The following is a 115,343-nucleotide window of genomic DNA, read 5'->3' on the forward strand; positions in this document are numbered from 1 at the left end:
TGGCAACCAATATGGCTGGCCGCGGTACCGACATCATGCTGGGTGGAAACGCCGAATTCACCGCCATTGCCGAGCTCGCCAAGCGCGGACTTGATCCGGAGGAAAACTCCGAAGAGTACGAGGCAGCCTGGCCCGAAGCCCTCGCAGCAGCCAAGCAGGCCGTGAAGGATGAACACGAAGAAGTGCTGAACCTGGGTGGGCTTTACGTCCTGGGTACTGAACGACACGAGTCCCGCCGGATCGACAACCAGTTGCGTGGACGCTCCGGACGTCAGGGCGACCCCGGCGAGTCCCGCTTCTACCTCTCCCTGACTGACGACCTCATGCGGCTGTTCAACTCAGGGGCAGCTGAACGGCTCATGAACAGCTCAGTACCTGACGACGTCGCACTTGAGTCAAAGCTGGTTTCGCGCGCCATTGCCTCCGCCCAGGGACAGGTGGAGGCCCGCAACGCCGAACAGCGTAAGAACGTCCTCAAATACGACGACGTCCTCAACCGCCAACGTGAAGCCATCTACGGCGACCGCCGGCGGATCCTTGAAGGCGATGACCTGCACGAGAAGGTCCAGTACTTCCTTGAAGACACCATCAACGCGCTCATTGACGAAGCAACGGCTGAAGGCAATGGCGACGATTGGGACTTCAACCAGCTGTGGACCAACCTGAAGACTCTGTACCCGGCGACGGTCACACCAGAGGAAGTCATTGAGGAAGCCGGCGGCAAATCCAGGATTACGGCTGATTTCCTCCGGGAAGAAATCCTCTCCGACGCGCGCCTCGTGTACCAGGCGCGCGAGGAAGCCATCGGCTCCGAAAGTATGCGGGAACTGGAGCGACGCGTTGTCCTGTCGGTCCTTGGGCGCAAATGGCAGGAACACCTCTACGAGATGGACTACCTCAAGGAGGGAATCGGCCTGCGGGCAATGGCTCAACGCGACCCCTTGGTTGAATACCAGCGCGAAGGCTTTGTCATGTTCCAGAGCATGATGGAGGCCATTCGGGAAGAAAGCATCGGGTTCCTGTACAACCTCGAGGTGGAAGTGACACCGGCCGAGGATGTCGTCGTGGCGGATGATTCCGCTGCCGGGGGACACACAGAACACCATGATCCCCAGATCCGGGCTGCAGGCCTGCAGGCTCCGGAAAAGCCGGCCCAGTTGCAGTACACCGCTCCCGGTGAAGACGGAGCCACCCAAACCAGGATCGAAGGCCGGGCGTCGGGCCGTTCGGGTAACCCCGCCAAGGCAGCAAGCCAGGAGCAGCGTAAACCTGCGAAGAAGAAGCGCCGCTAGCCTGAAGCGGGCAGCAATGCTCAACTGACGGCAATAGCGACCAAGGGGCGATCCCCGGATGTATCCGGGGATCGCCCCTTGAGTTTTTGATGGGGTCTCCGGGCTGCGGACTTCAGTCCGCTTTGCCCGTGACCCTAGCCGATCTCGAGTGCGGTAACCTGCCATATCCCGTCCAACCGTTCCAGCCGCATGGCGATGGCGCGGCACCGGCTTTCTTCAGCTACCACGATGCTGGCTTCGCAAATTGACTCACTGATGGAACAGGCACGAACCGAACGGACCATTGGGCTGAGGTGCGGTTGCGGGTTTCCCTTGCTGCGGGCTGCATGCTTCCGTGTCAGGACTGCCCGATGCTGGAGGGCCAAATAGCATTCAGGGTCCAGCGAGCGGGAAAGCTGAACCAGCGGACGCGTGCCGGCAAGTACTTCCAGGGCAGCTTGGGCGATACTCCGCGCTACCAGCCGGATGTCTGTGTCGGTCCCGGCCTTTGCGCCGGATGACGCACTGGCACGTTGGACGCCCTGGCGGACCGGCGGGCGGCTTGTTGTTGCAACGGACATGGTCATACCTCTGGCATTCACTACATGAGCCAAAGCGCGGGGAACGCTTATGCTCGGGTGGCTTCTGCTGGGATGACGCTGGGATTTGCTATGAGGCTTTGCTGCCGCCCCTGAGTGGGCGGCTGTTCAGTTGAGTCGGAGTACTGCGTTGGCGCTGCTAGGCAGGTTCGGGAGGCCGAAGGATCTGCCCCGGAAGCAGCACTGCAGGGTTATCCCCGATGATGGAGCGGTTGGCGGCGTACCACTTCGGCCAAGCCGTGGCCACATCCACGTCAGTGGAAAATGGTCCAAGCCTTGCTGCGGCTATGGACCACAGGGTGTCACCGGCCTTTACCTCCACCCCGCTCCCGGATGGAGCAGGTGCATCACGGGAGCCTGGTCGGCTGAGCAGCCCCGGAGCGAGCACTGGAGGCCGGGGCTGCCAGCTCGGATCATGCGCGGCGGCTGCCGTGTTGTTGCTGTCAGCGATGACGGCAACGGCTGTGCCGGCTCCATTCGTGGAAGCCGGGGCCATGGGAGGGCGCACCGTGCTGCTGTGCCCGGAAGTTGGAAGCCACTCAGGTGTTGGTGAAACGCTTGCCTGTGCCAGGCCGCCACCAAGGAGGTTCAGCCCCAGTACGGCTATCGCAATCCTGACCATAAAAGCAGGACTGAACCTCGAGAGTGTATCGGCACCCTTACTGGCCCCTGCCCGATGCAGGAGGGCCGCCAGGAATGCCATCACCAAGGAAAGCACCCACCAGGCAACTATCGCTGTTCCTGCAATGCTGGCAGTAAATCCTGCCAACACGTCAAACGAGAAATGTTGATGATGTCGCTGGGCGTCCTGCCACTGCTCCACCAAAGTGTTGCCTATCAAAGCCAGAAGGATTCCCAGCCCTAAAATCGTCGCAGCGAGTCCGGTGTCCCTGCGCAAGGATCGTGCCATTCAAAGCCCCCAAGCTTCGTTTGATGTAGTTTGATGCAATTTGATCAATCTGGAGTCCATTCTTGGCACACTTTCTCGCACCTGTCCAATCACAATGCAATGTCGTCGGGCAAGGATTGGCTTTGGCTCCGTAATGCAGCCTAGTCTGACCACATGAGATGGGACTCTCTCTTTAGCGATTTGGAAGCACAATTTTCCGCCGAACGTGTTTTGGAGAGGGAAGCGGAGATCACCGAGCGGGCCAGGGTTGAGCTCGCGGGCATCGAACTCAATGATCGCTTACGGGCCCTGGGTGCCGCGCCGGTGAAGGTAATCCTCTCCAGCGGCGCCGCGCTTCAGGGGAACGTCAGTCATCTCGGGAGTGAGTGGTTTGTCCTGATCGAGGGTGTCCGGCAATGGCTGATACCTTACCCTTCGGTCCTCAGCTATCAGGGGCTGGGGCGGCTTGCGCTGAAAGCCTCTCCGCAACTTCAACGGCCATTGGGTATCGCCACCGCCTTGAGGGCGCTGGCCAGGGACCGCGCGTCGGTGGTTGTGCACTTGCGGGCAATGGCCGCAGGGGGCGTCGAACTGAAGGGGGTCATCGACAGGGTAGGTCGGGACCACTTTGATGTCGCCATGGTGCAAGGCGGCGAAATGCGGCGGGCCGGGAATGTGGCCAGTGTTGCCACTGTCCCCTTCAGCTCGCTCCTGGCGCTGAGCTCAGCGAGCGGGCCGGAATTCTAAGGCTGTGCAGCTTCGGCAACTAGCCTGACTTGGATTTGGCCTCTTCGATCATCCGGCTGGCTTCGGCGTATCGGTCCTGAATATATTGCTCGAGCATCGTTTCTTCGATACGCCATTGCCCGCGCCCTCCCACCTGGATCGCTTTGAGCTCTCCGCTGCGAACCAAGGCGTACGCCTGGGGGGAGTTTATCTGGAGTTGTTCGGCGACATCGGCCAATGTCAGGAATCGGGGCATGGCTCCATTTTGCCATTCATGCTGGCGTTTGGTGTAGTTATCCACAGTTTCGCCCCCTTTGCTGCCGGATGCTTTGGGTCGGAGGCGGCCCGCCGGTAAGAATGAGGAGGCAGGTCCGCCGACCATGCCTCCAGCCAAACACGGGGGAGTAGACACCATGGGTCCGAGCGCAACACTTGCCGCCGCGCGAATCAGCAAGCCTTCCTGGAAGGACCCCCGGTTGCTCATAGGTATCTTGCTGGTGTTGGTCTCCCTGGCCGGAGTGGTGGCTTTGGTTGGAAGTGCTGACAAGACGACGCAGGTGTATGCCGCGCGGGAAGAAATCGTTGTCGGCCAGCTGGTGACAACTGAAGACCTATCCGTCGTCAAGGTCCGTTTGGACGAGGTTGAGGCTGGCTACATTACGGTTGAAGATGGCCTGTCTCCGGGGAAAGTTGCCCTGCAGCGAGTGGCAAAAAACCAGTTACTGCCCCGTGAAAGCCTCGGAACAGTCGACGCACTGAACAGAAAACCCGTTGCGATTTCCATGGACGAGGAGCTGCCCGCGCAAGCTGGCGCGGGCGCCCGGGTGGACGTCTGGGTGGCCATGCCGGGATCAAGTTCCGCGTATGGGGATCCGCAGCTGCTGTTACCTGGTGCTGAAATTGCCCAGATCATCCCTGGCTCCGCCACGCTCGGTGCATCAAGGAGCACGACGGTGCTGGTTCTGGTCACAGATGAACAAATGCCCAAACTGCTGGGTGCGCAAGCCAACAAGGCCAAGGTTTCCGTCGTCTGGAATCCAGCGGGATTGGCCTCATGAGCATTCCCGTCGTTACCGTCGGCGCTGCCCAGGAGGCCGTGGTTGAAGGGCTCGAGCGCCTGCATGGCCCGGTAACGGTGGTTCGCCGATGTTCCGAACTCGCCGAGCTCATGGCTGCCTGCCAAAGCGGCCTGGCGGTGGCTGCCATAGTTGGTGACGGTTGCGAAGAGCTCACGGCCACCTTGGTAGACAGGCTTGGGGCTGTTGGGGTATCTGTCGTCGCCCTCACCGATAGCCCGGAGGAAGCGCGGCGGCTTGGTTCCATCGGAGTAGTCGCGGCACGCCTGGACATCGACCCGACCGCGCTCGCCGCTGAGATTTCCCAAGTAGTCGGACATGCCAGCCACTATGGACGGTTCGACGGCGGCCGCAGCACGGGGTTCGCGGATCCGGGCTTGGATATGCCCTTGATGCCCCTTCCGGACAGTGTGGAGGAAGAGCCAGGCGGTTCGGGGCGCATCTATGCCGTGTGGGGCCCAACGGGCGCTCCAGGCAGGACTCTGCTTGCGGTGAATATGGCGGCAGAGTTGGCCGCCGAGGGCCGGTCGGTCATTTTGGTGGATGCGGACAGTTACGGGGCCAGCGTTTCGGCGATGCTGGGCCTTTTGGACGAGTCCGCCGGTTTGGCCCAAGCGTGCAGGCTCGCGGACCAAGGCCTTCTCGACGTCGACTCTCTGGCATCAGCGGCCAGCAGCGTCTTCACCAAGGCTGGGTCTTTTCGCGTATTGACTGGAACCACCCGGGCGGATCGTTGGACCGAGTTGCGGGCTGCGGCACTGACCCTCGTCCTGGCCAAAGCAAGGCAACTCGCTGACGTTGTTGTGGTTGACACGGGCTTCTGCCTTGAAGCGGACGAAGAACTGAGCTTCGACACGTTGGCGCCCCGGCGCAATGCGGCCACCTTGTGCAGCTTGGAGTTGGCCGATGTGGTCTTCGCTGTTGGCGCGGCAGATGCGATCGGGGTCCCACGGCTTGTTCGGGGTTTGGCTGAACTGGAAATGGCCGTTCCGCAGGCGAAGCCCCGTGTAGTGCTTAACAAGGTCAAGCGATCAGCCGTCGGGTACGGCCCGAGGCAGCAGTTGGCTGATGCCTGGGGCAGGTACGGCCCAAGCGTTGGGATCGAAGCCTACCTTCCTTCCGATCCAGCCGTTTGCGATGCCGCGTTGCTCTCCGGCTCGGTCCTCCTGGAAAGTGCGCCCGATTCTGACCTGCGGCGCGCCATCGCGAGCCTCGTATGTGCTCCTGTCCATGAAAACAGGAATTCCTTTGGACGAAGTACCAGAGCCCTGCGCCGCCTTAAGCGCTAGGCTCGGCATGTGGGCTGCAGAGTCGCAGCAATCAACTTGTGATGGAGGCGTTTGTCGATGTCGTCAGGATCCAGCGTGGAGGATCGGTCCGATGCAGCAGTTGTCCGTGAGGGGTTCTTCGGTGACTACTACGAGCACCTCGCGGAGGAGGACGCCCGGGCGTATTCCCCGGAGCTGCTGATATCCAGGGCCACCAAGCACAAGGCGGTTGCCCAGTCGCGCCGGCCCGGAAATGCCTTGGTGGAGATAAGCAGCGAGTCCGACCGTAACGTCTTATACATCGTTACGGACGACATGCCCTTCCTGGTTGACTCCGTCAATGCAGAACTCGTCCGGCAGAACTGCGCTATCCGCATGGTCATGCACCCCTTGTTTGTAGTGACCCGTGACCGGGTTTCCGGCGAAATGCGGAGCGTTTCGAGGGTTCCCTCCACGGTGGGAATTTCCAGCGGTGACACGGCAGCACTGCCCAGCATCGCCCACCTTCTCGGGGATGGCGACAACGCTTCCCACATGGAATCCTGGATAGCTGTCGAAATCGACCGCGTCAGCGATGACGCCCGCCAGCAACTCATCGAAGGGTTGCATCGCGTCCTCGGTGACGTACGTGCCGCCGTCGAGGACTGGCCGAAAATGCGCAGCAAGGCGTTGGAGCTGGCCGAAGCGCTCGGTGGCGTCTCGCATCCCGAACAGGTTGCCGAGCTGCGGCAGGCGCAGGACCTTCTACGGTGGCTGGACAACGGGAACTTCACCTTCCTGGGATACCGCGAATACGACCTCGTGGATGAAGACGGCGAGGACGTGCTGCAGCTTCGTGAAGACAGCGGTCTCGGCCTTCTGCGCGCAGGGGACAGCACCCGCCAGGTCCAGCACCTGACCGATGCCGGCCGTAAGCGGGCAAGGGAGAAGCGGGCCCTGGTCATCACCAAGGCGAACTCGCGCTCAACGGTCCACCGCCCGGCCTACCTCGACTACATAGGCGTCAAGAGCTTCGACGCCCAGGGCAACGTCAACGGCGAACGCCGGTTCATCGGGCTGTTCGCCACCAGCGCCTACACAGGCTCTGTCCGCAGCATCCCAATTGTGCGCGACAAAGTTGACGCAGTACTGAGGAATGCTGGTTTCCCGATCGATTCGCACTCCGGCAAGGACCTTCTGGGCATCCTTGAGACCTACCCCAGGGATGAACTCTTCCAGATCGAAATTCCGGACCTTGCCGCAACGGCCATGGGAATCCAGCGCCTGCAGGAGCGTCGCAGGACCAAGCTGTTCCTGCGGCCTGATATCTACGGCCGCTTCATGTCCGCCGTCGTCTACCTGCCACGCGACCGGTACACCACCAGCGTCCGCCTCAGGATCGAGCAGGAACTCCGTGAGACGTTCCAGGCCGAAACGATCGACTACGAGGCCAGGATCACCGAGTCCGCACTTGCCCGCGTCTTCTTCAGGATCAGGCTGCCGCGCACGGCTGAGCTGGCAGAAGTCAACGTCCAGGAACTCGAGCACCGCCTGATGCGGGCTTCGAGGTCTTGGAGCGAGGGCATCACGGAGGTTCTTCGCGAGCACCACCCGGCCGAGAGCGCGGATGCCCTGTCAGCTCTCTGGGCTGAGGCTTTCCCCGCTGGTTACCGCGTGGACTATGAGGTTGAAGACGCCCTGCAGGACATCGAGCGCTTCGAGAAGTATGGCGCTGAGGCAGAGCGGGCAGGCGAAACCACCAAGAACGTAAAACCCGGCGTCCACGTATACCTCCCCGAAGGAGCCGGTGAGGCACTCGAAGAGGATGCCCGGGTCAAGCTTTACCTGATGGAACCCAAGAGCCTGAGCCAGATCCTTCCCTACTTCCACAACCTCGGCCTGGAGGTACTGGACGAACGGCCATTCGAGATCGAAACTGCGGACCACCGCGACTTCTTCCTTTATGACCTCGGGTTGAAGTACCCGACGGGAATCGATCCCCTCGCCACCGGGAACCTCTTGGCAGATTCCTTCGGTGCTGCAGTAACGGGCGCTGTGGAGTCGGACAACTTCGACCGCCTGGTTCTCCGCGAGGGTATTCATTGGCGCCAGGTAGTAGTACTTCGGGCCTACGCCAAGTACATGCGCCAGATGGGGAACACGAATTCCTTCGGCTTCATCGCTGACACCCTCCTGGGCAACCCGGATGTTGCGCGTGGACTCATTGAACTCTTCTCGGCCCGGTTCGACCCCTCAGTAGCGGACGATGTCCGGGAGGAACGCCAGGGCGCAGCGCGGGCTTCCCTCGCCGAGTCGGTAGAGCAGGTTGCCACCCTCGACGCCGACCGCGTCCTGCGGACCTTCATCAACCTTATTGAGTCCACGCTGCGGACCAACTACTTCCAGAATAAGGACTACCTCAGCTTCAAGCTGGACCCGACCTCCATCGAGGGTCTGCCCTTCCCGCGCCCGATGTTTGAAATCTGGGTTTACTCCCCACGCGTTGAAGGCGTGCATCTGCGCTTTGGCAAGGTGGCCCGCGGTGGTCTTCGTTGGTCGGATCGCAGGGAGGATTTCCGGACCGAGATTCTCGGACTGGTCAAGGCCCAAACTGTAAAGAACGCCGTTATTGTCCCCACGGGAGCCAAGGGCGGGTTCTTCGCCAAGAAGCTGCCCAACCCCGCAGTAGACCGCGCCGCCTGGATGGCCGAAGGCATCGAAAGCTACAAGACATTCATCCGGGGACTGCTGGATATCACCGACAACCTCGTGACGTCTTCCGACGGCGAAAGGCTCGTCCCGCCGTCGGACGTCGTTCGGCACGACGGCGACGACTCCTACCTCGTGGTGGCGGCCGACAAGGGCACGGCGACCTTCTCCGACACGGCAAACGGGTTGGCAGCCGAGTACGGCTTCTGGCTGGGCGACGCCTTCGCCTCCGGCGGATCCGTGGGTTATGACCACAAAGCAATGGGCATTACGGCCCGCGGGGCATGGGAATCGGTCAAGCGTCACTTCAGCGAGCTTGATCTCGACACCCAGACCGAAGAGTTCACCGTGGTGGGCGTCGGCGACATGTCCGGCGACGTTTTCGGAAACGGAATGCTTCTTTCAAGGCACATCCGTTTGGTGGCCGCCTTCGACCACCGTCACATCTTCCTCGACCCCAACCCTGATGCTGCGGCGTCCTTCGCTGAGAGGCAGCGGCTGTTTGAGCTGCCCAGGTCCTCATGGGACGACTACGACCGTGCACTCATCAGTGAAGGCGGCGGCGTCTATGCGCGGCAGGCCAAGACCATCCCGGTATCGGAGCAGGTGCGGAAGTCGCTGGGCCTTCCGGAAGGAACGACGCAGCTTAGCCCACCCGAACTGCTCCGGGCGATCCTGCTCGCTCCGGCGGACCTGCTTTACAACGGCGGTATCGGCACGTACGTGAAGGCAAGCACGGAGACCAACGCAGCAGTCGGTGACAAGGCCAACGATTCCATTCGCGTGGATGGGCGTGACCTGAGGGTAAAGGTTGTCGGTGAGGGTGGAAACCTTGGTTTGACCCAGCGTGGACGCATTGAGGCGGCGTTGCAGGGCGTCATTCTCAATACGGATGCGATCGATAACTCCGCGGGTGTGGACTGCTCGGACCATGAGGTCAACATCAAGATTTTCGTTGATCGCATGGTGGCGGCCGGCAAGCTCAAGGAGGATGAGAGGGCGGCCTTCCTGGCCGATATGACCGATGAAGTCGGCCGTCTGGTGCTTCAGGACAACATCGACCAGAACATCCTGCTGCTCAATGACAGGACGCGGGTTGCTGATTGGAGCCCAAGTTACGAACGACTCATGGACTGGCTGGAAAAGTCTGCCGACCTCAAACGTGATCTTGAAGCGCTGCCCACTACGGAAACGCTGCGTGCCCGCTTGGAACAGGGCCAGGGACTGACCTCGCCCGAACTTGCGGTGCTCTCGGCGTACGCGAAAATCGAACTCAGTACCGCGCTGCGGGACAGCAACCTGGCTGACGACCCTTGGTTCTCGGACACAATCCGCAACTACTTCCCGAAGCAGTTGCGTGAAAGGTTCGACGCCGAGCTGGATACCCACCCGCTTCGGCGCGAGATTATCGCAACCGTGGTGGCCAACGACATCATCAACCTGGGCGGCATCACGTTCGCGTTCAGGGCCATCGAAGAAACCTCGGCCAACGAGGTAGCCGTCGCCAAGGCATTTGTTGCCCTGCGCGAAATCTACGACCTCGATCCGATGGTGGCCGAGCTGAACGCGCTGCCTGCATCATTCCCCACCGAACACTGGAGTGAAGTCCACCTGGACATCCGGCGCCTGCTTGACAGGGCCGTGCGTTGGGTCCTGGGCCAGGGAATGGCGTCCCAGCCTATTGCGAGCGTCGTGGACGCTTTCAAGCCGATGATGTCCCCCTTGCGCGCCAAGCTTCTGGATTACCTGCGTGGCGAGGACAAGGTCCGCATCAGCGGGTGGCTTGATAAGGCGCTTGCTTGGGAACTTCCGGAACACCTGGCCCGCAGGTGGGCTGAGCTATTCGAAAGCTATGCCCTTCTGGACATCGCGCGGATTGCCCAGACCGGCAATGACAGCGTGGAGCACGTAGCGCACGTGTACTACACGGTGTTCAACCGCTTCCATGTGGACTCGTTGCTCGAACGCATCAGCTCCCTTCCGAGGGATGACCGCTGGCAGGCCCTGGCCCGTGCAGCCCTCCGGGATGACCTCTACTCAACAGTTGCCGACATGACCACCTCGGTCCTTGAAGCAACGGAGCCCAACGCCTCCGCAGAAGAGCGCCTGAAGGCCTGGGAAGGACTTAACGCCGAGCAACTGGGCAGGGCAAAGACCATGTTCGATGAGGTCAATGCGCTCGAAGCCGACGACATGGCCTCACTGTCGGTAGCATTAAGGCTCTTGAGGTCAATCGTCCGGCGCTAGGATTTCCCCGCGTCGTAAATGGAGGTGCAGTGGCAATCTTTACGGACCCCATCAGGGAACACGCTGATTTCGGGCCTGGAGATGCCGAATGGCTGCACCTCCTCGTCGGTGACTGGCAAATGGTCGCCGACTTGGCTTTCGCGGACCTGGCATTGTGGTTCCCGCATCCCGAGTTTGGCTACATTGCCCTCGCCCACGTCCGTCCGTCGACATCTCATACGGTGTTCCACGCGGACTTCGTGGGTGAGGGCATCCGCTCGGACCTCCGCCCGCTGGTAGAGAAGGCATGGAACAGCAGGGCCATCGAGCGCTCCAGTGAAACGAGCTGGAGCAGCGAGATGGCACTGCGCGTCGAAGCGGTGCCGATGGTACGCAACGGAAGAACACTGGCCGTCGTGACATCGCACATGGACCTGTCCAGTTCCCGCATGCCTTCCAGGCTGGAACTGACCTACCGACAGTGTGCCTACGACCTCCTCCGCATGGGCACCTTGGGGCTCTGGCCGGACTTCGCCTCCCCGACCGGTTCGCGCCGTGGGGCACCCCGCGTCGGTGACGGACTGATCCGGCTCGACGCCGACGGCATAGTCCAGTACGCAAGTCCCAACGGAGTCTCGGCATTCCGCAGGCTTGGCGAAGTTGAGTCCTTGGAGGGCCGGTCGCTCGCCGAGGTGACGGCCGGACTGCTGAAGGACCGGCGGATGGTGGACGAGACACTGCCCTTGGTGGTTACGGGTCGTATGCCCTGGCGAAGTGAAATTGAGTCCAGGGGCGTCAGTCTTTCGCTGCGCGCCATCCCTTTGCGCGACGAACAGCATCGTTTCGGTGCACTCGTGCTGTGCAGGGACGTCTCCGAGCTCAGGCGCAGGGAGATGGAACTCGTGACGAAGGATGCGACGATCCGTGAGATCCACCACCGGGTCAAGAACAATCTTCAGACAGTGGCTGCCCTCCTGCGAATGCAGTCCAGGCGCATGGTCAGCGATGAGGCAAAGCAGGGCCTCGAGCAGGCCATGCGGCGTGTGGCAACAATCGCGCTCGTGCACGAAACCCTGTCCCAAGGCTTGACGCAGAGCGTTGATTTCGACGAGTTGATCGGGAGGCAATTCCGGTTGTCGGCGGAGGTGGCCTCGCCGTCCCAACAAGTACGGACGGAACGTTCAGGTCTATTCGGGGAACTGCCCAGTGATTTCGCGACTCCCTTGGCGTTGGTCATCAACGAACTCGTTACCAACGCAGTTGAGCATGGGCTGGAGGGTCGGACCGGCACCGTGTGGCTGATCGCGGACAGGGCCGAAGGGGACGGCAAGGATGAATACCTGACAGTGACCATTGCCGACGACGGCGTAGGGCTTCCGGATGGACAGTACACAGAGGGCCTGGGCTTGCAGATTGTCCGCACCCTTGTCACCAGCGAGCTCGGCGGAACCATTCAGTGGATTCCAAGGGATGGCGGCGGGACCGCCGTCGAAATCGTCCTGAACCTTGCGCGGGCATAACTGCCGGAAATTCCGGCGGCATTAAAAAGAAAGGCCGCGGACCGGATGGTCCGCGGCCTTTCTGTCTCGAATCTCTGTCTTCGAGCCTGAGTCTTCTAAATCAGGAGGCGCGACGTGCGCGTGCTGCGCGGCGCTTGAGTGCACGCCGTTCATCTTCACTCATTCCGCCCCAAACGCCTGCGTCCTGGCCGGACTCCAATGCCCACTGAAGGCAGGTGTCCACTACGGGGCAGCGGCGGCAGACGCTCTTGGCTTCCTCAATCTGGAGAAGTGCAGGTCCCGTGTTGCCGACTGGGAAGAAGAGCTCCGGGTCCTTGTCGAGGCAGGCTGCGCGATTACGCCAATCCATGCTGATCAGTCACTCCATTCGTGAGAACTAGAAAGGCCTTTTGTGAAAACATTCACGAGAGGCTCCAAAGGAAAGGGGCCCGCATGGGCCCCCTTGGTCGTCTGAGTCAAGCGTTTCATGTTAACGCCTTGTAAACAAGGGGTGTTAGTGGTCGAAATGCTCGGAATCCGTGAGCGATGCATCACATCAGCCGCCAGTGCCCTCACTGCTAGATGACTATGTCCGGTAGTGTGCCAGTGTGTCAAGACCTCCTGTAAACCCTGCCCAGCCCTCCTCTGGCCATGAAGGAAACGACGATTCCGGCCGGCCGGCTCCGAGTAGCTCCGGGGCGGCGCGGCCCCGGGGAATACTCGTCATTTCCATCGTCGTTGTCCTCGAAGCCGTCGCCCTGCTTGCTGCTGCGGCTTGGTATGGCTTCGAACTCCTGACAGGCGCCCCGGTGCTGACCTTTTGGGGCGCGGTCTTCACTCTGGTCCTGCTGCTGGCCTTCTCAGCGTGGTTGTTCGCTGTGGGGCATTTCTTGTTTCGTGGGTTCCGGTGGACGCGCGCTGCTGCTCTCGTGGCTCAATTGTTTGTCCTCACCATAGGCTTCCCCACAATGACAGGCGGGCTTGTGTTCCAGGGGCTTGCCATGATCATTCCTGCGTTGGCCGCCATTACCTTCCTGTTCCAGAGAGATGTCATCTCTTATGCCTCGCGTACGGGTGGTACGGCAGGCGCCCTGTAACTGCTTGTCCGTATGGCGCCAGAGGCTGTCACCCCGATTCGGGAAAGCCAACGGATAGCACTACCTGACAAGGGGTTGCTTCTCCTCGGTTGATAAGAAAACCCCTGCCGGGGCGTCGGCCGGGGTCGACCTGCAGCCGCACGCCCAGCAGTTCGCCATCGTGCGCATTTCCAGGCGACAAGACCAACCCCATGCCTGAAGCCCGCACTTCCTTGGCCAAGGGGAGCTGATGGTGGAGGGCTGGACTGAACGCGGCTGCCAGGATGATCCCCGCGACTTGCCCGGCCAGGACACCGAGAGCCTGATGGCCTTGTGCATCCAAAGAGTCAGCGTCGTCCACCAGGAGGACGCTTTCGGGGTCCAGGTCTCCCATGGTGGCGGCCGACGCCGTTGAGGCCCAAAAAGCTCCCGCCGAGTAGGGGTCAGGCGGGAAGATCCAGGGAATCTCCTTGTTCAAACCCGCCAACGACCAAAGGATTGTGGTTTTGCCGGACCGTGGGCTGCCCAGGATGACGCTGACGCCCCTGTCTTTCAGCGGGAAGGCCGCGGGGAGGGCTTCGTCGCCGGCGACTCCGAACCACAGAGGCTCAGTTTGGGCTCCCGTTGCGGAATCATTCCTGAAGGGTGACGACGCTGCCATGTAGCCGAGGAAATCCTCAGGTGTCAGGAGTTGGGGGAGAGGGCGCAAACGGAATGGCGGTTCGGTTGATGCAAGGTCCCCGAACGGCCAGGTCCCATCGGGTGGGGCTTCCCTGAATTGCGCTGTGGCCATCTGGCCCTCAACGATGTTCCCTAAAACGACAGCCCGCCCTGGGATCGGTTCCAAGGCCGGGAGGCGAGGCCAGTGAAACCTGGACTCCTCAGTGGTTCCCAAGGGAAAGTAGATGCGGTTCGGGATCGCTGCAAACAGCCGGGAACCAACCAATTCCCGTTCGCCTGAAATCAACAGCGTGATGCCCAAGGGACTTCCGTCCCGGGCAATATCGTGCAGGATTCCCTCTGCCCATTCGTAGGGCCCGCCTCGCAGGGTCGATGCCCAAGAGCACCAGCCAGCGACAATCAATACCAGCGGTGGACATCCACCGTTGACGCCGCCCGCGGCACGCCGACGCTCCATCTCAGCGGCCACCCGGGTCAGGATCCCGGCCGCGAAGCTTATTTGGTGGACGCCGGCTGAAGCACCTATCCCTTTGTGCGTCCTTACCTGACCCAGCAGTCCATTCGCATCCAGTATGTAGAGATGGGGATGGGGCGTCTGTGTTGCCAAGGCGGCAGCCATCGCCCGGAAGCATTCCTGCATGCCACTTGATGGGCTGCCAATCATTGCGAGGTTTCCATGTTTGTCGGGCAACCAAAATAGTCGCTCGACCCTCTGCTGCATCGGCCTGTCGAGGAGGGCCACGGGTCCAACCCGCCATGAGGGCGTGTCGCCTTCGCAGGTCCCCTCGCCTTCGCCGGTTCCCTCAGCTTCTCCCGTTTGTGAAAGGTCAGCATGCCAGGGGATGGACAAAGGCATGGGTGCGGCAATGGGGCTGCGGGGTGCGGGCATGTCGAGTCGCCGCCAGGCTTCCTCGACAATGGACACCAGCCGACTGGCGCCGGGATCTGCCTGGAATTCCTGAGCTGCGCCCGGACGGCAGGAGCCCACCTCCCGGCCGTCGGTCTCCAGTATGCCCCATGGCTCCTTAAGCGCCTGGACAGCTGATTGAACAGCCGGCTTGAGAAAAGGACCATGTCCGTATGGCATCTCCCCAGCGCGGGAAAACCCGCTGGTGAAGTGCACTGTATCCAGAGATGCAGCCTGAAACTCCTGGGGTTCCTTAGCTGCTGTCGCAAGGAAGGCCCGGCCCGGAATATCAGCTCCTATGGACGCGGCAACCTTGGAATTGATGATGTCCAGTGACTCCATCTCTGACTGGACCCGGAGTGCGATGGTGGAGGTTACATTTGCGCGGATGTCGGCGTTCAACGCTCCTTGAGGTCTTTGCGTGGCCATAACCAGGTGGACGCCCAACGAGCGTCCTATGGTGGCGATCCGCATGAGTTCGCGGAGGGCGCCGGGAGCCTCGTCGACGAGGATACGGAACTCATCAATGACCAGGATCAGATGTGCCAGCCCCGCATGTTTGGCACCATCTGTTTGCTGGTATTGAGCCAGGTCCGCGGCCCTATGGGCAGCGAACAGCTTCTCGCGGTACCTGATTTCTCCGCGCAGTGACTCCAACGCCCGATCAAGATCCTGCTGGCTGAGGTCCGTCAGGAGGCCCACGCAGTGGGGGAGGGCTGCCAGGGGACCCAGACCTGATCCTCCCTTGAAGTCAATAAACAAAAAGGTTGCATGTTCCGGTGGGACACTTAGCGCGATGGAAGCCACGATCGTCTTCAGGAGTTCCGACTTTCCTGAGCCGGTTGTGCCGGCAACCAACAAGTGCGGCCCATCGAGCTTGAAGTTAAAAGTGAGCCGTCCGTCTCGGCCTTCCCCCAGCACAGCCGTCAGGCCGTCCGTCCAGGAGGCTGAACGCCATCGGTTCTGGATCCTTCGCTGGCCGTAAGGAAGCAATGCAGCCAGTGAAGACCGATGTGGAATCACGCTCCGGGTGCGAGGGCCGCCATCACTCGCGTTTGCTGCGATAGTGCGGCAGAAACTGTCGAAAACCGCGGCAGGAACGAGGTCAGGGACGAACTCAAGGCGCTCGCTGCCCGACGCGAAAGATGCCGCTGTTCCCGACGCCCTGATCTTGATGACGGCATCTGGGGTCCCAAGGTTGGCCTGGCAATGCAGAACCTGCCACTGGGCCTGTTGGGCGGCCTGGATGATTCGGAACAGAGCTTCATCCCCATGATCCAGGTTGCGTCCCATCAGGATCAGCCTTCCGTGCGGGGTATGCCCAGCTTCCTTCAGCGCAACCAGGGCCTCGGCGAAGTCGGCAGCGAGCGTCACTTGGGGAAGGAAGCGGGCACTGAGGGGGAGTTCTTCAGGCGATCCCAGTACCAGGACAGGAGTATCGGACGATCCCGGGAAACCAGCCAGTTGCATGATGAGGAATCGAAGAAGGGCTTCCACGTGGTCGTCGTTGCCGTGGATTGCCACGACCGTATGGCACGGGTCCAACGGTACGGGGCACAAGCCGGCCGCGGGTGGTGAGAATTGTGGGTTCTCCGGTACCACGCGGATGTTGGCGGTTGCTTCAACGGTGCCCAGACGTAACCAAACCGGTTGGTCCTCCGGGCCGGGTACTCCACCGCCCGGCGACGGGTTCAAGCCGGCCCCACCGGATCCGGAATCTCCAATGCCGACGTCCTTGAGCACCGTGGGATTGTGGAAGGACGCCACTATCTCCGCAGCAGAAGGTAAACACCGACGACGTCTGTCGATGTCTTCTCGGACCGCACGATCAAGGGCTCGACGGCATTCCTGCCGGCCCCTCTTTCCCAGCATCAATGGGAAAACCAAGCCAAGTGCGGACATGGCACTGAAGCCCAAGTACATCCACATTCCAGTGGCAACTGCGAGACAGACCCCGGCAAGCAACGGCAACCCCGCGGCAAGGACAACGGTTGCGCGGCTGCCGTGGCTCAAGGCCTGGGGTACCTCTATTGGTTCTTTTACAGAGCGACCCGCATCCTGCGCGAGGACGTGAGAGACATCGCCGTCCGGCGAGATGGTGAAAGTAGTGTTCCCGCAACGGATGCTGGAAAGGGAAGTGACCAAGGACTGGCGGGCGGACCGTCCATCCACAAGTACGGGATTCGCTGCCCCCACGGCACTTATTTGCAGTCGTTCACCCGAGACGTCCAGCAGCGCGTGCTCCCTTGACATCCCGGGATCGGGTAGCGAGATTCCGGCTGTACCCCGGCCGATAAGGTGTTGCCCGCGTGGCAAGCGAAAGACAGAACCGGCGGCGGGGCCGGTATGGGTGAGCAACATCAGGGGCAAATGGGAGGCGGCGCTTCGCGTTGGCGGTGCGGAGCTATCCACGAGCACAGCCCCGGACACAAGTGGTGGCAGCCCGACAGTGAGTTCGGCAAGGTCCTGCCCTGCGACCCAAAGCCGTCCAGTGTGGCGGACCCTCTTGAGAAGGGCTTCCAGCTGCACGCCCGACGTGCCCGGCGGCAGCGCGATGGACAGTTCCTCCGGGTCCGCTGACGTGGCCGCAGCGGGGCTTCGAACCAGTGTGCACTCCAACGTCATCGTTTTAACCTCCCTTTGCCCTTTCCCGTGAACTACCATCCTTGTGCGGCACGCGAGCAGTCGGCATCACCCCGGCAGGCGCATGTGGACAACTTCGGCCAAGACCGGCCAATCCCTCCTTGACGCCGTGGCTTTGTGTCTCAGCTAAGATGAAACTCGTTGTCGCGTGTGCTCAATGAGGAAGGACCTTCACCGGTGATAGTGGTTGCGGAGAGCGCCGATGTTTCAGACAAGGCGGTAATTGGTGATGGATCAAAGATTTGGCATCTTGCCCAAGTCCGCGAGCAAGCCGAATTAGGCGTCAATTGCATTGTCGGACGCGGGGCCTATATCGGCACCGGAGTCAAGATGGGGGACAACTGCAAAGTTCAGAACTATGCGCTTGTCTACGAGCCCGCGGAACTGGAGGCGGGAGTCTTCATTGGCCCCGCCGTCGTCCTGACGAATGACACCTACCCCCGGGCAGTCGCGCCCGATGGAACTTTGAAGAGTGCCCATGACTGGGAGCCCGTTGGCGTCACCATTCGTGAAGGTGCATCCATCGGCGCCCGCGCGGTTTGCGTTGCTCCCGTCACGATTGGACGGTGGGCCACCGTGGCAGCAGGTGCTGTTGTGGCCAAAGATGTCCCGGATTTTGCTTTGATGGTCGGAGTTCCGGCCAAGCGCCTTGGTTGGGTCGGCAAGGCCGGCTTCCCGCTGCAGCGCAGCGGTGACAGCTGGGTATGCCCGGAAACCGGCGCTACATATGTTGAACAGAACGAGACCCTTCGAGAGGTAGAGGCATGAGCCCCGAATTCATTCCCCCCGCCAAGCCCATCATCGGTGATGATGAGCGCAAGGCAGTAGAGGCTGTTCTGGCCTCCGGCCAACTCGCACAGGGTTCGGAGGTTGCGTCCTTTGAACAGGAATTCTCGCAGGTCCTCCTCGACGGCCGGGCCGCCGTAGCAGTCAACTCCGGAACCTCCGGTCTGCACCTGGGTCTTTTGGCCGCGGGCATTGGCCCCGGCGACGAAGTCATCGTGCCATCATTTACCTTTGCTGCCACGGCCAACTCGGTGGCTTTGACAGGCGCTACGCCTGTCTTTGCCGACGTGGACATCAACCACTACACGCTGGATCCCGCTTCCGTGGAGTCGAAAATCACGGACCGCACGGCCGCCATTATGCCGGTCCACCTCTACGGCCACCCCTTTGATGTGGACGGAATTGGTGCAGTCGCTGCCAAGCACGGCGTCAAGGTCTTTGAAGATGCCGCCCAGGCGCACGGCGCGGCCGTCAACGGTCGCAAGGTCGGTACCTTCGGCGACTTCGCCATGTTCAGCCTGTACCCCACGAAGAACATGACCTCCGGCGAAGGCGGCATGGTCAGCACCGGTTTGGCCGACGTCGAACGCCGGCTTCGGTTGCTCCGAAACCAGGGCATGGAGCGCCAGTACGAAAACGAGCTTGTTGGCTTCAACGCCCGCATGACCAACATTCACGCGGCAATCGGTCGCGTGCAGTTGACCAAGGTCGAGGGATGGACCAAGACCCGTCAGGAGAACGCAGCGTTCTTCGATGCAAACATCGAAGGTGTCGTTACTCCGAAGGTGGTTGAGGGCTACGAGCACGTGTACCACCAGTACACCATTCGGATCGCCGAGGACCGCGACGGTTTCGCCAAGGCTTTGCGCGAGGAGTACAACGTGGGTTGCGGCGTTTACTACCCCATCCCAAACCACCGCCTCGCACCGTTCCAGACCTCCGATGACTTGCCGGTCACCGAGGAAGCTGCAGCAACTGTGCTGTCCCTTCCCGTGCACCCGTCGCTCAGCCAGGATGATCTGGACAGGATCGTTGCCGCTGTCAACGCCGTTGCAAAGGCAGGTAGCTAGTGGCAAATCTGCGCGCTGGCCTCATTGGGCTGGGCATGATGGGCCGTCACCACGCACGCGTCATCCGCGAGCTTGATGGCGTTGACCTTGTTGCCGTCGCTGATTCCTTTGGAGACCCCCACAATGTAGCCAGTGGCTTGGAGGTTTGCAGTTCGGTCGAGCAACTCATCGAGCAGGGCATCCATATGGCTGTCGCAGCTGTGCCGACGATCCTGCACGAGGAAGTTGCCCTGCAGCTCGCCGAAGCAGGCGTTCACTGCCTCGTGGAAAAGCCCATCGCAAATGACTCCGAGTCCGGACGTAGGATTGCGGAGGCTTTTGATTCCAAGGGCTTGATCGGTGCTGTCGGACATATTGAGCGCTTCAACCCCTCCCTGCAGAGCCTTCGTGAGCGTCTTGGCAACGGTGACCTTGGAGAGGTCTACCAGATCTCCACACGGCGCCAGGGTCCTTTCCCATCCCGGATTGCGGACGTCGGCGTCGTCAAGGACCTTGCCACCCACGACATCGACCTGACGGCCTGGTTGGCCCAGAGCAACTTCGTCAACGTCGTTGCCCACACGACGTCCCGCAGCGGCCGTGAGCACGAGGACATGGTCACGGCGATCGGCCACCTTAGGGACGGCGTCGTCACCAACCACATCGTCAATTGGCTCTCTCCCATGAAGGAGCGCACCACCGTTGTCCTTGGTGAGCGTGGTGCGTACATTGCGGACACCATCTCAGCCGACTTGACGTTCGTGGAGAATGGCACTTTCCAGACCGATTGGGACTCCATCGCGGCATTCCGCGGTGTGTCCGAGGGATCTTCGACCCGCTTTGCTTTGGCCAAGCGTGAACCGCTGAAGATGGAACATGAGGCATTCCGGGACGCTGTCCTGGGGAAGTCCATGAACATTGTCACAATGGCCGAAGGGCTTGAAACCCTCCGTGTTGCGGAGGCTGTACTCAAGTCAGCCGAAACCGGCGCTGTCGTCGCACTTTAGCTCGGCATTATTTTGCACGTTTGAACGGGAGGCTGGCGCCGGCCACGCCTCCCGTTCCTTTTTTCCGGTCAATCTTCGCCTTGTTCCGCGCGCCCCCGAATCGGGATTCAATCGTAACGTCGGGTAGCCTTGACCAGTAGACGTGGGCATTTTTGTGCCCGCACGCCAATACACAGGAGAGTTTGTGAACGCTGATCTCGTCGTCGTCGGCTCGGGTTTCTTTGGCCTGACCATTGCAGAACGCGCCGCTACCGAGTTGGGGCTGAAGGTCGCGGTGCTTGATCGCCGCCACCACATTGGTGGAAACGCCTACAGCGAGAACGAAGCGCAGACAGGAATCGAGGTGCACCGTTACGGAGCCCACCTCTTCCACACGTCCAACGAACGCGTCTGGGAGTACGTGAACCGGTTCACCACGTTCACGAACTACCAACACAAGGTTTACACCAGCCACAAGGGCGAGGTGTACCCCATGCCCATCAACCTGGGCACCATCAACCAGTTCTTCCGCTCAGCCATGAGCCCCACAGAGGCCAAGGCGCTCATCGCAGAACAGGCCGGCGAACTTGCCGGAACTGATCCGCAGAACCTGAACGACAAGGGCATCCAGCTGATCGGCCGCCCGCTCTACGAGGCGTTCATCAAGCACTACACGGGAAAGCAATGGCAGACGGATCCGAAGGACCTGCCCGCGGAGATCATTTCGCGGCTTCCCGTGCGCTACAACTACGACAACCGCTACTTCAACGACACGTATGAAGGGCTGCCGGTAGACGGCTACACGGCCTGGATCGAGCGCATGGCGGATCACCCCAACATTGAAGTTGTCCTGAACACGGACTTCTTCGACGACGGTGAGTTCGGCCGGTCTTCGGTCCTCGGCCAGGTTCCGGTCATATACACCGGTCCAGTTGACCGCTACTTTGACTATGCCGAAGGCGACCTCTCCTGGCGCACGATCGACCTTGAAGAAGAGGTCCTGCCCATTGAGGACTTCCAGGGTTGCGCCGTGATGAACTACCCCGATGCCGAGGAGAAGTACACCCGCATCCACGAGTTCCGCCACTTCCACCCCGAGCGGGACTATACCAAGGACGCTACGGTCATCATGCGGGAATTCTCGCGTTTCGCCGAGAAAGGCGACGAACCTTACTACCCCGTGAACACCTCGGATGACCGGCAGAAACTGCTGGCCTACCGGGATCTCGCAAAGGGTGAGAAGTCGGTGCTGTTCGGTGGCCGCCTCGGAACCTACAAGTACCTCGACATGCACATGGCCATCGGCTCGGCCTTGTCCATGTACGACAACAAGATCAAGCCGCACTTTACCGGCGGCGCCAAGCTTGAAAGCGGGGGAGTGGACGCATGACCGCCACAACGAACGAAGGCCAGGAGATTGCCATGACGGCTTCCACCGCCACGGAGGATACCGGTTCAACCGAACAGAACCTGCGGATCGTACAGCGGGTAATCTTCCCTGCGAACCGCGACCTCGATACCCTGCCTCTCTACGTGGACCCCGACACAAGCACTGTTCAGAGGGGCGGCCAGGGAAGCTCCGATGTGCAAGCGGTCGGCATGACACGCCAATTGCACCCCGAGGACATCCTGGACCGGGGTTCGGTTCAGGTCCGCCGTGGAGAGCGTCTCTCCTTCGGCTCTTACTTCAATGCCTTCCCGGCCAGCTACTGGCGCAAGTGGACCATAGCCACGAAGACTGTCCTCCACCTCGAAACTGAGGGCGAAGGAACAATCATCGTCTACCGCTCCAACGCCCGCGGCGCATCCCAGCGCGTCGATTCGGTATTGGTTGAAGGGTCTTCGTCGAACGATTTTGAGTTGACGCTCGCCCCGTTTGGCGACGGCGGTTGGTACTGGTTCGACCTCATCGCCGGTGGCGATGGCATGGCGTTGAAGAGCGCTCACTGGGCGGTACCGGACGAGGGACGTCCCCACGGCCGTGTCACTCTGGGTGTCACCACGTTCAACCGTGCGGATTACTGCCTGGAGACCATCAAGGCCATCGACGGCGACGCCGGACTCCGGGAGATTCTTGCCGAACTCATCATCGTCGACCAAGGCAACAAGAAGGTAGCCGACGAGGCCGGCTTTGATGCAGTAGCTGAGTCGATGGGCGACCAGCTCCGGATCATCAACCAGGGGAACCTGGGCGGCTCGGGCGGTTTCGCACGCAATATGTACGAGATGCTGGTTTCCGACAAGAGCGATTACGTCATGCTCTTGGATGACGACATCGAACTCGAGACAGAGGGCGTCATGCGCGCCGTTGCCTTCGCGGACCTTTGCCGGAAGCCGACCATCGTTGGCGGACACATGTTCGACATGTACAACAAGTCTGTCCTGCATGCCTACTCAGAGGTCGTTAATTTCTACAGGTTCCTCTGGGGACCGGTGGAAGGCCTGGGCAACCATGACTTCTCCCAGGCGGGCCTGCGTTCCACTCCCCAGTTGCACCGCCGCTGGGACGCCGATTACAACGGTTGGTGGATGTGCCTCATCCCCAAGACCGTGGTTGAGACCATCGGCCTCTCCCTGCCGGTGTTCATCAAGTGGGATGACGCCGAGTACTCGCTCCGGGCGCGGGCAGCCGGCTTCCCGACTGTGACGCTTCCGGGCGCAGCTGTGTGGCACGTTTCCTGGGCAGACAAAGACGATTCAGTCGACTGGCAGGCTTACTACCATGAGCGCAACCGCCTCATCGCGACGCTCCTGCACAGCCCGTTCCCCAAGGGTGGCCGAATCCTGCGCGAGAGCCTGAATACGGACATCAAGCACTTGGTGTCCATGCAGTACTACCCGGAGCAGGCCCGCGTCATGGCCCTGCGTGATGTCCTCGCCGGACCTGACGGCTTGCACAAACAACTCCCAAGCACCATGCCGAAACTTCGGGCCATGCGCGAGGAGTTCCCGGACTCCCAGGTGAAAACAGACCCCTCTGCCTTCCCGGAGGTCTTCCGCAAACGACCGCCGAAGAAGCCCCAGTCCTACAAGCAGCCCGGTGCGCTCGGCCTGCTTCCCTGGGCAGTGAAGACAGTCTTGAAGCAGACGCTGGCTCCGGTCCGCGACACTGCCAAAGCCAACCCGGAGGCCCAAGTGGCCCATCAGGATGGCAAGTGGTGGAGCCTCGCGCACCTCGACAGCGCCGTGGTCTCGAACGCCGATGGCACCGGTGCATCCTGGCACCTGAGGGACCCGAAAATGGCCCGCCAGCTGGTGGTTGAGTCGGCCAAGCTTCACGCCCAGCTTTTCTCCAACTGGGAGACCCTTCGTGCGCAATACCGCGATGCCCTCCCGGAGATTACCTCCATGGAATCCTGGCGGGAAACGTTTGAAGCATCGGAGCCTAACAAGTAGCAATGGCCACTTCCACTGATACATATGCTGTTCCAGGGGTAGGTGCCGGTCTGCTGGACGTCTATCGACGCCGGTACCTCCTCAAGTTGATCGTCCGCAAGGAACTCCGGGTCCGTTACCGGGGCTCTGTCCTGGGACTGGCATGGTCCTACGTCAAGCCCCTGGTCCAGTACGTGGTGCTCTTCTTCGCTTTGGGCATTGTGCTCCGCGTCGGGGACCAGATCCCCAACTACGCGCTTTACATGTTCTCCGGCGTCATCGTCATCAACTTCTTCTCCGAAGCGTTCTCGAATGCCACGCGGTCAATCGTTTCCAATGCTGCGTTGGTGAAGAAGATTTACCTGCCTCGGGAGTTGTTCCCAGTCGCTTCGGTGTGGGTGGCTGCGGTTCATTTCCTGCCGCAGCTGGTGGTCCTGCTGGCTGCCGCCCTGCTCACAGGCTGGCATCCGGATATCCTGCAACTCGTTGGGGCAGCCCTGGGCTTTGTCATTGTGGCTGTCACGGCGACTGGTCTCGGGCTGCTGGCTGGAGCCATCAACGTCTTCTTTAGGGATGCAGAGAACATCGTCGACATGTTGATGATGATTGTCACCTGGACCTCACCGGTCCTTTACGACTGGACCATGATTCGGCGGCTGGCCCCGGAATGGGTGCTGGTGATCTACCAGCTGAACCCGATCACCGTAGCCGTTGAGCTGTTCCACTGGGCGTTTTGGTACCCCACTGTCAACCGTCCCGTTGAGCTTCCACCGCATTTGATGTGGACGGGACTGCTTGGTCTCGGCATGGCGGCATTGTTCCTTATCATTGGCCAGCTCGTGTTCCGACGGCTCGAGGGCCACTTTGCGCAGGAGGTCTAAATGAGTGCTGCAGTAATCGTCAAGGACCTCAAGAAAACATTCAATCTCCGCCACTCGCACTCCCTGAAGGAGACGCTCGTTTGGCTGGTAAAGGGACGCAAGGGCGATCTCACCAGAAGGTTTGACGCGCTCCATGACGTCAGCTTCGAAATCCAGCCCGGGGAGACGGTCGCCCTTCTGGGTTTCAACGGCTCCGGTAAGTCCACGCTTTTGAAGCTCATTTCCGGAGTGATCCTTCCGGACAAAGGGACAGTCCGCACCAAAGGCCGAGTGGCCGGCCTCATCGAAGTGGGTGCAGGTTTCCACCCTGATCTGTCCGGCCGGGAGAACGTGTTCCTGAACGCCGCGATCCTTGGCATGACGGAACAGGAGATCAACGAGAAGTTTGAAGACATCGTCGCCTTCTCCGAGATTGAGCAGTTCATCGATACCGAGGTGAAGTTCTATTCCTCAGGTATGTTCCTTCGTCTCGCTTTCGCGGTAGCGGTTCACACGCAGCCGGATATCTTCCTTGTGGACGAAATTCTGGCCGTGGGCGACGAGCCGTTCCAAAGAAAGTGCCTCGCCAAGATCAAGCAGCTTTCGGACGAAGGCAGGACACTGGTTGTAGTCAGCCACGACCTCGACATGATCTCCAGGATCTGCGACAGGGGAGTGGTGCTCTCATCCGGCACAGTGCAGTTCGAGGGACCTGCAGAGGAAGCAGTGGCCTGGCTGCGGGAGCACTGATCCTCCTGCAGGCGGGAACACCGCCTCGCTAGGTCCTCTGAGGCTGTAGAAAGGTCATCGTACTTTTGTTCACACAGAAGTACGGTGACCTTTTTCGTGCCTGCCGCACCATTCTGGGTTGGCAGCTGGGCATCCCGGAAAGCCTTGGTACTGAAAGAGCGTCCACCCCTTGGGGATGGACGCTCTTTCAGTACCTGGAGTGGGGTGGGAGCTAGACGGCTACCTTTTCAGCTGGTTCCTCGATGACCCGCTCAGCTGACTTTCCGCGGCGGTAGCGCCTTACGTAGTGGAAAGCCGTAAACAGCAGTATCCCGAACCATGCCGCGGCCTGGGCCGCCAGTCCCATGGTGAGGCCCGGCGTCGTGAAGGAAATATCCACGGATTTGGCTCCAGTCGGGATGTCCACCATGATGACGCCGGCGGGTCCTTGGGTGAGTTTCTGCGTTTCGCCGTCCACCTTGACCGTGTAGCCGGGCCAGGCCAGCCGGGCGAAGGTCAGTTTCCCGGCACTGCCGCTGCCTGACAGCTGGACGTGTTCGTCGTTGCCGGTCCTTACTGAGTCCTGAACGGCAATGCCGTCAGAGACCCATGAAACGGTGCCGGGGTGCGGCAGGGGGTTCTGGCGCTGGAGGATGGTACGGGTGTCGTCGGAGGCCACAATCGACCAGCCGGGAGCGATGTTGAGCTGATCCGGAGCGATCAACGTCTTCTGGACGGCGACAGTTTCGACTTGAAGGACATCCGCCAAGGTGGCGTTGATTTCCGGTGATGCCTGCTTGAACAGTTCCGTGTAGGCCAAGGGGCACGTTTCGCCACGGTAGTTCATGCACAGGGCGTTGACGTAGGTAGTGAAGCTGATGCCGCTGTAGCGGCCCATGCTGTTGTCAACATCGGCATTGAGGATCTGGTTGCCATACAGGAGGCGGCCTTCGGTGAATTCCGCTCCGGTGATCTTCATGGTGTTGAAGATCTGGATGGTGTTGCCTTTGTAATTGCTGGTTGCGTCCCGAAGTGTGTCGGCATCCACGGGTGAGCCGATACCGGCAACCGCGTTGTTGGGAACAAACTGCCTGGACTGCATTCCGAGGGTGGCGATTGTACCGACCACCATGACAGCAGCGAGGCCGCGGTAGCCGAATCGTTTCCATCCCAGGACTGCCAGCGCAACCAGGACCAACGTAACGGCAAGGGTGAAGAACTGCCATTTGCCACCCTCAGGCACCATGGACCAGGCACGGTAGGTTCCGAACCCGAGGATAGCCACAGTGATGAACAGCCGCTTCTTCCAGGCAGTCGTCTTCAGCCCTGCGGAGGCAACAACGGCGAACAGGACGATAACGCCCAGGTAGACGTACTCAATGAGTCGGATGGGCCAGCGGAAGACGAGGACCTGGGAGGGAGCAAACGTCAGGAGGAAGTAGATTCCGGTGATGATGTAGATGCTGAAGATCTGACGTGAGCGGTTACGGAAGCTACGGAAGTCGAGCCACGGCAGCAGTGGGAGGACGAACCATGCCAGGTAGCTGGAGGGAACGTTGTCGATCGGTGCCCAGAAGTTGTTGATCCGGGGCCGCATGGAGGAGGTACTCATCGTCAACAGGGAGGACATGTCGGGCGAGAGGAACAGATCGTTAAGGATCTCGCTCTGCTGGCGGACTGTCACGGCCGAGCTGAGGGGCAAGGGGAAGTAGACCAGGACGGCGGTCAAACCCACCAGCGCGCCAACGATGACGATCGGGATAAGGCGACGCCAATGCCTCATCAACATCAATTCGACGGCCACTGCAGCGAGGACGAGGATAACGCCAATGGCGCCGTACGGATTCCCCGCCGTCATGGTGAGGAAGCCCAGCAGGAACGGCAGGAACGGCGAGGTATTGCGGCGGGCGTACCGGCGCACGGACCACCAGAAAACCGTGATCCAGGCAAACGCCATCAGGCCGCCGGGCCAGCGGGCGGCCTCGTAGAAGAGGGTGAAGCCGCTGAAGGGAATGGCTACACCCGCGGCAAGGGCCAACGGCCGGTTCGAGCCGTAATCGCGGGCGAGCATGAAGGTACCAAAGGCCAACAGTGCGATGAACTGGACGATGATGAAGTAGCTGGCCAGCGACAGGTTCTCGAAGTTGGAGACGATGACGGAGTTGACTATGTTGACCGGGTTGAAGATCCCGTAACCCACTTCGGCCACAATATTGCCGCCGACCCAGCCACCGGGTTCCATCAACGGGAATCTGCCCGAGCGGATCTCCTCGCCCATGTGCCGCCACAGGGGGAGGAAGGATTGCATCATGTCGTCCCAGTAGTAGAACGTGGGATTGAACAGCCGGGGGATGATGGAGGAGATGGCCGCGATGACGGCGGTAACGATGCCCCAATGCCAATCGTGCTTCATGAGATAGCGCCGTCTGGTCACCGGCGGGCGCTGGGCAGTGGCCCCGGAGGTTACTGCTGTCATGGTCGTACCTTGCTCCTTAGCGCGCGGCATAAGTTTGAATAATGGCCCGAAGAACGCCCGGGAATCCTGGACACCCGGGCGCCGTAGGGAAGCCCAGCATCAGCTGGGCTCTGAAGTGGAGTCTCCAGGGGTCTTGGAAGATGACTGCTTCCACCGGAAGTGCACAAAGGCGATTCCAACGCAGAGCAGGTCCGCGACAGTGAACATGATCCGGGAAAGCGCGGCGATCGCCGTTGCGGCACCTGCGCTCATCATCCCGGCCAATGCCAGGATAAGGATCGCTTCCCGTGCACCGACCCCAGCGGGCAGCAGGAAGGCGAGCACGCCCAGCGTCATGCCGAGAGCGAGGGCTCCAGTGAGGACCAGGAAGGTAGCCAGGTCCAGGGTTGCCTCGTGACCTACCAGGATCCAGAGATGCAGCCCAAAGCACAGGTACATGAGAACGCCCAGGATGAAGGCTTTGACCATGGTGTTGGCCTGGATCCGTTCAGGCAGCGGGGGCCTGCGGAATACTTTGAGGACGAAGTTGACCAGGAACGTCACAACGTTCGGGTTCATCGCCAGGATCACGACGGGCAGTATGACGTACAGCCATTGCAGGTTGGGCTCGCGCTGGACAAGGATTGGCAACGCTGAAGCTCCCACCACCAATGCCGCACCGATGGTAATGCCGGTGCTCACCAGGGAAGCCACGAAGACCTGGGCGCGTGCGATGCCGTTCTTGCGGCCGAGCTCCATTTGGAGGACAAATGCCCACACGGAGCCGGGAAGGTATTTGCCGATCTGGCCCACGAGGTAGATCTGGTTCAACACCAAACCCTGGGGCTCGATGTCCACCGACCTGAGCAGGCTGGCCATGACGACCCGCCACATGTACATACCCAGGAGAACGCCGGGAATGAGGGCAAGCAGGGATAGCAGCACCTGCCACCACTGCAGGGCAAAGACGGTGGCCTGTACCTGGGGCCATTGGACTGCAATGAAGTACACGGCCGCTGCAAATACGATCACCACGAGGGCACGCCGGGCAAAATCCACCAGCTTGGCTTTGGTGGTTTTCGCTGGTGGCTGTTCCAGGTTCACGTCGTTGTCGTTCGACGGTGTTTCTGCGATGGATCCCGTCATGAAGCGTGTGTCCCCGCGCTGGGAGCTGCTGCCAGTTCGCCCTTGCGACGCCGCATGGCCACCAGGCCCTTGAACATCTTTACGACGTCGGCAGTCCGGATGGTGGTTTCGCCGGGTTCGTCGTCGGGCGCCAAGGTGACGGGCACTTCCACGATGTCGAATCCCTGCTTTTCAGCGGCGTAGACAACCTGGGTACTGAAGAGGAAACCAGGGTCGTCAAACCGGTGCACCATGCTCCGCAACCAGCCGCCGTCGACAATCAGTGTGCCTTGGGAATCACCGACCTTGGACCCAAGAATCACTTGTCGAAGTGTCTTGAATCCAAAGGTGGTCAGTCCCCGCAGGGGACTGCGCTCGATGTTTGAGTCCTTGTGCGCCTTGGAACCGATGACAACGTGCGGCTTGGGATCGAGCTTTGCGTCCTCATCAAGATCATCTGTCCCGAAGGGCAGGTCGTCTGCCGTGAGGAGGACCCTGCGCCCGGAACTGGCTTCGATGCCCCTCCGGTACGCATTTCCCATCCCTTTTTCGCTTTGGAGAACATGGAACGTCACGTTCGGAGTGTCCACCGCGTGCTCACGGGCAACCTTAAGGGTGTTGTCGGAAGATCCGTTCTCCACGATGATGATCTCGGAGTTGCCACTGGTTAGATAGCCGGAAAGGCGCGCCATTGTTGCCGCCAATATCCGTTCTCCGTTATAGACCGGGATCACAACGGAGAGATCCGGTTGGCCTGCCTGGTCGAAAGTCAAGACTCTCCTCGGTAGTTCGTGCCGACGAATTCTTGACGCCAGCCGCAGCCCGCAACGCTGGCGTCACGAGGTCCTTGCAAACCCTCAGTCTAGTTCATTTCAGCAAACGTTCCGTGGAAGCACGGTGCGCTTACGGAACCCAGCCAACGAAAGGGGTGCATCGGATATTCTCCGATGCACCCCTCGAAACGGCAAGCCAGGCGGTTCGCCCCCTTTAGGGGAGCGAGGTGAATCCTTGCCAACCGCTTCCTACCTGGCCCCAGGCAAGCCACCCACCGGTGCCGTTTCCTGGGTACAGCCACAGATTGCCGCTGGCGTCGCGGGCGAGGACATCGGACTTGCCGTTGCCATTGAAATCGCCCGGGCCCAGGAGCGCTGTCATGGCGCCCCAACCGCTGCCGATCTGGGTGCGGGAGCCCCAGCCCCCTGTCCCCGTGCCGGGGTAGAGCCACAGGGCTCCGCCGGTGTCACGGGCCAGCACGTCCGTCTTCCCGTCGCCGTTGAAATCCCCGGTGCTGAAGATGGCGTTCATGACGTTCCAGCCGGCCCCGACCTGCGTTGACCCTGCTGTGAACTTGCCGAGGCCATCGCCCTTGTAGAGCCACAGGACGCCGGACGCGTCCCTTGCGAGGATGTCGGATTTGCCATCGCCGTTGAAGTCACCGGGAGCGACAATGGCAGTCATCCCGCTCCACCCACTTCCTACGGAGACTGCAGGCTGCCAACCGCCCGTTCCGTTGCCCTTGAAGAGCCACAGTTGTCCGGCGGCATCCCGGGCGAGGACATCGCTGCGGCCGTCACCGCTGAAGTCCCGCGTGGGAACAATCATGTTGTAGTTGTTCCAAGTGGTACCCGTGTTGATCTTGCCCAACCATCCGCCCGTGCCATTGCCTGGGTAGAGCCACAACGTTCCAGCTGCGTCGCGGGCCAGGACGTCGTTCTTGGCATCGGAGTTATAGTCCTTCCACGTGTTGGCCGGAGCTGCAGGGACGGTATACGTCTGGGAAGCTACTGCCGATTGGTTTCCTGCAGTGTCAACGGCAAAGTACTTCACCGTTGTGGTTGCAGTCGGCGTCAGCGTCACGGTCGTGGTACCAACCGGACTCGAAACAGTCGGGGTGGTGTTATCGGTCGTGTAGTAGATCTTTGCCCCGGACTCAGTTGTCAACGTGACGGTTTGTCCAAGGGCAAGATTTCCTCCCTGTGGGTTGGCCGTTACGGCGGGAGCAACGTTGTCCAAAACGTAGACCTGTGTCTGCGGTGCGGACGCGTTGTTCGCTGCGTCCACCGCGATGTACTTCAGGGTCTTGCTTCCCATCGCCAGTGGAGCAGAGTACAGCGTGCTTGCCGTGGTAGGCGTGCTGCCATCCTCCGTGTAGTAGATTTTCGCGTCAGCTTCACTTGCCGTGAGCGTGATCTTGGTTGCCGGCCCGTACGTGCCTCCGACAGGATCTGCTGTCACGGTTGGCGGTGTGGTGTCAGCGACGAAGACCGTGAAGTTCACACCGGCCACTGAGGTGTTGCCAGCGGCATCCCGGGCTTCAACTTCGAACCTGTTCGCACCGTTGGCAATGTCCGCGTAAACCTTGGGCGAGGTGCATTCGGTGAATGCATCTGTTCCCAAGCGGCAGCGGAATCCGGCCACGTCCGTGGAAGTGGAAGCGAACTGGAACTGGTAGCCGGCACCCACTGTGGCACCACTCGCGGGGGCGGTGATGGCCACCTGCGGGGCTGTCAGGTCTGCTGTCACAGTCAATGCGGCGGCAGGGCCGATGTTTCCAGCGGGATCAGTGCTCCGGATACGCAGGGTGTGCGCACCGGCTGTGGTCAGCGTAAACGTGTCGCCCGGTACGCAGGCCTTGAAGTCGGCGTCTGCCGTGGAATCAACCGAGCAGCTCAGGGTTGTTCCTGTTTCGAAGGTCGCGCCGAGTACGGGCTTTCCGTTGACTACCTGTCCGCTGTTCGGTGCTGTGAAGACTGGTGCTGCCGGCGCCACGGTGTCCACGGTAAATGTACGGGAAACGGGAACGCCTCCCGGGGCCGGCCGGACCGAGAATGTCTGTGATCCGTTGGCCAGGACAGCTGAGGTGTAGGTGCCGCCAGTGCAATCAGTCCATGCTCCGCCAACGGAGCATTCCAAAGCGCTGCCGCTCGGGTCTGCGCTAACGCCGAAGGTTGGCGTTGTGTCGTTGGTGAATGCGGCATTGGGTGACTGCGCACCATTGGCCAGGGTCGGGCCGGAGGTGATCTGGGCAACGACTCCGCCCAGGAGGCTCATCTTTCCTTGAGTGTTGGCCGGAGGGGCGTTCAACTGCCCGGGGTCATCCAGTACGAGCAACTGCCCGCCCCGCATGCCCAGGCCACTGATCTTGCTGAAGCCCAAAGCCCAGGAATTATCCACGACTCCGGTGCTGAGATTCAGCCGCGAGACCTTGTCCTTCCCGGCGTCGGCGGTGGTGACCCCGCTGCTCGTGCCTGTGTAGATGATGTGTGCGTCATAGTCGTAGTAGATCGACGAGGCGACGCCCACGTTGTAGGAGGCCAAAGGCACATAGTTGGTCATGTCGCCGTCGTCCGGGGCGGAAAAGGCCCGAAGCCCGGTGGTTTCCAACACGTACACGCTGACATGGCCGTTGCTGTCATAGCCAGCCGCTACGAGCCCCAGGGCCTTCGTGGTGACGGAGGCGATGGACTCGATGCTGGGGTGCTTGATGGTCGGATCAACAATCTTGATGATCGAACGGGCGTTTGCGAAAGAGAGATAGATGTTGCCGTCAGGGCCGTCACTGACGGCATTGGGCCTGACGTCGCCGTCCAGGATGGACAGGGTGCTGCTGTATTCAAAGCGGTCCAGCGGAGGACTCCATACGGCGCGCACCACATGGGAGCTTCCGACCGCTGAATCCGGGATGAACGCAGTTTCATCACCGCTGCCTACCGAGGCGGGCGTGGGGTCCAGGACACTTGCGACGCCCGGAACCTTTGGTCCTGGTGCTGCACCGGAGAGCGAACCGCCCAGGCAGGTGTCCTTTTCGACAGTCCCGGGTTGGCCATTGACGGGATCGGACATACGGCAGAAACCTGCCACGCTGTCCGAAACCCATACCTTGCCGATGGGATCCACCACAGTGCCGGCAGGCTTGGTGAGGCCTGTGCCTACTACCTGCCGCTGCTGGTCGGCAAAGGCAGGCGTGCTGGAAACGACGGCGGTCATTCCGGCAACGGCCAGTGCCGCAGCCGCCACGACTGTGGTCAACTTCCTTCCGTGGAACAGGCGTTGGGAGAATTTCTGTGCTGTGGACTGTTCCATCACGCCACTTCCTTCAGCCACTTGGTCAGGACTGCCGACTGTGGTGCCATGGGGGCCAAGGTCAGGGCGCCCTTGACGATGGGCGCGCCTCCGAGCCCATAGAGCGCGGTGCTGATGGTGGGAGGGTTGCTACGAGTACATGCCTTGACGATTGCACGGCAGATAGCCGCCCGGTCGCCGGAGGCGCCGGCTTCAATGGCGACATTGACGGCGGCATTTTCCTCGGCTTCAAGAACTTGTGGCGAGGGGCCGACGTACGTGACTGAGACGTCTGCAAACTTTTTGTATTGGGTGTTGGCCCAGACTTCGGGAAGGCTGGACAGGACTGCGAGCGATTTCCCGTCTGCCCCGCGGCAGTCGAACTTGTATCGCTTAACAGGTTCCGGTCTTTCGGGACGAGGAGTGTCGGCGTCGCCGGCATTCGTTACGCCCAGCCGGAAAGGCTCAACATTTTGCGTGACTTGGACAGAGCAGCCCGTAAGAACGAGACCGGCAAGGCCAAACTGGACGACAGCGCGTCTTGGCATATCCACCGAGGGATCCCCACTTCATTCGGATGCTCCCCAGCTCCGCATGCAGTTGGATTTTCGCCCCAGCCGTTGCCGGCTGCATTACTCCATCTTCTCCCAAATTCCGCATTTGTCACTACTTAAGACGTCTTTTTCTCCAAGAAGTATTCCGGCTTGCCCTTCGACGGCACCCCCAGCGGCCTTTTGGCCGCCGTCCGGCCCCTTGACGCTCCAGGTGCAGCCTTCCGGCGGGGTCTTGCGGAGGTGGAATCTTCCCGCCGCCAGACCGTCGTCGCCCACTGGATGTTGACCATCGCCTGCGCGGGCTCCAGCAGCCCATAGCGCGATGACCTTGCCCTGAGGCGCTTTGGGGCACAATTCGCTGGCCGCCTGGAGCAGTTGCCTGCTGCTCCCGCCAAAAAGGGCAGAAGCTGACTCATCACTGACCCGGGTGCACAGTGCCAAGGCGGCAAGGTACGAGTCCAAACCTTGCGCGGGGTCCGAGCCGGGCTCTGCTATGGAAATAATCCGGGCCTCATCATCCGTGGGCTCGTACGGCTGTGGTCCCTCGTATTTGGCCGTGCAGGAGTCCATCCTTACGTAACCCGACGAGGCCCAGACTTCGGCGAGGCTTGAGTAAGTGGTCTCGGGAACAGCGTTCAGACTGGTACAGGTGTAGGAAAAACGGCCCGAGTCGTCGGGGTCTCCGGCTCCTTGCCCGCTGCCTTCGCCGGGTTCGCTGGTGGGTCCCGCAGAGGGTTTCGACGGCGGCGCGGACTCAGATGGCGACGTCGGATTCGTGGGGGCCGCTGAAGAGGCAGGCGTCGACGGTGTGGGTGGGGGAGCCGCAGAACAGCCAGCAACCAGTAGCAGCACAGCTGCGGCAGCTGCAAAGTGGTTAAAACGCATCGTGGCCTCCAGCTCCATGGTTGCCCGGAGCAGATAACCGGGTCAATGGATTGCCCGGCGGATCAGGTATCGATACCGCTACGTTTTGTGCGGCGTTGCTGTGAGGAAATTGGCAGCGGTACGGCGAAGGCCCTGGCCGTGGGCCAAGACCTTCGAACCGGCCGTGTTTCCTAGGCAAGCATGGAGTTCAGGGTATTGATGACCGTGGCTTCCACGCCGCCGGTGCCTCCAATGAAATGGGCCATGTGGCCATAAACAGTCATGGATCCACCGGCAATCCCGGGATAGTCGGGATCCCATCCGCCTTCGTAGCTGCCGCCCACCGAGTAGGGCGGCAGGAACTGTGCGCTGGGCAGGTAGTAGCAGGATTCATTACCGTAGCCGCCTACAATGACGCCGTTCGCTCCGCCGTACTTGGACCGGAAATATGCGGCGTATCCACTAACAAGCTCTCCGCCCACGATGCCGATTTTCAACTGGGGGCTTCCGCCGAATTTCCACACTTGGAAAGGGCATGTCACGGAGGTTGAGTAGCTTCCGCTGTCGATGCGCCCGATCATTACCTGCGCGTGGCGTCCATACCAGGCCGGATTTCCATCCAGGTTGGGTAGCCGGGAGGCATAGGCTGCGCGCACCGCTGCCAGGTTTCCGGCGGTGGCGGTAATGTCCAGGGGAATCTGGATCTCCTGGTAGCTCGTCTGGAGCGGGCTGCCGATGGTCCTTCCTGGAGTCTGCATGGCGATCGACACGGCCGAGCCGAGCTTGGTGGCATATTCGTCGCGAAGGTCCCAGCTGGGTTCGCCCATGGGATTCTGGTCGCCCGCTGCTCCTTGGAGGAAGAGAGCAAAGCAATTCGCGTTGTTGTTTTCGATGTAGTTGCACGCTCCCGCCGGGAAATCACCGTCAAAGAGCGTACGCATGCCGGCAGCTACCGGGTGGCACGCATAGTTGAAAATGACGGCCCTTGCTTTGCCATTTGTGCGGCGAGCGACGATAACAGGGACGGTGTCTTCCAAATACGGCAAGCCAGCCCTGTTGTAAGCGATGCTCGCCGTGGTGACTTTGTAGTCGAGCGTGACAGCCGTCTGGGTGTTATTGAGCGCTTTTTGGGCCGCATCCACGAGGTCATCCTCGAGCTGCTGGCTATACGTTTCCACCATGGACAAGTCTGACAACCCGTAGCACATGAACGGGTGAAGGGTGTCAACCACCACCGGCCCGTTATGCGTGTGGGTGGACTGGATCAGGATGTCGCCGTTGGACCAGTTTGCGAGCTCCAGAATTCTCGCCCGGGCACTTTGATGGATTGATCGTGGCAGAGCCAGGATGTCCACGCTCATGATCAGGTTGGGCGAGCCGTTTTCCCAGAGCACAATGGCACGTGCCCAGAGGGATTCGTACGGTGCACTGCTGGTAGCCTCACGACCGCCGTCGAGGGTCCCGTACCCCGCCATGTATGGGTTGACATCGAGCGGTGGGGAAATGCTGACCTTGGCCGTAGAAACGGTAAACGCCATGAAAGATCACTCCTTGATTGTGCGGAATGGTGACCTTCGTTTGCCCCCAAACAAAGCCCGTTTCCCATTGCGCTGAACAGCCAATACGTGAGACCACCTTCATTAGATCACGCAATCCCGGATATGAGGCCTTTCCATTGGAGCGAACACCATTTGTTTCTTTTGGGATGCTTTGCCGCCCCAAAACGGAAAGGGCCCGCAGGCTCCATGGTGGAGTTTGCGGGCCCTTCGCAGGTGGACTTTCCTGTGCTGCCTGGCTGGCTACCGTGCAGCGGGGGAGAGGATTTTCAACCCGCTCCAACCGGATCCCACCACGCTGGGTGAACCCCATGCCCGGTTCTGCCCCACCGGGTAGTAACGGAGCTCGCCGCCGGTTGTCCGCCCCAGGATCCCCGTTGAACCCGCTCCTGCAAATCCGCGGATGGCTCCGAAACTGTTGATGATATTCCATCCCGTACCAATGGTCGATGGAGCTTCCGGGATGAAACCGCCGGTGCCGTTTGACCGATAAAGCATGAGGTTGCCGGCAGCTGTTTTAGCCAGGAGATCGGCGTTTGAGTCCTTATCGAAATCCATTTGAACGATGTCCAGGCCTGACCAGCCCGTTCCGATTTGGGTGCGGGTTCCCAAGGCGCCGCCTGAGGGATTGGCGATCTGGAACAACCGGCCCGAGGGATCGTATCCGACAATGCTTGGTCGCGTATCCGACTTTTTCCATGTACCGACCGTGAGTGTCCAATCCTGCCAGCCTGTGCCGAGGCTGATGGGCGAACCGAAGCCCGGTCCCTTGAGTCCCGGGTACAGGCTCAGCCGGCCGTCGGTCCACTGGGCGAGGATGTCCAAGGCACCATCGCCGTTCCAGTCGGTGAGGAAGCCGGCCTTCAGTCCAGTCCATTGCTTACCGATCTGCTCGGCAGAGGTCAGTGATCCGAAGCCTGAACCGGCATATCGATACAGGTTGCCGTCCTGCCGGATGGCCAGGACATCCGGTTCATCAACGCCGAGAGTTGCCTGGACATTTACGGGGGCGCCGCTGATGACCAAGGCATCGTTCCAGCCGAGACCTGTTAAGAAGCGGTTGCCCCAGGAACCGTTCACGGCCGGGTAATAGTAGAGATCGCCGTTCGCAGCGCGGGCTTGCAGCCCTTGTGAGCCGCGGCCGTTGAAGCCTGCTGAGGAACTGACCGAAGTCATGGCGGACCATCCGTTGCCGATGATCTGTGGCGACTCGGACAGGAAGGATCCGAGTCCGTTGCTGCGGAACAGCCTCATGACACCGTCGTCGGTCCTTGAGACGACGTCCTGGCTACCGTCCCCGTCAAAATCCAGGAGGTTGAACTGGTGTCCCATGAATCCTGTGCCGATCAGTACCCCGCCGCCCAGTGCACCTCCTGAGGAGTTTTGGTAGCGGTACAGGTTGCCGCTGCCGTCCTGGCCGATGACTCCAGGGAAGGCATCCTTGGAATTCCACCAACCGGCTGCAAGTGACATTTCCTGCCAGCCATTGCCCACCTGGATTGGGGTGCTGAAGCCGCCGCCCGGGGCGCCCCGGAAGACTTGGAGAGTCCCATCGGCCCATTGGGCCAGAATGTCCTGGACGCCGTCCTGGTTCCAGTCAACGACATGGACTGAAAGGGCGTTGGCCCAGCCGGAGCCGATGGTCACCGGATCCGATATTCGTCCTTGGCCGTCAGCCGGAAAATTGTCGAGCCGTCCGGAGGGCATCGCTGCCAGCACGTCCGCTCCGGACCGGATGGACGGGTTGGCCGGTGTCGGTACCCCGCGGGCAAAAGTACGAAGCTCGTCGAAGGTGCCATTGAAGATGTTCGAGTCGCCTTCGAACGGACCGGTGCTGCTGTACTGCCACATGGAGTAGTCATTCCAGCTTGCAGGCAACGATCCGGGCGCGTTGGTGGGGTTGTTCCAGTAGGAGGCAATCCAGAGCGGGTAGCTTCCGAACGTGCTGTTTCCTACACAGGTGTTCCACCAATCCGTGGTGCTGTAGATGACGGGGAAGCGTCCGGTCAGGGCCTTGACTGTATTGCCGAAGTCGGCCGCCCACTGGCCCAGCTGGGCCTTCGACATGTCGTAGCACGTGTTGCCGAAGTAGAAGCCATTGATGGTGCGCCCCGCATAGGGGTTGTACTCGATGTCCAGTACGGGCGGAAGCGTGTAGCCATCTGCTGACCAACCGCCACCGTTGGCCACAAAGTACCTGGCCTGGTCGGCCCCTGACGACCAGTTCGGGATGGCGAAGTGGTAGGCGCCGCGAACCATGCCGACGTTCCTGGAGCCGTCATACTGCTGCGTGTAGTTCTCGTTGAGGTAGTAGTTGCCCTCTGAAGCCTTGACGTAGGCCCAGCGGGAGCCTTGGTTCCACTGGTTTTGCCAATCGACATTGCCTTGGTGTGCGCTGACATCCTGGCCCTGGATGCCGATGGTGGGACGCCAATGGTCCGGGTCGGCCGCCATCGGCACCATGGCCTGGACCGCTGAACCTACGGCTTTGCCGCGGGCAGGGGCAGCGGCTTGTTTGCCTTGCTTGGCCGTGACGACCCTCGGGGAGCGTTGTCCCATCTCGGCGCCGCCCGCAGGAATGGCGGCACGCATCGCGGCCTTCTGCGTTTCGGCGTCGGGGGCGTTGCCTGGCATTGCCTTGGGGTGTGAAGTCTGCGTTTCGGCTTTGTTGTCGGGGCCGGTTGCCGGTGCGGACGGAAGCCCAGGCGAAAGGTCGACGCCGGTGATCGGCGCTTGCTGGTCAGGGAGCTTTCCGGGCTGCGGGCTGTTCTCCGCGGGAGCGGACGCCGGACCAGTGCCAGCCGGTTGGGGGCCTTGTGGTGATCCAGGCGCTGGAGCCTCCGAGGTGGGCGCCGGCTGCGGTCCCGGGGTCTGTGCCCATGCAGGCGCGCCAAGGAAACTGCCTGCCGTAAGGGCGACGGTGAGCGCCAGTCCTGCCCGCACCAAGGGGATGCGTCCGACCGGGTCCATCAAATTACGTTTCATCATCACATCCGGCCCTGTACCGCGGCTCAGCGGTGCATGGTGTGGCTTAGGGACAAGCTCCGGGCGCCTGCGCGTGAGACCAAAGGCCAGCTCCTAACGGCCTTTACCCTAACATCCTGAAACGGGAGTGACTAGTGGGATTCAGGTTGCTGGCGTGACAAGAAATCAGGAGTTATCCACATGCCTCGGCTAAAGACTTGAGGAGGCCCCATGGCTGGCTTAGCGTGAATCACTCGAGATGCGCCTCTCGTTTACGCAATCGTGACCATCGGGGAGAGATGTGGATGCTGTAAGGATCGTGGAAGGGGAGGTCAGGGAGCTTATCCGGCGTCGCGGCCTGGATCCGCTGGAACAGGCCGGGGATGTCAAGAGCCTGGTGGAGGCGGCAGTAAATGACTACGACGAGCGGGCCCTCCTCGCACCACTTCCTCCTTTGGGGCATTTGGAGAGTGCCCGACGCCAGATCTACGACGCCGTTGCGGGGTTCGGCCCGCTGCAGCCGCTCCTGGACGACGAGTCAATCGAGGAGCTTTGGATCAACGCTCCCCATGAGGTCTATGTGGCTCGCAACGGTGAATCCGAACTCACCACCCTGAACCTCAGCGAGCAGCAGGTCCGGGACCTGGTCGAAAGAATGCTCAAAAGTTCCGGACGCCGGTTGGATCTGTCATCGCCCTTCGTTGACGCGGCCCTTCCGGATGGTTCGCGGCTTCATGTCGCGATCCCTGACATCACCAGGAAGCACTGGGCCGTGAACATCAGGAAGTTCACTGCGCGGGCCAGCCGGCTTGAGCACCTGGTGGAGCTCGGCAGCCTGACACCACAGGCCGCAAGGTTCCTGGGCGCGGCAGTAGCCAGCGGACTCAACATCCTTGTCTCAGGAGCCACCCAGGCTGGAAAGACAACCATGCTCAATTGCCTGGGCGCACATATTGGTTCACGCGAGCGGGTCGTAACCGTTGAGGAGATCTTTGAGCTCCAGCTTCCCTTGCGGGACGTCGTCGGTCTCCAATGCCGCCAAGCCAATTTGGAGGGCGGGGGCGAGATCCCACTCCGGCGGCTGGTCAAGGAAGCTCTTCGCATGCGGCCTGACAGGCTCATTGTGGGTGAGGTCCGCGAAGCCGAAAGCCTGGACATGCTGATCGCCCTGAACTCGGGCCTCCCCGGGATGTGCACCGTGCACGCCAATTCCTCTCACGACGCCGTGACGAAGATCTGCACATTGCCACTCCTTGCCGGGGCCAATATCGCCAGTGCTTTTGTGGTCCCTACAGTGGCGTCGTGCATTGATTTGGTGGTGCATTGCGGTCGCAGCTCCACTGGGCGCAGGCAGGTGACGGAAGTCCTCGCCTTGGGGCGGAGGGTGGAAAACGGAATCATCGAATCCTCCAGCGTCTTTGGGATGACATCAGGCCAACTGCGGCCCAGGCCCAACGCCATGCCGGCAGCGGAGAAGTTCGCCCGCGCCGGTTTTGATGTCTCCGCCCTTTTGGAGGTCAACTGATGGCGCCGCTCCTGGGGATCCTGTGCGGCCTGGGTCTCTTCCTTATCTGGTGGTCCACGTGGGCCCAGGCAATATCGACCCGACGGAAAAGCAAGCATGGCCGCCTGGACCAGTTGCTTTTGTCAGCAGGGATAGAGAGGGTGACGGGTCCTGCCTTGCTTGTCACCTGCGGCGGCTTCGGAGTTGCGGTAACGGTTCTCTTCTTCACCATCACTGGGTCGCCGGCAGTCTCGCTGTGCTTTGGGTTGTTCGGCTTTTGGATCCCCTTGGCAATTGTTCGATGGAGGGCGCGAAAGCGACGTGCGGGGCTTCGCGTGCTGTGGCCGGACGTCGTGGACCATCTGCGATCTGCCATCAGGGCGGGCCTCGGCTTACCCGAAGCGCTCATTCAACTGGGATACAAGGGACCCGAGGAACTGAGGCCTCTTTTCCTGGATTTTGGAGCTGACTACAGGTCTGGGGGACATTTCGAGGCAGCCCTGAACAGGCTCAAGGACCGTCTCGCGGACCCGGTTGCCGACCGTATCGTGGAGGCCCTTCGGATGACCCGCGAGGTGGGTGGATCCGATCTGGGCCGCATGCTGAGCACTTTGTCCGACTTCCTCAGGGACAATGCGAGGACCCGGAGTGAGCTGGAAGCCAGACAATCGTGGACCGTCAATGCAGCGAGGTTGGCCGTCGCCGCGCCCTGGATCGTCCTGGTGGTTATGGCCAGCCGGCCGGAGGCTATGGCAGCCTACAACTCGGGCGTGGGAGCCATGGTGCTGCTCGGGGGCTTGCTGGTTTCCGTTTTTTGCTATTCCCTGATGCTGCGCGTCGGTGCGTTGCCTGATGACGAACGCGTTCTTCGATGAGCGCCTCAACAGCTTTGGCCGCCTTCTCCGGAGCCGTTCTTGGAATTGGTTGCTGGCTGATTGTGATTCGTTTGCCATTCCTGCGTGGGATGACTTTTTCGGATCGCATCGGTCCGCAGCTGCAGGCCAGGAACCTTGAATCACGCCTCCTGCTCTCCCCGGAACAGGACGTGACACCGTTTGGGCCGTTGGAACGGATTCTCCGGCCCTTTTTCCGGGATGCCGTGAGCTACATTTCGCGCTTCAACATTGGCTCAGCGGCAGCGGAAAAGAGGCTTGTCCGTTCCGGCTCCACGAAGTCCATCCTTGACTACAGGGTCGAGCAATTACTTTGGGCCAGTGGCGGCCTGGTCCTGGCGTTGCTTGCGACCGTAGCCCGTGCTGCCTCCGGCCAGTTTAATCCTGCAGCGTCGTTCGCCTCGGTCGTTGGCGGTGCAGTGTGTGGTTACATGCTCCGCGATTATGTGCTGGGACAGCGCATAAGGCGGCGTGAGAGGAGAATGCTGTCCGAGTTCCCGAGCCTTGCAGAACTCATGGCGTTGGCTGTAGCTGCCGGAGAAAGCGCGCTCGGGGCCATGGACCGCGTGAGCCGCAGTTCCCAAGGGGAGCTCTCGAACGAATTCGCACTCATCCTCGCTGATGCCCGGTCCGGCAGGCCGCTTGCTGAAGCGCTGCAGGCGTTCTCTTCCCGCGCTGAGCTACCACCACTGGTCAGGTTCTTCGACGGTTTGGTGGTTGCTGTCGAACGCGGCACGCCGCTGGCCGATGTCCTTCGCGCACAGGCCGCCGATGTCCGTGATGCGGCAAAACGCGAGCTGATGGAATCGGCCGGACGAAAGGAGATAGCCATGATGGTGCCCCTCGTTTTCGGTGTGCTGCCACTTACCGTTCTTTTCGCCGCCTTTCCCGCGGTCGCGGCGCTCCAAATGAGTCTTTGAGGTGTTGGCATCCGCTCCCGCCTGGAATCCCGTCCTTGCAAAAGAGTTTTCATCCGCTGTGTCCGCCGCAGCAATGCAGCACGTCACTGGCACAGCAACGCAGTTATAACACCGCATCATCGTCATTGGGGAGAATCATGAAATCAAATGTCAGCAAGTCGTCCATTGCCCCGGCACGCGCCCTGAGAGGCAGGATGCTGCTCACAAGCGTTGTCCTGCGGACAGCGGCTCGGCCGGGAGAACGTGAACGCGGAGATGTTCCCGGGTGGGTCATGATCACACTTATGTCCGCGGTCCTGGTCGCTGCACTTCTCGCTCTCGCGACGCCTGCGTTGAGTGAATTGTTCAACCAGGCCATGGCCAAGGTGGGCAAGTAGGACAGGTGGCCGGGCGGCGCGTGCCTTTTCCCGGACTTCCTCCTTTGCTCCATAGGCAAGCCGGCGTGGAACAAGGCTCCGTCAGGGAACGGGGGTCGGCGGTTGTCGACTTCGTGCTGGTCGGAGCACTCTTGACCTTGTTCTGCATGTCAATCATTCAGCTCATGCTGGTCCTGCATGTTCGCAACACACTGACTGATGCTGCGGCGTCGGGAGCACGCTACGGAGCGTTGGCCGACAGAACGTCGTCGGATGCCGAAGGCCGGACGGCTGAATTGATCAGCACGGCATTGAACGCCGGCTTCGCACAAAACATCACTACGAATGAAGTGGTGATCGATGGCGTCCGCACCTTGGAGGTCTCCGTGAGGGCGCCCATGCCTGTTCTGGGGCTGGTCGGTCCTGACGGGACGATGGAGGTGCGCGGACATGCTGCCCTTCCTGAATGAATCGGCACGGTTGATCGGCAACGCGGTCCGGCTGAGAGCGCGCGAAGTACTGTGCTTAACGGAAGCGCCGACCGAACGGCAGCTGGACTACCGGACCCCCGAGGGACAAAACCGAGCCATCGAAGGACAAACCCGAGCCCGCGAAGGTCAACGGGGCAGCGCTGTTGTGGAATTTACGTTCCTGGCAGTCCTGCTGATGGTGCCACTGATCTACTTTGTCGTGACCATTGGGCAACTCCAGGGCGCGTCGTTTGGCGTGGTCGGGGCGGCCGACCAGGCCGCAAAGGTCTTCGTGGAGCAGAAAGATCCTGCAAGCGCCAGGATCGCGGCGGAGCAGTCCGTCGTTGTGGCATTGGCGGATTTTGGACACTCGCCTGATCAGGCGAATGTGGAGATCTCATGTGACCGGGAGAACTGTCTCGCCGCAGGAGCAAGCGTCACCGTAACTGTCCACCTCGATGTTCCGCTACCCATGGTGCCGTTCGGTGACACGCTCCACCTCAGTGCCGCCCGGCTCACTGCCTCGGCTACGCAGATGGTGGGGCGGTTCCAATGACAACAGTGGAAACCAGCAAAAAGCCGACAGCAGCCAAAGCTCACAGATCTGTCATCCTGCACCCGTCTGTCATCCTGCGCCGGTCATTCGACTTGCACCGGATGGCCAACCTGAAACGGATGGGCCACCTGGATCGGACTGACGGGCCGCAGGTGACGGGCAACCTACCCAAGTCTGGCTGCCCTCGCAGGGAAGACGGGCAAATCACGGTGCTCATCCTCGGATACGTGGTGCTGGCCCTGCTTCTGGCCACGGTCGTCATGGCCGCTTCCGCGATGTACCTGGAGCACAAGAAGCTGCTTTCCCTGGCGGATGGAGCCGCGCTCGCAGCCTCGGACTCCTACCTGGTGGAAGACCTGCAGGGTGGAACCGTGCCTTCGGTCACGCTCGTGGATGACCGCGTGCTGGCTGCAACGCAGTCTTATCTCGCAAAGAGCAAAGCCTTCGCCGACCATGACCGTTTGGAGGTGGGGGAGGGGACCGGAAGCGAGGCAGGCGGCACAGCCGTTGTTGTCCTCAGGGCCGTTGCGCATCCGCCGGTGATCAGTTTCCTGGTGCCGGATGGCATTGTCATCGAGGCCAAGGCAACTGCGCGGTCGCGGCTCACCCAATAGCGCGACCATCACCCGATAATGATGGGACAGGTAAATGACGGACCGCCGGGAGACCCCGATCGATAGCGTACGCTGGGATAACCATGGCTGAGATAGATTTTCCCGCAGAGATCCGCGCACTTCGAGCAACATACGGCTCCATCGAGAACGTCACCGACGTCGATGCCCTCAAAGCTGAAATCGCCGAACTGAGCGAGCAAGCCGGAGCTCCGGACCTCTGGGATGACCCGGCCTCGGCGCAGGTGGTGACCTCACGCTTGTCCCACCGCCAATCGGAAGTCGAACGCCTCGAAAAGCTCGCAGCCAGGATTGACGACCTCGAAGTACTGGTGGAACTGGGCCAGGATGAGGGCGATGAGGACTCCATGGCTGAGGCGGCCAAAGAGCTCGCTTCCATTCGTAAAGCCCTCGCCGAGCTTGAAGTGGTCACCTTGCTTTCAGGCGAGTACGACGAACGTGAAGCCGTTGTGACCATCAGGGCCGGAGCGGGCGGTGTGGATGCGGCGGACTTCGCCGAGATGCTGATGCGCATGTACCTGCGTTGGGCGGAACGACACGGCTACCCCACCACGGTGATGGACACGTCCTACGCGGAAGAAGCCGGCTTGAAATCGGCAACGTTCGAAGTGAAGGCCCCGTACGCCTTCGGCACCCTGAGCGTGGAAGCCGGTACCCACCGGTTGGTACGCATCAGTCCGTTCGACAACCAGGGCCGCCGGCAGACCTCCTTCGCGGCTGTGGAAGTCATCCCCCTGATCGAGCAGACGGACTCCATCGAAATACCTGACAATGAGATCCGCGTCGACGTCTTCCGGTCTTCCGGGCCCGGCGGGCAGTCGGTGAATACCACTGACTCCGCAGTACGCCTGACGCACATTCCCACGGGCATCGTGGTCTCCATGCAGAACGAAAAATCGCAGCTCCAGAACCGGGCCGCCGCAATGAGGGTTCTGCAGTCCCGCCTGCTGCTTGTTAAGAAGGAACAGCAGGACGCCGAGAAAAAGGCCCTGGCAGGAGACGTCAAGGCATCATGGGGCGACCAGATGCGCTCTTACGTCCTGAACCCGTACCAGATGGTCAAGGACCTGCGGACCGAACACGAAGTGGGCAACACCTCGGCCGTGCTGGACGGCGACATCGATGACTTCATCGACGCGGGTATCCGTTGGCGCACGGGTAACCGGAACGCAGCAGCCAGCTCCTAGACAGGCAGTTGCCAGAGGGTTCCCAGACTCGCCCTTTATTCCGCGACACGCCCCCGAAAGCCGCGGAATGCAGGCATACCCGTGCGTATAGTCGAGTGGCCGGTGCTCTCACTTCCCCCATCGAAAGCCCGCGCTCCGGCTGTTGGACTGGGCGACTAATGTCATGTCCGGCGGGGTACTAAGGGCCATGATCAGATTTGAGAATGTCACCAAGGTCTACGAGCAGAATGCCCGACCGGCGCTCGATTCTGTCAGCCTTGAGATCAACCGCGGCGAATTCACGTTCCTTGTGGGCGCCTCGGGCTCAGGCAAATCCACGTTCCTGCGATTGATCCTGAAGGAAGACAAAGCCTCGGCCGGATCCGTCTATGTTGCGGGCCAGAACGTCGCCAACATTTCCAGCTGGCGCGTTCCCAAGCTGCGGCGCGGCATCGGCGTGGTGTTCCAGGACTTCCGTTTGCTGCCGCAGAAGAATGTTTTCGCCAACGTCGCTTTCGCAATGCAGGTCATTGGCAAGAGCCGTTCCATTATCCGCGAAACTGTTCCCGAGGTCTTGAAGACCGTGGGCCTCGAAGGCAAGGAACGGCGCATGCCCCACGAACTTTCCGGTGGTGAGCAGCAGCGCGTGGCGATCGCCCGCGCCGTCGTGAATCGACCCGGGATCCTCCTCGCTGACGAACCGACAGGAAACCTGGACCCTATTACTTCGATGGGGATCATGGGCGTCCTGGACAAGATCAACCAGAACGGCACCACAGTGGTGATGGCCACCCACGACGACGACATCGTCAACGAAATGCGCCGGCGCGTGGTGGAGCTCAAGAATGGAAAAGTCATCCGCGACGAAGCCAAGGCCCTGTACACATCCATGATTCCGGTGGTGGGCGAGTCGCGCCGCTTGCGTGATGCCAGCGGCGAGGAACTCGACCGCGCCCAGGGGGCACAGCTGTGAGGCTTCTTTTTATCCTCGGGGAAATCGGCAGCGGCCTGCGCCGGAACCTGTCCATGGTGATCTCCGTAGTCTTGGTGACTTTCGTTTCCTTGACTTTCGTGGGTGCTGCCGGAATGCTGCAGATGCAAATCAACCAGATGAAGGGCTACTGGTACGACAAAGTCCAGGTAGCAGTCTTCCTCTGCAATGACGGCTCGACGGCGGTGGGTTGCGCTTCGGGACCTGCGACGAAGGAGCAGCAGGAAAACCTTCAGGCCATGCTGGAGTCACCTGCGGTCAAGCAATACATCAACGATTTCCAGTTCGAGTCCCAGGCCGAGGCGTACAAGCACTTCAAGGAACAGTTCTCCAACTCTCCGATCGTTGACTCGGTATCCGAGGACCAGCTGCCGGCCTCGTTCCGCATCAACATGAAGAACCCCGAGAAGTACCAGATCATCAGCGAGACGTTCTCCTCCCAGCCCGGAGTTGAGACGGTCAGCGACCAGCGGCAAGTCCTGGAGCGCATCTTCTCCTGGATGAACGGGGCGTCGGTGGCGGCGGTGGGTGTGGCCGCGGTGATGATTTTCTGTGCCGTGCTCCTTATCACCACAACCATCCGGTTATCGGCTTTCAGTAGACGGCGGGAAACGGGAATCATGAGGCTGGTCGGTGCTTCCAAGACCGTCATCCAACTCCCGTTCATCCTCGAAGGCGTCATAGCCGCCGTCGTTGGAGCGGTTTTGGCTTCCGTTACCCTATGGCTGATGGCCCACTTCTGGCTCAACGGCGACCTCTCGAAGCAATTCCTTAACACTCCGTTTATCTCCTCCACCCAGGTGCTGGTGATCGCGCCCGTGCTGATCGCGCTTGGTGCGGGCCTGGCGGGGATTTCCTCGCTGTTGACCCTCCGGCGATACCTGAAGGTATAGCCATGAACACCCAGCCCCTCGGACGTTCCACTGCTGCAAGCGAAAAGGATTCCTGATGACCTCGTTGGACCCGAAGCCCCTGCGCCGACGCTTTGCGTCGGGTCAGGCTCGGATGCTCGGTGCCGTCCTCGCCGTCGGGCTGGCTGTCAGTCTCCTGTCCGGAGCGCCTGCGGCACATGCGGACAACCTGGAGGACCAGCAGGCTGCCCTGGAAGCAGAAGCCGCGCGGGTCCAGGCATCGTTGGAATTTGTCGATTCCAACATCGCGAAGGCAGCCGGCGACCTCGTGATCTACCAAGGCCGTCTTCCCGGCGCCCAGCAGGCACTGTTGGAGGCTCAAGGCCGCGTAGCCAGTGCCGTCAAGGAAGTGGAGGCCCTGGCAGCCAGGGTCGAGCTCGCCCAGCAGAACAAGGCCAAGATCACCGAGCAGCTGGAGAATGACAAGCAGAAGATCACCGATACCAAGAAGCTCATTGGGCAGATCGCGTCACAGGCCTATAAGTCCGGTGGCGTGCCCACGAATGTCGCGCTCTTGTTCGGGTCCAGTGAGTCAGGCAACCTGACCGAATCCATGGATCTGGCCGATCAGGCCATGCGCAGCCAAAACGCGGCCATGACCAAACTGACCCAGCAGAACGCCACCAACGTAAATTCGCAGGCGAGGCTTGTTGCGGTCGAGGAAGAAATCCAGGACCTGAAGGCCAAGGCGGACGCCGCCCTTGAGCGGGAAAAGTCCGCGCGGGACGAGGCTGCCAGCAAGAAGGCCGAAGTGGACAAACTGATTGAGGACACCACGCGCCTCAACGGTCAGTTGCAGGCGGCTAAGCCGGGGATTGAAGCGAACCTTGCACGGGTAAAGGCGGAGCAGGACACCGTCGCTGCCGAGATCGTGGAGCGTGACCGGAAACTCCGCGAAGCCTGGGAAGCAGAGCAGCGCCGGCTCGCTGCGGAGGCGGAAGCCGCGGCGGCCGCAGCAGCCGCTGCCGCTGGCCGGCCGGCGCCTCCTGAAGCACCGTACGTACCGCCGGCCGCAGGCTCGCCGTCGGCCTTTGGCTTGCGTCACCCCTTTGACAGTTACGTTCCGATCACCTCGGGCTTTGGATGGCGTGCGACGCCGCCAGGCACCATTGATTTCTACGGCACCGGTGGATACATGCACACGGGCATCGACTTCGGCGCGCCGTGTGGAACTCCCGTCTACGCAGCTGCGGCGGGCGAGGTGTTCAACTCAGGGTGGAACTCAGCCGACGGTGGCGGGTGGCGTGTCAAACTCTCGCATGGCGTGGTCCAAGGAAATTCGCTGACCACCATCTACTACCACAACAGCAGTATCGTGGTGGCGAACGGTCAGAGGGTTGCGCAGGGCCAACTCATCGCCTACTCGGGCAGCACCGGCAACTCCACGGGTTGCCATGCGCACTTCGAAACCTGGCTCAACGGCACCGCGGTGGATCCCATGACCCTGCTCTAGGTCCGGACATACGCCTGCGCTGGCGTACACTGGTTCAAATCCGCATCTAACAAGGAGTTCTACCGTGCCCAAGGAAAGTGGCCGTAAGGTAGTGGCCACCAATCGGAAGGCCCGGCACAACTACCTCGTCCTGGATACTTACGAGGCCGGCATCGCGCTTATGGGGACTGAAGTGAAGTCCCTCCGCGAAGGCCATGCCTCGATGGTTGACGGGTTCTGCACCTTCTACAACGACGAGTTGTGGATGGAAGGTATCCATATTCCCGAGTATCACCAGGGGAGCTGGACCAACCATGCCGCCCGCCGGCGTCGCAAGCTCTTGCTGCACCGTGAGGAACTGGACAAGATCTCGCAGAAGATCCGCGAGTCCGGCTTCACTGTGGTGCCGCTGCAGTTGTACTTCCTCGATGGACGGGCAAAGGTGGAAATCGCCATTGCCCGCGGTAAGAAGGATTACGATAAGCGGCAAACGTTGCGTGAACAGCAGGACAAGCGCGAATCCCTCCGTGAGCTGCGGGAACGCAACAGGCGGTAGCAACATACTGGCGTCAACGGGAATCACTGGGCCGGTGAATGCGTTATGATAAGTAGTCCGACAGGAGCACAAGGGGTTCCTGCCGGGTTTGGTAACAAAATACGGGGATGATCGGTTTCGACGATGTTAGTCGCGACAGGTGAAGCGGGCCGAGGATGCAGAATTATCTCGTAAACGCTGTCTGCAAACCAATAAGTGCCGAATCTAAGCGCACTGACTTCGCTCTCGCTGCCTAAGCAGTAAGACAGTCCGTCAGCCCGGGGTTGCTATCGCCCCGGTTCCTGGCGTCATTTAGATAGCCACTGCTGTTTGCCTTCGTCATTGAGGTAAACGGGACTCTTAGATGACTGGGCCCGGATCAGCCACCTGTTTGCAGGATGGCTGGGGCCGAGAAAATCCGACGCAAACTGCGCCCGGAGAAGCCCTGACAACACGACATCGGACGGGGGTTCAATTCCCCCCATCTCCACCCTTGGAAAGGCCCCTGGACCCTCGCGGTCCAGGGGCTTTTCTGTGCCCGCAACCTTCCTGCGTCTCAAAACGGCCGCGTTCACCAACGGCGTACTGTGCGCAGGACTACCCACGCGATGCCGACCGTTGAAGTGGATAGGCGCATCGCCAGGCAGGTGGCGAAGGTGCCGGCGAGGAAGCGGGAGGCAGAAGATGAGCACCGAGCCAGATTTCGAACAATATCCGGACGAAGCACAGGCCCTGGATGCCTACTCACAGGTGGTCATCAGGGTGGCTGAGTCAGTTACACCCCATGTTGCCGCCATCGAGATGATGAGTACGGGCCGCCGGGGACAGGTCCGTGTAGGCAGTGGCTCGGCGGTGGTCTTCACCGGTGATGGCTATATGCTGACCAACGCCCACGTGGTGGCGGGCCTCCAGTCCGGCAGGGCGGTCTTCGCCGATGGCAAACAGACGGACGTGGAGCTGGTCGGTGCGGACCCGTTGTCCGACCTCGCCGTTGTACGGGGACTCAAGTCGACCCCACCACCGGCCTTGCTGGGCGATGTCGATAGCTTGCGGGTGGGCCAGCTGGTGATCGCCGTGGGCAATCCGCTGGGACTCGCGGGCTCCGTGACAGCTGGTGTGGTGAGCGGCCTGGGAAGGTCCATTCCCGTCCGCGCGGGCGAGCACAGGCGCGTCATTGAGGATGTCATCCAAACCGATGCGGCGCTGAACCCCGGCAATTCCGGAGGTGCGCTGGCTGATACCAAAGGCCGGATCGTTGGGATCAACACGGCTGTAGCTGGCCTTGGGCTCGGTTTGGCTGTACCCATCAACACGACAACACAGCGGATCATCGCATCCCTGTTGCGGGACGGACGCGTGCGCCGGGCCTATCTGGGCTTGGTGAGCACGCCTATTCCGCTTGACGCCAGTGCCGTCGTACGGACAGGCCAGAAGGAAGGTCTGCGGGTGGTGGAGGTCATTGCCAATTCGCCGGCAGAGAAGTCCGGGTTGCTGCCGGGGGACCTGGTGCTGCAAGCGCAGGGCCGGGCCGTTTCAAGCGCTGAAAGCCTTCAGAAGCTCTTGTTCGAGGGAGCCATCGGACAGCCTTTCCCCTTGACGGTGCTACGGGACGGCAAGACTGTTCAGCTCACAGCTTTTCCCTCGGAAATGAGCCAGCAGTGAGGGCAGGCTAGGCCTGGTTTTCGGGAACGTCAACGACGCCGACGAACCGGCTGCCGATGCCTTCGTATTCGCTCCGGACCTCGCCAAGGAAGAGCGGGGGAAGTTCGCTGTTGCGGTGGGTGCCGCAGTAGACGAAGGAAAAGTCCGGCCACCATTTCTTGGGGCGGACAGCTTCGGAATAGCCGCAGACGGCACATGAGAGGTGGACCCAGACGGGACGCTTTCCGGTTCTGTTGGCTCGCGACTGCACCAGCCATGCCGGCGGATTGTCCTGCAGTTCCCGGAGGTCAGCCTCGGAGAGCCGGGAAGGAATACCGTGGCGTTGTGCCATTTCCATCGGAATATCAAGGGCCAAAGCGGCATCACGTCTGCTGATCACCATTCAACGATACGGGACTTGCCCGGCGTAGGCTGTGCACATGACTGACGCTCCTGCCGTGCTTCCAAGCACTCCTCTCCAAAAACGGGTACTTGTGGTGGCAATCGTTGCGTCCTTCATTGCCATTCTGGACGGCTTTGTGGTGAATCTCGCACTGCCTGCGATCAACCGCGAACTGGGTGGCGGCCTGGTGATCCAGCAGTGGGTCGTGGACGCGTACCTCCTGACGCTGGGTGCGCTGATCCTGGTGGCGGGATCGTTATCGGACCATTTCGGGCGGGCGCGGATCCTTGAGTGGGGCTTGGCGGGTTTCGCGGTGACGTCGATGCTGTGCGGACTGGCGTGGACCGGTGAAATGCTGGTGGTTTCACGGGCCCTGCAGGGGATCGCGGGTGCCCTCCTGGTGCCGAGCTCGCTGGCTATGATTATCACGTCATTCTCCGGCCCCTCGCAGTCGAAGGCGATCGGTCAGTGGTCGGGTTGGACCAGCGCCGCGGCAATTGTTGGTCCACTTATCGGTGGAGCAGCCGTGGACCTTCTTTCCTGGCGTGTCATCTTCTTCATCAATGTCGTCCCGGCCGTGGCCATTTGGCCCGTGCTGGCGGGCCTTCGCGCTTCGGACGCGGCCAGGGACAAGTCCAAGCGGATTGACTACCTGGGTGCGTTCCTGGCCATGATTGCCCTCGGCGGCCCCGTTTTCGCGTTCATTGAGCAGGGACGCATGGGATGGGGGAGTCCCCAGGTGTGGCTGCCGCTGCTGCTGGGTGTGCTGGCCATGGCAGTGTTCTTGCTCCATGAAGGCCGGACGTCTGAGCCCATGTTGCCACTGGGCCTGTTCGCCATCCGTAATTTTGGGTGGGGAAATGTCGCGACGTTGGCCATTTACGCGGCTATATCGCTTGGTTTCTTTGTGTTGGGTATCTACCTGCAGCAAGTGGGAGGGCTTCGTGCCACCGTTGCGGGGATGGCGTTGCTGCCCGGAACCGTCATTCTGATGCTGGGTGCCTCATACTTTGGCGGCCTTGCCGGGAAGTATGGTCCCCGCTGGTTCATGACGATCGGTCCGTTGCTTTGCGGAGTGGGCTTCCTGATGTCGTTGTCCGTGCAGGAGCCCCTTAATTACTGGACGCAGGTGCTTCCCGGCCAGATTGTCTTTGGCGTTGGCCTTGCAACGCTCGTGGCTCCTCTGACGGCTGCGATCCTGGGTGCCGTCCCGCCGTCGGAAGCCGGAATCGGCTCGGCCGTCAACAATGCCGTGGCCCGTATTGCCGGTCTTATCTCCATCGCTTTTGCAGGGGTGATTGTGGGGCCTGTCTTCACCAGGCAGGGGCTGTACAACGCCTTGGTGGTGACCGCGGTCCTGTTCCTGGCCGGGGCGGTGGCATCCGCCGTCGGGATCCGGAACCCGCCACGCGCAGCGGCAGCGGCCGCGGATCGGGAACCGGGTGCGGTGGCTGACGACGGCGGTACGGCCGGGCAGGGCAGCTGACCGCTGGTGCCGCGGTGGTCAGCCGGCGGGAAGTACGCAGCCTTGATGCGTGCCGGCGCTCTGTACCCACAGCGCGGAGGCGACTTCGTCCGCGAGGTCGAACTCGCGGCCGTTGGGACCGCTGCCTATCCGGACCACCAGGGCTCCACCGAAAGGCTTGCGTCCCACCACTTCGACGGAAGCGTCAAGGGTGATGTCTTCCGCGGCGAGATAGCGGAGCAAATCGGGATTCTCGTCGCTGATCCTGGTTATCCGGCCGGAGTGTCCTTGGTCCAGCTCGATCATGCGGTAGGCGTGCGGCAACTCCACGGAGCCGTCAGCCGAGGGGATGGGATCGCCGTGGGGGTCGCGGGCGGGGTGTCCCAGCTTTGTGGCCATGCGTTCGATGAAGGTGTCCGATACCGCGTGCTCCAGCATCTCGGCCTCATCGTGGACTTCGTCCCAGCTGTAGCCGAGTTCCTCCACAAGGTAAGTCTCAATGAGGCGGTGCCTGCGGACCATGGAAAGGGCCAGGCGCATGCCCTCAGCGGTCAACCGGATGGCACTGTAGGGCTGGTGGTCAACGAGTCCTTGGTCCTTGAGCTTGCGCACCATTTCGGACACCGAGGAGTTGGCCACCCCCAGGCGAAGGGCAAGCTGCGATGAGGTGATCGGCTTGTCCTGCCACTCCGTGTAGGAGTAAATGACCTTGACGTAGTCCTCGATAGAGGAGGAGGGCGTACTGGTCTTCACACCCCAAGCCTACCGTGGCGCGGCATCGTGGACTTTGAACGCACGCCAGGTCTGCGTCAGGTAGGGAACCATGACGGTATCGCCCGGCCCGTGACCAAGGTGTTCATACAGGTACCACTCGAGGTTGCCCATGACTTTGGCCCGCGTGGCCTGATTGGCGCGGAGGTAGTAGCTGCGGGACTTGGTCAGTTCCATAATGTCCTCCGGGGACAGCGGGTCCTCCCACGTGGTGAGATGCCGTTCCAGCCCTTGGAATTCCGGGCCGATGACTGGCCGGAAGCCGGGCTTGTGGACATCGCCGGCATGCATGATGCGCGAGAGCCGGTGAACCCAGGGAACAGAGGTGTCCAACTGGTTCCAGATCAGGCCCAATACGCCGTGGGGCCGGAGAATCCGGGAGATCTCCGTGCTGGCTGCAAGTGGCTCGCACCAGTGCCAGGCCTGGGCAACGCTGACGACGTCGAATGCTGAGTCCGCCAGTCCTGTTGCCTCGGCCGTACCCACCGCCGCATGAACGCCGGGGTGTGCCCTTCGCAGTTGCTCCAACATGTCCATGGAAGGGTCGACGGCGGCTACCTCAAGACCGCGTTCGGCCAGAAGGGCCGTGAACTTGCCGGTCCCTGCGCCAATGTCCGCAGCCGTCCTGGCGCCATCCGGGATGAGCCACTGTGCCGAATCCACGGGGTATCCCGGCCGCACGCGATCATAGTGCTCTCCGCCATCCTGGAAGCTCTGGCCCAGCTCGTGCCGGCGGGAAGCATGGAGCTTCGGGCCGCGGGGGCCGGCGGGTCCGGGGGTTCCGGGAGCGCTGTTCGGTGAGCGCAGGGACACGCGGAACTCCTTCACAGGATAGAGAAAAGTTACCCTACGAATTTACCGCCTGGTGCGCCGTACCGATTAGTCGACAGTGCAGGGAGCCGCGCCGGCTGTGCCCGGGGTGTTGGGTGCCCACTCGGGGTAGCTGCGGTGGTCGTTGGCGGGTACCCAACGGCCCTCATCCACGACGTAGTCCCACCCGAGGCCGTTGCGCTTGAGTTCCTCGATGCCCGCCAGCAGCCTGGTGGCGTCCTCCAACCGGGAGCCGACGCCGAAGCTTGCCCGCAGGGAACCCGAGGGCAGCCCAAGCCGCTTGAGCAAGGGGTGGGCGCAGAAGCGGCCGTCGCGGAGGCCCACGCCGTGCTCGGCGGCCAAATATGCAGCGACCAGGCCGGCGTCGAAACCTTCCACGGAGAAGTTGACCACTCCGATGGTGTCCTCGGAATCGCTGAAGATCCGGTGGACAGTGACGCCGTCGATGGCTTCCAGGCCGTCAACGAGGTAGCTGCGGATGCCGGCTTCGTGCGCGTGCCACTCTTCCTGGTCCAGGCCCGCGATTACCTGGGTGGCCCGGGCGAGTGTTGCTGCACCCAGGACGTTGGGGGACCCGCCCTCGTGCCGTGCCGGCCCGGTGGCCCAGCTGACAGAGTCCAGACGGGCTTCGCGGACAGCGCCACCGCCTGCCAGGTGCGGGATGCCGGCGTCGAGCCAGTCCGGGCGGCCCACCACCACTCCTGCGCCGAACGGAGCGTAGAGCTTGTGCCCGGAGAAAACGATGTAGTCGATGTCTGCCTCGGAGATGTTGACCCGGCGGTGCGGAGCGAGCTGCGCGGCGTCCACTACGATCCGGGCGCCGTGCTGGTGCGCCAAGGCGGCAAGACGGGCGATGGGCAGGATCTCGCCAGTGACGTTCGAGGCGCCAGTGACGGCCAGGAGGCTGACGCCGCCCTGGGCCAGTTCGGCTTCAATCTTTTCCAGTGTCCCGGCCAAGGTGGGAGCGGCGACGACGCTGCGGTGCGGCACTCCTTGCCAGGGCAGCAGATTGGCGTGGTGCTCAATGTCCAGGTACAGGACCTCGCCAGCGAACCGGCCATCCACTTGGGGAAGGCAGCCGGCCAACAGGTTCAACGAGTCGGTGGTGTTCCGGGTGAAAATGACGGAGTCATCGGCCCGGCCACCAACGAACTCGCGCACAATGTTCCGCGAGTTTTCATAGACGGAAGTGCTGATCTGTGAGGCGAATCCTGCACCGCGATGGACGCTGGCGTAGTAGGGCAGGACCTCGTTAAGGTACGCCGAGACGATGGTCAGTGCAGGTGCCGATGCCCCGTAGTCGAGGTTGGCGTAGCGGACGTGGCCGCCCTGGATTAGCGGAGCCTGCAGCTCGGCGCCGGTGACTGCCGCAAGGGGACGCGCAGCGGCTGACAGAGGGACGGATTCGTCAACGAAAGAAGGAATGATGTTTGAGTTGAACGTGACAGTGCTCATGGGACCTCACTCAAGAGGGACCCCCGCAGGGGATCCGCGCTTGCCGCATCCGTTCCGGACCGGCCGGGTCGTCACCCGGGGCACCCCACCGCGAATGGAGGGTTGCCGGCCAGCTAACCGGGGTTTAGCGCTGGCACTCGTGACCTGTAAAAAAGGCTAAGGCACATCCGGGGACCGTTCCAAAGCCGTGGAGTTTGTTAAGCACTTTGTTACGTGGAGCGCCAAAAGCTCGTTTCGGCGAAGAAAAGACGGCGGCTGCCCACAAAAGTGGGCTGCCGCCGTCGAAAATTCGAAGAGCCGAAGGATGGCCGGGACTCAGGCCGGGGGCTGAAGCAGGTCATCCAGTCCGGGATTGAGCCGCTTGAGGACTTCCGAATGCAGGATGGAATTGGTGGCCAGGGCGTTGCCTCCAAACGGGCCGTCTTCGCCCTCCAGTGATGTGAAGCGACCGCCGGCTTCGGTAACGATGGGGACGAGGGCCGCCATGTCGTAGAGATTCAGCTCCGGTTCGCAGGCGATGTCCACAGCGCCCTCGGCCACCAGGCAATAAGACCAGAAATCCCCGTACGCGCGGGTGCGCCAGACGTCCTCGGTAAGGCCCAGGAATTCATCGAGGTTGCCGCGTTCCTTCCAGCCGGAAAGGCTGGAGTAGGACATGGAGGCGTCGGCCAGGCGGGAAACATTGGAGACCTTGAGGCGCGTTGCCGAGGCCAGGGACCTGCCCATGTACGCACCCATGTCCTTGGCGGCCCACCAACGTTTGCCCAGGGCCGGGGCGCTGACCACGCCGACTACCGGTTCGCCCTCGTCCACCAGCGCGATCAGCGTGGCCCATACCGGAACGCCGCGAACAAAGTTCTTCGTCCCGTCGATGGGGTCGATGATCCAACGCCGCGATCCGTGGCCGCTGCTGCCGAACTCTTCCCCCAGCACCGCATCGCGGGGACGCGAGCGTGACAACTGACCGCGGATGGCTTCCTCGGCAGCCTTGTCCGCATCTGTGACGGGTGTGAGGTCGGGCTTGGTTTCGATCTGCAGGTCCAGGGCCTTGAAGCGATCCATGGTCTGGGCATCGACGGAATCGGCGAGGACGTGGGCCAGGCGCAGGTCGTCATTGTAGGTGGAAGCGGGTTGGGTCATGCCACCAAACTATCCTGAAACGCCCGCGCCGGCTGGGAGGCTAAAGGGGAACCGTCAGTTGCCGGTGTCATCAGTTGACCGTGCCCAGTTCCTTGGCCTCTTTGGCTTCCATGCGTGGGTCTGCACCCAGCAGGCGTCGCAGCGAGGCCAGGCGCGCGACCCCCGACGGGCCTGCGTGGCCTTCGTTGACCCACGCGTCCAGTCCGCAATTCACGGCTGTGGCATCGTGCTTGCAGCCACGCTCGCATGCTTCGGTGCCGGGCTCGAGGTCCGGGAACGAATGCAGGATCCGGTCAGGATCCACGTGGGCCAAGCCGAAGGAACGGATGCCGGGGGTGTCGATGATCCAACTGCCGGACGGTGCATCCGCCAGCTTAAGGGCCAGCGCCGAGGACGACGTGTGCCGGCCGCGGCCGGTAACGGCGTTGACGCCACCGGTGGCGCGCTCGGCCCCGGTCAGTGCATTGACCATGGTTGACTTGCCAACACCGGAGTGTCCCAGCATCACGGTCACTTTCCCGCCCAAGTGGGACCGGAGTTGCGATACCGCTTCCCTGTCCAACCGGGCTGACAATCCGTCATCCGAGCGGGCGTCGATGCCGCCTGCTTCGGAATCGGCGGTGCGGCTGATGATCACCGGGAAATCGAGGCTGAGGTAGTTCGCCAGCAACTCGGCGGGATCCTTGACGTCGGCCTTGGTGATCAGCAGCAACGGCTCGATCCCGGCGTCGTAGGCGGCAACGAGCGCCCGGTCGATGAACCCGGTCCGTGGTTCCGGATTTGCGGCGGCAACCACCACTACGAGCTGATCGGCGTTGGCCACCACCACACGTTCGATGGGATCCGTGTCATCTGCGCTGCGGCGAAGCAGGGTCCTGCGCTCTTCCACCCGGACCAGCCGTGCCAGGGTGTCCGGGGACCCGGAGATGTCGCCCACGAGCGCCACGAAGTCGCCGGGCACAACAGGGTTTCGCCGGAGTTCACGGGCCCGGGCGGCTATGATGATCCGTTCGTCGGGGGTGTCTTCGTCCACGATGGCGCGGTAGCGCCCGCGGTCAACGGTGATGATGCGTCCAATGACGGCGTCATCGTGGCTGGGGCGGTCCTTGGTCCTGGGCCTGGAGCCCTTTTTGTTCGGACGGATCCGGACGTCGGATTCGTCCCAGGAACGTGCATCGCGGCCCATGGTTAGTTGCTGGCCCCATCCGTGGCGGCCGACTCAAGCATCTGCGCCCAAATGGCGGGAAATTCGGGCATGGTCTTGGACGTGGTGGCGATGTCTTCCACCTGCACGCCTTCGACGGCCAAGCCCAAAATGGCACCGGCGGTCGCCATCCGGTGATCGGCGTAGCTGTGCACCACCCCGCCGTGGAGAGCCGCGGGACGAATGACGAGGCCGTCGGCAGTCTCTTCCGCGTCCCCGCCGAGGCGGTTGATTTCGGCAACCAGCGCCGCAAGGCGATCCGTTTCGTGTCCACGCAGGTGCGCAATGCCGGTCAACCGGGACGGGCCGGTAGCCAGTGCACACAGTGCGGCAACTGTAGGTGCAAGCTCGCTGGTTTCATCGAAGTCGGCCCCACGGATCGACTCTCCGCCGGTCACGGTCAGCGTGCCGTCCTGAAGGCTGACGGTCGCTCCCATGGCAGGCAGGATGGTGCGCCACATATCGCCTACCTGCGTGGTACCCGTGGGCCAGTTCGGGATCCGGACCGTGCCCCGGGTGGCCAGGGCGGCAGCCAGGAACGGTCCCGCATTGGAGAGGTCCTGCTCGATCCTCCGGTCGAAGGCCTTGATGGTGCCAGGAGATACGCGCCAGTGGTTCGGCACGGAGTCATCCACCGCGACTCCGACGCTCCGGAGAACCTCCACCGTCATGGTGATGTGGTCCAGGCTGGGCACGGGCTTGCCGACATGCTCCAAGTGGAGGCCCTCTGTGAAGCGGGCGCCCACCAACAACAAGGCCGAGACGAATTGGGAGGAAGCGCTGGCGTCGATGACCAGGTGGCCGCCGCGGACCTCGCCGTTGCCCTCAACGGTAAAAGGAAGGGCCGACGGCGTCCTGCCGCCTTCGGCAGCTACCGGAACTCCCAGCGCAACCAGGGCCTCGATGATGGTGCCCATGGGCCGGTTGCGTGCATGCGGATCACCGTCAAAGACGGTGGCCCCGCTGCGCAGGGCAGCCAGCGGGGGAACGAACCGCATCACGGTCCCGGCCAATCCGCAATCAATGGCAGTCCTTGAGCTGGACGCCGAGGGATCCAGGGGAGTGATCTCCAGGTCCGGGCCGTAGTCACCGTCACCGGGAACCTCGGTGACGGTGGCACCCAACTGGCGAAGGGCCTGGATCATCAGGGCCGAATCACGGGAATGCAGGGGAGCGCGAAGGCGCGAAGGTCCATCCGCCAAGGCTGCCAACACCAGGAACCGGTTGGTCAGCGATTTTGAACCGGGAACCGTCACAGTGGCATCCACTGGCCCCTTGGCGTGCGGGGCGGGCCACAGGGGGAGGCCGGCGGCCTGTCCTGGTTCTGTATTGGTGGCGGTGGTACCTGTCATGCTTCCTTATGCTCCAACTGCGTTGTCTACGGCCTTGCGCACCGCTTTGTCTGCCTTCTTGATCTGTTTGCCGGTGACCTTGCGGGCATCGGCTGCCAGGTGCTCTGCCCGCCAGGCAATGCTCGGGCGGCCCTCGGTATCAACGGAGGCCAGCAGGACGCCACCGGTCAAGGAGATGTTCTTCAGGAGCTGGGCCTTCCGTGCGCTCCGGCCTTCCTTGGTGCTGATGTCGGCCGAACGCCATTCAACGTAGGAATTGAGCGCGGAGGTCAGGGCCAGCACAGTGGCTGCGAACCGGGACAGCTTGCCGAGTCCAAGCAGGGCCCCGGCGCCAAGCTGCGCACCACCCAGAACCCGTGCGAGGGTCTTTTCATCGGTCTTGAAGGGCAGCGACTCCGAAGCGCGCCGAAGGACCGGCGAGAGTTGCTTCGCGGTGTCGTCTGCGTTCTTGAGCTTGTCCAGACCTGCCACGACGAAGCTGGATGCGAGCATGGGCCGCGCGAGAAAACGGATAAAAGACATGTGTTGCCTCCTGGGTGGCTTGCCACACTGTTCGATGAGTGTTGTGTTCACGGGGTGCAGTCGGATCTAGTCTTGCACTTTTGCGGAATATTTACCCAGCGGTGGCCGTTGTGAGTTTCAGGTGCGGTGAAGACCGGACTGCGGCACGGTGTTGCCGCTCGCTGAACGGAGTTGGTTTTTTGACTTTGGTGAAGGACCGCATGGTTCTACCGGAGGCCGGGTACGGGGTGCAGCCGGATTCTCCCAAGCTGACAGTAGACTTGGCAACGATGAGCACCATTGAACCGGCCGCAGCGGCCATGTACGAAGCAGCCGACGCAACGGAAGATGACAACGGCCCTGAACAGGCCGCCGTCGACCTTGCAGCGGAGAGCCCGGAGCAGCGGCGCGAGCGTTTCGAACGCGACGCGATGCAGTACGTGGACCAGTTGTACTCGGCTGCCATGAGGATGGCACGGAACCCCTCTGACGCGGAAGACCTCGTCCAGGAGGCCTACACCAAGGCCTTTTCGGCTTTCCACCAGTACAAGCCCGGTACCAACCTCAAAGCATGGCTGTACCGGATCCTGACCAACACCTACATCAACCTCTATCGGAAGCGGCAGCGCGAGCCGCTGCAGTCCAACTCGGACACGATCGAGGATTGGCAGCTGGCCAAGGCCGAATCGCATACTTCGGCGGGCTTGCGCTCGGCCGAAGCCGAGGCGCTTGACCACCTGCCCGATTCAGACGTCAAGAACGCGCTGCAGTCCATTCCGGAGGAGTTCCGGTTGGCTGTCTACTTCGCGGACGTAGAGGGATATGCCTACAAGCAAATCTCGGAGATTATGAATACCCCGATCGGCACTGTCATGTCGCGGTTGCACCGCGGCAGGAAGATGCTGCGGGACATGCTGGCGGACTATGCCGCCGAACGGGGCTTCAAGGCCCACACCGAAGATCAGGCCGCGGCCGGAAGCAACAATCAGGAGAAAGAGAAATGAGCGACTGCCAGGGATTGGGCGATTGCGACGATACGCGAATGCAGCGGATCTATGAGTACCTCGACGGTGCGTTGACACGTGAGGACCTCACTGAGATCAAGCAGCACCTGGATACGTGCGGGGAATGTGCTGAGCAGTATGACCTGGAGTGCCTTATCCGCACCATGGTCAAGCGCTCCTGCACGGAATCCGCGCCAGAGAACCTCAAGAATTCCATCCTGGACAGGATCCATTCCATCAAGCCAGTTGATGCCTGACCCCGCCTCTGCTTCGGCGCAGCGTGGTCTGTGAGGGCGAACGCCAAGGGCCCCGGAAACCGTATGGTTTCCGGGGCCCTCGCTCTTAAGCCTGTGACGCTAAGCCGCTGGCTTAGGTGTTGGGACGCTTGCCGTGGTTCGCGCCGCCGCGCTTACGGTCACGACGCTTACGTGCACGCTTGCTCATAGCTGGCCTCCTTCAATGATTGATACTCAATAGAGCTGCCCTCCAGTTTCGCACATCAGGGTGCCGCGCCGCGAACCGGGACGCTCTGCACGGCAGCCCGCTACGCCGCGGGTCAATTGCCCAGTGAATTCCTGATGGAGATACGGGCCTGGTCCAAAACGGCCCGGACAGTTTCCAATGCGACGGGCGTCAGCGGACGTGAGGCTCCATGCTGGCGCAGCTCTACCCGGATATCGTCCCGGAAAGCCTGCACCATCAATTCAGCTTCTTTGAGGATGCGCTGGCCTTCCGGCGTGTAGCCGGCAGTGCGGCTTCGGAAGCCAGCGGAGGTGGCGTTTGTCCGGGCCGCTTCAGCAGTGGCTGCCAAGTCGGCACGAAGGCCCCGCATGTTGCTGCGGATGTCCTCCCGCAGGTCGTCAGCCAGCCGCCTGACGGACGCGCTGATGCTGTTCTCCACGTCCGCCAGCTCATCCTTGCGGTTTGCCAGTTCGGCACGTCCGGCCTCCGTGATGGAGTACTTGGTACGCCGGCCTTCCGTCTCGGTTGCTACGAGCCCTTCTTCTTCCAGCTTGCTGAGCCGTGGATAAATGGTTCCGGCGCTGGGGGAGTACGTCCCACCGAACCGGTCACCAAGGGCCTTGATCAATTCGTAACCGTGCTTGGGACCGTTCTCCAACAGGGCAAGCAAGTACAGGCGCAGGGCGCCGTGGGCGAACACGGGAGGCATCAGAGACCCGCTTCCCCTGGCGACTGCTGGCTGGTGTCCGGTGCGGGCGCGGATCCGTGGATGATGTAGGTCTTGCCGGATACGGTGTTGGTGCGCACCAGCATGAGCCTTTCATCCGGGCCCACTATGGTGTGGACGTTGCTGCCTGGTTGTGCGTACAGCTGGTCATCGATCACCACCGTTCCGCTGGCCGATTTCGCCACGATGTCCAAGCCGACGTTATGGGGCAGGCGGATGGTGAGGTCGCCGGAGACGGAGTTGGCTCCAAGATCGTTGGTGTAGTCCTGGAGATCAAAACTGAGATCCCCGCTGACTGTGCTGGCACGGACGCTTGTAAAGGTTCCCGAGGCCGTGACTTCACCGGAGACGCTTTTGGCGGTCAGGACGCCGTCGTGGTTCCTGGCGATGACCTCGCCGCTGACCGTGTTGACGTGCAGTTCACCGCTGGTGCCGTCCGCCATGACTGAACCCGAGACTGTGTGGAGGCGGGTCCGGCCACTGATGCCGGATACCATCCCGTCGCCGCTGACCGTCCCTGCCTCGACGTCGACGCCGGGTGGCAACGCAATCCCGACCACCACAGAGTTGGTGCTTGAGTTGTTGACGGTTCCCATCAGGTTCCGGAACCAACCCTGCGGACCCTGCAGTTGATGCCGGACTTCCAGGCGTCCGTCCACCAGCGTCACGGTCAGGGGGTCTCCGGTGATGTCGCTGACTTCGATGCGGACAAAAGGCTCATCGTGGGTGACGACGTCGAAGCGGCCCTTCACGATGCCCAGCTTCAGGGAGCGGACGTTGTCCACTTCAATTGTTTGCGGGCTTGTCACGGTCCATAGTTCGTCTGACATGATCCCTCCAAAATTGCGATATATCGCGTTGATGAAATCACGATATATCGCGAGTAGCAGGAAGGCAATGGTTTTCCGCGACGGCGACGGAGGAGCAGCCGGCTGCGGTTACTCCGGCTGGGCGATGTTAAGCCACTGGAACCAGCCGCGGTGCAGGACCAGCCACGCAATCAATCCATAGCCGGCCTGGCCCGGGGTTCCCCCGTTGGCCGCGAGGTCGGTCCGCCACTGCTCGTGGTTGAGCAACGGGGAAAAGGTGTCGACGTAGTGGTGGTTCCGCCGCGTAGTGACGTCGGCGAAGGCCGTGTTGAGCTCAGCGAGCCGCTTGTTCCGTGCAGGGTCAAGCGTCGGCGGCGGCCCAACCACGAAGACCTCGACACTGCTGTGGGAGGCGCCATCGAGGATGTTGGCGAGGTTCAGCCGGCTGCGTGCTGTCGACAGGCCAAATTCAAGGTCACGCCCCGAGAGGCCGATGACCAGCCTGTTCTCGTGGGTGTCGCTGAAGCGCCTCCCGGCTTCGTCCTGCCAGCGGGCGGCCAGGCCCTCCGTGCCTTCCATGGGGCAGGGGAGCGGAAAGCTTTCCACCACGACAGAGTCCTGGGGTGTGCGGGCCAGGACTCTTCCGAGCCAGCCCAGGGCGCGGGGATCCCCCAGGCCCGCGAGCAGTTCATCTCCTACAGCTGCGATGCGCAGCTTCCTGTCTTCCACGGTTACCTCTTCACACTCGTTACGGTCCTTGCACATTTTCCGGGTCGTCGGCCGGTTTTGGGACCGGGTACCTGTCCCATTAAACAGAACTGCCCGGCCCCAGGCGCGCTAATCGCTCCTCAGGCCGGGCAGTTTCGTTTTACTTGCGTTCGAATGCCTGCTTGATCAGGGCATCCTGTTCAGCGGCGTGGCGCTTCATGGAACCGGCCGCAGTGGAGGCCGACGCCGGACGCGACACCAGCCGGAGCTTGCGGTCGAGTTCCGGTGCCAGGTTCAGGCCCATGAACGGCCACGGACCCTGGTTGGCGGGCTCATCCTGTGCCCAGATGACGTCCGCGTTCGGGTACTTGGCGAGCTCGGCCTCAATGTCGGCCTTCGGCAGCGGGTACAGCTGCTCCACGCGGATGATGGCCGTGGAGGTGTCACCGGACTTCTGGCGGTTGGACAGGAGGTCGTAGTACAAGCGGCCCGAGACCAGGATGACCCGGTCCACGTTTGCCGGCTGGACTTCCGGATCGCCGATGACCGGCTTGAAGCCACCCGTCGTAAAGTCTTCGACGGCGGACGCGGCGCCCTTGAGGCGCAGCAGCTGCTTGGGCGTGAAGATGATCAGCGGCTTGCGCGGACGGCTGTAGGCCTGGCGACGCAGCAGGTGGAAGTGCGAAGCTGCCGTGGTGGGGTTCGCCACGATCATGTTGTCTTCGGCGCACATCTGCAGGAAGCGCTCGATACGTGCCGAGGAGTGGTCAGGCCCCTGGCCCTCGTAGCCGTGCGGGAGCATGAGCACCAGTGAGGAACGCTGGCCCCACTTCTGCTCTGCCGAGGAGATGAACTCGTCAATGATGGTCTGTGCACCGTTGACGAAGTCGCCGAACTGGGCTTCCCACAGGACAAGTGCGTCCGGGCGCTCCACCGAGTATCCGTATTCGAAGCCCATGGCTGCGTATTCGGACAACAGGGAGTCATAGATCCACAGCTTGGCCTGGTCGTCGGAGAGGTTGCCCAGGGGCAGCCATTCGTTGCCGTTGGCACGGTCGTGGAACACGGCGTGGCGCTGAACGAATGTGCCACGGCGCGAGTCCTGACCAGCCAGGCGCACAGGTACGCCTTCCATGATCAGCGAACCAAATGCTGCGATTTCGCCGAAGCCCCAGTCGATGCCGCCCTCGCGTGACATCTGCTCGCGCTTCTCCAGGAGTTGCTTGAGCTTGGAGTGGACCGTGAAGCCTTCCGGGATTTCCAGGTGGGCCTTGCCGATGCGGGCAAGGGTCTCGGCGGAAATCGCGGTGGACGTGGGGGCGTTGGTGCCGAAATCAGCCTGCTGGGCGATGGGACGCTCGATGTCCGAGACGGCCGCGGAGTCCGCAGTGATGATCGGGATGGGGGAAGTCTGGGCGGCGTGCGTCTCGGCAAAGACGCGCTCCAGGCGTTCCTGGTAGTCGCGGAGCAACTGCTCTGCTTCTTCCTCGGTGATGTCGCCACGGCCGATCAGTGACTCGGTGTACAGCTTACGGACCGAGCGCTTGGCTTCGATCAGGTTGTACATCAGCGGCTGTGTCATCGAGGGGTCGTCGCCTTCGTTGTGGCCGCGACGGCGGTAGCAGACCATGTCGATGACGACGTCCTTGTGGAAACGCTGACGGAACTCGTAGGCGAGCTGCGCCACGCGCACCACGGCCTCGGGGTCGTCGCCGTTCACGTGGAACACCGGTGCCTGGATCATCTTCGCGACGTCCGTGGAGTACGTGGACGAACGTGATGATGACGGCGCCGTGGTGAAGCCAACCTGGTTGTTGACGATCACGTGGATGGTGCCGCCGGTGCGGTAGCCACGCAGCTGCGAGAGGTTCAGTGTTTCCGCAACCACGCCCTGGCCGGCGAAGGCTGCGTCGCCGTGGACCATGATGGGCAGGACCGGGAAGGACTCACCCTGGTCCAGGCGGTCCTGCTTGGCGCGGACGATGCCCTCGAGGACGGAGTCGACCGCTTCCAGGTGCGACGGGTTTGCAGCAAGGTAGACCTTGGTCTGCTTGCCGTTGTCCGAGGTGAAGGTGCCTTCGGTTCCGAGGTGGTACTTGACGTCACCGGAGCCCTGGACGGAGCGGGGATCCTGCGTACCCTCGAATTCGCGGAAGACCTGTGCGTAGGTCTTGCCGGCGATGTTGGTCAGCACGTTGAGGCGGCCGCGGTGTGCCATGCCGATGGCGACCTCGTCCAGGCCGTCGTCGGCAGCATCGGAGATGACAGCGTCAAGCAGCGGGATCAGCGACTCGCCACCTTCAAGGGAGAACCGCTTCTGGCCGACGAACTTGGTCTGAAGGAAGGTTTCGAAAGCCTCTGCGGCGTTGAGCTTGGAAACGATGCGCAGCTGCTCTTCGCGGCTCGGCTTGGAGTACGGGTGCTCGAGCTGGTCCTGGAACCACTTGCGTTCGGCCGGCTCCTGGATGTGCATGTACTCAATGCCCGTGGTGCGGCAGTAAGCGTCGCGCAGCACGCCAAGGATGTCGCGGAACTTAAGCTGTGGCTTGCCACCGAATCCACCGGTCGGCCACTCGCGGTCGAGGTCCCACAGGGTGAGGCCATACGTCAGGACATCGAGGTCCGGGTGCTTGCGCTGCACGTATTCCAGCGGATCGGTGTCGGCCATGAGGTGGCCACGCACACGGTAGGAGTGGATCAGCTGCTGGATGCGGGCAACCTTGTTGATCTCATCAGCAGGATCCACCTGGAGATCGGGGCTCCAGCGGACGGGCTCGTACGGGATGCGCAGGGCTTCGAAGATTTCGTCGTAGAAGTTCTGCGCACCGAGGAGGAGCTGGTGGACAAGCTTGAGGAACTCGCCGCTGCCTGCGCCCTGGATGACCCTGTGGTCGTAGGTGGAGGTAAGGGTGAGGATCTTGCTGATGGCGTTCTGGGCGATGATCTTCTCGCTGGCGCCCTGGAACTCGGCCGGGTAGTCAAGGGCACCGACGCCGATGATGGCGGCCTGGCCCTTGGACAGGCGGGGAACCGAGTGAACGGTGCCGATGCCGCCGGGGTTGGTCAGCGAAACCGTGGTGCCGGCGTGGTCGTCGGCGGTCAGCTTGCCGTTGCGGGCACGCTTGATCAGGTCCTCATAGGTGTGCCAGAACTCCGCGAAGTCCATGGTCTCGGCCTTCTTGATGTTCGGAACCATCAGGAGGCGGGTGCCATCGGGCTTGGGCATGTCGATGGCGATGCCGAAGTTGACGTGCGCGGGCTGCACGGCGCTCGGCTTGCCGTCAATTTCGTCGTAGTAGACGTTCATCGACGGGAACTGGGACAGGGCGCGGACAACGGCGTAGCCGATGAGGTGCGTGAAGGACACCTTGCCACCGCGGGCACGGGCAAGGTTGGAGTTGATGACTACGCGGTTGTCGATGAGCAACTTGGCGGGAACGGCCCGGACGCTGGTAGCGGTGGGCACTTCAAGGCTGGTGACCATGTTGGTGGCGATGGCCTTGGCCGGGCCGCGGAGGACGGAAACAACGTCCTCTTCCGGCGCTGTCGGGGCCTTGTTGCTCTTGGGCAGCTGGGCAGGGATCGGCTGCGCAGTGGTGCCGGCGGCGGGCTTCTTTGCACCGTCCCGGGCAACTGTCGCAGGTTCTTTCTTCGCCGGAGCAGGAGCTGCCGGAGCCGCAGGGGCTGCGGCCGGTGCTGCTGCAGGGGCGGCCGGCGCCGGTGCCGGTGCCGCTGCAGCCGGAGCTACGACGGGAAGTACTTGGGTAGGGGGATTGGCAGCTGCTGGAGCTGCGGAGGTTCCGTTGGAAGAAGTGCCGTCAGCGGAAGCAAAGGATTCGAAGAGCGGCCACCATTTGGTGTCCACCGAGTTCTTGTCCTGTTGGTACCGCTCGTACAGTTCGTCAACGAGCCACTCGTTTCCGCCAAATTCCTCTGGTAGACGGTGGCTGGGCTGCTCTGGCACTTGAAATACGCCTCTTCCATGAGTGTTGTTTTCCCGCTGGCCATTGTTGCTTTTCCACAACAATGGGACAGGGTCCGGGTCCCGCGAACTCAGACCCCTGACAGTCTAGTTAGGATCGTTGGTTAACTGCCAATAGTGGTGACCTAAATCATGTTGCTGCTGTCTTAGTGGCCAGACTCTTCTTTTTATTGCGAAGTTTGCCCTCCTGAGGGAGACCACGGTTGGCGGACTGTAGACTGAAACCCTTATGGACAGTAAATCTAGGTGCCGGCCTGGGAACTGTCGGGGGAGCCAACCTGGCAACTCCGCACAGCGCGCCCGTCGAGCCGGCAACACCCGTTCACATGCCCATCACGCGCCGGCGTTCCCTGCCGGTGGTGCCGCAGACCATGCGTCCGCGGCGCCCGACCAGCCTCCGCCGGGGCGAATCCCCGCGCCGAAGGCCTTGACCCCGTTGCACGCGCCCACCCTTGGGGGGACCTGCTAAGTGGAATGGATTCTCCTTTTTGCCGGTTTTGCCCTGATTTTGGGGACCGGCTTCTTTGTAGCGGTTGAGTTTTCCCTCGTAGCCCTCGACCAAGCCAGCGTTCAGCGGGCTGTCGACAACGGCGACCACGCTGCGGCACCCCTGTTGAAGTGCCTCAAGTCGCTCTCTACCCAGCTCTCCAGCTGCCAGCTCGGCATCACGCTGACCACGCTGTTGACGGGTTTCGTCATGGAGCCTTCTGTTGGCCAGTTGCTCCTGGGGCCGCTCGGTTTGCTCGGCCTGCCGAGTGAAGCGGTGCACTCAATAGCGTTGATCGTCGCCATGGCATTCGCCACGTTGTTGTCGATGCTCCTTGGCGAGTTGGTTCCCAAGAACATGGCCATCGCCCTTGCCTTCCCCCTGGGAAAGCGGCTCGCCCGCCCCCAGCTGATGTTTACCGCCGTCTTCAAGCCGGCCATCGTGGTCCTGAACGGGTTCTCCAATAAGGTCCTGAACCTGTTCGGCCTTGAGGCCAAGGAAGAGATTTCGGGCGCCAGGACGCCTGCTGAGCTCGCGTCCTTGGTGCGCCGCTCCGCCGAACTCGGAACGTTGGACGCGGGAACGGCAAACTTCGTTGCCCGCACCCTGAACTTTTCCGGGCGCACAGCGGCGGACGTCATGACGCCCCGTATCCGGATGGAAACCATCGACGCCGACCAATCGGTGGCCGATATCCTCGACGCCGCACGGCGGACCGGATACTCCCGTTTTCCGATCATCGGCGATTCCACGGACGACATCCGAGGCGTCGTGCACGTCAAGAAGGCTGTGGCCGTTCCGGCGGAACGTCGCGCGAAGATCCAGGCCGGCGCCATCATGACCGATGTCCTTCAGGTCCCCGAGACCATCCATCTGGATGCCCTCTTGTCCGAGCTGCGCGAAGGCAACCTGCAACTCGCCGTCGTGCTTGACGAATACGGCGGTACGGCGGGTATTGCCACCCTCGAAGACCTGGTGGAAGAGATCGTCGGAGAGGTCGCGGACGAGCACGACAAAGTCCGGCCTGGAGTCCTGCAGAGCGCGACCGGTGACTGGTACTTTCCGGGTCTGCTTCGGCCGGACGAAGTGTCGGAGCAGATTCCGAACCTCACGGTCCCCGACGAGTCGGCTTACGAAACCGTGGGCGGCTACGTCATGAGCCAGCTTGGCCGGATCGCCAAGACGGGCGACGTCGTGGAGACGCCGGGAGGCACCCTGACGGTCACCAGGATGGATGGCCGCAGGATCGACAGGATCTGCTTCCACCACATTGCCGAGGATGAGGACCAGGCCGACGCCGACACCACCCACCACGAGGCAGGTGCCGTATGAGTGACTGGGTAGGAATTCTCTGGCTGGTCATCCTCCTGATCGGCAATGCCTTCTTCGTCGGTGCCGAATTCGCTGTCATGTCGGCCCGCCGCAGCCAGATAGAGCCCTTGGCCGAAGCTGGTTCCAAGCGTGCGCAGACAACCCTGCGGGCCATGGAAAATGTGTCGCTGATGCTCGCGTGCGCGCAGCTGGGCATCACCGTCTGCTCGCTCCTGATCCTTCAGGTAGCCGAGCCCGCCATCCACCATCTGCTGGCTGAGCCTCTTGAGCTGGTCGGTGTGCCTGTTGAGTTGGCGGACATCTCCGCTTTCGTGATTGCACTGCTGTTCGTGACGTTCCTCCACGTCACCTTTGGCGAGATGGTCCCCAAGAACATCTCGGTTTCGGTGGCGGACAAAGCGGCCCTCCTGCTGGCGCCGCCGCTGATGTTCATCGCCCGGGTGGTAAACCCGGTGATCTGGACCCTGAACTGGCTGGCCAACCACATCCTGCGGTTGATGAAGATCGAACCCAAGGATGAAGTATCGTCCTCGTTCACGCTTGAGGAAGTGCAGTCGATCGTCCAGGAGTCCACCCGGCACGGCCTGGTTGATGACGAGACCGGGTTGTTGAGCGGTGCCCTGGAGTTCTCGGAGCACACGGCCTCGCACATCATGGTTCCGCTGGACAAGCTGGTGGTACTCAAGACGGCTTCCACGCCTGTAGAGCTGGAAAAAGCAGTCAGCCGTACGGGATTCTCCCGTTTCCCGATGGTGGACGACGACGGCGAACTCGCCGGATACCTGCACGTGAAGGACATCCTGTCCATTCCTGACGAGGGTCGACGACACCCCATTGCCGAGGGGCGCATCCGTTCTTTGGCCAACCTGTCGCCGGACGACGAGATTGAGCGGGCCATGTCCGTAATGCAGCGCACGGGTTCGCACTTGGCCCGTGTCGTCGGCGCGGGTGGTGACACCCAGGGTGTCCTGTTCCTTGAGGATGTCATTGAGCAGTTGGTCGGTGAGATCCGCGATGCCACCCAGGCAACGGGCATCCGTCGCTATGGCGGACAGCAAGCCTAAGCGCTGAAAGGCCGGGGGAAGGCGGGCGCCTGCCAGGCGCCCGCCTTCCCTAAATAGGAATCATTCCTATTTAGGGCTACACTGGGAACCTGCCAGCAATTGTGTTTGATTCTCATTTTGAGTAGATCCGAGGTCTTCGTGCGTCGTTCCGCCGCCCGCCTGTCCGTAGCCGCTTCAGCAGCACTTACCGCGCTGCTGCTCTCCTCCTGTGCCGGGACGGCCGGGGCAAACAGCCAATCGGCCTCCGGTGCCATCGAGGTTGTCACCTCCACCAATGTCTACGGCGACATCGTGAAGACGGTTGGTGGAGACAAAGTGAACGTCAACGCCATCATTACCAAGACAAGCCAGGACCCGCATTCCTATGAGGCAAGTGCCCAGGACAAGCTGGTGATTTCCAAGGCCAAGCTCGTGGTGGAGAACGGCGGAGGCTACGACGAATTCCTGCACAAGATTGCCGATGAAACCAAGATCGGCCATGAGAACATGATCAGCGCCGTGGATATCTCAGGCCTTGCTCCTGAAGGGGAAACCCATAGCGAAGATGCCCACTCGGAAGAGGGGCACACGCACAACCACGGCGGGTTCAACGAACACGTTTGGTACAGCCTGGACACCATGGGCAAGCTCGCAGATGCCGTGGCCGGCAAGCTGGGAAGCCTCGACCCTGCATCAGCTTCAACGTTCCAGGGCAACGCAGATGCCTTCAAAGCCAAGCTCACTGGTTTGACGGCAAAGCTTGACGCCGTGAAGGCCGTGGATGCGCATGCTCCGGTGGCCATCACCGAGCCCGTTCCGCTGTACCTGCTCGAAGCTGCCGGCCTGGAGAACAAAACCCCCGAGGCTTACAGCGCCGCCGTTGAAGAAGGTACGGACGTGCCGCCGGCCGTCATGAAGGAAACCACCGACCTCCTCAGCGCCGGATCAGTCCGCTTCCTCGCCTACAACGAACAGACTGCCGGGCCCCAGACCGAATCCGTCAAGCGGGCAGCAGAGGCTGCCGGGGTTCCGGTCCTGGACTTCACCGAAACGTTGCCCGAGGGCAAGGACTACATCCAGTGGATGACGGACAACGTGGAATCAGTATCGACAACCCTCAAGAAGTAGGGCATTCCCACACGGCAATACGGTGAAGGGCCTCGTCGCCGTCCTAAGATATTCAGGATGGCAATGGGGCCTTTCCCCTGCCACCTTCCGCCCTGTGGACGCCCCCGCCCGGACGCCCAAACGGACGGCCCAACAAACTGCGTTCGTTGCAACGCATGGATCGAGGACAACTTTTGACACCCGTAGTGAGCCTCCGCGGAGCCAGCCTGCAGTTCGGCAAGAGGACACTCTGGCGTGACCTGGACCTCGACATCAACCCGGGGGAGTTCTTTGCAGTCCTTGGCCCGAACGGCAGCGGCAAGACCAGTTTCCTGAAGGTCCTTCTGGGCTTGCAGGAGCTGCACTCCGGGACCGTGTCCTTGGGCGGACACCCGGTGGAACGCGGAAGCAAGCGGATCGGCTATATCCCGCAGCAGAAATCCTTCGCGCCGGACACGCCCCTGCGTGCACGGGATCTGGTGGGACTTGGTATCGACGGACACCGATGGGGGATCAGGGTGTCCGCCGGCAAAGTCAATCAGCGGATCGACGAACTTCTGGAGCTGGTGGGCGCCTCGGACTATGCCAAAGTGCCGGTTGGACAGCTTTCCGGGGGCGAACAGCAACGGCTGAGGGTAGCCCAGGCGCTGGCAACCGAGCCGCAGGTCCTGCTCTGCGATGAACCGCTGCTCTCCCTTGACCTCCACCACCAGCAAGGCGTCAGTTCCTTGATCAACAAGCAATGCCACGAGAGAAACAGTGCCGTGGTTTTCGTGACGCACGAAATCAATCCGGTAATCGACTACGTGGACCGTGTGCTCTATTTGGCCGGTGGACAATTCCGCGTGGGAACGCCACAGGAAGTCATGACCACGGAAGTTTTGTCCGAACTGTACAACAGCCACGTGGAGGTCATCCACACCAACGGGAGGATCGTCGTCGTCGGTCTTCCGGACGCAACCACGCACTTCCATGACGACGCCCACGCGACTGCCGGAGAGGAGCTCTAAGTGGACCTGGGCACCATACTGCAGACCATCTTCAACTTCGAGAACTACGGCGAATTGCTGGTCCTTGTCCAGAACTCCCTCTGGGCCGGCGCGGTCCTTGGCTTGCTGGGCGGGCTGGTTGGCACCTTCGTGATGAAACGGGATCTGGCCTTCGCCGTCCACGGCATCTCCGAGCTGTCCTTCGCTGGTGCGGCATTCGCACTGTTAATCGGCGCCGACATCATCTTCGGTTCCTTGATCGGCTCCGTGGCAGCTGCCGTCCTGCTTGGCTTCATGGGTGTCAGGGCGCGGGACAAGAACTCGATCATCGGCGTCATCATGCCCTTCGGCTTGGGCTTGGGAATCCTTTTCCTGGCGCTCTACGAAGGCCGCGCCGCCAATAAATTCGGGCTTTTGACCGGTCAGATTGTCTCGGTGGACACCGTCCAGCTGCAGGCGTTGGCGGGGACGGCGGTGGTAGTGATGATTGCCCTGGTGGCTATCTGGCGTCCCCTGAGTTTCGCCAGCGTGGACCCTGAGATGGCCGAAGCCCGCGGTGTTCCCGTTCGTGGCCTTGCGATCGGCTTCATGGTGCTTCTGGGCGTCAGCGTGGCGCTGTCCATCCAAATCGTTGGTGCGCTTCTGGTGCTCGCTTTGCTGATCACGCCGGCAGCAGCAGCGCTGAGGGTGACTACCTCGCCCAAGTTGGTGGTGGTCCTGAGTGTGGCCTTCGCCCTGACCGCCACAGTGGGGGGCATCCTGCTGGCCCTCGGCAGCCGCATTCCGATCAGCCCGTACGTGACGACGTTGTCTTTCCTGATCTATGTGGTGTGCCGCGTTATCGGGCGCGTGCGCACTAACCGTGGCTTGAACGGCCGCGTGACGCGGGACCAGCCTGCAGGAGCGCTTTAGAGCTTTCCTGCAGCCTTTTTGGCGGTGCAATCGGGGCACAGGCCAAAGATCTCTACCGTGTGGGCTACTTCGGTAAAGCCGTGTTCTGAGGCTGTGCGCGCTGCCCAGGTTTCGACGGCGGGCGCCTCCACTTCTACTGCCTTGCCACAGTTCCGGCACAGCAGGTGGTGGTGGTGTCCCGTGACCGCGCAGCGACGGTAGACGGCTTCGCCCTCACCGTTGCGGAGGACGTCGATGAGGCCGTCATCCGCAAGGGACTGGAGGATGCGGTAGGACGTGGCCAAGGACACCGAAATGCCCTTGTTCTGCATCAGGCGGTACAGCTCCTGGGTGCTGACAAAGTCATCCAATTCGTCCAAGGCGGCGCTGACGGCCAAGCGCTGCTTGGTGACGCGCTGCTCCTTGACTCCGCTGGTAGCCGGTGCAGTCGGTTCTGCGGGGCCGGTCGTGGCGGAATTGGTGCCGTGTGGCATGGAAAGGCTCACTTCCGTGGAGATGCTGGCAAACCTTGATTTTACCAGCAGGAGACGCTTGGAAACTGTCAACAGCGGCCCATAGGCTGTCCCCATGAAGCTCATCAAGTACACCCACGCGTGCGTCCGGTTGGAGAAGGAAGGAAAGGTCCTGGTGATCGATCCCGGGGCCTTCTCCGAGGCAGGGGAAGCGTTGAATGGTGCGCATGCCGTACTTGTTACCCACGAGCACAATGACCACATCGACCAGCCGGCGGTCATCGCGGCCCTGCGGGAGGACCCGGCACTGCAGATCCATGCGCCGGCAGGGGTTGCGGCAACCCTGAAGGAAAACAGCGACGTCGCCGCGCAGGTGCACTCCGTTGAGCCCGGCTCCGCTTTTGACGCTGCGGGCTTCAACATCCGCACATTCGGGGGCCAGCACGCCGTGATCCACCCTCAGATTCCGGTGGTGGCGAACATCGGCTACCTGGTGGACGGGAACGTCTTCCACCCAGGGGACTCGTTCGTTGTCCCGGACGGAATCAGTGTGCAAACGCTTCTTGTCCCCATCAACGCCCCATGGTCGAAGGTGGGGGAGGTGGTGGACTTTGTGATTTCCGTCCGCGCGCCCAAAGCCTTCCCGGTCCATGACGGCTTGCTCAACGATCTGGGGCGGGGCATTGTTGAAGGCCACGTAACAAGGATCGGCGCGCGCTACGGTACCACCTACACGAAGCTTGCCCCGCGGGACTCGGTGGAGGTCTAACCCGTCCACACCCCGGTCTCGTGGAACCGTTCCAGCACGTCTTCGTACGGAGCCGGATCGAGGTCGTGGGCAGCCAGCCATTCGGCGTCGTAATAGCTGCCCACGTAACGGTCGCCGGCGTCGCACATGAGCGAAACAATGCTGCCATTGCGCCCTTCTGCGACCATCCGGGCCACCAGCTGCCAGACGCCCCACAAGTTGGTGCCCGTCGAGGGGCCGGCGTGAAGGCCGGTGAAGGTGCGGAGGTGGCGCATGGCCGCAACGGATGCGGCGTCGGGCACCTGGATCATGTGGTCGATGACGGCCGGAACAAAACTCGGTTCGGAGCGGGGTCGGCCGATTCCCTCGATGCGCGAGGGCAGGCCGGACGCTGCTGCCGCGTTTCCGTCCCGCCACGCAGGATAGAAGGCGGAGTTTTCCGGGTCCACCACGGCCAGGCGCGTGGCGTACCGGTTGTAGCGAAGGTAGCGGCCGATAGTGGCGCTTGTGCCGCCCGTTCCCGCCCCGACAACGATCCAGTCCGGCACCGGGTGCTCTTCGAGGGCAAGTTGTTCAAAGATCGATTCTGCGATGTTGTTGTTGCCGCGCCAGTCCGTGGCGCGCTCGGCGTAGGTGAACTGGTCCATGTAGTGGCCGCCGGACGTCCTGGCTGTTTCCTCGGCAACGGCATAGACCTCGGATGCGTGGTCCACGAGCAAGCAGGAGCCGCCGAAGTCCTCGATCAGGGCGATCTTCTCAGGGCTGGTGGTCTTGGTCATGACGGCGATGAACGGCAATCCGATCAGCCGGGCAAAGTAGGCCTCCGAGACGGCTGTGCTGCCGCTTGAGGCCTCCACAATGGTGGTGCCCTCAGTGATCCATCCGTTGACCAGTCCGTAGAGGAACAAAGACCTCGCCAAACGGTGCTTCAGGCTTCCCGAACGGTGGGTGGACTCGTCCTTCAGGTACAGTTGCACGCCCCAGTGCGCGGGAAGCGGTACTGCGTAAAGGTGCGTGTCTGCCGAGCGGTTGTTTTCAGCCTCGATGGTGCGGATGGCTTCACTGGCCCAGGTCCGGTCCTGAATACACGAATTACTCACCGGATAAGCCTAGGCTGGAAACGTGGTTCCGGCAGCAACGGGGCCGGCACCCCCCGTATGAAGGAGAACCCATGGCCACGTTGATGAGTGTCCCGCAACTGCATCAGCGCCTCGAATCAGGCGAGCGGACAGTACTGCTGGACGTTCGCTGGGTCCTCGGCCGGACCGACGGACACGAGGAGTACCTGGCGGCGCATCTGCCAGGGGCAGTCTTCGTGGACCTCCCAACTGAACTCGCAGACCATGCCCAGCCAGGACGTGGCCGCCACCCCTTGCCCTCGCCCGGGCGTTTCCAGGAAACTGCCCGGCGGTGGGGGATCAACGACGGCGACACGATCGTCGCGTACGACAACAGCGGCAGCATGGCAGCGGCACGGGCATGGTGGATGCTCCGCAACGCCGGGGTGGAGTCCGTTTACCTGCTCGACGGCGGTTTGGCCGCCTGGCGGGCGGCAGGGCACCGCCTCGAGGCAGGTGAGGTGGGTACCGGCGTCGGGAATGTCGTGTTGGACGACGGCCGGATGCCGTCCATTACCGAACGCGAGGCTGCACTATGGAGCCGCGAAGGCGTGTTGCTGGATGCGCGGGCCGGGGAACGGTACAGGGGAGAGGTGGAACCCATCGATCCCAGGGCCGGCCACATCCCAGGCGCCGTGAGCGCTCCTACGACGCAGAACATTTTGCCTGCGGGAACCTTCCTGCCCGCCGGGGAGCTGCGACGCCGGTTCGAGGCCTTGGGCCTGGACAGGTCCTCCCAGGTTGCGGTCTATTGCGGGTCCGGCGTTACCGCCTCCCACGAAATCGCGGCCTTGGAGATTGCGGGCTTCAGGGCAGCACTGTACCCGGGGTCGTTCTCGCAATGGTCGAACAACCCTGCGAATGACGTCGCTGTTGGGGATACGCCTTTCGAAGACGGCGCCGTTGGCCCAAGTGGCATGAGCCCCGCTGACGGGAGTAGCGTCGAGGCATGAATCCTGGACGCCCTGTGCCCCCGCCCCTTGCGAAAACCATCTCCTTGGACGCCACCGCGTCCCCAGCTGCTGTGCTGGCCGCGGCCTATGGCGCCACCTCTCCGGAGAGCGGGCTGGTGCCCCTCACCGTGGCACGCCGTGAGCCTGGCGCAGACGATGTCGAGATTGCCATCGAATTCTGCGGACTGTGCCACTCGGACGTGCACGCAACCCGGGGCGAGTGGCGGGTTCCCCCGTATCCGCTGGTACCGGGCCACGAGATTGTCGGCCACGTGACGCGGGTGGGAACCGACGTAGCGGACTTCACGGTGGGCGACCGCGTTGGTGTCGGGTGCATGGTGGATTCGTGCCGGGAGTGCGACAGCTGCCTTGAAGGCCTGGAACAGTACTGTGAGCGTGGCAACGTGGGTACCTACGGCGCGGCCGATCCCCACCACGCAGATGCCATCACCCAAGGTGGATACTCGACGTCGGTAGTGGTGGACAAGCGCTTCGTGCTGCGTGTGCCCGAATCCCTGGATCCTGCCGCGGCGGCACCGTTGCTGTGCGCGGGGATCACCACGTACTCGCCCCTGAGGTACTTCGATGTCGAAGAGGGGGACTCGGTAGGAGTGGTTGGACTGGGCGGCCTGGGCCACATGGCGGTCAAGATCGCCAAGGCCATGGGCGCTGAAGTTACGGTCTTCACCACCTCCGAGTCCAAGTTCGACGCCGCCCGTGAACTCGGAGCCGACCACGTAGTGCTCTCCAGGGATGCCGCCGCGATGGAAGCCGCCAACCGGAGCATCGACGTCATTATCGATACCGTCGCAGCTCCGCACGACCTCAACCCCTACTTCCGTACGCTTCGGCTGGACGGCGCGCTCTTCCAGCTGGGCCTTCCGGCCGAGGACATGCCCCCGGTCAGCCCGGGCCTTCTCATCCGACGCCGCCTCGCCTACGCGGGTTCATTGATAGGGGGCATTGAGGAAACTCAGGAAATGCTCGACTTCTGCGCTGAGCACGGGGTGGCCAGCGACATCGAAATTGTTGGAGCGGACCAGCTTAATGAGGCCTATGACCGCATGGTGGCAGGCGACGTGAAGTACCGTTTTGTGCTGGATACCTCAACACTTCAGGAACCATCCGAAAGGGCAGACGCATGAGCACATTGTTCACCAGGATCATCAACGGGGAGATCCCTGGCCGCTTTGTGTGGAAGGACGAGGAAGTGGTTGCCTTCCTGACCATTGCCCCGATCACCCCAGGCCACGTGCTGGTGGTGCCGCGTGAGGAGGTCGACTCCTGGACGCACGCGACTCCTGAGTTGCTGTTCAAGGTCATGGATGTTGCCCAAAAGATTGGCAAGGTTCAGGAAAGCCTCTTCGACGCCAAGCGCGTTGGTGTCCTGGTGGAGGGCTTCGAGGTGGACCACCTGCACGTCCATGTCTGGCCCGCGTACTCCACCGCGGATTTTGAGGTCCACAATGTCGATCACAATCCGGACCCCGCGGTGATGGATGCAACGGCCGTGAAGCTCCGTGCGGCGCTTCGCGCGGCCGGACACGGGGACGCTGTCCCTGAAGGCTGATTTTTCTGGAGTATTAACCCGGCGGTGCTGTTGTGGCACCGCCGGGTTTTTGTGTTTTGGGTCCGGCTAGGCCGGGGCCAGGGCCTGGTTCAGCGCCGTGCGGATGCGTTTCTCGGAAACGGAATATGCCGTCCCCAACTCCACTGCGAAGAGGCTGACCCGCAGCTCCTCGATCATCCAGCGCACCCGGGTTAACTCCGCGCCGGCCCTGCGTCCCGGAAGCAATGCGGACACAGCGTCGTCGTAGTCGTCTTCCAGCGCCTGCACGATGCCCATGTTGAGGCTGTCCCGCTGCACGTTGCCGGGGAGCTTTTCCAGTCGTTTCTCGATGGCCTGCAGGTACCTCGGCAACTGGCTGAGCTGGGCGTAGCCCGTCTGTGCTACAAAACCCGGGAAGACCAACTGCTCCAATTGGCTCTTCATGTCGTTTAGCGCACTGATCAGCGGCAGGCTCGCAGTGGACTTCAGCGCTTTCTGGATGCGCCTGGTGCTGGCCAGGATACGTTCGACGACGGCAGTCACCGTGAAAACGGTATCGATCAGTTCTGCCCTGACTACTTCGTACAGCGCATCGAAGGAGTCCCTGTCCCACGGCAGTTCCTGGGGAACGAGTTTGTCGATGGCAGCCAACGCGCAGTCGGCGATCAGCGCGCTGACCGATCCGTGGGGGTTTTGGCTGAAAGTCAGTTTTTCGGTGTTGCTGAGGTGTTCGAGCACGTAGCGGTCCGGGGACGGAATCCGAAGGGCCAACAGGCGGATGACGCCACTACGCATGGCGGCTTCCTGCTCGGCCTTGGTCTGGAAGACCCGCAGTGCCACGGATTTGCCCTCGTCCACCACTGCCGGGAAGCCTGTGACGGCGTGGCCCTTGACTGTCCGGCTGACTTGGCGCTCCACTGTGCCGAAGTCCCACTCGGTGATGCCGGTGCGTTCGGCCACGGTACCTTCGCTTGGTGCTCCGGTTGCAGTTGGCGGCGTCGCTTGGTTGCCCGGTGCGTCGGTTCCGTTGCCGCGTGTGGCGCGTGACGTCGTCGCCGGTGTTGCTCCCAGTGATTCAGCAATGGCGCGGCGGGTGGCAGGTGCAAGCTTTTCCTGCAGTCCTGCGAGGTCCTTGCCCTCGTCCAGGACCTTGCCCTTGCTGTCCACCACCTTGAAACTGACACGCAGGTGGGGCGGCACGGCATCCCAGTTCCAGGAGCCCGGTGGGATGATGTGGCCACGGAGCCTGCGCAGGACCAGCTCAAGAGAGGGTTCGAGCTCGTCAACTGCGGGATCGAAGTCCGCTTCCAAGGCGGCAGTCGCTTGCCTGGCGACGTCGGGGGCCGGCACGAAATTCTTCCGGACCTGCTTGGGCAGCGACTTGATGAGGGCAGTGACAAGCTCCACCCGCTGGCCGGGAATCTGCCAGCGGAACGGGGCATCGTCCAATTGGTTCAGGAACAGCACCGGAACCTCGGCAGTCACGCCGTCGGAAGGATTGGGCGCAGACCCGGGTGCCACGGGGTGGAACTCGTAGCCCAGGGGCAGTTCGAAGCCTTTGTGGAGCCATGTCTTGGGATACGCGGAGTCATCCAGGGCCTCGGCGTCCTCGCTCATCAACAGCGATTGGTCGAAGTCCAGCAGATGCGGGTCCTGTTGGCGGGCGTCCTTCCACCACTTGTCAAAATGCCTCTCGGAGACGACGTCCTTGCCAATCCGTTCGTCATAGAACTCGAACAGGGTTTGGTCGTCCACCAGGATGTCGCGCCGCCGCATGCGGGTTTCGAGTTCTTCGATCTCCTGGAGCAGGGCACGGTTGCGGTGGAAGAACTTGTGGTGCGTCTTCCATTCGCCCTCAACCAGTGCGTGGCGGATGAACAACTCACGGGAGAGTTCCGGATCGATGCGACCGTAGTTGATCCGGCGGTTCGGAATGATGGGCACGCCATACAGCGTGACTTTCTCGTGGGCCAACACTGCGCCCTGGCGCGAAGACCAATGCGGTTCACTATAGGAACGCTTCACCAGGTCCGGGGCTACTTGCTCAGCCCACAAAGGATCGAATTTGGCTGCAACACGTGCCCACAGCCTGCTCGTTTCCACCAACTCGGCGGCCATGACGAAGGTAGGCGACTTCTTGAACAGCGCAGAACCCGGGAAGATCGCGAAACGGCTTCCACGGGCACCGGCGTATTCACGCTTGCGCTCGTCAAGCAGGCCGATGTGGCTGAGCAGCCCGGACAGCAAGCTGATGTGGATGCCCTCGTAATTGCCCACGGGGTCGGCAACGCGGTTGTTGTCCAAGGTAATGCCGAGCGGCTTGGCCAGTTGCCGGAGCTGCGTGAAAAGGTCCTGCCACTCGCGCACGCGAAGGTAGTTGATGAACTCGGTGCGGCACAGTTTGCGGAATTGTGTGGACGACAACTCCCGCTGCTTTTCCTGGATGTAGTTCCAGAGGTTGAGGAAGCCGGTGAAGTCCGAGATTTCGTCGCGGAAACGGGCATGCTTTTCCGCGGCGAGTTGCTGCTTGTCCGTTGGCCGTTCCCTCGGATCCTGGATGGTCAAGGCTGCAGCGAGGATCATGACTTCGCGGACGCATCCCCGCTTGCCTGCCTCCACGATCATCCGGCCAAGCCGGGGATCGACCGGAAGTTGGGCGAGTTTTTGCCCGACGGCGGTCAGGCCGCCGCCGTTGCGTCCCTTGCCCTGGGCGTCAGGCGACTTTAGCGGGCTCAAGGCGCCGAGTTCCCGGAGCAGCGTCACGCCGTCGTTGATGGCCCTGGTTTCCGGAGGTTCCACGAACGGGAAGTTCTCCACGTCCTTCGGCCCGCGGGCAACTCCCATCGCCGTCATCTGCAGGATGACTGCAGCGAGGTTGGTCCGAAGGATTTCAGGATCGGTGAACTGTGGACGCGACTCGAAGTCCTCTTCCGAGTACAAACGGATCGCGATGCCCTCGGACACGCGGCCACAACGGCCCGAACGCTGGTTTGCCGAGGCCTGGGAAACCCGTTCAATGGGCAGGCGCTGGACCTTGGTCCGGTGCGAATAGCGCGAGATGCGGGCTGTGCCGGTATCGATCACATACTTGATGCCCGGGACGGTGAGCGAGGTCTCCGCCACGTTGGTTGCCAGGATGATGCGCCGTTTGCCCCCGGGATTGAAGACACGGTGCTGTTCCTGGAGGCTCAGGCGGGCAAAGAGGGGGAGGACTTCGGTGCCTGCAAGGCGCCGGTTGCTTTGGATACGGCCGTTGATGGCCTCGGCGGCGTCGCGGATTTCGCGCTCGCCGGAGAAGAAAATGAGGATGTCGCCGGGCGCTTCCTTGGCGAGCTCGTCCACGGCGTCGCAAACGGCGTCGAGGGGGTCGCGGTCCTCTTCAAGTTCGTCGTCGGAGGTCTCATCATCCGCGCCTGCCGGCTGTGAGAGCGGGCGGTAGCGGATCTCCACCGGGTACGTCCGGCCGGAGACCTCGATGATGGGCGCAGGCTCTTCCTCACTGCCGAAGTGTTTGGCGAAGCGCTGGGGATCGATGGTCGCTGAGGTAATGATGATCTTCAGGTCCGGGCGCTGCGGCAGGATCCGCTTGAGGTAGCCCAGGATGAAGTCGATGTTGAGGCTTCGCTCATGGGCCTCGTCAATAATGATCGTGCTGTATTTCCGAAGCAGCTTGTCGCGCTGGATCTCCGCGAGCAGGATGCCGTCCGTCATCAGCTTGATCTTGGTGGACGCGCTGACCTCGCCGGTAAAGCGGACCTGGAAGCCCACCTCCTGGCCGATCTCCACATCGAGCTCCGACGCTATGCGCTCGGCCACAGTGCGGGCCGCCAGGCGGCGCGGCTGGGTGTGACCGATCAGGCCCTTGTCTCCGAGGCCCAGTTCGAGGCACATCTTGGGGATCTGCGTGGTCTTACCGGAACCCGTCTCACCGGCGATGATGGTTACCTGGTTTGCGGCGATGGCCGCCATCAGATCCTCGCGGCGCTCGGATACGGGCAACTCTGCGGGGTAGGAAATGTGAAGTGTCATGGCTGCTGCCAGTCTACTGTGGCTGGGGCGGGCAGTCGGCAGAGCCGTCTTCTGGAGTCGTCGCGGCACCGGCGGCGGCTGTGAGCCGCCGTGACAGGTGGCGTGCGAAAGACCGGAACTCCTCAGGTTCGAGAATCTCGAAGTCCAGGTCCAGGGCGGCCAGGTAGGCTGCCGGCGCTGCGAGGTTGTCCCATCCGGACCTCAGGACGGTTGCTGCCGGTCCGTCGGCGGTCAGGGTCGCGTACTGGGAACTGACGACGGCGGCGACCTCGGCGAGAGGGGCGCGGAGCCGCACCACGACGTCGAACCTGTACGGCGAGCGGGTGATGGACTGTTGCACGTAGGCGGCCAGATCCTCTGCCGGCAGGGGCCGTGGCGTGTATTTCCTGCGTTCGGTGGGCAGGGAAGCAAGCCTGTCGGCCCTGAAAGTCCGCCAGTCCTCACGCTCCACGTCATAGGCAACCAAGTACCAGCGGCGGCCCGTGTCCACCAGCCTGTACGGTTCCACCAGCCGGCGTGAGGCGTCGCCGTCGGACTTGACATAGTCAAAGGAGATTTGGCGGCGGTCCGATATTGCGGCTGAGACCACGGTGAGTTGTTGGGGATCGACGCTGGCAGCGTTGCTGGGAAGCGTTGTGACCGCCGCCTTGAGCATGGCGAACTTGGGGCGGAGTCTGGAGGGGAGTACCTGTTCCACCGTGGCCAAGGCGCGGACGGATGCTTCGCCGATCCCCGCAACCGGCCCTGCAGCCACAGAGTTCAGGCCCAAGGCAACTGCCAGCGCTTCGTTATCGTCCAGGAGAAGCGGGGGCAACTGCGCCCCGGCACCAAGCTGGTAGCCGCCGGCAACGCCGGGAGAGGCATGGATGGGATAGCCCAGGTTCCGCAGCTTGTGGATGTCCCGGCGCACGGTCCGCTCGGTGACTCCCATACGGTCCGCGAGGGCGGGACCCGTCCATTCCCGGCGGACCTGTAACAGCGAGAGCAGTTGCAGGAGCCGGGCGGAGGTTTGAATCATGCAAGTGAATCTAGCCCACAAGGCACGCCAAGGGAGACTGCGGCACAGGCCACGGCACAGGACGCGGCACAGGCCACGGCGCAGAGGGACGCCCGCCGGTTCAAGGATTCCTGCAGTAATCCCTGAACCGGCGGGCGTCGAATGGATGTGTGACTGACCTTGCGAGGGGCCGGCCTGCCCTAGTAGATGCGTGGGTTCCAGTAAGGTCCGCTGGGTGCTTCGAAGGCGCTCCAAGGTTCCTTTGAGGTGACGGGTGGGTTGTGGCCACGCCCGTCCTTCAACAGTGCTGAGACGGTAGCTGCGACGGCGGTGATGAGGACGATGAAGAGGATGATTCCGAAGATTTCCATGACTCAAGACTGCTCCTGCCGGGAGACAAGAAACAGTGGCAGAAATGCCCCATTTGGATAATTTTCTGCCACACTGGAGATATGTTGAGATCAGTAGCAGTGATCGTGGTTCCGGACTTCTCCGTCTTCGAATTCGGTACGGCGTTTGAGGTCTTCGGGATCGACAGATCGGACCGCGGCGCCGGGGTCCCCGCCTTCGACTTCCGTGTAGTCACCCCGGAGCCCGGGGACATCCGCATGAAGTCAGGGCCTTCCCTTCACGTCGACCTTGGGCTCGAGGCTGCGGCGGACGCCGACCTCGTGATCATGGCGCCCTTTGGCAGGGATAAGGAGCTCCCCGAATCCGTCCTGGAGGCCTTCCGGGAAGCACATGCCAGGGGAGCGTGGGTGATGTCCATTTGTTCAGGAGCGTACGCGCTGGCACGCGCGGGATTGCTTGATGGGCGGCGTTGCACAACGCATTGGCATTATTCCCAGGACCTCGCGGGCCGATACCCGTCAGCCATAGTGGATGAGAACGTTCTCTATGTCCAGGACGGAACCATCATCACCAGTGCAGGTACCGCAGCCGGAATAGACGCTTGCCTGCACCTTGTCCGGGTGGAGCTTGGTGCCAATGTGGCCGCTGCCATTGCCCGGGACATGGTGGTGCCGCCGCACCGGGACGGTGGCCAGGCGCAGTTCATTGACCGGCCCATGCCGAGCTGCGGATCGGCGCCCATGGAGGCGCTGCTGCGCTGGATGGTGGAACACCTTGACGAAGAACACAGCGTCAACGAACTGGCAGCCCGGCTGCACATGTCCCCGCGCACCTTCGCCCGGCGCTTCCGTGCCGAGACAGGGACAACCCCCGCGGCCTGGCTCAATTCCCAGCGGGTCCTTCGTGCCCAGGAGCTGTTGGAAACCACCGAATTGAACATCGACGAAATAGCCCGCGAGGCCGGATTCGGGCATTCGGTCCTGCTGCGGCACCACTTCGCCAAAGTGCTCGATACCAGTCCGCAGAGCTATCGGCGGGCATTCCGGGGGCAACTTGCTGAGGCCATGTGACCACCCTGCAAGGGCGCGACCAGCCTGCCTGACGCGGTTGGCCCGGAGGCGGCTGGACCTGAAGCGGTTGTACCTGACGTGTTTACCTGACTAGCGCCGACCACCGATGGTGCCCCGGGACTCGGAGCCTTCAGCCTTGGCGCACTCGATCAGCTCCTGCCAAGGGCCGGTGACCGCCCGGTCCGGCAGGTTGGCGCGGCGCTGGCCTGCCCGGATGGAGTACATGAAACGGTCCGGTTCGTTGAGCGTACGTGCCTGGCCCTTGGCTTCATCCCAAGGGCACGCCTCGACTATCGGAAGCCAGCGTTCCTTCTCATCAGGAGATACTGCGTCCACGCTCCAGATACGTGTCATCGCGGCGATTCCCCCACTGCGCTGAACCGTGATTTTCATGAGCGGCTGCTTCTCGTCCTACCCCTGCTGAATCAGCCAGTTGGCGGACCGGGTGACCGGCCCGCCACATGACTAAACCTTGACCTTCACAGTGTCCCACGCCTTGCGGACGGCGTCATGCTCTGCTGAGCCACTGCCGAAGAGTTCTTCGGCCGTTGCCAGAGTGGTCCTGGCAAACTTGCCGAACGTGCAGGTGGCGGGCAGCAACCCACTGGTCAGCGTCCCGTACCAAATCTGGCCAGGCGCTTCCCAGGCTTTGCCACCGAGCTCGGTTGCCACGACGTAGAAGGCCCTGTTGGGAATGCCGGAGTTGATGTGCACGCCGCCGTTGTCCGCGCTGGTCCTGACGTAGGTGTCCATGGAATCCGGCTGCGGGTCTTTGCCGAGGATGTCGTCGTCATAAGCGGTGCCGGGAGCCTTCATGGACCGGAGGGCTTCACCCTGGACCTGGTCGGTGAACAAGCCTTGCCCGATCAACCAGCTGGCCTGATCCGCGGATTCCTGCTTGACGTACTGCTCCACAAGGACTCCGAACACATCCGACATCGACTCGTTGAGGGCGCCGGCCTGGTTGCGGTACGCCAGGTTGGCCGTGTATTGGGTGACCCCGTGTGCCAGCTCGTGGCCGATGACGCTGACGGACTTTGTGAACCGCTGGAAGATTTGCCCGTCCCCGTCGCCGAAGACCATCTGGCTGCCGTTCCAGAAAGCGTTGTCGTAGAGCTTTCCGTAGTGGACGCTGGCATCCAGCTGCAGTCCGGCGTCGTCGATTGAATCCCGGCCAAAAACTTCACCATACAAGCGGTGGGTGCCGCCGAGGCCGTCATAGGCTTCGTCCGCGGCGGCATCACCCGTCGCGGATCCGCCTTCCTTCCGGACCAAACGCCCGGGGAGGTCCTCGGTGGATCCGGCGTCGAAGATCGTCCGCTTGGGCGGCCCCGGCTTGGCCTGGCGGGCACTGGGAGGGGCGGCGGGCAGGGGGGCCGTGCGGATGGCCTGCAGGTTTTTGATGTGTATGAGGGACTCTTTGGCGGCACGGGCAACTGCCCTGAGCCGGGGTTCATCCTGGGCGGCAATCCTGCGAAGCATGTACGGCGGGACGATCGAGCACATCACGGCAAAACCCCTTTTGCTATCGGAAAGACCAATTGGAATCAGCCTAGGAGCCAGGGCAGACAATTTTGCGGTGCTGTCCCGGCAAGCCCGTAAGTGATAGTCGGAAGCCAGCATGCAGAAAACCCCCGCCAGCAGTGCTGGCGGGGGTTTCGTTGTGCCCTCGATAGGATTCGAACCTACGGCCTTCTGCTCCGGAGGCAGACGCTCTATCCCCTGAGCTACGAGGGCATCCAGGGTTTCCCTCCGTTGCCGGTGGGACGTCCTAGAGCTTAGCAGCCACGGCGCCGCATAGGAAAACCGTGTTGCGTCAGTACCCTGCGAACGAGTCCACGTGAACCCTTCGAGCACCCGCACCACGGGCCGCAGACCGCAGCGAATCAACGCTCGCGGGTGAACCGGAGACGAACACTTCCCTCTCCGCTACGTCCGGAACCAACTCCTTAAGGCGCTTGGCGTCGATTCTGGAAGTACCGGCGTCGAGCATGAACTCCGGGGGAGTGGAACCGTCGGCAAGCCGGGCAATCACTGTCGCTCCGGAGGCTTCGAGTTGTTCCACCCAGGCCATGTCGTCACGACTCTTCGCCAGATACAGCAGCACGGTATCGCGGGCGGTGCCGTCGGCTGCCAGTTGGGACAGGAAAGGCGTGATGCCGATACCGGCGGCAATCAACAGGACCGGCTTTCCGGCGTCGTGCGGCAGCAGGAAATCCCCGCCTACGGTCGTCGCGGAAACAGTGTCCCCTGGCCGAAGTGCCAGCAGCGCCTTTTTGGCCGTCGATAACGGTTCAGCAGTCCCCACGCCAAAGGTGACCTCGTCCGCGCCCGGAGGGCTGGTGATGCTGAACACCCGACGGCGGCCCTTTCCGTCCGAACCCGAATGCGGCAGGTTCAGCTCCATGAACTGGCCGGCAGCAAAGCGGACGGGCCGTTGGGGCTCGAAACTGAATTCCGTGCTCGCCGGCGTAAGGGCCCGCGAGCCCTTGAAAGTCAGCTCCACTCCGCCCCGCTGGCCCATGAAGAAAGCGATGAGGTTCCCCAGCAGCAAAGCGAGTTCCGGAGAGTTTGCCACAAAGCCGAAGTTGTAGGGAACCGCGAAGACAACACCCACGACGGCGGCAAGCGCCAGTTGCTGCCAGCGGCGCGGCGGCAGCGTCAGCGGCTCGGACAACATGAACCCCACGAAGAACAGGAGGGGGCGTTGGGCAATGGTCTGCCACAGGGCCTGCCCCAGGGTCATGCTCCGGCCCATAAGCTCCGAGGTGATGATGCTGGTGGCAGCTACCAGGAAAACGGTAGCCATGAGCAGCTTCCGCGTACGGTAAAGGACCAGCAGCACGCCCGGGACCAGCAACCACAGCATCGCGGGGGTGGCGGCCCACCACGTAGCGATGTTCAGGCCGGTCAGGCCGGTGATGAATGCCCCTGCGGCGGCCGGATTGAAGATATGCCTGCCACGGAAGGCGAGCGCGTACTTGGACGCGCTCGCCAGTACGCAGGCCAGGGCCACGCCCGCCATGTCGGTGAGTCCAAAAGCGGGCCAGAACAGGAAATAGAGCAGCAAAGCCGTAATGAGCGAAGACTCGCTGTGCGGCTTAACGTTGAAGATGGCGGCGAGCAATCGGTTCGAAGCATAGGTGACGCCCAGGCAGAGGAGCAGGTGTACCAGCATCTCCGGCAGGCCGAAAGTCAGCCATCCCAGGATGTTCAGGACCATGCTGTAGGCCACCAGGACGCCAAGTACCCACAGGATCAAGCGGTACATGGTGAAGCGGCCCAACCAGGTGTCAATGCGGGACTTGGCGGCAATCATGTGAACAGTCTCCCCTCAAAACCGGCCGAAAAGGTGGCAGCGCCCGCTGAGGAGACTTTGAGCCACGAGAAATCGAATTCCTCCTCAAGCAGCGGCGGATCCATCACGAACAAGGCAGTGGCCAGCCCATCGGCTACAAGGGCGCTCGCGGCCATGGTCCAGGTTGCCACCGTAGTGTTGACCGGTTTGCCCGTTGCGCCGTCCAGGACGTGGTGCAGGCCGTCGCCCCACGCCCGGCGATTGGCCGCCGAAGCGCACAGGGCGGCGTTGTCCAACTCGACGGTCCCAATGGCCTGCCGTGGGTTGTAGGGGTGTTCCAGGGCGACTGTGACGGGCTGGTTCCCGGAGTGCAGCATGTCTCCGCTGCCGTCGACCAGGAAGTCGCTGTGGCCCGCCGCCCGGAGAATCCCGCCCAACAAGTCCACCAGCTGCCCCTTCCCGGCCGCTCCGATGTCCAGCACCAAGGGCTCCTTCGCGGTCATTGCCGTGCCTGTCCATTCCAGGGTGTCCTCCCAGCGGGGCGGCGCCTGCGGGATCCCGATGGGTGTCAGGGAGTAGCCGGCGTCGTAGCCCAGCCTTTCAAGGCTGCTGCCGATGAGGGGGGTTATTGCCCCTTGGCTCAGGCGATACAGGGACGCATAAAGTTCCTGGAGCCTGGCAGCGTGTTCGGGCAAGGTAATGCTGCCCGGACCACGGGACAGGCAGGACACCAAGGAATCCGGCCTGAACCGCGACCACGTCGTGTCGTAGGCCTCGACGGCAGCGAGCAACTGCCGGGTGAGGGCGGGAGCCAGCTGGACTGGCGTCGAAATCTCCCACCGCGTGCCGATCCCGTCGAAGCTGAAGCTGCTCCAGCCCGGATGGGGCATGTCGGCTACTTCGCCTTGGACTTGATCTGTTGGAGGGCGTCGTTGAACCCTCCGGATGTAAGGGAAGAACCAGCCACCTTCGAGACGTTGAGTTCGTCAACGTCCTTGCCTACGATCTGCGCGGCGATGCCGCTGGCGAATTCGCCCTGGAACTTCTTGGTGTTGGGGTTGGAAGGGTGGACTGTGATGTTTACCGCTGAAACCTTGTCCGCAGCCAGCGTCAGTTCCACACCCACGGTCTCCTGCCCGTTCGGCGAGGTGTAGCTTCCGTCCGCGCTGTAGGTGCCGTCTTTGTACGTGCTGGCCCCAGTGGAAGCGATGGCGGCAGATGATGAGCCCGACGACGGGCTGCCGGTCGAGGCCTGGCCGCCCTCCTGGGTGGCTGGAGCCTGGGTGGCCGGGGCTTGGGTGCTGGGGGCTTGGGTGCTGGGTGCGCATGCAGCGGCGGTGCCTGCGATGGAGAGGCCGGCAATGCCAACGTAGATGCTCTTGCGGAGTGGCGTAGTCATGATTCTGCTCGTTTCAACTGGACAAGTTCAACCGGAAGTATTTGGTCATGGGGCTGGTTCGTCATGGACACTGGCACGCCCGCGTTGAAAGGCCGGGACAGCGCCCATGTCCATCACAACGTTGAAATCACCGTAATGGTTCAGTCTGTGGAGGGGGCCAGCCGGTCCTGTGCACCTCCTGTGTTCAAATTATCCACATAAGGGTCCTCCAATTCCGCGACTTTGCGGGCCACCGGTAGGCTAGATCCGTGACTCCCGAAGAACTCTCTGCTGCCATATCCGCCTGCCTTAAGGACGCTGTCTCCACAGGCGAAATCGCCTTGACGGAATCTGCCGTGCCCGACGCCGTGCGCGTGGAGCGACCCAAGAACCGGGACCATGGTGATTGGGCCACCAACATTGCCCTGCAGCTGTCCAAGCAGGCGGGAATGAATCCGCGGGAATTTGCCGGCATCCTGAGCAACCACCTTCAGGGCATTCCGGGTGTAACTGGCGTGGACATCGCAGGCCCGGGCTTCCTGAACATCACCGTGGATGCCGCGACGGCTGGAACCCTTGCCAAGACGATCGTTGAGGCCGGAGCCTCGTACGGCACCAACCAGGCGCTCGCAGGACGCGTGGTCAACATGGAATTCGTCTCGGCAAATCCCACGGGCCCGCTGCATATCGGCCACACCCGCTGGGCGGCCCTTGGCGATGCCATTGCACGGGTCCTGCGCGCCTCGGGCGCCAACGTCACGGCCGAGTACTACATCAATGACGCCGGCTCGCAGATGAACGTCTTCGCCAACTCCGTGCTCTCCCGCCTTCACGGCCGGGGAGTTCCGGAGGGCGGCTACCCGGGCGAATACATCCGCGAGCTTGGCGACGAAGTCCTGAAGGCCCACCCGGACATCCGCGAGCTCACTGATGAGGCTGCGCTGCCGGTCATCCGCGCTGCCGCCTACGAGGCCCAGATGGCGGATATCAAGGCCACCCTGGCTGAGTTCGGTGTGGAGTTTGATGTCTTCTTCTCCGAGAAGGAACTGCACGACGCCGGAGCGATCGAGTCCGCCGTTGCACGCCTCCGCGAGCAAGGACACGTATTCGACGACGGCGGTGCGGTCTGGCTGCGCACCACCGACTTTGGCGACGACAAAGACCGCGTCATGATCCGCGCCAACGGCGAACCCACCTACTTCGCCGCAGATGCCGCCTACTATCTCTCCAAAAAGGACCGCGGCTTTACGGAGAAGATCTACCTCCTCGGCGCTGACCACCACGGATACATCAACCGCCTCAAGGCCATTGCTGCCTGCGCCGGAGATGATCCCGAGGTCAACATCGAGGTCCTGATTGGTCAGCTTGTATCCGTGAACGGTGCCAAGCTGTCCAAGCGTGCCGGCAACATCATCGAGCTCAAGGACCTCATTTCCTGGCTCGGCAAGGATGCCGTCCGATACTCCCTTGCGCGGTTCCCGGCCGATTCTCCGTTGACTCTGGACCCTGAGCTGCTGAAAAAGAACAGCAACGAGAATCCGGTGTTCTATGTGCAGTACGCGCACGCACGTTCACGTGGCACCGCACGCAACGCAGCCGAGGCAGGAGTGGACCGTTCCGTATTCGACGCGGCGCTGCTGGACCACGCCACCGAGAATGAGCTGCTCTCCTACTTGGGCAGCTACCCGTCCATCGTGGCCAAGGCTGCCGAATTGCGCGAGCCGCACCGCGTGGCACGCCACCTCGAGGTGATCGCCGGCGCCTACCACCGCTGGTACGACGCCTGCCGTGTCTCGCCGCAGGGCGAGGACCCCGTTCAGGACGTCAACCGCACACGCCTGTGGCTGAACGATGCCACCAGCCAGGTACTTGCCAACGGACTCGAACTGCTCGGCGTTTCCGCGCCGGAACGGATGTAGGGAAATGACCACAGAAGCCAGCCATGTTTCGCCCCTTGCCCCGGAATGGTTGGCCGTTCCGGAAGACCTGAATGCCCTGCAATCGCCCATGTGGGCGGCGGGGGTGGAGAAGAACGACGCCGGCGAAGTCACCATTGACGGCATCCCGGTCAAGGAACTGAAGGAACAGTTCGGTACTCCGCTGTTCGTCATGAGCGAATCGGACTTCCGTGCCCGCGCCAGGGAGTTCAAGGACTCCTTCGATGCCGCCTTCGCGGACATTTGCGGGGGAGTGGATGTCTACTACGCCGGCAAGTCGTTCCTGTGTACTGCTGTGGCCAGCTGGGTTGCGGAGGAAGGCCTCCGCCTGGACACCTGTTCCGGCGGTGAGCTGGCTGTCGCCGCCCGTGCCGGGATCGAAGGACCCAACCTTGGCCTGCACGGCAACAACAAATCCGACGCCGAGATCAATCGGGCGTTGGACATGCAGGTGGGCAGGATCGTGGTGGACAGCCTCGACGAACTCGATCGCGTCGCCAAGATTGCCTCCGGCCGTGGGGAAACCGCCAAGGTCATGCTCCGTCTGACCCCCGGTGTCCATGCCCACACCCATGAGTTCATTGCCACCGCCCACGAGGACCAGAAGTTCGGCCTCTCCATGGCTGGAGACTCCACCGAGGAAGCCGGCCTGTCCGCTGCTGAAGAAGCAGTGGCAGCAGCAACTTCCTATTCGAGCATTGAGCTCCTTGGCCTGCACTGCCACATCGGCTCACAGATCTTCGAGCCTGACGGCTTCGCGGTGGCGGCCGAGAAGCTTCTGCGGTTCCTTGCCGTCATGCAGGAAAAGTACTCCATCGTCCTTCCTGAACTGGATCTTGGGGGCGGATACGGCATCGCCTACACCCCGGTGGACACCCCGCGTCCGCCGGCAGAAATCGCGCAGGCGATGGCCGCCGTCGTACGTTCCACATGCGCCGAACTCGGCATCGCCGTTCCGCGGATCTCCATCGAACCCGGGCGCGCGATCGTGGGCAGCACCACCTTCACCCTCTACGAAGTCGGCACCCTCAAAACCGTGCGTGTGGACGCTCCCGGCGACGCCGCAGGGCAAGGGAACGTTACGTATCCCCGCCGCTATGTGTCGGTGGACGGTGGAATGAGCGACAACGCCCGCCCGGTGCTGTACGACGCGGATTATTCGGCAATTTTAGCGTCACGGGCCTCGGAGGCGGCTCCGCAGCTGTCCCGAGTAGTGGGCAAACATTGCGAGAGCGGCGACATAGTTGTTAGAGATGTATATCTGCCCGCGGACGTGGCAGCCGGTGATTTGCTCGCAGTACCGGGTACCGGCGCCTACTGCTGGGCCCTCTCCAGCAATTACAACTACCTGGCCCGGCCTGGCGTTGTCGCTGTACGCGACGGAGCCGCCCGGCTGATTGTCCGCGGGGAAACCGAAGAAGATCTCTTGAACCGCGACATGGGAGTGGCGAATGTCTGAAGTGCGAACCTTGAAAGTGGCCCTGCTGGGCTGTGGCAACGTGGGGGCCCAGGTCGCGCGGATTCTGATTGACGATGCCGAGGCACTGGCCGCCCGCAGCGGAGCCCGCCTGGAACTGTCGGGAATTGCTGTTCGCAACGTCGACTCCCCGCGTGACGTCGAGCTGCCCCGCGAACTGTTCACCACTGACGCCGATACTTTGGTCAAGGACGCAGACCTTGTCATCGAACTCATGGGCGGCATTGAACCTGCCCGTTCGCTGATCCTGACCGCGATCCAGAACGGTGCCTGCGTGGTCACCGGCAACAAGGCCCTCCTGGCGCAAGACGGGCCCACCCTGTACGAAGAGGCTGATAAAGCCGGAGTGCAGCTCTCCTACGAGGCCGCCGTCGCCGGTGCCATCCCCATCCTGCGTCCCATCCGCGACAGCCTCTCCGGCGACCGGATCACCCGTGTGCTGGGCATCGTCAACGGCACCACCAACTTCATCCTCGACCAGATGGACAGCACCGGCGCACAGTTCGCCGACGCATTGGCAGAGGCCCAGCGCCTGGGCTACGCCGAAGCCGACCCGACGGCCGACGTTGAAGGGCACGATGCCGCAGCGAAAGCCGCGATCCTCGCCTCACTTTCGTTCCACACCCGGTTCTCCCTGGACGACGTCTACTGCGAAGGCATCACCAAAGTCAGCGCCGAAGACATCGCCTCCGCAAAGGAAGCCGGATTCGTCATCAAGCTGCTCGCGATCGCCGAAAAGATCGATTCCCCGGACCACGGCAGCGGAATCTCCGTTCGCGTGCACCCCACTTTGCTCCCGCGGGAACACCCCCTGGCTGCCGTTCGCGGCGCCTTCAACGCAGTGTTCATCGAGGCCGAGAACGCCGGCGAGCTGATGTTCTACGGCCAAGGCGCTGGTGGCACGCCCACGGCTTCAGCGGTCCTGGGCGACCTCGTCTCTGCCGCCCGGCGCCTTGTCCTCGGCGGACCGGGCCGGACCGAGACCACCACGGGCCACGTCCCGGCCCTCACCATCGACGCCTCAAACACGAGCTACTACATCGGTTTGGACGTCGCTGACCAGGCGGGTGTCCTTGCCCGAATTGCCCACATCTTTGCGGAAAACGGCGTTTCCATCGAAATCATGCGTCAAACGATCCACCGCGACTCTTCCTCGAACGTCGAGTCCGCGGAGCTGAAGATCGTCACGCACCGTGCATCCGAAGCTGCACTCGCAGCAACCGTCGAAGCCGTAAAGGGCCTCGACGTCATCAATTCCGTCACATCCGTACTGCGGGTAGAAGGGGTCTAAGTGGCTCACCAATGGCGCGGAGTAATCCGCGAGTATGCTGATCGTTTGCCTGTAACGGAAGCCACCAAGGTCATCACCCTCGGCGAGGGCGGCACACCACTGGTTCACGCGCAAAAGCTCTCCGAACTGACCGGATCAGAGGTCTACCTCAAGGTCGAAGGCATGAACCCGACGGGTTCCTTCAAGGACCGCGGCATGACCATGGCCATGACCGCAGCCGTAGAGGCCGGCGCCAAAGCCGTAGTTTGCGCCTCCACGGGAAATACCTCTGCGTCGGCAGCGGCCTACGCCACGGCCGCAGGCTTGAAGTGCGCAGTGCTGGTCCCGGAGGGCAAGATTTCCATGGGCAAGCTGAGCCAGGCCATCGCGCATGGCGCCACCTTGCTGCAGGTCGACGGAAACTTCGACAACTGCCTGGACATCGCCCGCAAGCTGGGCGAGTCCTACCCGGTATTCCTGGTGAACTCGGTAAACCCCGCACGTATCCAAGGCCAGAAGACCGGGGCGTTCGAGGTCGTGGATTCCCTTGGTGACGCCCCGGACATCCATGTCCTGCCTGTTGGCAACGCTGGAAACATCAGCGCCTACTGGAAGGGCTACAAGGAGTATGCCGCGCCTTTTGAGTCCGCCAACGGTACTCTTCCGGCCGTTTCCACCAAGACTCCCACCATGTGGGGTTTCCAGGCTGCCGGCGCAGCACCGTTCGTCGCCGGTCACCCCATCACGGAGCCCGACACGATCGCAACCGCCATCCGCATCGGCAACCCCGCCTCATGGGACACCGCTGTTGCGGCCCGCGACGAATCCGGCGGACTGATCGAAGCTGTTACCGACGACGAAATCCTGGACGCGCACCGCTGGTTGTCCTCCAAGGAAGGCGTTTTCGTCGAGCCCGGCTCCGCTGCCGGCGTCGCCGGATTGATCAAAAAGCACGCTGCGGGCCAGGTACCGTCGGGCAAAACGATCGTGATCACTGTTACAGGGCACGGACTCAAGGATCCCCAGTGGGCTCTCCGCACCGAAGACGGCAGCGATGTCCAGCCTGTCAAGGTGCCGAACGACGTCGTCACCGTTGCAGCAGAACTGGGACTGGAAGAAAACTAAGAGTGGAATCAACACAGCCCACCGCGACCGATCGTGTCGTTGTCGCGGCAGGCCAGCGGCTGACCGTCAAAGTTCCGGGTACAAGTGCCAACCTGGGCCCGGGCTACGACAGCCTGGGCCTGGCCCTGTCCATTTACGACACCTTGACGGTGGAGACCCTCACCACCGGAGAGCTTGAGTTCGAGCTCTCCGGTGAGGGTGCCGATACCCTTCCACGCGACGCCACCCACCTCGTGGTGCGCGCCATCGACCTTGCGTTGGAGCGCCTGGGCTTCCAGCACAGCGGTTTGCGGATCACCGCGGACAACGTCAACCCCCACGGCCGTGGTCTCGGTTCCTCTGCGTCCGCAGTCGTTGCCGCGGTGACGGCCGCCAATGCGCTGGTACCCCTCGAGGCGCGGCAGGACAACCAGTGGGTCCTGCAGTTGACCAGCGAGATGGAAGGCCATCCGGACAACGTCGCACCCGCGATTTTCGGTGGGCTGGCGCTGTCCTGGCAGGACAGCGAGCAGTACAGCACCACCCGGGCCGAGGTGGCACCGTCCGTCGTTCCTGTGGTGGCTGTACCGGATTACGAGCTGTCCACTGAGACTGCGCGTGGTTTGCTTCCGGCATCTGTTGGCCACCACGCGGCGGCAATGAACTCCGGCCGGGCTGCGCTTCTGATCCATGCGCTCACCACAGAGCCTGGACTGCTGTTGCCGGGCACGGAAGACTACCTTCACCAGAGCTATCGCGCCCAGGCCATGAGGCCCAGCGCGGACCTCATAGCAGCGCTCCGGACCGCAGGTCATGCAGCCGTCGTTTCCGGCGCCGGACCCACGGTGATGGTGCTGGCCAATGGCGCCGACGAAGCTGCCGAGGCAGTGGATTTCATCAATTCGTTTACCTCCACCAACACACCGGACGTTGGTTGGCGCGTGATGACGCTGGCTGTGGACGTTCAAGGTGCTAGAGTGGAAGTGCACCGCCGGTAAAGCCGCGGGCAGTTCCCTGATTTTGGACTTCGGTGTTTCGCCGTACCTTTCGTCAACTGTGCCAACGTTGGTGGTGTCGTCTCTTTCCGGCCTGCATCAGGTGCCGCAGAACTCTCTCTGTTTCCTGAATTTCAGGCTGGCTGTCCGGGTAACCGGATCCAGTGAAGGCGATCAGTATCCGGCCCTGTTGGCCACAATCCATCAGGCACGGCCGAAATCACCGGCTGCAGATCTGAACTGCAGCCCAGAACAAATCATCGCGTCCAGCTCTCGCTCTGGACGCCGTCGAGGGGGAAGGATCCTTCGTGACAGAAACCACTGAGCTGGCTTCAGCTGTGGACACAACATCTTCTGCTGCTGAGTCGTCAACGGCAGCAACCAAGAGCAGCGGCCTTGCAGGCCTCAAGCTCGCCCAGCTTCAGGCTCTCGCGAGCCAGTTGGGTATTTCGGGGGGATCCCGCATGCGCAAGGGGGACTTGGTCACGGCCATCTCCGCCCACCGCGCGGGCACCACCACTACCAAGGCTCCGGCCAAGGCAACTGCGGCCAAGGCTCCCGCCGTGGCAAAGGAAGCCCCGGTTGCTGAGGCCAAGGCCCCGGAAAAGACCGCGCCTGTCGAGGTTGCAGCCGAGGCTCCGGCCCAGGAAGCACCCCGCGGACGTGGACGGGGACGCAGCCGTCGTGCCACAAGCGATGGTGTGATCGCAGCTGCTGAGACCTCTGCTGACACCGCAGCTACGGCTTCTGAGCCTGCAGCAGCCCCCGCCGTCGAAACTCCGGCAGCAGCCGAGACTGCGGACGCCGGCACGGAACGTCGTCAGCCACGCACCCGCAACCGCCGCCGCGGCGAAGCTGCCGCAGCTCCGGTTGAGGCAGCGGAAGCGCCGGCAGCTGAACAGCGTGCTGACCGCACGGAACAGCGCGAACAGCGTGCTGACCGCACAGAACAGCGCGAACAGCGCGCCGACCGCACGGAACAGCGTGAGCAGCGCGAACAGTCCGACGCCGGCGAGCAACAGCGTGAACGCCGCGACAACAACCGCGGGCGCCGTGAAGACAACAACGACGGCGACGACACCGGCAACCGTCGTAACCGCCGCAACCGTCGTGACCGCAACGACCAGAACGAGCGCAGCGACCGCCGCGGTGGCCAGGACAGCCGTGACGGCAACACCCGCAGCGACCGTTTCCGTGACCGCAACGAACGCCGTCGTGGACGCGCCCAGGGACCGGACGTCGACGACGTCGAGGTTACCGAAGACGACGTCCTGCTTCCCGTAGCCGGCATCCTGGACGTCCTGGAGAACTACGCGTTCATCCGTACCTCCGGTTACCTTCCCGGCGCGAATGACGTCTACGTTTCCCTGGCGCAGGTCAAGAAGTACAACCTCCGCAAGGGCGACGCCGTGGTTGGTGCAATCCGCGCACCGCGTGATGGTGAGGACCGCAGCCAGCAGTCTGCACGCCAGAAGTTCAACGCGCTGGTTCGCGTTACCTCTGTCAACGGCAAGACACCCGAGGAACTCAAGGACCGCGTCGAGTTCGCAAAGCTCGTTCCGCTGTACCCCTCCGAGCGCCTGCGCCTGGAAACGGACCCCAAGAAGATCGGTCCGCGCGTCATCGATCTTGTTGCCCCTATCGGCAAGGGCCAGCGTGGCTTGATCGTTTCGCCGCCAAAGGCAGGCAAGACGCTCATCCTGCAGTCCATCGCCAACGCCATCACCACCAACAATCCTGAGGTCCACCTCATGATGGTGCTTGTTGATGAACGTCCTGAAGAAGTTACGGACATGCAGCGCACCGTCAAGGGTGAGGTCATCGCCTCCACCTTCGACCGTCCCGCCGACGACCACACCACGGTGGCCGAACTCTCCATCGAACGCGCCAAGCGCCTTGTGGAAATGGGCATGGACGTGGTGGTCCTCCTGGATTCCATGACCCGCCTGGGCCGCGCCTACAACCTGGCAGCCCCGGCCTCCGGCCGCATCCTGTCCGGTGGTGTGGATTCCGCTGCCCTGTACCCGCCCAAGCGCTTCTTCGGTGCAGCCCGCAACATCGAGAACGGTGGCTCGCTGACCATCCTGGCCACGGCTCTGGTAGAGACCGGTTCCAAGATGGACGAAGTCATCTTCGAAGAGTTCAAGGGCACCGGCAACATGGAGCTCCGCCTGTCCCGCCAGCTGGCAGACAAGCGCATCTTCCCGGCCGTCGATGTCAACGCCTCCGGTACGCGCCGTGAAGAAAACCTGCTCTCGCCTGAAGAGGTCAAGATCATGTGGAAGCTGCGCCGCGTCCTTTCCGGACTGGAGCAGCAGCAGAGCCTTGAGCTGTTGACCAACAAGATCCGGGAGACCCAGAGCAACGTCGAGTTCCTCATGCAGGTACAAAAGACGACGCTTGGAGCGAAGTCGGACAACGACAAATAGTTGCTTTACTGAGCCGCTGATTCTGCTGCCCCCGCCATTACGCGTGGCGGCCAAGTCCTTACGGACTTGACCACCACGCTCCGGCAGGCCCGAAGCCACTCCCGGGGCAGCAGAATCAGCGGCTCGTTCCGTTTTCGGCTCGCCTTCGCGGGCTGGCAAAATTACCCGACGGCGGTCGTGTCACCTTCCGCTGTTTGCGCCACTAAACTTGTGCGCAGCGTTGAAAGGTTGTTTGAGAATGTTTGAGTCCGTTCAGGGATTGCTTGATGAGCATGCTGCCATTCAGGCGCAATTGAGCGATCCTGCCGTTTATGCTGACCAGTCTGCTGCCAGGAAGCTGGGGCGGCGGTCCGCGCAGCTTCAGGGCATCGTGGAGGCCTACAACAAGTGGCGCGGGCTCAATGATGATCTGGAAGCCGCCAAGGAGATGGCTGACGAGGATCCGGAGTTCGCCGCAGAGGTTGAGCAGCTCGAGGAGCAGATCCCTGCAGCACAGGAGCGTTTGCGCCGACTTCTCATCCCTCGCGATCCGGACGACGCCCGCAACGTCATCCTCGAAGTGAAGGGTGGCGAAGGTGGCGACGAAGCTGCCTTGTTCGCCGGTGATCTCCTGCGCATGTACATGCGTTATGCCGAGTCCCGTGGCTGGAAGACCGAGCTGATTTCAGCCACCGAGTCCGATCTCGGTGGATACAAGGACGTCGCAGTAGCCATCAAGGGCAACTCGAACGATCCCGCGCAGGGCGTTTTTGCCCGTCTGAAGTTTGAGGGCGGCGTGCACCGTGTGCAGCGTGTCCCGGTCACCGAATCGCAGGGCCGCATCCACACCTCGGCTGCCGGTGTCCTGGTCCTCCCCGAGGTTGACGAGCCCGAAGAACTGGAAATCAACCAGAACGATCTCAAGATCGATGTCTACCGTTCGTCCGGCCCGGGTGGCCAGTCAGTGAACACCACAGACTCCGCTGTCCGCATCACCCACTTGCCGACGGGCATTGTTGTTGCCATGCAGAACGAAAAGTCGCAGCTGCAGAACCGTGAAGCCGGCATGCGCGTCCTTCGCGCCCGCCTGCTGGCGCACCAGCAGGAACAGATCGACGCCGCCAACTCCGAGCAGCGCAAATCGCAGATCCGCACCATGGACCGTTCAGAGCGCATCCGCACCTACAACTTCCCGGAGAACCGCATCGCGGACCACCGCACCGGTTACAAGGCCTACAACCTCGACGCCGTGATGAACGGGGATCTCGAGCCGGTCATCCAGTCCGCGATTGAAGCAGACGAGCAAGCACGCTTGGATGCGATCGGCGAATAGCCGGGCGCAAAGCACCTCCATCTTCAGTAACGAGGGCTGATCCATGACGATTTACCCAGGCCAGAGCCTCGCGGACGCTGTTCGCGAGGCTACTGCCGTATTGTCCGACGCCGGCGTCCCCAGCCCGCGCGTGGACGCTGAGTTGCTGGCAGAGCACCTTCTAGGGGTAGGACTTGGCCGCCTCCGGGCAATGCTCCTCGGCGATGCTCCCGCTCCGGACGGATACGGCGAATTGGTGCAGGAACGGGCAAACCGTGTCCCCTTGCAGCACATCACCGGAGTCGCCTACTTCCGTCACCTCGAATTGCGCGTAGGCCCTGGCGTCTTCATACCGCGTCCGGAGACAGAATCGGTGGTCCAGCTGGTCATCGACCACCTTTCTGCCATCCCTTCGCCCAAAGTGGTGGATCTTGGCACGGGGTCCGGTGCCATTGCCGGGTCCATCGCGTACGAGGTTCCCGGGGCCGATGTCCACGCCGTTGAATACAGCACGTTTGCGCACGCCTGGGCGGCGAGGAACCTCGAACCCCTCGGGGTTTCCCTTGTCCAGGGGGACCTCCGGGATGCCCTGCCCGAGCACAACGGAACCTTCGACGTCGTCGTCTCCAACCCGCCGTACATACCCGCCGAGGCGATTCCCACAGAACCCGAAGTTGCACTCCACGATCCGCCGGAGGCGTTGTACGGTGGGGGAGCGGACGGCATGGAACTCCCGACGGCGGCAGCTGCCTCTGCGGCGCGGCTCCTGAAACCTGGGGGCTACTTCGTGATGGAACACGCGGAAGTCCAGGCACAATGGATCGCCGGCATGCTGCGACGCACGGGACGTTGGCAAGAGATCACCACGCACTTTGACCTGAATGGCAAAGAACGTGCAACCAGCGCGATACTGGCAAGCATCGCGCCTGATGAGTGAAAGAATAGCGCTGTGACCACAACCTACAACTGCACTTCCGAGGACCAGCGCGCTGAGGGGCTTCAGCACGCCCAGCGCGCCATCAGCGAAAAGAAGTGCATCGTGCTGCCCACGGACACCGTCTACGGCATTGCTGCCGACGCCTTCTCGCCTTTGGCTGTGACCATGTTGCTGGCCTCCAAGGGACGCAGCCGGCAAATGCCTCCTCCCGTGTTGATTCCGCGCATCAATGCCCTGGACGGGCTGGCCACCGACGTACCAGCGGACGCGCGCGCCTTGGCGCAGGCCTTTTGGCCGGGCGGACTGACGTTGATCCTGCATGCGCAGCCTTCGCTTGACTGGGATCTTGGCGATACCAAGGGCACCGTCGCCCTGCGCATGCCCGATGACCACCTTGCCCTGGACCTGTTGGGCATGACCGGCCCCCTGGCGGTTTCTTCTGCCAACCGCACGGGCCAGGAAGCAGCACAGACGGCGTCGGAGGCTCGCCTTCAGTTGGCCGAATCGGTTGAGGTCTACCTGGAAGGTGGGTTCCGCCCGGTCAAGGGCACGGTGGCGCTGCCATCCACGATCGTCGACGCGACCTCTACTCCCTTCCGCGTGGTGCGCCAGGGTGCCATTGAACTGGAACGCCTCCGTGAGATCGTCCCTTCGATTCTGGGCATCGGTGAAACTCTTGGGGCGACGACTCCGGAAGAAGTGACCGGCGAGGCCGCTGGGACGCACGAAGAGGCGGCGGCAGGCGACGCAGCTTCACAGCCCGAGGGCACCAACGAAGCCAAGCCCGAATGATTCCAGCACGCCAACGCGTCCCCGTCCTCGACGTCGACGCCACTCCGATGCGCGTCCAGGAACTTCTTGATGCCATGGGCGGCCTCCTTGCGGCCGGAACAACCAGCACTGTTGTAGGTCACAACCTGCACAGCGTCACCCTGCTGCATTCGCGTGCAGACGTTCGTTCGGTCTACGAGGACAGCTCCATCGTGCTGCTCGATGGTGCTCCGGTAGCCATGTTGTGGGGACTTGCGCACAAACGGCAACTACAGCCGCTTGGCGAGGGAACCATGGCCTACCGTCTCGGTTCCATGGACTGGATTCCGGAACTGGGGAAGATTCCCGGGCTGCAGCGGATAGCTGTCGTAGGTGCCGGCCGCGAAGCCAATACCAAGGCTGTTTCACGGCTGCGGTCCATTGTTCCGGGCGCAACCGTGGACGGCATGCCAGGCGAAGGCTGGGATGAGGCCCTGGAAAGTGCCGTGGCGACATGGCTGGGGGAGTTCGGCCCCCAGCTCGTTTTGCTGGGCCTGGGAATGCCGCTCCAGGAAACTGTCCTGCATCGCAGGATCGAAGAATTGCCGCCCGCGGTCTACTGCGCAGTCGGGGGAGCAATAGAACAGGTTGCCGGCGTCCAAAAGCTGGCACCTCGCTGGCTGGGCCGCCTGGGACTCGAGTGGGCCTGGCGGCTGGTGCTGCATCCAGGCAGGGTTGCCTACAGGGTTTTCGTTGAACCGTGGAAACTGGCGGGCCTGTTGATTCGGCGCCGGTTCCAACCATCCAAGACCAAAGGCAGATAAATGACGTCCCAACCCGTCGTGGTCGCAGTCGTTGTGACCTTCAACCGGCGTGAACTCCTCCAGACCACATTGGAGGGAATCACTGCCGGCTCCCGAGTGCCGGACGCGATCGTGATCGTGGACAACGCTTCCACGGATGGAACTGCCGAATTCCTCCGGACCTATCAGGGCCCTGTGCCTGCCGACGTCGTCACGTTGAACACGAACGTTGGTGGAGCCGGGGGATTTGTCGTCGGCATGGAACGCGCCGTACTGGACCATCATGCAGACCACGTGTGGATCATGGATGACGACACGGAACCGCAGCCGGGCGCCCTCCGCGAAGCATTGGACGTTTCGGAGGCCTACCAGCAGGAGACTGGGCAAGCTCCGGCCTTCATCGCCAGCCGCGTTGTGTGGACCGACGGCAGGGACCATCCCATGAACAGGATGCGGCCCCGGATGGGCGCGAGCGAGGACCTCCGCAGCGCAGCTGCCCGGATTGGCGCCACCCAGATCCGGAGCGCTTCATTCGTATCGGTGCTGATCCGCGCCGAAGAGATCAAACAGCATGGGTTGCCGATAGCGGACTACTTCATCTGGAACGACGACCTCGAGTACACGGCCAGGATTTCCCGTAACGGAACAGCCTTGACCACCAATGCATCAGTGGCCAACCACCACACGAAAGTTTTTGGCGACGCGGGTGCGGATCCTGGCCCGCGCTTTTACTACGAAGTGCGAAACAAGCTCTGGGTTTATACCCGCTCGAGCGCGTTGGCGCCCTGGGAGAAGATCCTGTTTACCGGGGCTTCGCTGCGCAATTGGACTCGGACCATCGCTGCCTCTCCGAACCGCAAAGTGCTGTTGGGTGGGCTTTTCAAGGGCCTTCGCCACAGCCTGAGGGCGCCGCGTTCCAACGCCCAGGTACTCGACGGAATCTACTCCCTGCGCGACGTTCGGGAGCCTGTCCGGTAACGGAAAGACAGCCCGGCCCCAGCAAAATCAAGCTGCGGCCTTGCGGCTGCGTCACGCGGTGGTCACGGCCATTGGCATTAGTATCGTGACTAGAGTCCACAGAAATCCCGCAACATTCGGCACAGCCGGTGCAGGCATGGCGACGGAGTAGTTCCATTTATCCACTGACAGAATTCCACACCCTGAGCTGCCCTGAGTTGCCGCTCTTTGCAGCGCCCGGGCTGCCCTTGGGAGTCGCCCCATGATCATGTATCTGCTGATGGCACTCACAGCTGCCGTAGTGGCCTACGCAGGAACATGGGGAGCCCGCGTGCTGGGAAACAAGCTTCGCCTGTACCAGCCCATTCGAAGCCGCGACATGCACTCCGCCCTGATTTCCAAGCTGGGCGGCCTGGGCATCTTCGTCGGCTTTTTTGCAGCGCTTGTCGTGGCGTCGAACTCCTTCTTCGTCAAGGACATCTTCCGGCACAACGATGCTCCATGGGGGATCCTGGCCGGTGCAGTGGTGATTGTGGCGGTGGGAGTAGCCGACGACATCCTGGATATCCGCTGGTGGATCAAACTCCTGGGGCAGGGTGCTGCCGCCTTCATCGTGGCCATTTGGGGCGTCCGGATGTCCGTGGTGCCGTTCATCCCCGAACCCATCGTCCTTGACTCCGAAGTCGTCCAGATCGTCCTCACCGCGGGCCTGATCGTCACCACCATGAACGCGGTCAACTTCATTGACGGACTGGATGGCTTGGCGGCTGGAGTGGCCATCATCGGCGGCGGTGCGTTCTTCCTCACTGCCTACTGGGTCCACCGGAACAACCCATCCACTGACAACTCAGACCTCGCAACACTCCTGATGGCCATACTCGTGGGCAGTTGCCTGGGCTTCCTGCCCCACAACTGGTTCCCCGCGAAGATCTTCATGGGGGATTCAGGGGCCATGCTCATCGGGCTGCTCATGGCCTCTGCGGGTGTCGTCGCCACGGGGCAGATCGGTTCAGGCCTCTACGACCGTGCCAACGGTATCCCCACGATCGTCCCCATCCTGCTGCCTTTCGCGGTCCTGTCCCTTCCCCTGCTGGACTTGGGGATGGCGGTTGTCCGGAGAACTGCGCGGGGCCAATCACCGTGGTCGGCTGACCGCGGGCACCTGCACCACAAGCTGGTGGACCTTGGATACTCGCACCGCACCGCCGTCGTGATGTTGTACGTGTGGACCTGCATCCTGGCTTTCGGCGGCGTTGCTTTTGCCGTGTTCGCCTGGCAGGTGGTGCTGATCGTGGTGATCGCCGCGACGCTGGTCATGGCAGCCGTCACTGCCTGGCCTTACTTCACGAGGAACTCGGCGCGACCGGGGGAGCAGTAGATGACAGCCGGTTATCGTCACAGTTCTATCTCATGTAGAATTCTTACTGCGGACAGTCACTCGCCCGTAATCCCCCTTTGAGAATATGGCCCTGTGCCACGAGGATTGGTATCCCCATGACATCCAACGCCGATTCCGGACGCCCGTCCGGTAAACGTGCTGTTGGATTTGTTGGCGGCCAGTCCTCGTTGTGGCTTCGGCTACTGGCTCTCAGCGCGGCCGCAGCGGCGGTTGCCACTGCCATCACCTGCGTAATCGCAGCCTTCATGAACGGCGGGCAGGGCGCGCTCTCGGCAGCGTTCGGTGCCGCGCTGGTCATCCTCTTCTTTGGAATCAGCCTCTTGATCGGCCACTTCGTTGGCCGGAACAACCCCTCCGGCGCCGTCGGCCTTTTTGTTGCCACATATTTCATCAAGGTCGTTGGATTCGCCGTAGTGCTGTTTGTGCTTGGAGCGCCGGACTGGCTCCATGCCCGGTGGTTCCTCATTGGCGCGGTGGTCACGGTTGTCTTCTGGCAGGCCGCTGAGATCTATGGTTTCAGCAAAGCCCGCCTCCAGATCTACAACGACCCGGCCGAGCCGAAGGGTGGTCCGGATGTCCCCGCGTAAGCGCTACTCGCGTCCGTCGCTCAATGCCCAGCAACCTGCCAACGGCGCTGATTCCCGTGACGAGGGAAACGACGGCGGATACAACGCAGGGATCGCCGTCTTCAGCTACATCATTGGCGGGATCATTCTCTGGAGTTTGATAGGCTGGGGTCTGGATAATCTGTGGGGGACCCGCTGGATTGTGCTCCTTGGCGCTCTGCTGGGAGCCGCAGGAGGGTTCTATCTTTCCCATATGCACGGCCTCACCAGGCAAAGCTCCTCTTCTGGCGAGAGCAACGCAGACAGCGGTCCGTCCACGGACGGGGACAGTAATGCCAAATAATTTCACATGGAATATGGATGCGTGCAACGCTTCCGGATTCCAACCAATGCCCAATGATGGACACAGCAGAGAGGAAACGCGTTGATCGCGCTTGCGCTCCCCGCCCAGGATTCGGGGTCCTTCACCCCACCCGGAATCGACGAAATGCACCTGCCGGCAATCCTGCCTTGGGGTGCGCACGACGGATTCTCCAAGCAGATGCTGCTGGTGATTCTTTCGGTCGTCATTATCGCTACATTCTTCATCCTCGCTGCCCGTAAGCAGCAGCTGGTTCCCGGCAAGCTGCAGTTCGCAGGCGAGATGGCCTATGGCTTCGTCCGCAACAGCATCGCCAAGGACATCATCGGCGGCAAGGACTTCATCAAGTACGTCCCGCTGCTGTTCAGCCTGTTCTTCTTCATTCTGGTGAACAACATCTACGGCGCCATCCCGGTGATCCAGCTCCCGAGCTTCTCGCACGTTGGCGGCGCCTATGTGATGGCCGGCATCGTGTACGTCACCTGGATCGCGATCGGCCTGAAGAAGAACGGCCTCAAGTACTTCAAGCTTGCTACGGTTCCGTCCGGCGTGCCGTGGTACATCCTTCCGATCGTTGTTCCGATCGAAATCATCTCCAACTTCCTGGTCCGCCCCGTCACGCACAGCCTCCGTCTGTTCGCGACCATGCTGGCCGGCCACCTGATCGTGATGCTTGCCGGTTCCGGCATTGAATTCCTGGTCATGCAGGAGAACGTGCTCCTCAAGGGCGCATCGGTCCTGGTGCTCGTAGGTGCCATCGCCATGTACATGCTTGAGGCACTGATCATGGCGCTGCAGGCATACGTGTTCACCCTGCTGACTGCGATCTACATCGAAGGCGCCCTGCACGCCGACAGCCACTAAGGCTCACAACACTTCCCCTAGCGGGGATGAAGCAACCCAAACAACCTGCCGCACGGGCGGCATCTTGAAAGGAAGAAAAAATGGAAGGCACCATCAACGGCTCCCTCAACCTCATCGGCTACGGTCTTTCGGCCATCGGCGGTGGTATCGGTGTGGGTCTCGTGTTCGCCGCTTACATCAACGGTGTTGCACGTCAGCCGGAAGCTCAGCGCGTGCTGCAGCCGATCGCGTTCCTCGGCCTGGCACTGACTGAAGCTCTTGCCATCCTCGGCCTGGTCTTCGCTTTCGTTCTTTCCTAGTCCTAAGAACCAAGCGAATCCAAGCACGAGTAGATAGGACGGGTGAAATATGAATCAGCTGATCATCTCAGCCGCCACTGAAGGCGAGGCCAAGGGCAACCCGCTCGTTCCCAATGTCTGGGAAATGGGCGTTGTCCTCGTCGGCTTTGCGGTCCTCATGTACATCGTGGTCAAGTTTGTTGTCCCGATGTTCGAGAAGACGTTCGCAGAGCGTGCCGAAGCAATCGAAGGTGGCATTGCAAAGGCCGAAGCGGCTCAGGCAGAAGCCTCTGCAGCTCTCGAAGAGTACAAGCAGCAGCTCACTGATGCCCGTGCCGAAGCCAACCGCATCCGCGAAGAAGCACGCGCCGAGGGCGCACAGATCCTCGCGGACCTGAAGGCCAAGGCTGCTGCAGAATCTGCACGCATCACCGAGCAGGCACACGCAGCCATCGAATCGGAGCGTCAGGCAGCTGTTGTCTCGCTCCGCTCCGAGGTCGGCGCCCTGGCCACGACGCTTGCCGGACGCATTGTTGGTGAAGCACTCACCGACGACGAGCGCGCCGCCCGCGTTGTTGACCGCTTCCTGGCAGATCTGGAGACCCAGAGCGCAGGTGCAGCTAAGTAATGGCAGGTATATCGAGCGAATCGCTGACCACAGCACTGGCGCAGCTGGAAGCCAAGCTTCCCTTCGCCTCGCTGCAGTTGGCTAAGGACCTCTTCGGAATCCTGGGAACGGTGGACAGCTCGGCTGGCTTGCGCCGCGCCCTGACTGACCCGTCCCGTACCGGAGACGAGAAGTCGGCGCTGGTCAAGCAGCTGGTTGGCGGGAAAGTCTCCGCTGATGCAGCTGAAATCGCAGGCGGATTGGCCAGTTCACGCTGGGCATCGGCACGCGATATCGGCGATGCACTCGAGACCCTTGCCGCCACGGTGGTCATTGCCGTAGCTGAAAACAAGTCGGCCGTTTCTGCCTCCGGTATCACGGGGCTGGAAGAGCTGGAAAACGACCTGTTTGCCTTCAACCAGGCCGTCGCCTCCAGCCACGAAGTACAACGTGCTCTGTCCGAGCCGCAGGCATCGCCTGCGGCGAAGATTGCACTGGCCGAGAAGCTTGTTCCTGGCAGCAGCGAGGAAGCAAAGGTTCTCATCAGCCAGGCAGTGACGCAGCCGCGCGGTGTCAAGCCGAGCAAGCTCGTCGAGTCATTCGCCAAGCTTGCAGCCAAGCGTCAGCAGCGCTGGATTGCAACTGTCAGCGTTACCCGTCCGTTGACGGAAACGCAGGCCAGCCGTCTGCAGGCCGGGCTTGACGCCCTGTACGGTCGCGAACTGAAGGTCAACGTCAATGTTGACCCCGCACTGATCGGTGGAATCCGTGTCCAGGTAGGTGACGAAGTACTCGATGCTTCGGTTATCGCCCGCCTGACCGAGCTCCGCCGCCAGCTCGCTGGCTAGCGAAGACAAAGCACAACTTAACTGATATAAAACCCGGTCATCGTGAGCAACGATGATCACGAAAACAGGAGAGCAGGGACTGCAGATGGCCGAATTGACCATCAACGCCGACGACGTCCGTAATGCGTTGAACGAGTTCGCGGCGTCCTACGAACCCGGTAACGCAGAGCGCGTAGAGGTTGGTCGTGTGACCACCGCAAGTGACGGCATCGCCCGTGTTGAGGGTCTTCCCTCGGTCATGGCGAACGAGCTGCTTCGCTTCGAAGATGGCACGCTGGGCCTGGCCCAGAACCTTGACGTCCGCGAGATCGGTGTCATTATCCTCGGTGACTTCACCGGTATTGAAGAAGGCCAGGAAGTTCACCGTACCGGTGAGATCCTGTCCGTTCCGGTGGGCGACGCCTTCTTGGGTCGCGTTGTCGACCCCCTGGGCCAGCCCATCGACGACCTCGGCGAAATCAAGGCCGAAACCACCCGCGCACTGGAACTCCAGGCTCCGGGCGTTACCGAACGCAAGTCGGTTCACGAGCCGATGCAGACGGGCCTCAAGGCTATCGACGCCATGATCCCGATCGGCCGCGGCCAGCGTCAGCTGATCATCGGTGACCGCCAGACGGGTAAGACGGCCATCGCCGTCGACACCATCATCAACCAGAAGGCCAACTGGGCTTCGGGAGATGTCACCAAGCAGGTCCGTTGCGTCTACGTAGGTGTTGGCCAGAAAGCTTCCACCATCGCAGCCGTCCGCCAGACCCTTGAGGACCACGGCGCACTGGAGTACACCACCATCGTGGCGTCTCCGGCATCTGACCCCGCTGGCTTCAAGTACCTTGCACCGTACGCCGGCTCGGCTATTGGCCAGCACTGGATGTACGGCGGCAAGCACGTTCTGGTGATCTTCGATGACCTGTCCAAGCAGGCTGAAGCCTACCGCGCCGTATCCCTGCTGCTGCGTCGTCCGCCGGGACGCGAAGCATACCCGGGCGACGTCTTCTACTTGCACTCCCGTCTGTTGGAGCGTTGTGCAAAGCTCTCCGACGAACTCGGTGCAGGTTCGATGACCGGTCTGCCGATCGTCGAGACCAAGGCAAACGACGTCTCCGCATACATCCCGACCAACGTGATCTCCATTACCGATGGCCAGATCTTCCTGCAGTCGGACCTCTTCAACGCCAACCAGCGCCCTGCTGTTGACGTTGGTGTGTCGGTTTCCCGCGTTGGTGGTGCTGCACAGGTCAAGTCCATGAAGAAGGTCTCCGGTACTTTGAAGCTGGACCTGGCCCAGTACCGCGACATGCAGGCATTTGCCATGTTTGCCTCTGACTTGGATGCTGCTTCCCGTCAGCAGCTGACCCGTGGTGCCCGCCTGATGGAACTGCTGAAGCAGGGCCAGTACTCGCCGTTCCCGGTCGAGAACCAGGTTGTTTCCATCTGGGCCGGTACCAACGGTTACCTGGACGACGTTCCGGTTGAGGACATCAGCCGCTTCGAGTCCGAGTTCCTGGAGCACCTCACGCACAAGTCCTCCATCCTGACCACGCTGGCTCAGACCAACGTTCTGGATGACGACACCGTTGCGGCTTTGAAGGAAGCAATCGTCTCCTTCAAGAAGGGCTTCTTCGGCGAAGGCGACAACCACCTGGTTGGCGCTGGCCACGAAGAGCACGCAGCGATCTCCGGCGGCGACGTCGACCAGGAAAAGATCGTCAAGCAGAAGCGCTAGTTTCGATAACCTGCCCTGCCGGGGTCCGCAAGGGCCCCGGCAGGGCAGCACATCGGGAACTTAGGAAAGGATAAGTATGGGAGCCCAGATTCGGGTCTACCGTCAGAAGATCAGCTCGACGACGTCGATGCGCAAGATCTTCAAGGCGATGGAACTGATCGCTACCTCGCGCATTGGTAAGGCCCGCGCCCGCGTAGCAGCTTCACTGCCCTACGCGAACGCGATTACCCGCGCCGTTTCTGCTGTCGCAACTCAGAGCGAAATCGACCACCCGCTGACCACCGAGCCGGAGCAGATCCGCCGCGCCGCAGTCCTGATTATTACATCGGACCGTGGCCTTGCAGGATCCTACTCTGCGAGCGTGCTCAAGCAGGCTGAAGGTCTCACCGAGCTTCTTCACGCAGAAGGCAAGGAAGTCAAGGCGTACCTTGTTGGCCGCAAGGCGCAGGCGTACTTCGATTTCCGCAACCGGTCCTACGCCCGCGTATGGACTGGTGGCACGGACGCACCGGAATTCGAAACCGCGCAGGAAGTCGGAGCTGCTCTTCTCGAAGACTTCTCCACCGATTTTGAAGAGGGCGGCGTGGACGAAATCCACGTTGTTTACACCCGCTTCAAGTCCATGGTGACGCAGGAGCCCACGGTCATCCGTTTGCTCCCGCTGGAGGTCGTCGAAGAGGAAGCAGCCTCGGAAACCGAGCTGCTGCCGTTGTACGAATTTGAACCGGAAACGGAGCAGGTGCTCGATGCCCTGCTTCCGCGTTACATCGAGTCCCGCATCTTCGCAGCCATGCTGCAGGCCGCTGCTTCCGAGCTCGCAGCCCGCCAGCGTGCCATGAAGTCGGCCGGTGACAACGCTACGGAACTGATCAAGAAGTACACGCGCCTTCGCAACACGGCCCGCCAGGCCGAGATTACGCAGGAGCTTTCCGAAATCGTTGCCGGCGCCGACGCCCTCGCGTCCTAGCCCTCACCGGATTCGGCTCGAAGCCGTACCTGCAATAAACAGATAAACTTAACCCCACGCCATCTACTGAGTGAAGTGAGAGAGATGACTGCCACTGCTACCGAACACGTAGCAACGGCCGGTGCCACCGGCCGCATTGCCCGTGTTATTGGTCCGGTTGTCGACGTCGAATTCCCGGCTGACGCAATCCCCTCGATTTACAACGCTCTGACCACTGAGATCACTCTCAACGGTCAGACCAAGACCATCACGTTCGAGACCTCCCAGCACCTGGGTGACAACCTCGTCCGCGCCATCTCCCTGCAGGCAACCGATGGACTCGTCCGCGGCACCACCGTGCAGGACTCCGGCGCTCCGATCTCCGTGCCCGTCGGCGACGGCGTCAAGGGCCACATCTTCAACGTGCTCGGCAAGCCGCTGGACGTCGAAGAGTCCGAGATCAAGGCTGACGCCTACTGGCCGATCCACCGCAAGGCTCCGAGCTTTGCCTCCCTCGAGGGCTCCACGGAGATGCTCGAGACCGGCATCAAGGTCATCGACCTTCTCACCCCGTACATCAAGGGTGGAAAGATCGGCCTCTTCGGCGGCGCCGGCGTGGGCAAGACCGTTCTGATTCAGGAAATGATCACCCGTGTTGCGCGCAACTTCGGTGGTACTTCCGTCTTCGCCGGTGTTGGCGAGCGTACCCGTGAAGGTAACGACCTCTGGGTGGAAATGGAAGAGGCAGGCGTCCTCAAGGACACCGCCCTTGTGTTCGGCCAGATGGATGAGCCGCCGGGAACGCGTTTGCGCGTCGCCCTGTCGGCACTGACCATGGCGGAATACTTCCGCGATGTCCAGAACCAGGACGTGTTGCTCTTCATCGACAACATCTTCCGCTTCACGCAGGCAGGTTCGGAAGTATCCACGCTGCTCGGCCGCATGCCGTCCGCCGTGGGTTACCAGCCCAACCTTGCTGACGAGATGGGTCTGCTCCAGGAGCGCATCACTTCCACCAAGGGTCACTCCATCACGTCGATGCAGGCCATCTACGTGCCGGCTGATGACTACACCGACCCGGCTCCGGCAACGACCTTCGCACACCTCGACGCGACCACGGAACTTTCCCGTGAAATCGCATCCCGTGGTCTGTACCCGGCCGTTGACCCGCTGACGTCGACCTCCCGAATCCTGGACCCCCAGTACATCGGCAAGGACCACTACAACACGGCTGTCCGTGTGAAGCAGATCCTGCAGAAGAACAAGGAACTCCAGGACATCATCGCCATCCTCGGTGTTGACGAACTGTCTGAAGAGGACAAGATCGTCGTGTCGCGTGCACGCCGTATCCAGCAGTTCCTCTCCCAGAACACCTACACCGCCAAGCAGTTCACCGGCGTCGAAGGCTCCACCGTGTCCATCAAGGACACCGTTGAAGGCTTCACCGCTATCTGCGACGGCGAGCTGGACCACATCGCAGAGCAGGCGTTCTTCAACGTCGGTGGCCTGGATGACGTCGAGCGCAACTGGGCCAAGATCCAGGAACAGACCAAGTAATATGGCTGAGCTCGAGGTTGAGATTGTCGCGGCGGACCACTTCGTGTGGTCCGGTGCGGCCAAGATGGTGAAGGCCCGCACCAGCGATGGTGAAATCGGAATCCTGCCGGGCCACTCGCCCCTCCTGGCCATCATGGCCGGGGGCGAGCTGGCAATCCAGCCGGTTTCCGGTGACCGGATTGCAGTAGTTGTCGACGGTGGATTCTTCTCCGTGGACAACGACCGCGTGGTCATTGTTGCTGACAACGCCAAATTGGGCGAAGCGGCTACAGCGGGGATCCGATAGCACGACCTTGATGGACGATTCCCTTATTCCGTTCATCGCCTTGGCAACAGCGTTCACGTTGCTGATCATTTCACTGTGCCTCCTGGGGGTGCGCCGCTTCAATCTGCGGCGCGCCCTCGGCACGATCGACGCCTCCATTTGCACGGCTGGAAACAGCTGGCAGATGGGGGTTTGTCGTTATCAGGACAATGATCTTGAGTGGTTCCGCTTGATGTCCCTGAGCGTTGTTCCCAAATACAAATTCAAACGCAGTTCCCTGGAGCTGCTGGGCCGACGCCAACCGACGGAGGACGAGCTCGTCAGGGTGCAGCCCGGCGTCGTGGTTGTTGAACTGCAGTACGAGGGCAAGAAGTTCATGCTGGCCATGAATTTCGATGCCTATGCAGGGCTTTCATCCTGGCTGGAGGCCGGGCCGGTTATCGGCGTCGGTACCTGGCGTTAGGCGTCATGGACTTCCTTTTGGACGTCAGCCTTGTGGCTGGACCGTTCCTCTGGATCAGCATCGCCTGCGGAGTCGCCGGGGGAGCGTACCTGCTGTGGCGACGACGACGGTCCTGGCTCCTGGTCATCGTGGGCTCGCTGCTGGCCGCCATCGCTTTGGTAACCCTGGTGCACTGGATCCTGGTGGACCTCATGGCGGTGTTCTCGGAGAACCTTCCCTTCGAAACAGTGGCGTGGTCGGTTCCGGCAGTTGCGGCCATTTTGCTGGGTATTGCGCGGTTTCCCCGTAATTCCAGCAAGGGACGTTTCCTCAGTGTGCTGGCCATGCTGGGGGTCATCCTGATGAGTGTGGTCCAGGTGAACCTGTACTTCGGACTGAACAACACCGTGGCTGATCTTTTCGGTACCGCCGTGGCGCGTATCCAGCCGCTTGAACAGAGCCTCAAGCGCCCCTCGAACGCCGTCCCCGGCCCTCTGCCGTCGGCGTGGAAGTCCCCGGACTCGCTGCCCGTGAACGGCATCCTGCGCAAAGCCAGCATCCCGGGAACGGTGTCCGGCTTCAGCGCACGGGACGCCTACATCTATTTCCCACCGGCCTACCAGGCTTCGCCGCGCCCAAGCCTGCCGGTGCTGGTGCTCTTCGCCGGGCAACCAGGCGGTCCTGCGGACTGGTTGACCGGAGGGCAGTTGCGTGCCCAATTGGACCGGTTTGCTGAAGCCCATGGCGGCATCGCGCCGGTCACGGTAGTAGTGGATCCCAATGGGTCCGGCAGCGCCAACACCATGTGCATGGACAGTCGGATAGCCCCGGCCGACACCTACCTCTCCCAAGATGTCACCGCCTGGATTTCCGATACCCTGGACGTTTCCACCGATCACAAGCAGTGGTCCGTAGGCGGATTCTCCTTCGGGGGGACATGCGCGATGCAGATGGGAACGGCGCACCCGGAGATCTTTCCTTCGGTACTGGCTTTTTCTGCGGAACGGGAGCCCGCCCTGGCCAAGGACAGGAACAAGACCATCGCGGAATCGTTCGACGGCGATGTTGCCGCTTTCGAATCAAGGACGCCTTTGGTGCTGATGCGGGACCGCAACTTTGCAAGCAGCGGGGTGTACTTCGCCGCTGGCGCAACAGACAACGAATTCATCAATTACATGCATGAACTGGCCGAAGCCGCCAGGAGCGCCGGCTTCCAAACCGAAGAGCACACGGTCCGGAACGCGGGCCATTCCTGGGATGCCGTGGTGAAGGGAATGCCGGGTGGTCTTGACTTCCTGGCTGCCCGCTGGGGGCTGCAGAAATGAGCCTTGCGGTAAAGGGTGTCATCCTGCCGGCATTGAGGCAGACCGGAAAGCACGTGCGGGGCACCCCCTTCACCGTGGGTGTACTTGGCCTGTTCGTGGCTTTGTCCATCATCTCCGGAAGCTTTGTCAGCGGACCTCCGGAAACCTGGCTGCGGGTGGCTGGGGTCAGCCTGGCCGGTCTCAAATCGGGTGAATGGTGGTCCATTTGGACTTCGCTGTTTTTCACCACCAATCCTTTGGCCTACGTCACCGCTGTTTTGATGATCCTGTTCCTCCTGGGTCTCGCAGAACGGCGGTTGGGATCGCTGAAAACGGCCGCAGTGTTCTTTGGCAGCCAGTTTGCCAGTGTTTCGGCGTTCCTGGTGGTCACCCAAGTGGCTCGGACTTCCGACGACGGGTGGCTGGCCGGCATGGCCGAAACCCGCCTGATCGGTCCCTACGCCGCAGTCCTGTCCACATGTTTGGCTGCCAGCGCGCTCCTTCCCATGCTCTGGCAGCGACGCCTGCGGACGGTGGTGCTCTCGATCTCCCTGCTCCTGCTGCTGTACGTTGGCCACGCTGAAACCGTGGTCGGGTTCCTGGGAGCGCTGATTGGCCTTGCAGCGGGCTGGTGGACGCAGAGCAACCAGGGCCATCTCCACTTGCACAGGTCCACGGGCAGGGA

General features: G+C 62.0%; 100 protein-coding genes, 1 tRNA gene, 1 other RNA gene and 1 riboswitch (2 of these 103 cut by a window edge). Of the genes, 66 read left to right on the forward strand and 36 right to left on the reverse strand.

Features of this window, described 5'->3' with window-relative positions; all coding sequences use genetic code 11:
- Positions 1-1,292 carry the final stretch of a preprotein translocase subunit SecA gene (gene secA, locus AB0N72_RS11645; RefSeq protein WP_363930557.1) on the forward strand. 1,450 nt of this gene lie to the left of the window's left edge, so only the last 1,292 of its 2,742 coding nucleotides appear in the window; the start codon falls outside the window, past its left edge; its stop codon occupies positions 1,290-1,292.
- A gap of 134 nt (positions 1,293-1,426) precedes the next feature.
- Here the strand turns inward: secA and AB0N72_RS11650 are convergent, their stop codons facing one another.
- Positions 1,427-1,852, reverse strand: coding sequence for an Rv3235 family protein (locus AB0N72_RS11650; protein ID WP_363930558.1), 426 nt, complete (start codon positions 1,850-1,852; stop codon positions 1,427-1,429).
- Positions 1,853-2,009: 157 nt separating this feature from the next.
- Positions 2,010-2,780, reverse strand: a complete 771-nt coding sequence (locus AB0N72_RS11655) for a LysM domain-containing protein (protein WP_363930559.1) — start codon at positions 2,778-2,780, stop codon at positions 2,010-2,012.
- A 153-nt stretch (positions 2,781-2,933) separates the two neighbouring features.
- Between AB0N72_RS11655 and AB0N72_RS11660 the strand changes: the two genes are divergently transcribed.
- Complete coding sequence (locus AB0N72_RS11660) at positions 2,934-3,506, forward strand: hypothetical protein (protein ID WP_363930560.1); 573 nt, start codon at positions 2,934-2,936, stop codon at positions 3,504-3,506.
- A 19-nt stretch (positions 3,507-3,525) separates the two neighbouring features.
- Here AB0N72_RS11660 and AB0N72_RS11665 read toward each other — a convergent pair whose 3' ends face one another.
- Positions 3,526-3,741 (reverse strand): helix-turn-helix domain-containing protein, encoded by a 216-nt coding sequence (locus AB0N72_RS11665; protein ID WP_363930761.1) that lies wholly within the window; start codon positions 3,739-3,741, stop codon positions 3,526-3,528.
- Between the two features lie 157 nt (positions 3,742-3,898).
- On the opposite strand from AB0N72_RS11665, the gene AB0N72_RS11670 reads away from it, so the two are divergent.
- The 4 genes from AB0N72_RS11670 to AB0N72_RS11685 are packed head-to-tail and all read left to right on the forward strand — an operon-like array spanning position 3,899 to position 12,263.
- The gene (locus AB0N72_RS11670) at positions 3,899-4,543 is read left to right on the forward strand and encodes an SAF domain-containing protein (protein WP_363930561.1); all 645 of its coding nucleotides are present in this window, start codon (positions 3,899-3,901) and stop codon (positions 4,541-4,543) included.
- A complete protein-coding gene (locus tag AB0N72_RS11675) occupies positions 4,540-5,850 on the forward strand; it encodes a P-loop NTPase (protein ID WP_363930562.1) in 1,311 nt (436 codons plus the stop codon). Before AB0N72_RS11670 ends, AB0N72_RS11675 begins: the two co-directional genes overlap by 4 nt.
- A gap of 57 nt (positions 5,851-5,907) precedes the next feature.
- Entirely contained in the window at positions 5,908-10,764 is a 4,857-nt protein-coding gene (locus AB0N72_RS11680; protein ID WP_363930563.1) for an NAD-glutamate dehydrogenase, read from the forward strand.
- Positions 10,765-10,793: 29 nt separating this feature from the next.
- Positions 10,794-12,263 carry a histidine kinase N-terminal domain-containing protein gene (locus AB0N72_RS11685; RefSeq protein WP_363930564.1) on the forward strand — a complete coding sequence of 490 codons (1,470 nt, stop codon included), beginning with the start codon at positions 10,794-10,796 and terminating at the stop codon, positions 12,261-12,263.
- Positions 12,264-12,363: 100 nt separating this feature from the next.
- Here the strand turns inward: AB0N72_RS11685 and AB0N72_RS11690 are convergent, their stop codons facing one another.
- Positions 12,364-12,612, reverse strand: a complete 249-nt coding sequence (locus AB0N72_RS11690; RefSeq protein WP_003804966.1) for a WhiB family transcriptional regulator — start codon at positions 12,610-12,612, stop codon at positions 12,364-12,366.
- 238 nt (positions 12,613-12,850) lie between these two features.
- Between AB0N72_RS11690 and AB0N72_RS11695 the strand changes: the two genes are divergently transcribed.
- Positions 12,851-13,339, forward strand: coding sequence for a hypothetical protein (locus tag AB0N72_RS11695; RefSeq protein WP_363930565.1), 489 nt, complete (start codon positions 12,851-12,853; stop codon positions 13,337-13,339).
- 28 nt (positions 13,340-13,367) lie between these two features.
- Here the strand turns inward: AB0N72_RS11695 and AB0N72_RS11700 are convergent, their stop codons facing one another.
- Positions 13,368-17,531, reverse strand: coding sequence for an FtsK/SpoIIIE domain-containing protein (locus tag AB0N72_RS11700; protein WP_363930566.1), 4,164 nt, complete (start codon positions 17,529-17,531; stop codon positions 13,368-13,370).
- A 195-nt stretch (positions 17,532-17,726) separates the two neighbouring features.
- On the opposite strand from AB0N72_RS11700, the gene AB0N72_RS11705 reads away from it, so the two are divergent.
- The 7 genes from AB0N72_RS11705 (at position 17,727) to AB0N72_RS11735 (ending at position 25,355) form a co-directional block, all read left to right on the forward strand.
- The gene (locus AB0N72_RS11705) at positions 17,727-18,317 is read left to right on the forward strand and encodes an acyltransferase (protein ID WP_363930567.1); all 591 of its coding nucleotides are present in this window, start codon (positions 17,727-17,729) and stop codon (positions 18,315-18,317) included.
- Complete coding sequence (locus tag AB0N72_RS11710) at positions 18,314-19,405, forward strand: DegT/DnrJ/EryC1/StrS family aminotransferase (RefSeq protein WP_189013220.1); 1,092 nt, start codon at positions 18,314-18,316, stop codon at positions 19,403-19,405. The genes AB0N72_RS11705 and AB0N72_RS11710 overlap by 4 nt, the downstream gene beginning before the upstream one ends.
- Positions 19,405-20,391 (forward strand): Gfo/Idh/MocA family oxidoreductase, encoded by a 987-nt coding sequence (locus AB0N72_RS11715; RefSeq protein WP_363930568.1) that lies wholly within the window; start codon positions 19,405-19,407, stop codon positions 20,389-20,391. Before AB0N72_RS11710 ends, AB0N72_RS11715 begins: the two co-directional genes overlap by 1 nt.
- 184 nt (positions 20,392-20,575) lie before the next feature.
- Positions 20,576-21,760 carry a UDP-galactopyranose mutase gene (gene glf, locus AB0N72_RS11720; protein WP_363930569.1) on the forward strand — a complete coding sequence of 395 codons (1,185 nt, stop codon included), beginning with the start codon at positions 20,576-20,578 and terminating at the stop codon, positions 21,758-21,760.
- The gene (locus tag AB0N72_RS11725; protein ID WP_363930570.1) at positions 21,757-23,766 is read left to right on the forward strand and encodes a glycosyltransferase; all 2,010 of its coding nucleotides are present in this window, start codon (positions 21,757-21,759) and stop codon (positions 23,764-23,766) included. The genes glf and AB0N72_RS11725 overlap by 4 nt, the downstream gene beginning before the upstream one ends.
- Positions 23,767-23,768: 2 nt before the next feature.
- Positions 23,769-24,626, forward strand: coding sequence for an ABC transporter permease (locus AB0N72_RS11730; protein ID WP_363930571.1), 858 nt, complete (start codon positions 23,769-23,771; stop codon positions 24,624-24,626).
- Positions 24,627-25,355 carry an ABC transporter ATP-binding protein gene (locus AB0N72_RS11735; RefSeq protein ID WP_363930572.1) on the forward strand — a complete coding sequence of 243 codons (729 nt, stop codon included), beginning with the start codon at positions 24,627-24,629 and terminating at the stop codon, positions 25,353-25,355.
- Between the two features lie 211 nt (positions 25,356-25,566).
- Here AB0N72_RS11735 and AB0N72_RS11740 read toward each other — a convergent pair whose 3' ends face one another.
- The 8 genes from AB0N72_RS11740 to AB0N72_RS11775 form a co-directional block, all read right to left on the reverse strand.
- Positions 25,567-27,810 carry a hypothetical protein gene (locus AB0N72_RS11740; RefSeq protein ID WP_363930573.1) on the reverse strand — a complete coding sequence of 748 codons (2,244 nt, stop codon included), beginning with the start codon at positions 27,808-27,810 and terminating at the stop codon, positions 25,567-25,569.
- A 99-nt stretch (positions 27,811-27,909) separates the two neighbouring features.
- Positions 27,910-28,935, reverse strand: coding sequence for a lysylphosphatidylglycerol synthase domain-containing protein (locus AB0N72_RS11745; protein ID WP_363930574.1), 1,026 nt, complete (start codon positions 28,933-28,935; stop codon positions 27,910-27,912).
- A complete protein-coding gene (locus AB0N72_RS11750; RefSeq protein WP_363930575.1) occupies positions 28,932-29,687 on the reverse strand; it encodes a glycosyltransferase in 756 nt (251 codons plus the stop codon). The genes AB0N72_RS11745 and AB0N72_RS11750 overlap by 4 nt, the downstream gene beginning before the upstream one ends.
- Before the next feature lie 214 nt (positions 29,688-29,901).
- Entirely contained in the window at positions 29,902-32,997 is a 3,096-nt protein-coding gene (locus AB0N72_RS11755; protein ID WP_363930576.1) for an FG-GAP-like repeat-containing protein, read from the reverse strand.
- The gene (locus AB0N72_RS11760; RefSeq protein ID WP_363930577.1) at positions 32,997-33,524 is read right to left on the reverse strand and encodes a hypothetical protein; all 528 of its coding nucleotides are present in this window, start codon (positions 33,522-33,524) and stop codon (positions 32,997-32,999) included. Before AB0N72_RS11760 ends, AB0N72_RS11755 begins: the two co-directional genes overlap by 1 nt.
- A gap of 84 nt (positions 33,525-33,608) precedes the next feature.
- Entirely contained in the window at positions 33,609-34,415 is an 807-nt protein-coding gene (locus tag AB0N72_RS11765; protein WP_363930578.1) for a hypothetical protein, read from the reverse strand.
- Positions 34,416-34,585: 170 nt separating this feature from the next.
- A complete protein-coding gene (locus AB0N72_RS11770) occupies positions 34,586-35,932 on the reverse strand; it encodes a hypothetical protein (RefSeq protein ID WP_363930579.1) in 1,347 nt (448 codons plus the stop codon).
- A gap of 261 nt (positions 35,933-36,193) precedes the next feature.
- Positions 36,194-38,920, reverse strand: a complete 2,727-nt coding sequence (locus tag AB0N72_RS11775; protein ID WP_363930580.1) for a GH25 family lysozyme — start codon at positions 38,918-38,920, stop codon at positions 36,194-36,196.
- Positions 38,921-39,215: 295 nt separating this feature from the next.
- Between AB0N72_RS11775 and AB0N72_RS11780 the strand changes: the two genes are divergently transcribed.
- The 14 genes from AB0N72_RS11780 (at position 39,216) to AB0N72_RS11845 (ending at position 50,942) form a co-directional block, all read left to right on the forward strand.
- Entirely contained in the window at positions 39,216-40,439 is a 1,224-nt protein-coding gene (locus tag AB0N72_RS11780; protein ID WP_363930581.1) for an ATPase, T2SS/T4P/T4SS family, read from the forward strand.
- Complete coding sequence (locus AB0N72_RS11785; RefSeq protein WP_363930582.1) at positions 40,439-41,293, forward strand: type II secretion system F family protein; 855 nt, start codon at positions 40,439-40,441, stop codon at positions 41,291-41,293. The genes AB0N72_RS11780 and AB0N72_RS11785 overlap by 1 nt, the downstream gene beginning before the upstream one ends.
- A complete protein-coding gene (locus AB0N72_RS11790; RefSeq protein WP_363930583.1) occupies positions 41,290-42,231 on the forward strand; it encodes a type II secretion system F family protein in 942 nt (313 codons plus the stop codon). The genes AB0N72_RS11785 and AB0N72_RS11790 overlap by 4 nt, the downstream gene beginning before the upstream one ends.
- A gap of 194 nt (positions 42,232-42,425) precedes the next feature.
- Complete coding sequence (locus tag AB0N72_RS11795; RefSeq protein WP_363930762.1) at positions 42,426-42,608, forward strand: hypothetical protein; 183 nt, start codon at positions 42,426-42,428, stop codon at positions 42,606-42,608.
- A gap of 44 nt (positions 42,609-42,652) precedes the next feature.
- Positions 42,653-43,057, forward strand: coding sequence for a TadE family protein (locus AB0N72_RS11800; RefSeq protein ID WP_363930763.1), 405 nt, complete (start codon positions 42,653-42,655; stop codon positions 43,055-43,057).
- Positions 43,038-43,613: a hypothetical protein gene (locus AB0N72_RS11805; RefSeq protein WP_363930584.1), complete on the forward strand. Its 576-nt coding sequence runs from the start codon at positions 43,038-43,040 to the stop codon at positions 43,611-43,613. The genes AB0N72_RS11800 and AB0N72_RS11805 overlap by 20 nt, the downstream gene beginning before the upstream one ends.
- A complete protein-coding gene (locus AB0N72_RS11810) occupies positions 43,610-44,227 on the forward strand; it encodes a Tad domain-containing protein (protein WP_363930585.1) in 618 nt (205 codons plus the stop codon). The genes AB0N72_RS11805 and AB0N72_RS11810 overlap by 4 nt, the downstream gene beginning before the upstream one ends.
- An 83-nt stretch (positions 44,228-44,310) precedes the next feature.
- Positions 44,311-45,432 carry a peptide chain release factor 2 gene (gene prfB / locus AB0N72_RS11815; RefSeq protein ID WP_363930586.1) on the forward strand — a complete coding sequence of 374 codons (1,122 nt, stop codon included), beginning with the start codon at positions 44,311-44,313 and terminating at the stop codon, positions 45,430-45,432.
- 187 nt (positions 45,433-45,619) lie between these two features.
- Complete coding sequence (ftsE, locus tag AB0N72_RS11820) at positions 45,620-46,384, forward strand: cell division ATP-binding protein FtsE (protein WP_018776402.1); 765 nt, start codon at positions 45,620-45,622, stop codon at positions 46,382-46,384.
- Positions 46,381-47,295: a permease-like cell division protein FtsX gene (gene ftsX / locus AB0N72_RS11825; RefSeq protein WP_363930587.1), complete on the forward strand. Its 915-nt coding sequence runs from the start codon at positions 46,381-46,383 to the stop codon at positions 47,293-47,295. Before ftsE ends, ftsX begins: the two co-directional genes overlap by 4 nt.
- A 55-nt stretch (positions 47,296-47,350) precedes the next feature.
- Positions 47,351-48,766 (forward strand): peptidoglycan DD-metalloendopeptidase family protein, encoded by a 1,416-nt coding sequence (locus AB0N72_RS11830; protein WP_363930588.1) that lies wholly within the window; start codon positions 47,351-47,353, stop codon positions 48,764-48,766.
- A 64-nt stretch (positions 48,767-48,830) separates the two neighbouring features.
- Complete coding sequence (smpB, locus tag AB0N72_RS11835; protein ID WP_363930589.1) at positions 48,831-49,301, forward strand: SsrA-binding protein SmpB; 471 nt, start codon at positions 48,831-48,833, stop codon at positions 49,299-49,301.
- A gap of 103 nt (positions 49,302-49,404) precedes the next feature.
- Positions 49,405-49,773, forward strand: a transfer-messenger RNA (tmRNA) gene (ssrA, locus tag AB0N72_RS11840).
- Between the two features lie 191 nt (positions 49,774-49,964).
- Positions 49,965-50,942 (forward strand): trypsin-like peptidase domain-containing protein, encoded by a 978-nt coding sequence (locus AB0N72_RS11845; RefSeq protein WP_363930590.1) that lies wholly within the window; start codon positions 49,965-49,967, stop codon positions 50,940-50,942.
- A 7-nt stretch (positions 50,943-50,949) separates the two neighbouring features.
- On the opposite strand, the gene AB0N72_RS11850 is transcribed toward AB0N72_RS11845, so the two are convergent.
- Positions 50,950-51,324, reverse strand: a complete 375-nt coding sequence (locus AB0N72_RS11850; RefSeq protein ID WP_363930591.1) for a hypothetical protein — start codon at positions 51,322-51,324, stop codon at positions 50,950-50,952.
- 31 nt (positions 51,325-51,355) lie between these two features.
- Between AB0N72_RS11850 and AB0N72_RS11855 the strand changes: the two genes are divergently transcribed.
- The gene (locus AB0N72_RS11855) at positions 51,356-52,810 is read left to right on the forward strand and encodes an MFS transporter (protein WP_363930592.1); all 1,455 of its coding nucleotides are present in this window, start codon (positions 51,356-51,358) and stop codon (positions 52,808-52,810) included.
- 18 nt (positions 52,811-52,828) lie between these two features.
- Here the strand turns inward: AB0N72_RS11855 and AB0N72_RS11860 are convergent, their stop codons facing one another.
- The 7 genes from AB0N72_RS11860 to AB0N72_RS11890 all read right to left on the reverse strand — a co-directional run bounded on the left by AB0N72_RS11860 (position 52,829) and on the right by AB0N72_RS11890 (position 60,064).
- Positions 52,829-53,542, reverse strand: a complete 714-nt coding sequence (locus AB0N72_RS11860; protein WP_363930593.1) for a metal-dependent transcriptional regulator — start codon at positions 53,540-53,542, stop codon at positions 52,829-52,831.
- A gap of 9 nt (positions 53,543-53,551) precedes the next feature.
- Entirely contained in the window at positions 53,552-54,373 is an 822-nt protein-coding gene (locus AB0N72_RS11865) for a class I SAM-dependent methyltransferase (protein ID WP_363930594.1), read from the reverse strand.
- 66 nt (positions 54,374-54,439) lie between these two features.
- Positions 54,440-55,846 carry an aminotransferase class V-fold PLP-dependent enzyme gene (locus AB0N72_RS11870; protein WP_363930595.1) on the reverse strand — a complete coding sequence of 469 codons (1,407 nt, stop codon included), beginning with the start codon at positions 55,844-55,846 and terminating at the stop codon, positions 54,440-54,442.
- A 31-nt stretch (positions 55,847-55,877) separates the two neighbouring features.
- A riboswitch (SAM riboswitch) is annotated at positions 55,878-55,991 on the reverse strand.
- Positions 55,992-56,161: 170 nt separating this feature from the next.
- On the reverse strand, positions 56,162-56,986 hold the full coding sequence (gene hisN, locus AB0N72_RS11875) for a histidinol-phosphatase (protein WP_363930596.1): 825 nt from the start codon (positions 56,984-56,986) through the stop codon (positions 56,162-56,164).
- A 70-nt stretch (positions 56,987-57,056) separates the two neighbouring features.
- A complete protein-coding gene (locus AB0N72_RS11880) occupies positions 57,057-58,172 on the reverse strand; it encodes a ribosome small subunit-dependent GTPase A (RefSeq protein WP_363930597.1) in 1,116 nt (371 codons plus the stop codon).
- A 2-nt stretch (positions 58,173-58,174) separates the two neighbouring features.
- Positions 58,175-59,542, reverse strand: coding sequence for a 3-phosphoshikimate 1-carboxyvinyltransferase (gene aroA / locus AB0N72_RS11885; protein WP_363930598.1), 1,368 nt, complete (start codon positions 59,540-59,542; stop codon positions 58,175-58,177).
- Positions 59,543-59,548: 6 nt separating this feature from the next.
- Complete coding sequence (locus tag AB0N72_RS11890) at positions 59,549-60,064, reverse strand: DoxX family membrane protein (RefSeq protein WP_363930599.1); 516 nt, start codon at positions 60,062-60,064, stop codon at positions 59,549-59,551.
- 179 nt (positions 60,065-60,243) lie between these two features.
- On the opposite strand from AB0N72_RS11890, the gene AB0N72_RS11895 reads away from it, so the two are divergent.
- Together AB0N72_RS11895 and rsrA are read left to right on the forward strand one after the other, a co-directional pair.
- On the forward strand, positions 60,244-61,047 hold the full coding sequence (locus tag AB0N72_RS11895) for a sigma-70 family RNA polymerase sigma factor (RefSeq protein ID WP_363930600.1): 804 nt from the start codon (positions 60,244-60,246) through the stop codon (positions 61,045-61,047).
- Positions 61,044-61,304: a mycothiol system anti-sigma-R factor gene (gene rsrA, locus AB0N72_RS11900; RefSeq protein ID WP_363930601.1), complete on the forward strand. Its 261-nt coding sequence runs from the start codon at positions 61,044-61,046 to the stop codon at positions 61,302-61,304. The genes AB0N72_RS11895 and rsrA overlap by 4 nt, the downstream gene beginning before the upstream one ends.
- Before the next feature lie 299 nt (positions 61,305-61,603).
- Here the strand turns inward: rsrA and AB0N72_RS11905 are convergent, their stop codons facing one another.
- The 4 genes from AB0N72_RS11905 to AB0N72_RS11920 form a co-directional block, all read right to left on the reverse strand.
- Positions 61,604-62,218, reverse strand: a complete 615-nt coding sequence (locus AB0N72_RS11905; protein WP_363930602.1) for a PadR family transcriptional regulator — start codon at positions 62,216-62,218, stop codon at positions 61,604-61,606.
- Complete coding sequence (locus AB0N72_RS11910) at positions 62,218-63,066, reverse strand: DUF4097 family beta strand repeat-containing protein (RefSeq protein ID WP_363930603.1); 849 nt, start codon at positions 63,064-63,066, stop codon at positions 62,218-62,220. Before AB0N72_RS11910 ends, AB0N72_RS11905 begins: the two co-directional genes overlap by 1 nt.
- A 108-nt stretch (positions 63,067-63,174) precedes the next feature.
- Complete coding sequence (locus AB0N72_RS11915; RefSeq protein WP_014922202.1) at positions 63,175-63,774, reverse strand: GDSL-type esterase/lipase family protein; 600 nt, start codon at positions 63,772-63,774, stop codon at positions 63,175-63,177.
- A 139-nt stretch (positions 63,775-63,913) separates the two neighbouring features.
- Positions 63,914-67,717 carry a multifunctional oxoglutarate decarboxylase/oxoglutarate dehydrogenase thiamine pyrophosphate-binding subunit/dihydrolipoyllysine-residue succinyltransferase subunit gene (locus AB0N72_RS11920; protein ID WP_363930604.1) on the reverse strand — a complete coding sequence of 1,268 codons (3,804 nt, stop codon included), beginning with the start codon at positions 67,715-67,717 and terminating at the stop codon, positions 63,914-63,916.
- A 487-nt stretch (positions 67,718-68,204) separates the two neighbouring features.
- On the opposite strand from AB0N72_RS11920, the gene AB0N72_RS11925 reads away from it, so the two are divergent.
- From AB0N72_RS11925 to AB0N72_RS11945, 5 genes are all read left to right on the forward strand, one after another.
- Positions 68,205-69,554: a hemolysin family protein gene (locus AB0N72_RS11925; RefSeq protein WP_363930605.1), complete on the forward strand. Its 1,350-nt coding sequence runs from the start codon at positions 68,205-68,207 to the stop codon at positions 69,552-69,554.
- Complete coding sequence (locus tag AB0N72_RS11930) at positions 69,551-70,618, forward strand: hemolysin family protein (RefSeq protein ID WP_363930606.1); 1,068 nt, start codon at positions 69,551-69,553, stop codon at positions 70,616-70,618. Before AB0N72_RS11925 ends, AB0N72_RS11930 begins: the two co-directional genes overlap by 4 nt.
- Positions 70,619-70,723: 105 nt before the next feature.
- The gene (locus tag AB0N72_RS11935; protein ID WP_363930607.1) at positions 70,724-71,725 is read left to right on the forward strand and encodes a zinc ABC transporter substrate-binding protein; all 1,002 of its coding nucleotides are present in this window, start codon (positions 70,724-70,726) and stop codon (positions 71,723-71,725) included.
- Positions 71,726-71,898: 173 nt separating this feature from the next.
- On the forward strand, positions 71,899-72,714 hold the full coding sequence (locus AB0N72_RS11940; RefSeq protein WP_363930608.1) for a metal ABC transporter ATP-binding protein: 816 nt from the start codon (positions 71,899-71,901) through the stop codon (positions 72,712-72,714).
- Positions 72,715-73,605, forward strand: coding sequence for a metal ABC transporter permease (locus AB0N72_RS11945; RefSeq protein WP_363930609.1), 891 nt, complete (start codon positions 72,715-72,717; stop codon positions 73,603-73,605).
- On the opposite strand, the gene AB0N72_RS11950 is transcribed toward AB0N72_RS11945, so the two are convergent.
- Positions 73,602-74,078 carry a Fur family transcriptional regulator gene (locus tag AB0N72_RS11950; RefSeq protein WP_363930764.1) on the reverse strand — a complete coding sequence of 159 codons (477 nt, stop codon included), beginning with the start codon at positions 74,076-74,078 and terminating at the stop codon, positions 73,602-73,604. The two genes, AB0N72_RS11945 and AB0N72_RS11950, sit on opposite strands and share 4 nt — an antisense overlap.
- Positions 74,079-74,172: 94 nt before the next feature.
- Here AB0N72_RS11950 and AB0N72_RS11955 point away from each other — a divergent pair, with 94 nt between their 5' ends.
- Complete coding sequence (locus AB0N72_RS11955) at positions 74,173-74,826, forward strand: MBL fold metallo-hydrolase (RefSeq protein WP_363930610.1); 654 nt, start codon at positions 74,173-74,175, stop codon at positions 74,824-74,826.
- Here AB0N72_RS11955 and AB0N72_RS11960 read toward each other — a convergent pair.
- The gene (locus tag AB0N72_RS11960) at positions 74,823-75,905 is read right to left on the reverse strand and encodes a PLP-dependent cysteine synthase family protein (RefSeq protein ID WP_363930611.1); all 1,083 of its coding nucleotides are present in this window, start codon (positions 75,903-75,905) and stop codon (positions 74,823-74,825) included. The genes AB0N72_RS11955 and AB0N72_RS11960 overlap by 4 nt on opposite strands.
- Positions 75,906-75,976: 71 nt before the next feature.
- On the opposite strand from AB0N72_RS11960, the gene AB0N72_RS11965 reads away from it, so the two are divergent.
- The 3 genes from AB0N72_RS11965 to AB0N72_RS11975 are packed head-to-tail and all read left to right on the forward strand — an operon-like array spanning position 75,977 to position 78,446.
- Positions 75,977-76,876 (forward strand): sulfurtransferase, encoded by a 900-nt coding sequence (locus AB0N72_RS11965; protein WP_363930612.1) that lies wholly within the window; start codon positions 75,977-75,979, stop codon positions 76,874-76,876.
- On the forward strand, positions 76,873-78,021 hold the full coding sequence (locus tag AB0N72_RS11970; RefSeq protein WP_363930613.1) for an NAD(P)-dependent alcohol dehydrogenase: 1,149 nt from the start codon (positions 76,873-76,875) through the stop codon (positions 78,019-78,021). Before AB0N72_RS11965 ends, AB0N72_RS11970 begins: the two co-directional genes overlap by 4 nt.
- Positions 78,018-78,446 carry an HIT family protein gene (locus tag AB0N72_RS11975; protein WP_363930614.1) on the forward strand — a complete coding sequence of 143 codons (429 nt, stop codon included), beginning with the start codon at positions 78,018-78,020 and terminating at the stop codon, positions 78,444-78,446. Before AB0N72_RS11970 ends, AB0N72_RS11975 begins: the two co-directional genes overlap by 4 nt.
- A 66-nt stretch (positions 78,447-78,512) precedes the next feature.
- On the opposite strand, the gene hrpA is transcribed toward AB0N72_RS11975, so the two are convergent.
- The 3 genes from hrpA to AB0N72_RS11990 all read right to left on the reverse strand — a co-directional run bounded on the left by hrpA (position 78,513) and on the right by AB0N72_RS11990 (position 83,822).
- On the reverse strand, positions 78,513-82,454 hold the full coding sequence (hrpA, locus tag AB0N72_RS11980) for an ATP-dependent RNA helicase HrpA (RefSeq protein ID WP_363930615.1): 3,942 nt from the start codon (positions 82,452-82,454) through the stop codon (positions 78,513-78,515).
- Between the two features lie 13 nt (positions 82,455-82,467).
- On the reverse strand, positions 82,468-83,472 hold the full coding sequence (locus tag AB0N72_RS11985) for a WYL domain-containing protein (RefSeq protein WP_363930616.1): 1,005 nt from the start codon (positions 83,470-83,472) through the stop codon (positions 82,468-82,470).
- Between the two features lie 179 nt (positions 83,473-83,651).
- Positions 83,652-83,822: a hypothetical protein gene (locus AB0N72_RS11990; RefSeq protein ID WP_186313526.1), complete on the reverse strand. Its 171-nt coding sequence runs from the start codon at positions 83,820-83,822 to the stop codon at positions 83,652-83,654.
- Between the two features lie 81 nt (positions 83,823-83,903).
- Here AB0N72_RS11990 and AB0N72_RS11995 point away from each other — a divergent pair, with 81 nt between their 5' ends.
- On the forward strand, positions 83,904-84,872 hold the full coding sequence (locus tag AB0N72_RS11995; protein ID WP_363930617.1) for a helix-turn-helix domain-containing protein: 969 nt from the start codon (positions 83,904-83,906) through the stop codon (positions 84,870-84,872).
- 90 nt (positions 84,873-84,962) lie between these two features.
- On the opposite strand, the gene AB0N72_RS12000 is transcribed toward AB0N72_RS11995, so the two are convergent.
- The 6 genes from AB0N72_RS12000 to AB0N72_RS12025 all read right to left on the reverse strand — a co-directional run bounded on the left by AB0N72_RS12000 (position 84,963) and on the right by AB0N72_RS12025 (position 89,569).
- A complete protein-coding gene (locus tag AB0N72_RS12000; protein WP_363930618.1) occupies positions 84,963-85,265 on the reverse strand; it encodes a protealysin inhibitor emfourin in 303 nt (100 codons plus the stop codon).
- Positions 85,266-85,337: 72 nt separating this feature from the next.
- Positions 85,338-86,378 (reverse strand): M4 family metallopeptidase, encoded by a 1,041-nt coding sequence (locus AB0N72_RS12005; protein WP_363930765.1) that lies wholly within the window; start codon positions 86,376-86,378, stop codon positions 85,338-85,340.
- A 158-nt stretch (positions 86,379-86,536) separates the two neighbouring features.
- Positions 86,537-86,609: transfer RNA gene (locus tag AB0N72_RS12010), tRNA-Arg, on the reverse strand.
- A gap of 79 nt (positions 86,610-86,688) precedes the next feature.
- Complete coding sequence (locus tag AB0N72_RS12015) at positions 86,689-88,191, reverse strand: oxidoreductase (protein WP_363930619.1); 1,503 nt, start codon at positions 88,189-88,191, stop codon at positions 86,689-86,691.
- Complete coding sequence (locus AB0N72_RS12020) at positions 88,188-89,060, reverse strand: FAD:protein FMN transferase (RefSeq protein ID WP_363930620.1); 873 nt, start codon at positions 89,058-89,060, stop codon at positions 88,188-88,190. The genes AB0N72_RS12015 and AB0N72_RS12020 overlap by 4 nt, the downstream gene beginning before the upstream one ends.
- A gap of 5 nt (positions 89,061-89,065) precedes the next feature.
- Positions 89,066-89,569 carry a hypothetical protein gene (locus tag AB0N72_RS12025; protein ID WP_363930621.1) on the reverse strand — a complete coding sequence of 168 codons (504 nt, stop codon included), beginning with the start codon at positions 89,567-89,569 and terminating at the stop codon, positions 89,066-89,068.
- A gap of 248 nt (positions 89,570-89,817) precedes the next feature.
- Between AB0N72_RS12025 and argS the strand changes: the two genes are divergently transcribed.
- From argS to AB0N72_RS12150, 25 genes are all read left to right on the forward strand, one after another.
- Complete coding sequence (gene argS / locus AB0N72_RS12030) at positions 89,818-91,467, forward strand: arginine--tRNA ligase (RefSeq protein ID WP_363930622.1); 1,650 nt, start codon at positions 89,818-89,820, stop codon at positions 91,465-91,467.
- A 4-nt stretch (positions 91,468-91,471) separates the two neighbouring features.
- Positions 91,472-92,944 carry a diaminopimelate decarboxylase gene (gene lysA, locus AB0N72_RS12035; protein WP_363930623.1) on the forward strand — a complete coding sequence of 491 codons (1,473 nt, stop codon included), beginning with the start codon at positions 91,472-91,474 and terminating at the stop codon, positions 92,942-92,944.
- Positions 92,937-94,253, forward strand: a complete 1,317-nt coding sequence (locus AB0N72_RS12040; RefSeq protein WP_363930624.1) for a homoserine dehydrogenase — start codon at positions 92,937-92,939, stop codon at positions 94,251-94,253. The genes lysA and AB0N72_RS12040 overlap by 8 nt, the downstream gene beginning before the upstream one ends.
- A complete protein-coding gene (thrC, locus tag AB0N72_RS12045; protein ID WP_363930625.1) occupies positions 94,254-95,357 on the forward strand; it encodes a threonine synthase in 1,104 nt (367 codons plus the stop codon). It begins immediately after the preceding gene.
- Between the two features lie 2 nt (positions 95,358-95,359).
- Entirely contained in the window at positions 95,360-96,334 is a 975-nt protein-coding gene (gene thrB / locus AB0N72_RS12050) for a homoserine kinase (protein ID WP_363930626.1), read from the forward strand.
- A gap of 305 nt (positions 96,335-96,639) precedes the next feature.
- Positions 96,640-98,760 (forward strand): transcription termination factor Rho, encoded by a 2,121-nt coding sequence (gene rho, locus AB0N72_RS12055; RefSeq protein WP_363930627.1) that lies wholly within the window; start codon positions 96,640-96,642, stop codon positions 98,758-98,760.
- Positions 98,761-98,998: 238 nt separating this feature from the next.
- Complete coding sequence (prfA, locus tag AB0N72_RS12060) at positions 98,999-100,072, forward strand: peptide chain release factor 1 (protein ID WP_363930628.1); 1,074 nt, start codon at positions 98,999-99,001, stop codon at positions 100,070-100,072.
- Between the two features lie 43 nt (positions 100,073-100,115).
- The gene (prmC, locus tag AB0N72_RS12065) at positions 100,116-100,988 is read left to right on the forward strand and encodes a peptide chain release factor N(5)-glutamine methyltransferase (protein ID WP_363930629.1); all 873 of its coding nucleotides are present in this window, start codon (positions 100,116-100,118) and stop codon (positions 100,986-100,988) included.
- A 12-nt stretch (positions 100,989-101,000) separates the two neighbouring features.
- Complete coding sequence (locus tag AB0N72_RS12070; protein ID WP_363930630.1) at positions 101,001-101,780, forward strand: L-threonylcarbamoyladenylate synthase; 780 nt, start codon at positions 101,001-101,003, stop codon at positions 101,778-101,780.
- Positions 101,777-102,562 carry a WecB/TagA/CpsF family glycosyltransferase gene (locus AB0N72_RS12075; RefSeq protein WP_363930631.1) on the forward strand — a complete coding sequence of 262 codons (786 nt, stop codon included), beginning with the start codon at positions 101,777-101,779 and terminating at the stop codon, positions 102,560-102,562. The genes AB0N72_RS12070 and AB0N72_RS12075 overlap by 4 nt, the downstream gene beginning before the upstream one ends.
- Positions 102,563-103,519: a glycosyltransferase gene (locus tag AB0N72_RS12080; RefSeq protein ID WP_363930632.1), complete on the forward strand. Its 957-nt coding sequence runs from the start codon at positions 102,563-102,565 to the stop codon at positions 103,517-103,519.
- 241 nt (positions 103,520-103,760) lie between these two features.
- Entirely contained in the window at positions 103,761-104,876 is a 1,116-nt protein-coding gene (locus AB0N72_RS12085) for an MraY family glycosyltransferase (protein WP_363930633.1), read from the forward strand.
- A gap of 116 nt (positions 104,877-104,992) precedes the next feature.
- Entirely contained in the window at positions 104,993-105,484 is a 492-nt protein-coding gene (locus tag AB0N72_RS12090; protein ID WP_363930634.1) for a hypothetical protein, read from the forward strand.
- Complete coding sequence (locus AB0N72_RS12095) at positions 105,471-105,806, forward strand: hypothetical protein (RefSeq protein WP_363930635.1); 336 nt, start codon at positions 105,471-105,473, stop codon at positions 105,804-105,806. Before AB0N72_RS12090 ends, AB0N72_RS12095 begins: the two co-directional genes overlap by 14 nt.
- A gap of 81 nt (positions 105,807-105,887) precedes the next feature.
- Complete coding sequence (atpB, locus tag AB0N72_RS12100; RefSeq protein WP_281450311.1) at positions 105,888-106,688, forward strand: F0F1 ATP synthase subunit A; 801 nt, start codon at positions 105,888-105,890, stop codon at positions 106,686-106,688.
- Between the two features lie 80 nt (positions 106,689-106,768).
- A complete protein-coding gene (gene atpE, locus AB0N72_RS12105) occupies positions 106,769-106,987 on the forward strand; it encodes an ATP synthase F0 subunit C (protein WP_011775261.1) in 219 nt (72 codons plus the stop codon).
- A 49-nt stretch (positions 106,988-107,036) separates the two neighbouring features.
- Entirely contained in the window at positions 107,037-107,594 is a 558-nt protein-coding gene (locus tag AB0N72_RS12110) for a F0F1 ATP synthase subunit B (RefSeq protein ID WP_363930636.1), read from the forward strand.
- Positions 107,594-108,421 carry a F0F1 ATP synthase subunit delta gene (locus tag AB0N72_RS12115; protein WP_281450309.1) on the forward strand — a complete coding sequence of 276 codons (828 nt, stop codon included), beginning with the start codon at positions 107,594-107,596 and terminating at the stop codon, positions 108,419-108,421. Before AB0N72_RS12110 ends, AB0N72_RS12115 begins: the two co-directional genes overlap by 1 nt.
- Before the next feature lie 85 nt (positions 108,422-108,506).
- Entirely contained in the window at positions 108,507-110,144 is a 1,638-nt protein-coding gene (gene atpA, locus AB0N72_RS12120; RefSeq protein ID WP_363930766.1) for a F0F1 ATP synthase subunit alpha, read from the forward strand.
- 76 nt (positions 110,145-110,220) lie between these two features.
- Positions 110,221-111,111 (forward strand): F0F1 ATP synthase subunit gamma, encoded by an 891-nt coding sequence (locus tag AB0N72_RS12125; protein WP_281450308.1) that lies wholly within the window; start codon positions 110,221-110,223, stop codon positions 111,109-111,111.
- Positions 111,112-111,195: 84 nt separating this feature from the next.
- The gene (atpD, locus tag AB0N72_RS12130) at positions 111,196-112,647 is read left to right on the forward strand and encodes a F0F1 ATP synthase subunit beta (protein ID WP_014922173.1); all 1,452 of its coding nucleotides are present in this window, start codon (positions 111,196-111,198) and stop codon (positions 112,645-112,647) included.
- 1 nt (position 112,648) lies between these two features.
- Complete coding sequence (locus AB0N72_RS12135; RefSeq protein WP_144659872.1) at positions 112,649-112,933, forward strand: F0F1 ATP synthase subunit epsilon; 285 nt, start codon at positions 112,649-112,651, stop codon at positions 112,931-112,933.
- A 10-nt stretch (positions 112,934-112,943) separates the two neighbouring features.
- Positions 112,944-113,375 (forward strand): DUF2550 domain-containing protein, encoded by a 432-nt coding sequence (locus AB0N72_RS12140; RefSeq protein WP_363930637.1) that lies wholly within the window; start codon positions 112,944-112,946, stop codon positions 113,373-113,375.
- Between the two features lie 5 nt (positions 113,376-113,380).
- Entirely contained in the window at positions 113,381-114,679 is a 1,299-nt protein-coding gene (locus AB0N72_RS12145; RefSeq protein ID WP_363930638.1) for an alpha/beta hydrolase-fold protein, read from the forward strand.
- A protein-coding gene (locus tag AB0N72_RS12150) for a DUF2156 domain-containing protein (RefSeq protein WP_363930639.1) crosses the window boundary here: on the forward strand, positions 114,676-115,343 show its 5' portion. The gene runs 1,834 nt beyond the window's last position; only the first 668 of its 2,502 coding nucleotides appear in the window; the start codon lies at positions 114,676-114,678; the stop codon falls past the right edge of the window. The genes AB0N72_RS12145 and AB0N72_RS12150 overlap by 4 nt, the downstream gene beginning before the upstream one ends.

Source organism: Paenarthrobacter sp. NPDC089307, from assembly GCF_040685055.1.
Classification (GTDB): domain Bacteria; phylum Actinomycetota; class Actinomycetes; order Actinomycetales; family Micrococcaceae; genus Arthrobacter.

Bases quoted from the DNA above. Each gene is read 5' to 3' on its own strand.
- AB0N72_RS11760 (WP_363930577.1), bottom strand. From the start codon at position 33,524: ATGCCAAGACGCGCTGTCGTCCAGTTTGGCCTTGCCGGTCTCGTTCTT.
- AB0N72_RS11735 (WP_363930572.1), top strand. From the start codon at position 24,627: ATGAGTGCTGCAGTAATCGTCAAGGACCTCAAGAAAACATTCAATCTC.
- rsrA (WP_363930601.1), top strand. From the start codon at position 61,044: ATGAGCGACTGCCAGGGATTGGGCGATTGCGACGATACGCGAATGCAG.
- AB0N72_RS11985 (WP_363930616.1), bottom strand. From the start codon at position 83,472: ATGATTCAAACCTCCGCCCGGCTCCTGCAACTGCTCTCGCTGTTACAG.
- AB0N72_RS11850 (WP_363930591.1), bottom strand. From the start codon at position 51,324: ATGGTGATCAGCAGACGTGATGCCGCTTTGGCCCTTGATATTCCGATG.
- AB0N72_RS11740 (WP_363930573.1), bottom strand. From the start codon at position 27,810: ATGACAGCAGTAACCTCCGGGGCCACTGCCCAGCGCCCGCCGGTGACC.
- AB0N72_RS11675 (WP_363930562.1), top strand. From the start codon at position 4,540: ATGAGCATTCCCGTCGTTACCGTCGGCGCTGCCCAGGAGGCCGTGGTT.
- AB0N72_RS12085 (WP_363930633.1), top strand. From the start codon at position 103,761: ATGATCATGTATCTGCTGATGGCACTCACAGCTGCCGTAGTGGCCTAC.
- AB0N72_RS12140 (WP_363930637.1), top strand. From the start codon at position 112,944: ATGGACGATTCCCTTATTCCGTTCATCGCCTTGGCAACAGCGTTCACG.
- AB0N72_RS11890 (WP_363930599.1), bottom strand. From the start codon at position 60,064: ATGTCTTTTATCCGTTTTCTCGCGCGGCCCATGCTCGCATCCAGCTTC.
- AB0N72_RS11955 (WP_363930610.1), top strand. From the start codon at position 74,173: ATGAAGCTCATCAAGTACACCCACGCGTGCGTCCGGTTGGAGAAGGAA.
- atpD (WP_014922173.1), top strand. From the start codon at position 111,196: ATGACTGCCACTGCTACCGAACACGTAGCAACGGCCGGTGCCACCGGC.
- AB0N72_RS12020 (WP_363930620.1), bottom strand. From the start codon at position 89,060: ATGCCCCATCCGGGCTGGAGCAGCTTCAGCTTCGACGGGATCGGCACG.
- AB0N72_RS11950 (WP_363930764.1), bottom strand. From the start codon at position 74,078: ATGCCACACGGCACCAATTCCGCCACGACCGGCCCCGCAGAACCGACT.
- hrpA (WP_363930615.1), bottom strand. From the start codon at position 82,454: ATGACACTTCACATTTCCTACCCCGCAGAGTTGCCCGTATCCGAGCGC.
- AB0N72_RS11785 (WP_363930582.1), top strand. From the start codon at position 40,439: ATGGCGCCGCTCCTGGGGATCCTGTGCGGCCTGGGTCTCTTCCTTATC.
- prmC (WP_363930629.1), top strand. From the start codon at position 100,116: ATGACGATTTACCCAGGCCAGAGCCTCGCGGACGCTGTTCGCGAGGCT.
- AB0N72_RS11660 (WP_363930560.1), top strand. From the start codon at position 2,934: ATGAGATGGGACTCTCTCTTTAGCGATTTGGAAGCACAATTTTCCGCC.
- AB0N72_RS11975 (WP_363930614.1), top strand. From the start codon at position 78,018: ATGAGCACATTGTTCACCAGGATCATCAACGGGGAGATCCCTGGCCGC.
- AB0N72_RS12080 (WP_363930632.1), top strand. From the start codon at position 102,563: ATGACGTCCCAACCCGTCGTGGTCGCAGTCGTTGTGACCTTCAACCGG.
- AB0N72_RS11790 (WP_363930583.1), top strand. From the start codon at position 41,290: ATGAGCGCCTCAACAGCTTTGGCCGCCTTCTCCGGAGCCGTTCTTGGA.
- AB0N72_RS11745 (WP_363930574.1), bottom strand. From the start codon at position 28,935: ATGACGGGATCCATCGCAGAAACACCGTCGAACGACAACGACGTGAAC.
- AB0N72_RS11970 (WP_363930613.1), top strand. From the start codon at position 76,873: ATGAATCCTGGACGCCCTGTGCCCCCGCCCCTTGCGAAAACCATCTCC.
- AB0N72_RS12015 (WP_363930619.1), bottom strand. From the start codon at position 88,191: ATGATTGCCGCCAAGTCCCGCATTGACACCTGGTTGGGCCGCTTCACC.
- AB0N72_RS11995 (WP_363930617.1), top strand. From the start codon at position 83,904: ATGTTGAGATCAGTAGCAGTGATCGTGGTTCCGGACTTCTCCGTCTTC.
- AB0N72_RS12005 (WP_363930765.1), bottom strand. From the start codon at position 86,378: ATGTGCTCGATCGTCCCGCCGTACATGCTTCGCAGGATTGCCGCCCAG.
- ftsE (WP_018776402.1), top strand. From the start codon at position 45,620: ATGATCAGATTTGAGAATGTCACCAAGGTCTACGAGCAGAATGCCCGA.
- AB0N72_RS11775 (WP_363930580.1), bottom strand. From the start codon at position 38,920: ATGGACCCGGTCGGACGCATCCCCTTGGTGCGGGCAGGACTGGCGCTC.
- AB0N72_RS12115 (WP_281450309.1), top strand. From the start codon at position 107,594: ATGGCAGGTATATCGAGCGAATCGCTGACCACAGCACTGGCGCAGCTG.
- AB0N72_RS11700 (WP_363930566.1), bottom strand. From the start codon at position 17,531: ATGACGTTGGAGTGCACACTGGTTCGAAGCCCCGCTGCGGCCACGTCA.
- AB0N72_RS12000 (WP_363930618.1), bottom strand. From the start codon at position 85,265: ATGAAAATCACGGTTCAGCGCAGTGGGGGAATCGCCGCGATGACACGT.
- AB0N72_RS11730 (WP_363930571.1), top strand. From the start codon at position 23,769: ATGGCCACTTCCACTGATACATATGCTGTTCCAGGGGTAGGTGCCGGT.
- AB0N72_RS12090 (WP_363930634.1), top strand. From the start codon at position 104,993: ATGACATCCAACGCCGATTCCGGACGCCCGTCCGGTAAACGTGCTGTT.
- atpA (WP_363930766.1), top strand. From the start codon at position 108,507: ATGGCCGAATTGACCATCAACGCCGACGACGTCCGTAATGCGTTGAAC.
- AB0N72_RS11670 (WP_363930561.1), top strand. From the start codon at position 3,899: ATGGGTCCGAGCGCAACACTTGCCGCCGCGCGAATCAGCAAGCCTTCC.
- AB0N72_RS11870 (WP_363930595.1), bottom strand. From the start codon at position 55,846: ATGAGCACTGTCACGTTCAACTCAAACATCATTCCTTCTTTCGTTGAC.
- AB0N72_RS11710 (WP_189013220.1), top strand. From the start codon at position 18,314: ATGAGCCCCGAATTCATTCCCCCCGCCAAGCCCATCATCGGTGATGAT.
- AB0N72_RS11905 (WP_363930602.1), bottom strand. From the start codon at position 62,218: ATGCCTCCCGTGTTCGCCCACGGCGCCCTGCGCCTGTACTTGCTTGCC.
- prfA (WP_363930628.1), top strand. From the start codon at position 98,999: ATGTTTGAGTCCGTTCAGGGATTGCTTGATGAGCATGCTGCCATTCAG.
- AB0N72_RS11830 (WP_363930588.1), top strand. From the start codon at position 47,351: ATGACCTCGTTGGACCCGAAGCCCCTGCGCCGACGCTTTGCGTCGGGT.
- AB0N72_RS11680 (WP_363930563.1), top strand. From the start codon at position 5,908: ATGTCGTCAGGATCCAGCGTGGAGGATCGGTCCGATGCAGCAGTTGTC.
- AB0N72_RS11810 (WP_363930585.1), top strand. From the start codon at position 43,610: ATGACAACAGTGGAAACCAGCAAAAAGCCGACAGCAGCCAAAGCTCAC.
- aroA (WP_363930598.1), bottom strand. From the start codon at position 59,542: ATGACAGGTACCACCGCCACCAATACAGAACCAGGACAGGCCGCCGGC.
- AB0N72_RS11690 (WP_003804966.1), bottom strand. From the start codon at position 12,612: ATGGATTGGCGTAATCGCGCAGCCTGCCTCGACAAGGACCCGGAGCTC.
- AB0N72_RS12025 (WP_363930621.1), bottom strand. From the start codon at position 89,569: ATGACTACGCCACTCCGCAAGAGCATCTACGTTGGCATTGCCGGCCTC.
- AB0N72_RS12075 (WP_363930631.1), top strand. From the start codon at position 101,777: ATGATTCCAGCACGCCAACGCGTCCCCGTCCTCGACGTCGACGCCACT.
- AB0N72_RS11930 (WP_363930606.1), top strand. From the start codon at position 69,551: ATGAGTGACTGGGTAGGAATTCTCTGGCTGGTCATCCTCCTGATCGGC.
- atpE (WP_011775261.1), top strand. From the start codon at position 106,769: ATGGAAGGCACCATCAACGGCTCCCTCAACCTCATCGGCTACGGTCTT.
- AB0N72_RS11725 (WP_363930570.1), top strand. From the start codon at position 21,757: ATGACCGCCACAACGAACGAAGGCCAGGAGATTGCCATGACGGCTTCC.
- AB0N72_RS11805 (WP_363930584.1), top strand. From the start codon at position 43,038: ATGCTGCCCTTCCTGAATGAATCGGCACGGTTGATCGGCAACGCGGTC.
- AB0N72_RS11765 (WP_363930578.1), bottom strand. From the start codon at position 34,415: ATGCGTTTTAACCACTTTGCAGCTGCCGCAGCTGTGCTGCTACTGGTT.
- AB0N72_RS12125 (WP_281450308.1), top strand. From the start codon at position 110,221: ATGGGAGCCCAGATTCGGGTCTACCGTCAGAAGATCAGCTCGACGACG.
- AB0N72_RS11990 (WP_186313526.1), bottom strand. From the start codon at position 83,822: ATGGAAATCTTCGGAATCATCCTCTTCATCGTCCTCATCACCGCCGTC.
- AB0N72_RS12095 (WP_363930635.1), top strand. From the start codon at position 105,471: ATGTCCCCGCGTAAGCGCTACTCGCGTCCGTCGCTCAATGCCCAGCAA.
- hisN (WP_363930596.1), bottom strand. From the start codon at position 56,986: ATGACCCAACCCGCTTCCACCTACAATGACGACCTGCGCCTGGCCCAC.
- AB0N72_RS12135 (WP_144659872.1), top strand. From the start codon at position 112,649: ATGGCTGAGCTCGAGGTTGAGATTGTCGCGGCGGACCACTTCGTGTGG.
- AB0N72_RS12040 (WP_363930624.1), top strand. From the start codon at position 92,937: ATGTCTGAAGTGCGAACCTTGAAAGTGGCCCTGCTGGGCTGTGGCAAC.
- AB0N72_RS11755 (WP_363930576.1), bottom strand. From the start codon at position 32,997: ATGGAACAGTCCACAGCACAGAAATTCTCCCAACGCCTGTTCCACGGA.
- AB0N72_RS12145 (WP_363930638.1), top strand. From the start codon at position 113,381: ATGGACTTCCTTTTGGACGTCAGCCTTGTGGCTGGACCGTTCCTCTGG.
- AB0N72_RS11845 (WP_363930590.1), top strand. From the start codon at position 49,965: ATGAGCACCGAGCCAGATTTCGAACAATATCCGGACGAAGCACAGGCC.
- AB0N72_RS12110 (WP_363930636.1), top strand. From the start codon at position 107,037: ATGAATCAGCTGATCATCTCAGCCGCCACTGAAGGCGAGGCCAAGGGC.
- AB0N72_RS11770 (WP_363930579.1), bottom strand. From the start codon at position 35,932: ATGGCGTTTACCGTTTCTACGGCCAAGGTCAGCATTTCCCCACCGCTC.
- AB0N72_RS11665 (WP_363930761.1), bottom strand. From the start codon at position 3,741: ATGCCCCGATTCCTGACATTGGCCGATGTCGCCGAACAACTCCAGATA.
- AB0N72_RS11965 (WP_363930612.1), top strand. From the start codon at position 75,977: ATGGCCACGTTGATGAGTGTCCCGCAACTGCATCAGCGCCTCGAATCA.
- AB0N72_RS11655 (WP_363930559.1), bottom strand. From the start codon at position 2,780: ATGGCACGATCCTTGCGCAGGGACACCGGACTCGCTGCGACGATTTTA.
- AB0N72_RS11650 (WP_363930558.1), bottom strand. From the start codon at position 1,852: ATGTCCGTTGCAACAACAAGCCGCCCGCCGGTCCGCCAGGGCGTCCAA.
- prfB (WP_363930586.1), top strand. From the start codon at position 44,311: ATGGCTGAGATAGATTTTCCCGCAGAGATCCGCGCACTTCGAGCAACA.
- AB0N72_RS11880 (WP_363930597.1), bottom strand. From the start codon at position 58,172: ATGGGCCGCGATGCACGTTCCTGGGACGAATCCGACGTCCGGATCCGT.
- AB0N72_RS11795 (WP_363930762.1), top strand. From the start codon at position 42,426: ATGCTGCTCACAAGCGTTGTCCTGCGGACAGCGGCTCGGCCGGGAGAA.
- lysA (WP_363930623.1), top strand. From the start codon at position 91,472: ATGACCACAGAAGCCAGCCATGTTTCGCCCCTTGCCCCGGAATGGTTG.
- AB0N72_RS11910 (WP_363930603.1), bottom strand. From the start codon at position 63,066: ATGTCAGACGAACTATGGACCGTGACAAGCCCGCAAACAATTGAAGTG.